Raw genomic sequence first — 115,343 nt, 5'->3', positions numbered from 1 at the left:
TCTTTTACGCCTGTCCCATAGGAGTATGTTTCCACGCAGATGATACGTGGCGCATGTTTTTGAAAATCGATGGAATCAATAATGATCTCATCCAATCCTTCAGCATCGAGGAACAGAATGACCGGAGCCTTTCCCTTCAGGTGTTCTTGCACGACGTGATTGTATGTATCTACTTTTACCGACACTTTAGCAAGCAACTTCACTCCCTTGCTTTGAATGCGAACGGCCTCTTCATCGGAGAGTGTATTATACACTGAATCCTCAAATTTATAATAAGGCAGTTCACCCGGAGATTGATGGATCCCGACATTTAGGTTTACATCTTCCGGCCGGTGTTGTGCAATAAAGCTGCAAAGCGCAGGATCGGGTTCGATATTGATGCCCCTGATACCCTGTCTGTATAAGAGTGCTGTATTACTGAATTTATAAGGGTGGTTGGCTCCTATATCCAGGTAATTAACCTCCTTTATCTGAAGAAGGGATAACAAAGTCAAAATGATACTATCCTCGCCGTATTGAGAATAAGAAGTTAAAAAATGATCGGTGTTACCCGTCATTCTATTGAGCTTTCCAAGAATTCGCCTGATCATTTTCGAGTTAATTTATGGTTGTCCTATCCGCATAAAAACGCCGTCCATCTGGAGCAATTCGTCTGTTTGTTCGTTCATGTATCCCGAATCTACGAGGCACAGAGTAAATCCCTGCTGTTTCAGGAAACGGATCATTTCATCATATAGTTTTTCGCCTTCGTACAGTTGGCGGAGTGACATTTCCAGCTGTATACCCTTGACCTGCTCCAGTTTTTTTCCGGCACCGATCAACACTTTTTCTTCAAAACCCTGCGCATCTATTTTAAGAAATATATTCCGGCCTTGAATGTTCAAACTATCCCATACATGATCGAGTCTGAAGACCTTAATGGCGATCTTATTGACCACACGTGTTGCAGGAATGGCATCAACAGTTTCCTGCTTTAATTCCAGCAGAGAACTACTGTATGAATTTTCAGAATAATTGATCTCCGCATCTCCGTTCTCATCCCCTAAAGCATAATTGTATGCTTTCCAGGTAAAATCCTTTGCCTTCCTTTCTATTTCAGCAAATTCATTCGGCAGTGGTTCAAACGAGATGATGGATCCTTTAAATCCCCCGCTCAGTGTTTGCGTTGCATACTGACCCGTATTGGCACCAACATCCAGGATCGTATTGATACCATATCTCTCCAGGATACGCAAACGCTTGCGAACAAAAAGTTCTTCGGACAGCAGGTAGTCGTTCTTTGGCTGCGGAGCGAGTTTATTGATAATTTTTCTCAACATATTAGTTGACCTGTTTAATAGTAGCATTCAGTTGCACTGAACCGTAATTCCAACTTTGTTGTAAAGAACGGTTTTCTTCAGTCTCTTTGACGATCTCAAAACTCAGATGATCTTCTATTCTATCGTAATATTCAACATTGGGTCTCGTCACATCAATGTTCAAAAGATAGTTGCCTATCGCAAAAGTATTTACATCGACAGTGGCTATGATCTTATTGTCTCCGTGTACCAGATTCACCTGTTTTTCATAGTCGAAAGTTCCGATCGAGGCAAATCCAACAGGCACTTGTGTAAGTGTATAGAATCTGAAATCGATGGACACAGGCATTGAGCTCTGAATATTTGAACGGATATACAGTGTTACAGTCATCAGATCTCCGTTCACGCGTTTATCTATTTCGGCGTGTGTTACGGAAATATCTCCTTTCGGTTCTTTTGTAAAAGTGTTATTTGTGCCTTCAGAAACGTATCTGTCAACCACTTCGTCAATTCCTCCCTGCATCACCAGCTTCCCCCGTTCCAGGTAAATACCTTTATTGCAGAGCTGTTGAATTGCGGAGATATTATGACTAACAAAAAGCACCGTTCTACCCTGGTTTCGGCTGACGTCATCCATTTTCCCGAGGCATTTTTTCTGGAATTCTGCATCACCTACTGCCAGCACTTCATCGACGACAAGAATTTCGGGTTCCAGGTGGGCAGCCACCGCAAATGCGAGTCGGACATACATACCACTGCTGTATCGCTTTACAGGCGTGTCCAAAAAGGTTTCTACTCCAGAAAAATCCACGATCTCATCAAACTTCGCTCTTACCTCAGCTCTGCTCATTCCGAGAATGGCGCCGTTGAGGAAAATATTTTCTCTGCCGGTGAGTTCCTGGTGAAAACCCGTTCCTACTTCAAGCAACGATGCGATCCGTCCATTGATCTCTACCTTACCGTGTGAGGGTTCTGTAATTCTGCTCAAAACTTTGAGCAATGTACTTTTACCAGCACCATTCCGGCCAACGATACCAACCGCATCACCACGATTGATAGAAAAATAGATATCACGCAATGCCCAGAACTCTTCCCGGCTGACGTTTCTCTGTGATGAGCCAATCCAGCTTTTGATATTCCTGCCGATTGCATCACGAAGCGTCGTATACTTACCCGAAGCTTCATGAGAGATGATGTATTTTTTCCCAAGCCCAGAGACCTTTATTATGGATTCGCTCATTTAAAAAACTAAATTAGATCTGCAAAATGTCTTTCCATTTTTCTGAACTGGAATATTGCCAGTACAAGTAACAGTAAGATCATTGCCATGGATATGTAAAATGGGAAATTAAGAAACGGATTGGGGGCGTCTGTCACGATACTCCACCGGAAAGCGTCAATCACACCCGCCATAGGATTGAGATAGTAAACCCATTGCAGATGTGAAGGGATAACTTTCAGGGCCTGCTCGCTTGTTATGCCAACAGGAGAAATGAATATACCAAACTGCACCATGAAAGGTATGATATACCGGAAATCACGATACTTGACATTCAATGCGGTCAGGTAAAGACCGGGACCAAATGAAGCCAGGAAGGCAAGGATCCAGAATAAAGGCATCAGACAAATCCTCGCCGGGGGAGCATACCCATAGAAAAAGAACAGAACGATCAATATACAGAACGAGATAAGAAAGTCAATAAAGCTGGTGATCACTGAGCTTGCCGGGATGATCATCCTTGGGAAATATACTTTGGTGATCAACCGTTCATTTCCTACAAGACTATTACTGGCTTCTGAAAGACTGTTGGCAAAAAACAACCACGGAAGCATACCCGCAAATACGATGATCGGATAAGGAACAACGCTGGTAGTTTCAAGCCTTGCTACTTTACCAAATACGAATGTAAATACTATCATCGTAAGCAAAGGTCTGAGCACAGCCCAAAGTACTCCCAGAGTAGTTTGCTTATACCTGACTTTGATATCTCTCCAGCTCAGGATATAGAATAATTCCCTGTAGCGCCAGATATCTTTCCAGTAATTTTTCCTTGTTTTACCCGGTTCAATAACAATTCGAAAACTCATTTACCGACTGGCTATTTGTTGAAGATAAGTACCATACCCACTTTTTTTCAGCTGCTCTGCGATAGCCAGCAATTGATCTTTTGACATGAAGCCATTTCGGAAGGCGATTTCTTCTATACAGCCAACTTTATAACCCTGCCTTTTTTCAATAACCCGAACGAATTCGCTCGCATCACTCAAAGAGTCAAAAGTACCGGTGTCCAGCCAGGCAGTCCCCCGGTCCAGCACTGAAACTTTTAACGTGCCTCTTTTCAGATATTCTTTGTTCACATCAGTGATCTCATACTCACCACGTGGAGAGGGTTTTAGCTCTTTTGCTATTTGAACTACGTCATTATCGTAAAAATAAAGTCCCGGTACAGCAAAGTTAGATTTTGGGTTCACCGGCTTTTCTTCGATTGACACGGCTTTATTTTCCGAATCGAATTCAACCACTCCATAGCGTTCAGGGTCAGATACGTGATAGGCAAAAACATACCCGCCTTCTATGTCAGATAGTTTTTTCAATTGAGTACCCAGGCCTGCGCCATAGAAGATGTTGTCTCCCAGCACGAGCGCAACCTTATCATTTCCAATAAAGGATGCCCCGATAACAAAAGCCTGCGCCAGTCCATTCGGAACTTCTTGAATGGCATATTCAAAATGGCACCCTAGCTGGCTTCCGTCGCCCAGTAATCTTTTGAAGGAAGAATTATCTTCAGGAGTAGTAATGATCAGCACTTCGCGAATACCGGCCATCATCAGTGTAGATAATGGGTAGTATATCATCGGTTTATCATAAATCGGCATCAACTGCTTTGAAATAGCCTTGGTGATAGGGTAAAGACGGGTACCCGAACCGCCGGCCAGGATTATACCTTTCATTTATACGCTTTTGAATTTTGGATAGAAATAAGCATGTTATAAGTTATAATCAAGCTGAATACTGATTATCATAATACTGCTGGTACTGCCCCGACGTTACATTTTTCAGCCACTCCGTATTATCAAAATACCAGTCGATCGTCTGCTTCAAACCTTCTTCGAATGTCACGCTTGGCTTCCAACCTAACTCTTTGTTGATCTTAGTGGCATCTATTGCATATCTGCGGTCATGACCTGGTCTGTCTTTAACATAGGTGATAAGCTGTTCGCTTTCGCCCGGCTGACGACCAAGTTTTTGGTCCATTTGCGCGCAAAGCAGTTTTACCAGATCAATATTTTTCCATTCATTAAACCCACCGATATTGTAGGTGTCTCCATTTTTGCCTTCATGAAATACCAGGTCAATAGCAATGGCATGATCTTTCACAAAAAGCCAGTCGCGGGTATACAAGCCATCTCCGTAAACCGGAAGAGGTTTTTTATTGATCACATTATTAATAAAAAGCGGGATCAGCTTTTCCGGGAAATGGTTCGGGCCGTAGTTGTTAGAACAGTTGCTGACGACCACAGGCAATCCATAAGTATCGTGATAAGCACGAACAAAATGATCACTGGCGGCTTTTGACGCGCTGTAAGGTGAGTGCGGGTCATATCTTGTTTCTTCCGTGAAAAAGCCGGTGTCACCAAGGGCTCCGTATACTTCATCAGTGGACACATGATAGAACCGTTTGCCGGAGAAATCATCCTTCCAGAAATATTTTGCGGTATTCAGCAGGTTGACCGTACCGATCACATTCGTATAAACGAAATCAAGAGGGGAAGCAATAGAGCGATCTACATGGCTTTCCGCGGCAAGATGTATGACAGCGTCCGGTTTATGCAGGGTAAAGATCCTTTCAAGATGATCAGTGTCCAGGATATTACATTTCTCAAAATGGTAGTTGGCATTATGCTCGATATCCCGCAGGTTCTCGAGATTACCCGCATAGGTAAGCGCATCAAGATTAATGATCTTATAATCAGGATATTTTGTTACAAATAACCGGACAACATGCGAGCCGATAAAGCCTGCTCCGCCTGTAATGATAATAGTTCTGCTCATACGAATACTTTAACCGTATTTTTTGGATAAGAGTTTATTTTTGTGCCGCATACCAGTCATAGGTATGCCTCAATCCTTCTTTAACGCTTACGGAAGGATTATATTTCAACAGCCTGCGTGCTTTGGAAATATCCGCAAGGCTGTGTTTTACATCTCCATTTCTTTCCGGCCCATGAATTGGCTGCAGGCTGCTTCCTGCCTGTTCCCGCAGATTTTCGAACAGTTGCAGCAATGAGGTCTGTTCGCCGCAGGCAATATTATAGACCGTATTTACCGCCTCCGGCTCCTGGGAGAACAATGCCGCAATATTAGCTTGCACAGCATTGCTGACATAGGTAAAGTCCCGGCTATGACTACCATCACCGTTAATAACCGGTGCCTGATTGTCAATTAATGATTTGGCAAATAAAGGGATCACGGCAGCATATGGTCCATTGGGATTTTGCCTTGGGCCGAAAATATTAAAATAGCGCAGGCCTATCATTTCGATATTGTACAATGATGCATAAACACCTGCGTAGAGTTCGTTCACGTATTTGGTAACAGCATAGGGCGACAATGGCTTACCAATACGGTCTTCCACTTTTGGTAAACCGGGATGATCACCGTATGTAGAGGAGCTTGCGGCGTAAATAATACGCTTTACTCCATTGTCTTTAGCCGCCGTGAAAATATTGAGCGTTCCTCCGATGTTCACAGCATTGGTTGTCAGCGGATCGGCGATTGAACGGGGGACAGAGCCAAGGGCTGCCTGATGCGAAATCAGATCGATCCCGGTGCAGGCGCGAACACAATCGTCCATGCTCCTGATATCTCCATTCAGGAATTCAAACTTCGGCAGATGCCCAAGATGCTTCAGGTTGTCCTCTGATCCGGTCGCCAGGTTATCAAGTACGCGTACAAGGCTTACGCGGTCATCCTTAAGCAGCGCATCTACCAGATTAGACCCTATAAAACCCGCCCCTCCTGTTACTAAAATTTTCACTATACTGTTTTTCTTGTTTACTTCTTTCTGCCAAATAATCTTCGGACCCCAATTTTTCTTAAAAACCGGTTCAGTACTGAAGTCCTGGGCTCATCCTCTTCGTAATAGGTATCCTTCCCCCCTTTATGTCCATAGCCGTATGCGTAGCGGCCATATCCATAATATCCATATCCAGGCTTCAGTTTTACGTCGTTGATCACGATTGATACCTTTGGCAGCTTTGATTCTGTAAACAGTTCATCAACCAGCACTATCTGCTTCTTATATGTATGTCCCTGACGCACGATGTAGAGGGTGCAGTCAGCATATTTCCCAAGGGTCATGGCATCACTGACCATTCCGACAGGTGCGGTATCGATCACGATCACCTCAAAATTCTCGCGCAGCCATTTGAACATTTCGTCCACCTTATCATCCAACAGCAGTTCCGATGGGTTTGGAGGAATAGGTCCGCATGGCAGCACAAATAGATTTTCCTGTTTTGGGACCGGTATGATTACATCCTTCAGAGCAGCCTGACCCAACAGGTAATTGGATATTCCCGCGCTCTTGGGCATACCCAGCGATGATAGAATTTTTGGTTTTCTGATATCAAACTCCAGCACAACAGTCTTTTTCCCGGTCAATGCCATTACACCGCCCATATTGGTACTGACAAAAGATTTTCCTTCGCCGCTGAAAGAGGAAGTTACCATGATCACAGGTCGTTCCACCTTATTTAACACGTACTGGAGGTTTGAACGAATGATCCTGAACTGTTCTGCCACCATACTCCGGCTTGACTTATTGACAACGAGCGTGTCTGCAACGTATGAGTGTCCTACTTCGCCCATGATCGGCGCTTCGGAAATATTTTCAATATCAGCTCTGGTAGTGACTTTATCATTGAGCAGCTCCATGGCGAAGATCAGCAGCGCTGGTAAGGCGATTCCGATCAGCAGGGCGATCAATTGGGTTGTTTTCCTGTCAGGCTTGACTGGCTGATCATTCAGTGGCGCGTGATCAATGATCTCCGAATTCGAAATAGTGGAAGCCCGTGCGATAGCAGCTTCTTCCCTTTTTTCTTCGATCAGTGTATACAATGCAAGCTTCGTATTGATCTGCCGCTCCATTTCAACATATTCCTTCAACTTGAATGGAAGCGACTGCAATCTTTGTTCCTCTACCCTGCTTCTGCTGCGCCAACTGCCTATGGTGGATTGATAGGCCTTTTTGATATTGTCAAGATTTTCGACCAGCCCCTGGCGGACCGTTTCGATGGATCCTTCAACCTCTTTGATAGCCGGGTTCGCCGGCGGCATGCCCGCATCTATATAAGACTGCCGCTGAAGTTGCAGCCTGTTGTAGTTCATCACGAGTTCATTCAGCGTCCTGTCTTCTATTGTTAGGGATGATGGCGTGACCTGGATGTACCGGTTATTTTTATCCCTGAGATATCCCTGGATACTCTCCGCTTGCATCAGTTTGAATTGCCCTTCTACTGTTGCTTTATCCGCCTCGCTTACTTTGGCGAAGAAATCACCCAGCTGGATATTTACATCGATCAGGTTATTAGCCTGTTTGTAACGCAGAAACCTGATCTGCAAAGTGTCCAGCTCCCGTTCGAGGATCTTAAGACGTATATCAATAAACGATAGTCGCTGGTCTGTGGAGTGGTTATTCTGCTCAAGGGTCATTGAATCATACTCGACCATCAGCGTATTGACAATATCCGCAGCTTCTTGGGCATTCGTTGTCTCATAGCTGATCGACAGGATATTGGTGCCGGGAGTTTTGGGCATGATCCAGACGGTGTTGGATAGAATGGAAGCTACATTCAATGTAGGCTGCCAGTTTACCGCGTATTCCGCATCATCAGAAAAACTATAGCCGGTCTTAATCAGTTTAAATATGCCGAACTGATTCTTAAACTCCTCCTGGAAATTATGCCATTCAGTTCCCTGATCCACCTGGAACTTGTCACCCTGGAATACAAAATGCATCGTAAACCCCCGGGATGAATCCGCGATCTTTATGGGCTGTAAAAAGAACGGCCCCTGGCGGTATACGTTAAGCTCTTTGATCTTCCCCTTTACGGTGTAACTGAATTGCAGATTCAGTTTATCTACAACCCTGGTCATCAAAATCCGGGATTTCAGTACCTCAATTTCATTTTGCAGGTTTGAATTTGAGTTGGCGCCACTTAAAATGGTTTCAACCCGGTCTCCGCTCTGTGGTGCTTCTGTTTTGATATTCATGCTCCCGGTGGTCCGGTAATAGCTGGTCGAATATCGGAGATACATGAACGCTACTAATAACGCCAATGCAACAGACAACAGGAAAAAGGGTAGAAAACGGACGTACTTGTAAAATACATCCTTAACATTAAGGCCGAGCGCCTCGCTTTTCTTTTTATTCTTCTGGGGATTCATCAAGGAAAGGTTGATGGTCTTCTATCTGAAAATATTGTAAAGCACTGCGATCGCAGTGATCGCACTTAAAGCAAAGCTTGCACGGCGAAGATTCAGCTCCTCATTGGCCATCTTCTGTCGCCTGGAGGACGGCTCAACCATCACCACATCATTCTGCATAAGGTTATAGTAAGGAGATTCAAACGCATTGGATGAGGAAAGATCGATCACTCCGATCTGGCGTTTCCCATCCACTTCACGCAGGACTTTCACTTTATCTTTCAATCCAAAATCATTTATTCCTCCTGCCAGACCGATAGCCTGAAGAATAGTTATTTTTTCGCCGGGAAAGTTCAACAGACCCTGGCTGTTCACTTCTCCGAGAACCGTAATTCTCATGCTCATAAAGCGTACTATAACAGATGGATTCGTTAACACCGAATCGTTTTCATTGATCTTCTTTTTGATCAGGTCTGCAAGCTGAAGCTTGGTCAAACCTTCTGCGTGTATTACGCCGATCCGGGGATACTCAATGTTACCATTCACGTCAACGAGAAAACCGCTCTGCGCTCCCGATGCATTTGCCCCGCCGGGTAAGTTGTACATCACATCCGATACCTCGGGTTTGGTGCTCCTGCTGTAAACCTGGATGGATAGCTGATCATCTTTCTGAATGACCAATTCGGGATAAGGAGTTCCTTTACCTGTTGTATCAGTTACAGAGTGGAAATAATTTGGAGGCAACTTATTTGATGCACAGGAAGACAGGTAGACAAGAATGACAGCAAATATTGGGAAGCGAAGAAATTTCATTGAACCTCTTTTAAAAAAAATGTGTTTATGTAAAAGTTAGTTTGGCTTTGTCTATATGAGCTACCAATACATAGCCAAGACTGTCTATTGCCACTTTGACTGTTTTGTTCTGGACACTGACCACTTTGCCTTCCTGGTCCATCAGAGGGCCGGTAGTCACTTTAACCCGCTGATCCACCTGAATGCTCAACGATTCCACTTCAACATTCTCATGTTCATCAAGAAAACGTTTGATGGCCTGGATCTCTTTCTCTTTTATGACCGCAGGCTTGCCCTCCCAATATACAAAATTGATAACGCCCGGGGTCATGCGCACGGCTGTTCGGTCCTCCTCAGACACTTTTACAAATACATAGGATTTGAACAAAGGCTCCTCGATCATCTTCACCCGGTCACTCCACTTCCGTTTGACTTTGTTCAAAGGACAATAACTCTCCAGGCCTTTTTGCAAAAGCAACTGATTGACTTTTTTTTCCCACCTGGGGCGGCTGTAAACCGCTAGCCATTTTCTTGTCACTGGTTAAATCATTTAGCGTCACTAATACAGGTGTGGGCATAGCTTCGCCTGCTCAGTCCCACAGGAATGTTTCGCGTTCGCGCACCTGAAAACGGCAAATTGTTAAAAAAATTACCGCAGTTATCACAAATATAGTGGAGAACGGGACTGGTAAATCAATAAAAAAGACAGATTTTGAACGATTTGACCATTCAGATAGAACAAATAAATATTTTAACTTATGTGAACAACTGCCCGCATCACCGCCGTTTTCAAATCCTGCCCGTATCAACTCAACTTTCCTATTTTTATCAAAATAATTACTGCTTGAATCAACGATTCTATTCACTCGACGTTTTTCGTGGAGCTACTGTTTGCCTGATGATCCTGGTCAATAATCCCGGAAGCTGGGGGCATATTTATCCACCACTCGAACATGCCCCCTGGCATGGGATCACCCCAACAGACCTGGTCTTTCCTTTCTTTCTCTTCGCAGTTGGAAATGCGATGGCCTTCGTAATGCCAAAGCTGGAAGCAGCCGGCGATGCGGTATTCTGGAAGAAAGTGATCAAAAGAACACTGATCATCTTTCTGATCGGGCTTTTCCTCAACTGGTGGCCTTTTGTGAGATGGCAGGATGAAGAATTGCGCTTTATCCACTGGGTAAATCCGGCAGATCCGGCAAAAGGTGTCAGGATCATTGGCGTGTTGCAAAGGATCGCTTTATGCTATTTTTTTGCCTCTGTCGTTGTTTATTACCTGAAACCACGGAAAGCTTTCTATGCAGGCCTGCTTTTCCTGCTTTTCTACTGGCTCCTCTGCCTGCTCGGCAACCCCGCTGATCCGTACAGCCTGACAGGCTGGTTTGGAACTGAATTGGATAAAAGCGTTCTGCATGTGGCACATATGTATAAAGGGGAAGGAATTCCTTTTGACCCGGAAGGTCTGCTTAGCACCATACCCGCTATTACTGAGGTGATCTTGGGGTACATGGTCGGAAACTATATCATTCAGAAAGGGAAGTCATTTGAAATGGTCACAGGCCTCTTTGTTGCCGGCGTGGCAATGCTGATCACCGGCTGGTGCTGGGATATGGTATTCCCTATCAATAAAAAGATCTGGACAAGCTCGTACACCATCTATACCTCCGGCCTTGCCACGGTCACCATCGCGACACTGATCTACCTGATCGAACTGCGGGGGATCAGGGGCGCACTCGCCAGGTTCTTCGATGTATTCGGTAAAAACGCATTATTTGTCTTTGCTTTAAGCGCGTTCTTACCAAAAGGATTGGCATTGATCCGGCTTGATAAAGGCGTGAATCCCTGGAATTTTCTCTATACCAAAGTATGGGTAAATGTGCCGGGAGATCCCCGACTGGGTTCTCTGCTGTATGCATTATGTGTCATCCTCTTCATGTGGAGTATTTGCTGGTGGATGGATAAGAAGAAGATCTATGTGAAGGTGTAGGGCATGGAACGCAGATGACAGACTGCCGACAATGGCGCTCTTGTATTGGCCAACACTCTTGTCGCCCTGCCCGCAGTGTTTATCCCCAAGCGGCAAGAACGGTAAGAAAGTCCGGGGCAGAGCATTTTTTTCATGGTTTGCGATGTCTGCCATCGGAGAAAAAAGCCCGGAAATTAAATGAGGGCCGGGGCCCGAAGTCTTTCCAGCCAATAATGAATCCAGCAATACCCTTATGCAGCACACCAGAATAAAATTGGGAAAGACATAGAACTGGGGGATGACGGATCCGCTGAAGATGGTCACCCATTTCCGCATAAGCCTTATCGCGAAATTTGGCCTGGCTCCTCGCATGATTTTTGTATCATGTAACATGATCATACAATGCAGAAAACATCCTCTACTCCAGGGCAGATAAAAAAATTTCGCTGCCCGGAGATTGCCAGTACTCTCACGGAACCTTTCCCTGATGTTTCCCTGATATTTTCCTGAAGTTCAGGAGAACATTACCTGAAGTTCAGCTGAAGTTCTCCTGATGTTTCCCTGATGTTCTCCTGACGTTAACGGGACATATATCCATGGTTTCTCTATATCCGATGTACTTTCACCGTATGCTTTGCCCAACGGAAACCATACCGGGATTGTGCCGATAACTGACAATGGACCACTGACCCGGGCTCAACTATAAACGCTACCGCAACTCCGGGCAGACCTGTGAGTTCAAGGATTTCCGCGAAATTTCACTGGATGGTCGATAGTCGATGACCGCATTAGGCTTGAAGCTATTGCTGCCGGTATAAGTTATTGCGCCTAATAGATCATTGTATTCCCGGCCATCGGTCATCGGTCATCGGCCATCGACATACTGTAGTAGGCCCTCATTGACTTAAACGACATGAATATCTTGCCCACCTTTCTCATTCAACAAGTCAATGATCTTCTGTTTGTCTTCCAGCGAAGTTTCCAGCAAAGTGATGCGTTCGTTCAGCTGTTCGATCATTTCATCTTTCGAAAAGTGAGGGATTGGCAACTCCGGCTCCGGGCGCAACATCTCTCCCTCCCCCGTCAACAACCAGATAAAATCAAGGTCTGTATAATAATGATAAATACGGTACAGGATCTCTGAGCCCACAGAACCTTTCCCTTTCAATTGCTTCTTCAGATACCCATTGGCAACATCAACACTTCGTTCGAAGGCATAAGCAGTTATTTTCTTAAAAGCCAGGTAGGTAGCAAGCCGGTCAACAATTCTCATAAAAAACATTTTTTTTCGGTGAAAAAACAAGACAGGAAAATGCTGCAGCCATAAGAGGAATCATAAATTGCAGCTGTTGTCTATACGTTGCAAGCTATTTCACACAAGCAGGAAGACCGCGAGGTTTTCCTCATTTTGTCCGTCTTTTACACCGTTATTGGGACCGAAAAAAACATTTTTGAAGACGGATTTTACGGTTACTCTATTTTTTGCGTATAGATTGTCCCGACACCTTAGACGTTTTTCTATGTTAAGGGAGAGATTTTTCCGTCAGACAGTAGCTGTCTGCCGGAAAGCCTGTGCCGGATCGTTCCCGATCCGGGCATTTTCTCCGGGCCCGGTTATCTGGGATAGTGGTTAATACAGATGGCGACATGACTGTTTTATCAACCCTATTATTCATTCAAAAAAATATTATATGAATACCCTGGAAGGATTGCCATTGCATAGCTATTACAAAAATTTACAGGCAACGGAAAAGAAGAAGTATGCCTGGAAAATTCTACACGAGTTCTTTGAAGCATTTGATGAGGAAGGAGCTCAGGAAACATTATGGTTTATGTTGTCCGCAGCGATGAAGCTTGAATCAGAAGAAGTTGACGGCAAGGAAAGAAGCAACATGCTATTCTTTTATGATTACAGCATGGCTTTTTATAAAGCTGTTCATTTCCTGTATCAGGAATATCATCAACGAAAAGGAGACCCTGTGGAAGATATCAGCTAAAAAAAGGGGGAGCAATGGCTCCCCCTTTTTACTTTTAATCTCATACAACATAAGTCCAATTTATCCCGACTGACTCCCCAACTGTCTTACACGTTCTGTTTTACCATAATGCGGTAAGAATAGTATTAAAGCCGTCAGGATAAGCGCGCCTGGTTTTAAGGGACGATCAGGACAGATCTCTATTCTCCACTTACCTCAGCATCTTTCTTCGACTTCATCCAGGGTTTTGGCGCTGTTCCATCCATCTTTACAATTTTCGGAATAAACTTTCCGACGATATCCACGAGGTTTTGTTGAGACTTCATTACAGTATGAATATCCTTGTAAGCAAATGGTGCTTCATCCAGACCTCCTCCAAGTAATTTAACTCCATGTTTTGCCAACTCCTCTTTCAATGCATTGTGAGTGATGGACTGCATTGCCCTTGTACGGCTCATTAGTCGCCCTGCCCCATGAGCAGCAGAGTTGACAGCAGCCATTTCCCCTTTACCTTTCACGATAAATCCATCGGCAGTCATAGAACCAGGAATGATCCCCAACACGTTTTTCCCAGCGGGAGTTGCGCCTTTCCGGTGAACGATGACGTCTTTGCCTTCCCATTGTTCTTTCCATGCAAAATTGTGGTGGTTTTCCACACGTTTTACCGGCTTTCTTCCCAGTTGCTTTGCGATCTTATCATGGATCACGTGGTGACATGCAGAAGCATAATCACCTGCCAGGTTCATTGCCATCCAGTATTCGATCCCTTCCTGCTCATCCATCCCCAGCCAGGCCAGGTTATTAGCTTCACCAGGCAGTCGCCTTTTCTGTTTTGCAATTTTGGTAAAATGATTTGCAATGTTCGCACCAAGCGCTCTCGAACCAGAATGCGACAATAATCCCAGATAAGTTCCCGCTTCCACACCGAGCACTTCATCCTTTTCAGGGATCTCTACTATACCAAACTCTACGAAATGGTTACCAGAGCCAGAAGAGCCCAGTTGCTTCCATGCCCTTCCGTGCAGATTCTTGAGCAATGGCAGCTCGGAAAACGCGACGCTATCCATTACTTCATGATTTTCCGCCTGCTTAAATTGAGCACCGCTTCCAAACAAAGTGGCTTCATGAAGTTCTCTTGTATAAAAAGATTCTTTCTGTACAAGTTCCTTCGGATCAATATCAAAAATGCTCAGACACATCCGGCATCCGATATCAACACCAACGCCATAAGGGATCACGGCATTTTCTGTAGCAAGCACTCCCCCGATCGGCAGTCCATAGCCGGAATGAGCATCAGGCATCAACGCTCCGGCAACTGCTACCGGCAATTTTGCTGCTGTATACATCTGATGCATAGCGCCCTGTTCGATATGCTCAGCTCCGAAAACATTAAACCGGACCCCGGTCTGATTTAAAGACACCTCCGCGCCTTCGGCCGGCTCCTTTGGAATCAATTGCTCAGCAATCAACGCCAATACCGCATCATCCATATATTCAACCGGTGCCGCGAGCACCTGCTTTAAAATCTCCATCGCATCTTCTTTTGTGTGATGTTTATAATTCTTTTCCATCACGTTCATCGCTATGCTGATCACCGGCCCTTGCGGGTAACCGATAGCTCTTAATTCTTTTCCTTCAATTTTTAACTTTCCCATTGGTAGTTCTTTTATGATCAACGGATGTTTCAGATCAGCTGACCATGATAAAAATATTCTCTTAATTCAACCAGTAACTTATTCAATCCATCCCTGTCAGGCATATCGGGCAACCCGGAACGCTGATAAAGACCTGCCAGACGGGCTTTAAGACCCTCTGCTTTTGCGATCAACTCTTCGTATTCAAATTCCCCGGACTTTACCGACAAAAGAAATTCCCTGTCGGGCCGGAGCACATTGATCTTTCTTTCTTCAGCGATCTCCTTTGCCATTAACAACAGGCGGAACACATGCATCATGTTCTTCGCATCATATTTCCTGCCATGTTGTAATGTATTGGCATACCGACCCTCATTTCTTTTCAGCAACCACTCCTGGTATTCATTTAACTTTTTGCAATGAACAGAATAACCGTCCCTGTTAAAGCTTAATAAAGCAACCGGGCTCTCTCCTGCCGGGATATTACTTACGCAAACTTCATTCGACTCCTCTTTTCTCACGATCCCCTGGTAAACATGATCAGCAGAGTGATACAGGTTGAATCCATCCCGCAAATGCGGTACTGAAGTGAGACCCAGATCTTCCTGCTTCCAGCCTTTTAAGAAAAGAAAGTCTTTAACCGGCACCGTCTTCCCGTCAATGTATACATAACAGAAATCGAGTACCGATCTACGCTCTCCATCCATCGGATTCAGGATCTTCTTTTCCAGCCCATGAGCCTTCCTGATCTGAGTGTACGCATAATTGGCAAATGTTTGCTCGCATTGCCTGGAAAGTACAGCCTGTACGTCGATGCGATCCATTACTGCGTGCCTTTGCAGCACAAAACGTTCATCGATGCCGAGCAATTCCAATATGTTTGGATTACTCTTTGCCAGCAATTCGATAAAGCGGCCCAGCTCAAAATACACTATATCATTTGTCTCGTTTGACACCTGCGGCGTATATTCCAATGAATAGAACAACGCTTTGGGTAAAACGAATACACCCCGTATATCTGTGTCTGAGCCGGCAGTATCGAGTCCGTACGAACGGCTCCCAGCAATAGCTTCAAAGATCAGCCACCCATTTTTCTTTATATCATCTACTGTCAGTTGCATTGAGTTGTTTTATAAAAAACTGATCCAGTTTTTTGTAATCTTCCTTGTTTACTGTTAACAGGTCACCTTTGCCAGATACCGCTCCAAACAAACGGGTGATTAAACTCCGTTCGTCTGGATCTGCCGGATGCAGATATGACTCATTCAATTCCGCCTTTTGCTTTATCAACCTTCGGATCATTGCACGATCGCTGTCAGACAGATAGATCATCAATCCTTCAATATGCATTGGCAGCATCCGCGCATCATTCAGGATCCAGTTGCAGGAAAGCAATGATCGCAACAGATAAAAATAGCTTTTCAATTTGAATGAGCTCTTACCATCTATCTCTTCATTGAACCTGACGGCCTGGTTAAAGTGATGAAAATATACAGCCTTTGCTGAGTAATACTGCTCTGCCAGATGGTGAAACTCCTGCTTAAAATCCGCCTCTCCCATGTATTGCATCGGAGATTGAAACCGCTCTATCAATGCTGTATTCGATCTCTTCAGCAGTTTGAGACTTTTACGAAGATCCCAACCGGTCATGTCCAGGTCTCCGTCCATCGACTCAATTGAATCTTTACGATCTCCCAAATGTAAATACCAGTCCTTTGAGTGACGATACAAAAAACGTATATCATAATCACTGTCCGGCGAGGGAAATCCCCATGCCCGGCTGCCCGTTTCGCAGGCATACAGGATCGTTATGTCATGTAAGCGCTCCAGTTCCCGGAGCGCTGTTGCTATCAATTCCATTTTTTAATCGTCTTAAAGTTGTTATGTTTTTGGCGCCACAAAAAGTTGTTTCAACTGTTCTACCAACAGACCGTTTCCGCCTAGATTTATATGGCTTACTTTTTCAGCTATCTTTTCTACATATTCCATTTCTTTCAGCTTCCACAACATGGCGTTCTCCTCCATTAGTTTCGCAGTATTCAGCAAGCTTCTTGTGCTTGCCGTTTCTTCCCTTCGCATGATGCTGTTAGCCTGTGCTCTTTTTTCAGCTACTAACACCTGGTTAATGATATCTTTCACATCACCCGGAAGGATGATATCTCTGATCCCGAATCCCAATACGGTTACACCAAGATTTTCCGCTTTTGCCTTTACCTGTGCCAGAACGGAAGCTGAAATACTTTCTTTTTTCTCCAGCAACTCATCCAGCGTAAAACCTGCAACATACTCCCGTACCGCTAGCTGAAAAGATACGTACAATTGCTTATCGTATTCTTTGTTATCCAGCACGGCTTTTTGAAGATCGGTCACTTTGTACTGAGCCCATGCGTTCAACCTCAACGCGGCTTTATCCTTGGTCAGGATCTCCTGGCCATTGATCTCAAGCTGCTGTTGTCTTTTATCAACGCGCGCGGCATTCACAGGAATTGCGTTATTCCACCAGTAATAGACACCGTTTTGCAGGATCCGGTCGAATTTGCCATCAACGAATAAGACAGCTTCTTCATGGCTTTCGATGGTCACAGACCTTGTAAAAGGTGTAACCTGCCGGGATACCAATACAGTACGGTCGATATACTCAGGAATATCTATTTTGCTGATATCCGCTTTAATGAATTCATACGGGTTCATGCTCTTCCAGAATGCATATCGTCCTGCGGTTAAAACTTCCTTCAACAGTCCGTTTTGATATTGCAACGCGATCTCGTGTCCTTTAACATCCACTATCGTCAATATGTCGGCCAGCACTCTGTCCTGCAAGAGTATATCAAGTTCTATCGGAGCGATAAATTGTTTTGCAATATCATAAACGATCACAACCTCATTCTTCCAGAACCAGTATTTTCCTGTCAACAGCATCCGCTGATACCCTCCATCTTTGAACACGAGGCCTACCTGGTAGGCATTTACTTTAACTCTTTTCATATCCTTTTTTTTAAGCTGTTAATAAAAATGGCTGATGCGGTAATTCCACCCTGTCAACACGGAGCTTATTTTTCAAAACATCATCATTAGCTTTAGAAAGATCCAGCCGGTTGAATTTTACCACCTGATCTATCATTTGCGATTCATAATGTTTGATACCGATAAGCCACTGGTGCATCCCTGGTTGTTTGTGAAAGTTTATTTCCAAACCGGCATGCCGTATCAGCCAGATCCACCATTTTTTCAGAAGTGGTGTACTTCCCTTTTTTGATGAAGCATTTCAAGTGCTTTGCGTTCGACCGCTCCGCCATCCCGTTTATGGGAGTGGGATTCGAACCCACGATCAATTAACTGTTGCTCTACCCTTGAGCTATCAGAACTCGTCTGAGAAGGATTCGAACCTTCAACACACAGATCCTGGCAGGAAAGGTTTGCCTGAGAGTAACAGTATACAGATCGCTACTGCGTCCGCACTATGGTGTTTTAAAGAAACACACATCCCGGGTTATTTCTCAGGGAAACCAATTCCTGTCTTGCCGTAAGGCAAGTCTTTATGGATGCAAACATCCCGTTATTTCAGTATCACCCCTACGGGATTCGAACCCGTACTTTGCTTTCGCAACAGGCCGGCTATAAATGCGCTTCCTTACTTTGAAAGATCATTTCAGTGCAACTGCAAACTCTGTCCATCCGAAGACGGCTTAATCCGGCCACTCCGCGGCTATAACTTTTCCCGCAGCACTTCCTTTTATGCTAAGGAGTGATACTAAGTAATGTCTAATTCATCATTGACTCAGTTCGGCGAAAGCCGATCACTTCCACTTTTCGAAGGATCTCTGTCACTTCATTCTGGCTGGTGATTTCCGCCAGCGTCATTGGTTGTGACACGGCAGAATCGTAACCCAGACTGAGGGAAAGCGCTTGTGCTTTTGCAGCGGTCAGCTTTCCAAATTCATACCTCGCGATCAACCTCCCCTTTCTCATCAACGCCGGATCGATCAGGTTAAGCGAACTATTAAAGGTGCAGATCACCTGCACATTCATGCAATCACTCAATAGTCCATCGCTTATATTGAGAAGATTTGATACCGAAGAGTCACTATTAAATTTCCGGTCCATCATGATGTTCTCGGCATCCTCAATCACTAATATCGAATTAGGGTTATCGATCAGCAAATCGATAAAATCCGGATTCATCAGATTACCAGCAACTGACGGTGACACAAAGAGTACTTTCTTTTTTATCGTGCCGACCAGGTGTCGCAGGTATGTGGTCTTTCCTGTTCCCGGGAGGCCGTGTAGCAAGACAATACCCTTATCATTCTGTGTTGCCAGCCGTTGTTTGATCACCTCATCAATAGCTGCAAAATCATCGTTATAGTATAAGCCAATATCCAGCCTTGTCGGCTTGATCGGCATGCGCTTTAATTCAAGCCCACGAGAATTGGCTGTGATGATATTGATCTCAAAATCTTCCTCCTTCTCCGGTAGACGAAACTGATTCAAAGTTTTGATCAAATCATCCGCCCATTGAAAGCAGTGGGATGTATAAAGGATCGTAACCCAATTTCCGCTAAAGGTGATCATTCTTTTTCCTGTCAGAATCACCAGTGTATCATTAAACTCCTGTACATTCCTGTCCCTGTTAAAAGACGAAGCCTGATAGATATCGATTATCGCTGATTGATGGTCATTCCTTAGGTACTGCAATGCCTTTGCAGTATCTATCTCATCAATATCGCTCGTATTGGGCACTTGCTTAAATTGATGCAGGAAAAATAAATTATCGTTCAGGTAACCATGCTCGAAGAAGATACTTGCGGATCTCTTCAACCTCATACGCCGGTATTGTTTTGCGAGATAACCTGATATTCCCGGGGAATAGATCAAAAATATCAGCATCCCGAATATTCCTGCTATTATTACTGTTTCCATTTCTTTTTCGTTTATTGAACTATTTTATTAGCACAGGCAGAACTTGCAAATGCCGCTGGTTTTGCCTTGAACTCAAAACCCATTCCGGTGATGTAACCCATTGCCTCTTTTAATGCATGGTTACTTTTAAAGTCGGGATTGGTGTTGATATCGGCATGTACTTCCATGTCTACATTGTACAAAGTGAATAAGCGGTTCAGTTCGTATGCCACCTCAACGCTTTTACTTACTTCCAAAAGCATCCGCTCCTTTACAGTCATCTTAACCCCGCTGATTGCTTCATTGATATACATAAATCCGCCCTTACCTTTTCTGACAAACACGATAACAGTTGCAAACTCAGTCCCACGGCCTTTTACCTGGCTATCGGTACCGATGCACACCTTCAGTTCATGTCCCATTGTTTTCTCCCGAACGATCGCATCTCTGATCTCATCCACGAGTGGTTGCATGATTCTGGTGCCATCCAATTTTCTCCATTTTTGCTGATCCTGTTCCATGTCATCGTGTTTTACTTGTTATGTCATTACCTTATTCATGTCCTGTTTTAGATCTTTATTCTGATAGATTCAATTCATCGAAGCCGTACTGATCCCAACATGCATAGTTTTAGTACTGCTATCAATCCTGATTGTTGACCCGGAGAGGCTCGAACTCTCAACTCCCAGTGTATGGGACCGGTACTCTGACCAATTGAGTTACGAGTCAATCCTACTTTTCATTTTTTTAAAGCGTCCCCGTTGCATCTCACGGGGAGCGCTTATTCCTCCTTCTGCAACTAATCTCTTATCTCAATGCAAATTCTGCAGGATGCAATGACCTCTCTCTAGCTTTGGGATCATCTTCAGCAGACTTATTTCTTCTTTTGGTAGCGATCATTTCTCCTACGAAATGAATCGCCAGTACTATCAATAAAAATTTCATCACATACCTCTCTTTGTTTAACACCGGGTATTGATAAAAACAAAAAACCCGGTCGATATTTACGACCGGGCTCATTTCAGCTTTACACAGCAACGTTATGTTACCGCATTGAAATAATCCGATCCTGTATATTTTGAACTCCCATCCATTCGGGGCATAAGAATGCCTGTTACCATTGCATACCAATAGCATCCGGCTGATGATTGTGCATCATTCCGTTTCATGAACAGATAACTATTATTTTGCGTTGCCATAGTGTTGTTTTTGTTATCAATCACTTTCCTCACTATTATCCAATAACGAACTGTCTATCAACAAAAAACCCCGCAATCTCTTGCGGGGCTTGTATTCTATCAAATGCTGTTAATGAATTTATTCAACAGTTTTACATGCTCCGCGGGCCTTATAGTCGCTCAGTAGACTAAAGCCTTTTATTGTTTCGATATTTGAGTGTATGCGTTGCATGTTGTTGTTATTTGCGATGCAAAGATGAAAGTATTTTCGTCATGCTACCAAATTTTTTCTAATATTTTTTTAAAAAATATTTTAGCAGTGCGGTTATGCTTTCAAATCGTTGGGCGAATAATGGCCATTTTTTATTGCGTAGATGATGATACCTGCAGTATTCTTTGCGTTCATTTTCTCCATGATCTTCATACGCAATCCTTCTACCGTTCGGACGCTTAGGAAGATATTTTCAGCGATCTCTTTACTTGTTACTCCTTCGCAGATATAGGTAATGATCTGCTTTTCGCGATCGCTAAATTCAAGTTTTGCTTTTTGCTTGTATGGATTGAACTTGCTTTTTGCAACCAGTTGAGCCAGCCTGTGTGAAGTATGTTTGCAGTAATAGGGCATTTGTTCGTAAACAGACTGAATTGCCTCTCTGATCTCATTTTTATCTGCGTTTTTTAACAGATACCCCTTCGCGCCGGATTCAAGCATCTCTATGATCTGTTCTTCTTCATCGAACATTGTCAATGCAATGATGCCTATATCGGGATACTTTTCCGTCAGAAATTTTGTTGCCGAAGCTCCATCCATTCGGGGCATTTTCACGTCAGTGATCACTACGTCTGGTTGGAGTGCTTCTACTTTCTCGATCAGTTCCTTTCCATCTTCCGCTTCTGCGATCAGCTCGATATCCGGCTGGCGCTGTAACATGAGTTTGAGACCATCCCGAAATATTTCGTGATCGTCAGCAATTATCACCCTGATGTTTCCGTGCACTTTCATAAGCTAGTTTGACACTGGTATTTCCAGAATGTAACTCGTTCCTTTCCCTTTTTCGGACATGCAGGAGATCTCGCCACCCATGATCTCTGCCCTACTTTGAAGGTTTCGAAGTCCCAAACCGGACTGTTCTTTTGTCCGGGCAAAAAAATCAAATCCCATACCATTGTCTGTTGTCGTGAGAACAAACAGGTTATTTTCCCGGCTTATTCTGATCGCAAGCATAGATGCTTCTGCGTGCTTGACAGTATTATGAACGATCTCCTGGACGATGCGATAAATGTTGATCTCTTTGTTAAGATCAAGGTCGAACTCCGCGTCTATGATCAACTTTACGGAAAGCTTGTAGGTATCTGTATTACTCTGTACAAATTCTTCAATTGCCTTGATCAATCCTTTGCGTACCAGCGTGTTTGGCATGAGGTTATTTGAAATCTCGCGAAGGCGTTTAATGATCGTATCTATATGCCTGCTGGATTTCTCAATGAGCACCTTATCTTCCGAATCCTGAGAATTCAGATTATTGATCTGCAATTTGACTGCAGAAAGCAATGGACCGAGCTCATCATGAAGGTCAGAGGCAATTCGTTTTCGCTCATTTTCAAGCGTGTCAATCTCGGCACGGATCTTTTCTTTGTGTAATACAAGGCTTCTCCGTTGATACCGGATTATTGTGATAATGAAGTAGAGCAGGATAATGCCTACCACGATCACTACGATCAAAAGACTGCTGTAAAGACTTTTCTCCTGGGTATCCATAATGCGGCCCCTGCGTATAAGATATTTACAAAAAGATTGGAAAACACCATCACATCATAGAATTTTCGCTGAAAGTCTTTACTTACATTTTCGCGCAAGACGGACAGCTGTGTGGCACAGATAATAATGAACAAGGTATAAAAAATAATAATCCCTATGCATATCCAAAGCTTCGCATTTTTCAGCATACCCCCGCGAGTATTGATAATTAGACCATTGAAGGTTGTTACACTGAAAAAAATCAAGGCAAAGGAGTACAATATCCTGAAATAAAGGTTGGGAGAAAAGACATGACGTGGTGCGGCATATGTAGAAATGCACCAGATCACGAAAAAAGAACTGACGATTCCAAGGAAGAGTTTTTTATTGCGTTTGAACAGTCCCCAATTATGGAACAGCCAGGCAAACAAAAGAAAGTCTGCCAGGGAAAAAACATTGGTAACTATTGTGGCTGCGTTATTTTGATGCAGGATCAATACCCGGCGAACCAGTTCTACTACTAAACAAAGGCTTACCCGGTAAATAAAGGGATAATAAGATGGGTCAATCTTTCTGAATCTTATTATCCCTATAATGACTGCGAAAACAATGCTAAGGCTAAGACAGAATTTTAGCAGATCGCTCATATATGCAGGCTGAAATTTTCAGGTTCGAATTTTTAAACCGATGATATGTGCTATTGAAGGCAAGGCGGGTCACACTGACCATATTCAACCCCTCCTATTCTACCCCCTGGCGGCACTTGTGTCGCTAAGCTTCCCGCACGGCTTTCTTTATCATAAAAAATATCCTTCCCCTGCGAATTAACACCAACAAGCATTAGACGCACCTCATTTCTGTTAGTGCCAGGCTTAACTCCGTAATAAATTCTCACACCGACATTGGTAGAATCTTTCAGCAGATCAAGCAAAGCCTGTTTATTAAATGTTTCACTTAACGGGAAATACAGCCCTGGGAATTGGCGTGCCAGCGAATCGCGTTGACCTTGAAACCCACCTCTGAATCCGTTGATGTCTTCTACCGAAATAAAGTGATCGATCTTTCCCAAGGCAGAAGTATCTTTTGGGAGGGGGATATAAACCCCGCCTTCATTTTTTGGAGTGCAGGCGTTCAAAATTAGGAATGCAGAGGCTAACAGCAGTAAGCCTCCCGGAAATAAAGGACGTTTCCTGGAAATAATCATGTTGATAGTTTTAATGGTTAACGCGTCTAAGGTATTCAAGCACAGGCAGTCACTCATGCGTAGAACTACTTTTTCCCTTATCAGTAACTACGCAAAATTATCAGTAGGGCATCGCTTGATTTCTGGCCCACACTCCCGCACCTTTATAACCGAAACACCAGCTGCACTGCAGCGCATCAAGAGACCTAACCATTAAACCTTTTTTATGAAACATTACCCGGCTAACAGAAAACACACCCAGAACATCCCGCTCAATTCGAAACCAGAGGTTTTCGCGCCAGAGATCCTTGCGGACTCCCTCGAAGTAATGGAGAGTTATTGCGTACAGAAAATAGTACTTCTTCAGTCATCGCTCGAAAAGCTCAACGTTGCTGACAATGCCCGCGAAATAATCGGCATTTGCCAACAGATCAAAAAGGAGAAAAAGCTTCTTACTCAAATTATTAGTCGAAAAAAATTGGAAACCGGAAGAAATAATTAGTCCTCTGTTTTCCGCAGGTTCAACCACGCATACATTCTCAACGGTAACTGAAAAAGTATAGCTATCGAGATTTATGAGTATGTCAGGCTGATCTAACAAGAATACACTGAAAAAAATTTCTTGCTCCTGACCACATACTGAGGAATCAAACGACTGCATATCCTGTCATCCCTCACGCCATTTTCTCCGTCAAATATCTCCAATAACGCTTTGGCATGTGACGGATATGCAGTTTCATATTCTTACGCTCAGGAATATTGACGCTGGAAAAGTACTGCTGCCATAATTGTTGGCAAAGCTCTTCTTTCTCATCAAGTACAGAAGACCTTTCCTCAACAATTGATGCCTGAGAGGAAGATCCAAAGTCAATACTTACTTCCTCCAGGGAAGACCCGTCATAGTGGATCCCGTACTTTCTACGAACGTCATAGATCAACCATCGCTGATCGGCATATCTTTCCCTAAAGTGCTTAAGTATTAGTGGCAACACATTATAATCCGGCTGAATTACACTATAATATAATCCATCACCAGTTAATTTAAATCTTACAAAAGCTTCCATTCGATGCTTTTCACGATATACTTTCCGGCTTATCTGCTGTACAAGCAAAACGTCGGGATTTCTATAATTATTCTCGACGGAGTTTTTAGAAGACACTGTATACTTAGCATATCGTAGCAAACAATTATCCATTTCAGAAAGCTCTGCCAGGAAACATCTGTAAAACTGACTCAGTGCCGCCGTTGACATTTTCGAATTAAGCTTAGCCATCACCCGCTTTGCTTTCTGTTCGTTCGTATAAACAACATGATGTTTTTCAAATAATGCAGGAGAAAAATCACCCTCTCTGCATAATGTCACGTCCTTGAGCTTGTACTCATATACCTCAAAGATAGCAGTAAGCAATCCCGCAAAACTGCCATCATATACAACCTGTTTCATTCTAAAACAATTGAAGTTGTGCAGAAAAAGCCGCCTTGTATTTGCTTGCTCCTCCATTCAATATAAAACTCCGTATCTGTTCGGGCTGCCAGTCTTTCCGCTCATAGTCCTTGTCACAGATAAGGAAGTACCTGACTTTATTGATCATCACTCCCATCTTTTTCAGATGCTCCCAATTAAGACGGCCAAAACGCCTTGCGGTACAGATCTTTCGCGCAGACTCTAAACCTAAACCAGGAACTTTTATGAGAAGCTGATAATCTGCGGAATTTATATCAACCGGAAAAACCTGCATATTCTTTAAAGCCCAGCTAAGCTTCGGGTCTATTTCCATTTCCAGCTGAGGTGTGGCAGGGGACAAAAGTTCGCCCACCCGAAATCCATAAAAGCGCAATAACCAATCCGCCTGATACAAACGATTTTCTCTTATAAAAGGAACGGGCGTTCCTACAGATGGAAGTCTTTTATCATTGCTTACAGGAACATATCCCGAATAGTAAACCCTTTTCAATTTCATCTTTTGATAAAACTCAGTAGCGATACCCAGCACATCCCAATCTGTTTCTTTTGTTGCGCCAACGACCATTTGCGTGCTTTGCCCCGCCGGCAGAAATAACCGGGATCTATTTGAAGCACTTTTACTATCTATGTTTTCAGCTATTGCCTTCTTCAAATACTTCATCGGCTGCACCATATCTTCCCGCTTTTTATCTGGCGCAAGAAGAGCCAATCCTTCGCTGGTGGGCATTTCTATGTTCATACTGAGCCTATCGGCATACAATCCCGCCTGATGAAGCAGATCTTCACTTGCTCCGGGAATTGCTTTAAGATGGATATATCCATTGAAACGGTGTTCGGTTCTCAGCTTCTGAGCAATTTTCACTAGCCGTTCCATCGTATAGTCTGCATTTTTGAATATCCCTGAACTCAAAAACAGGCCCTCGATGTAATTACGGCGATAAAAGCTTATTGTCAGATCAACAACTTCGTCTATCGTAAAGGCCGCCCGCCGCACATCATTACTTTTCCTGCTGATACAATAAGCGCAATCATAAATACAATGGTTGGTCAGAAGTATTTTCAGAAGAGATACACATCTCCCATCTTCTGTATACGCATGGCAAATACCCATGCCTGACGCATTCCCCAATCCTCCGTTCTCATTTTTCCGTTTACTGCCACTGCTGGAGCAACTTACATCATACTTGGCAGCGTCTGCAAGTATTGAAAGTTTTTCAATTGTTCGTGTATTCATATTTACGGATTAAAAGCAACTAAAGTATATAGTAGCCGGTGCCGGCATCCCATATCTGTTACGGTCCACTGATATGTTTCAAGAGGAATTGGGAACCATCCGGGAAAACCCTCGGACTTATTCAAAAGTTAATTCCTTCTATCTGCACATTGAAAATGTACCAAAATCCCAATTCCTCATCAAATTCAAACTCCACCGTCCATTGCCCCTGAAGATGCAAATATTCTGTTTGTAGTGATACCCGAAGTTTATACTGACCGCTCACCACAGAATATTTATCATTAACGCTGCAATCCTCCTGCTCAAACTCAATTTCTCCCATGTCTTCATAAGCCTGTTTGAACTGATTGATATACCACCTAAATTCTTCGTTGGTCAACGGTTGCCGTTCATTCAACTGTACACTTTTTTGGCGCAGATGCGGAAGGTATTCGACAAGATCACGGCGAAGTATGCTACTTATTATATGGAGTGCTGCCTGACCATTATCATATACAGGATCAGGGTAAAATTCATCATAAATAAAACAGTACATCATTCCCGGCATACTGAAGTCTTCAATTTCTTTTTCAAACAATTCTTCCACCGTAAACCGGTAGAGCTCTTTCGAAGAAATATTCGGGCTGCATGCATCCAGGGTAACACCGTTATTGCGCATATGATTACTCAACTCTGCCCAGGCGGCTTCGAATTCATCCTCAGACAATTCTGCAACAGCTTTGAAAATATCCGGCTTCCCAATCTTCTCAAAAACCCTGACCATTTTATAGTCTTCCAATTGTTTTTCAAAGGCAATTACATGCTTAAGGAATTCATGTTCTATTTCCGCAGGAAGAGGAGTCTTCTGTTCTGAAAACTTAGCTCCTTTTTCCAGCATCAATTTCATCTTCAAAATGCTGTTCTCTGCACGGATGCGCTCATCATTACTTAAATGTGAAAAATCTTCTTTCATATAAAATATTTAAATCCTTTTAGTTACCAATCTCACTAATCGTTTCAGGATTTAAATATAGAACCAGATGCATGCGTCCTCCAACGGAAAAAAACAATTTCTTGGCGTTAAAAAACGACAAGTATTTATTGGATAATTAACCCATAGTCATTATATAATCGAACACAAGCGGCATCATCAAAAAAGCCGGCCCTGTTCTCCCGGCCTTCTGAATATACTGGTATCCAGTTCATACCTATCTTCATTGAGCTTGTAAAGTTTCCCAAACTTTTTATATTGCTGCTGTATGATCTGAGCAATACTTCCTTCTCCCCTCATTCTTAATCCCCAGCGGGAATCATTGACCTTTCCGTCATGAGATTGTTCGATCAGGTGCCAGACTTTATCAGCACGATCCGGAAAGTTTTTATATAACCAGTCATGAAAAAGCAGCTTTATCGCACCGTTTAAACGGATAAAAGTATATGCCGTGAACTTCGCACCTGCATCTGCGGCAGACTTCATGATATTATGCATTTCATGATCATTCAGACCCGGGATCATCGGCCCCAGCATAACTCCCATTCTTATTCCAGCGGAACTCAACTCTTCGATGACCTTCAGTCGCTGTTTAGCAGTGGTAGTTCTGGGCTCCATCACCCTGCGCAGGTCTTCATTAAAGGATGTGATGGAAACCATTGCTGACACAAGTTTCTTTTTCGCAAGTTCCTGCAACACATCCTTATCCTTTATGATCCACGAATTTTTGGTCAGAATACCAACCGGATGATTAAACTGGTTACAGACTTCAAGCAGGCCGCGTGTGAGACGGTATTTTTGTTCAGCCGGTTGATAACAATCTGTATTGCCGCTTAGCATAATTGGCATCACTTCCCATTTGGGATGCATTAGCTGTTTTCTCAGCAGCTCGGGAGCGTTGACTTTTACAATTATCTTTTGTTCAAAATCTAGCCCTGCGCTATATCCCCAGTATTCATGAACATTCCGCGCATAGCAATAAATGCATCCATGCTCGCAACCGGCGTATGGATTCATACTATACGCCATTCCAACATCCGGACTCTCGACCTTATTCACGATCGTGCGCGACTGTTGCTCTATGTACTGTGTAGGCAGGTTATTTTCGGACCAATCGTCTATGCCCTCAATATGCTCACGGGTGAGTTCATCCTTTAAAAATCTGTTGCTTGTATTTATTTGTGCACCACGGCCCTGGAGATACTGATCAGCCTCCTCCTTTTCCCTCGGCTTTGTTCTAAAAGGATCCATAAGTAATTTATTAAAAGACAATAATCCAAAGCACCATCTCGCGAAACAGAAGATAGCAGCATTCACCTGGCAGAGAGCCATCCGGTATCGGCTTCAATCAAGTGGTAAAAAACCAAGAGGGTGGGTAAATCAATCAAAGAATACATATAGGCAGAAGGATTCAAGCAAATGCGGTACTGCAGTCTTCAATTTCTTTTACCCTTTCCTCTCAGAATAAAACCCCTTGCTTTGTATTAACGGGGAGATTTTGAAATTCGAATCGTTTCAGAATATGGTAGCTTTTGTCGTTTTCTCTCTTCTTCAGCAAGATCATTCCGTCCGCAATGAACCGTCCTGTAAAATTCTTACTACTATACTCCAACCAGCTTTGCTCATATTGCCATGGCAGCAATTTGCGGGCTATCGTAAGATGGGGTTCATCGATAAAATGAGGCTTATGTTCTTTATCAAACTTCAAAAGCCGCTGAGACTTTTTGATCTCTTTCACCAATTCCCTGATAGGCTCTTTAGTTGTCACAGTAACATAAATACTATGGGAAGGAAAGCTTCCAAAATTCTTAAGCTCTACTTTAAACGGATACTGACTCATCGCTTTTACCTTGAGACAGTTAAGGATTCGCTCTTCCATCATTTCCAGTTGCGTAAACCTGACCAATGTCAAATGAGGCTTGCTCCATACAGCCTGCTGTGCTTTAAATTTCTCTGCAAATTCCTGCTTCACTTTACCGATACGGTCACGCAATTCTTCGTGCGGATTTAATACGAGCAAATACTCGCTGCTGCGATAGGTTGACAGTGTGCTAATATCTTTTTGCATAAAACCGTTTTTATAATGATGTATGTATTTAAGGCATCAATCTGAAAATATTAATGATCTTGCAGGCTTCGCCCGGAATTTTCTTCAACAATACAAGTTCAGATGCGGTAAATGTTTCAAAAAAAAATCGCTGAGAATAATCCCTCATAGCTCGTTCATAGACATCTTCAGCCAGTTGACCGGCGAAACTAAGATGAGGCCGGGCAGTCCATTTGACCGGAGGGCAGCCATTAGACTGAATATATTCACCAATAACATTCAGCTTTTGCGTAAGCAGATCGAACGGCAAATGATCCTGAACCCTCAGATAGACAGTATGTGGCGGGATACCGCTGTAATTGTTAAGCGTTACGTCAAAGCTTTTATGTGTGCTGCAAACGCGTTGAATCCAACGGATCAATGTTTCTTCCATCGAATCCCTGGCCACAAAACCAGCTACAGCGATATGAGGTTTTGAGCGTACACTCTCTTTATCCGGATAGCGCTGATTAAAGTATTGCCTTTCCGCCAGCACCTTACTGTATACATCCATATCCGGATGTATAACAAGCAGGTATTCAAACTCATCTTGTCTGACTGGCGCAGTATTATAAACGTCTGTCCAGTCCTTCCAGGCTACTCCCGGCCTCCTCTGTTGAATTGTCGCTTGTAACATAACTCCCTCCTTTGATCATTTTCTTAGCATAAACTTACTAAATTATTTAGTTTTTAATTTTATTTTTACTAACTTTATTTTTCGGGTTTTGAATCATCTTGTTTATTAAACGTTTGAGTATGGAAGAAGAATTTTATGGAGCGGCGTACAAAGGTTCGAAGCAATTTTCTCAGCAGCAAATAAGAACGGCAAATGCGACTGGATTCGGTGCGGCCGCTGATGATTATATGGAAAGAGGGATCGATCTGAATGAGCAACTGATCATGAATAAGCCTGCGACATTTTTTTTCCGCATGCGGGGAGATGCCATGGCGGATGCAGGTTTGAATGATGATGATGTGCTTATCATCGACCGCAGCATAAAGCCAACTAACGGCAAGATCATTGTAGCGGCCTTGGATGGCGAGTTAGTTGTCAGACGATTTCAGCAAACTTTCAATCGCGTGACCCTTTCCCCTGAAAATAAAAAATATAAACCTATTGAAATAGGAGAATACAATACCTATTCGGCATGGGGAGTTGTAACCTGCGTGATTCATCCGGTAGACTCCACGTTACAACTTCATTTGCATAATAGAAAAAAGGATAACAAATCATCAAACTGGTAGTATGAAAGCCATCGTTGATTGCAATAGTTTTTATTGCTCCTGTGAGCGGCTGTTCAAACCAAAGCTGGAAAAACGGCCCGTTGTTGTACTCAGCAACAACGATGGATGTATTGTATCCAGAAGCGATGAGGCTAAAGCAGTTGGAGTAGAAATGGCAGGGCCTTATTTTCAGGCGAGACATTTGATCGAAAAACATGATGTAGCTGTATTCTCTTCGAATTATAATCTATACGGCGATCTGAGCATGCGGGTGATGGACACATTACGCGCTATCGCAGGAACGGATAAGGTGGAAGTATATTCTGTTGATGAGGCATTTGTAGATCTGCCCGAAATGCCGTTTGATCAATTGGAGCAAGCAGCACGGGAAATGAAAGAAATCGTTGAACAATGGACCGGCATTTCTGTATCTATCGGTGTAGCGCCAACGAAGACGCTGGCTAAACTGGCCAATCACATCGCCAAAAAAAACAAAAATATAACTGGCTGCATCTCCATTCTTGCAACTCAGCATCAACAACGCGAAGCCTTACAACATACCCGGTTAAATAATATCTGGGGAATTGGTCGCGCTAATGCAGCTAAATTATTCAATATGGGCATTACCAGTGGCTGGGAACTGGCAACCATGCGTGAAGAATGGGCGCACGCAAATCTTGGCGGCGTAGTGGGCGTACGCCTTATAAAAGAATTGAGAGGGGAGTTGGCCGTGGATACAAAAAAGGAACTGGTGGAAAAAAGAATGATCGCTACCACGCGAATGTTCGGCAGTCCAGTGAATAATATTGAGGACATAAAAGAAGCAGTTGCAACTTACACTTCCCGCGCAGCAGAGAAACTACGTCGGCAATACAGTGCTGCAAAAGTGGTAAGTGTGTTTATTGTGGGCAAAGGACAGGACCATCTGCTGGACTGGCGGGAAGATAGCATAAGCGATCATGCTACACTTCCTGTAGCGACATCGATTACCCAGGAATTGATCAAGCCGGCGCTCGAATTGGTCGAACATCTTTACCAACCGGGGAATATTTATAAAAAAGCAGGCGTAATGTTAAGTGGGCTTGTTCCTGATGACTCCGTGCAGGGTAATCTTTTTGACACAACCGACAGAAATACGCAAAGGCAATTGATGAGTATGATGGATAATATCAATTTCAGCCAACGAGATGATATTCTAAAATTTGCCTCGTCCGGAACTACCAGAGACTGGAAGATGCGGCAGGAACTACGAAGTGGAAGATATACGACGCGGTGGAATGAACTTTTCGAAGTGAAATAGCCAAAGTGAATATCATTGAACCACGGAGTTGTTGAAAGTTCAGCCTTGTTTGCAGCGACAGTTATTGCAAATGAAAGCCCTGGCAATCATTCATCGAAGACAACGGCTAATTTGTTTATGACACTGCAGACCCAAATGGAAACTGTAATCTTGGTTGGCGCCTTAAAAAAAGAATGTTGTCTTTATCCGGTGTAAATCCGGGTATTTATAAACAGGTACATTAAGTTTATACGTCGGATGGCCGCTGGTGATGCAAGACTAATCTATCAGCCTTGACTTACAGCTCTTATTTGCCTGCCGGTTCCCAATATTTTCGAAGAAAGTAAGGGTAATCTTATTTGCCGGCAGAGCTTGTTTTTTGCTTTCCAAACCTATCTCTTTGCCGGTCAAATTAATTAGTGCGCAAGTCTTTGGTGCTTTCAAGAAAAGACACAACTGGCTGTTTTAAACTACTCCACTTTACAATAAACACTTTGTAAACTGCCATCGGGTTTACTTAATCATGTTTTTTCACGCTGATTTTTCGTTTTAATCCCCTTAAATTTTGTGTTTTCAACCTTGCTACTTTTGGATGATACAGGATATTTGTTTTGATATTATTTCAGCGCGTGGAAATAATATTGGTTGATGCGTTAGCCAAACCTGAGGGGAGTATTGCGGCCTGTGTTATTGCTAACACGAGCCGGCAGGCAGATCTTTGCCTGCAAGAATTTCCTGGCAATCCAGGACCTGGTGGTGGTGGCGGGGGAGGGCCCAAATGGGGGTGGTGGGTGGAGCAGAGAGGCAAAGTCGATACACGCCCCCCTCCCCTTGACCGGTAGTCCTCCCTCCAAAAATATTCAACCCCATCTACCATTTCAATATCCTCCAAAGCCATGCCCCTTCATATTCGCTGCCTACCAGATAATTCGCCTATCCGCAACCTCCGCAACAAATGTAAAGTCCTGCTTACAATTATCCCGCCTCTGCATTACACTTATCCCCTTCTGTATCGAACTACTACTACACGAAACAAAGTCGACCGCGAAATAGCGTAAACCTAAAAGCGCCTCGGAATTGTGCGATAGCAACAACACCGAAACGCTCCAGTCGTACTCATTTACAATATCATCTATCAGTCAAACAATCCAGTCTGCCTGGGCGGTTCATCGCCAAACCTGGGCTTGATCAACTTTAACCCACACTCCTTATTCATTTTATCCACTAGGTACACAGTTAACTCAGGCGACGTTGCCTCATCATGCATATGCATGAAAAAGTAAAGCTCTTTCATTCCGTGATCCAGCCAATACTTCATTCGTTCCACCCAGGCGTCGATTCGCGTATAGTCGGAGGGATGCAGACTGTTTCCCACATACCGGATAAAAGCCTTGGGAATGGTAAGATGCATATGTGCGCAATCGCGGCGACCAGCCGTATCGGTTATTACAGCACCCATATTCAAGGACGTGAGCGTATCACACATCTCCTTCTGAATCTCCGGTTTAGCAAACCAATCAGGATGCCTGACTTCGAGAAAGAATTGAAGATCGGTAGGAAGAGTTTTCAAAAAGTCGAACAATTCATCCTTTCTTTTAGGAGAAAATGTATCGCTCACCTGAACGAAGATTGGTCCTAGATGATCCTTGAACGCCATAATCCCGCGAAAAAACTCATTGACGAGAAAATCCTTTCCTTTAAGATTTCCGCGATGCGTAACGCCCTGGTACATCTTTGGGCAAAACTTAAAGTCTTTCCCTTTTGCCTTTTCCGCCCATTTACTGATCCCTGCTTCTCCATAAATCTTATAGTGTGTCGCATTCAATTCAATCGAATTATAATGTTCTACATAATGCTGCAGAAAATCTTTCTCTTTTGTTTTAGGCGGATATATTTTTCCCACCCACTCGGTCCTACCCCATTTTGCACAACCAAAATAAACCTTTGGATGCTTCAATGCCTTCCCTTTCAAGATCTTCTTGTTTGACACGGGTTCTGCTGGTAAACTAAAGTCTACCAGCTTCAGTTCGTCTTCCGGCACTCTACCAAATTCCATATTTGCTTATTTATACAACTAAACTAAGAGAAAGAAAGAGAAAAAGACAAACTGTCCGAATAAAACAAAAGGTAAAAAGCAGAAAACCAATAGCAAGGCTATCAGCCGATCTTACTTTTTACCTTTTACCCTCAACTTTATAATGTACAGGGAACTTTCTTAAATACATTGATCGAGTCAAACCGCAGCTTACTCTCATCCTTGAACAAAGCTGTATCTCCCTTTTGAATGACATCACCAATTGCAGGCCATAGACTGGTACCACTGATCTTCCAGGCGGCCTGCCTGACAGACATCGTACCTTCTGACTTAAAAAGATACCAACCCGAGAGAATATCTCCTCTCACTTCCCCCTGAAATTCACCCACGTTTCTGTCTTTCTCAAAGATCGAATACGTCAATGGGCCGGCTATTACGGCACCTTTTGTTTCGATCTGCAAAGCTGCAGTATCCCTTTTTGAGATCGACGAATAACAACCTGTAAGAGTCGTATCATACGAAGATGACACACCGGAAGAGTTTGATAACGTGTCTGTTGTATTGGATCCTGTGTCACCGATCTTATCCCCGGGATTATTACATGCCGCAAGGGCACACAGCACGCCCGCAATAAAAAGCTTAGTTTTCCGCATATACTTTTTCCCCACCATCATGAAATAGTTATGCCAGATTCCAAAAAGAAAACGCATGGCCGAAAATCGATGGCCGCTGACCGGATCCTGATCGCCTATCAATAATCAATCCCTTCGCCTGACAGGCATTCAAAGCCATTCTTCTTTCAAATCCGGGATCTGCTGCGATCATCAGCCATCGAGTCAACCAGGTTTTTCAACTTATTTAATATTGCCGTCTTTAAACTTCTGCTGTCTTCAATAACGGTTCAAGTTGAGTAAGTTCATCATCAGTGAAGATCTTCGACAGAATATAGAATCTTACACCAAGCGGGATCTCCAGCGAAAAGCTGCTTCCACGTCCCGGCGTAACATCCAACGTTAGTTGTGTATGTTTCCAGTATTCAAACTGATCCGCATTCATGTAAAATTTACATCCTGCAATTTCACCTAAACACACATCGCTGCCGCCAATCCGGAACTCTCCTTCCGCAAAACACATCGGCTGGCTACCGTCACAACAACCGCCGCTTTGATGAAACATCAGGTTACCATGCATTTCTTTCAACCTGTCGATAAGCTGAAGCGCCTTGTCCGTCGCTAAAACACGTTTGATCATACAAGAAAACTTTTACTGTTCACAGATTAGCAAAAATGGAAAACAGTGGCTTGCGCCACCGTTATTCCTAACTTGCCAAACTAGAAAATCGTTTGATCCGATATTTAACCAATGCACTTTCGCCAATACCGAAAACCAATCGCAACGGCGGGCTCATCTCCCTCAGCCGATGCATAACAATGATCAGCAGCATCTGCATTGCGCTTAGAAAAATCCAAGCTTTTCTTTGCTGTAAGAGATCAGCATATTCTTCGTCTGACGATAATGATTCAACATCATCTTATGTGTTTCGCGGCCAAAGCCCGATTTTTTATAGCCGCCGAAAGGAGCATGAGCAGGGTACGCATGATAGTTGTTCACCCAAACACGGCCCGCCTCGATCGCACGCGGCACCTGGTAAAGCTGATGCGCATCACGTGTCCATACACCAGCACCAAGACCATACAAGGTATCATTAGCAATGGCGATCGCTTCTTCCGTTGTTTTAAACGTAGTAACCGAAACGACCGGACCAAATATCTCCTCCTGGAAAATGCGCATTTTATTGTGACCCTTGAAAATAGTCGGCTGAATATAGTAGCCATGCTCTAATCCTGAATTCTGATGAAAAGCTTCACCACCCGTCAATATCTGCGCACCTTCCTGTTTGCCGATATCCAGATAGCTCAGGATCTTTTTATACTGATCTTCTGAAGCCTGCGCTCCCATCGTAACGGTTGAATCAAGCGGATTACCAAGCTTGATCGCCTTAGTACGCTGGATCACGCGCTCCATAAATTTGTCATAGATCTTTTCATGCACCAGCATCCTGCTCGGGCAGGTACAGATCTCCCCGTTATTCAGTGCAAACATCACAGCACCTTCAACAGCTTTGTCGAAGAATGCGTCGTCTTCATCCCCAACACTTTCGAAGAAGATGTTCGGACTCTTACCACCCAACTCCATTGTGACAGGAATCAGATTTTCAGAAGCGTATTGCATGATGAGCCTTCCCGTAGTTGTTTCTCCAGTAAATGCAACTTTATTGATTCTCGGAGAAGAGGCCAGCGGCTTTCCCGCTTCCACGCCAAACCCTGTAACAATGTTCAATACCCCTGCAGGCAAAAGATCACCCACTAATTCCATCAGCACCATGATGCTTGTCGGAGTTTGCTCAGCAGGCTTGACCACCACGCAACAACCTGCTGCAAGCGCGGGAGCGATCTTCCATGTAGCCATCAGCAATGGAAAATTCCAGGGAATGATCTGCCCGACAACACCAATAGGTTCATGCAGATTAATGCTTACGGTGGTTTCATCATGCTCGCTCAGCGTACCTTCTTCGCTTCTTATCACACCAGCGAAATAGCGGAAGTGATCAATGACTAAAGGCAGATCTGCCGCGCGGCACTCACGAATGGCCTTACCATTGTCAATAGTTTCAACTGTTGCGAGAAGCTCCAGGTTATCTTCTATAACCTGGGCGATCTTCAACAGAATATTACTGCGATAAGCGGCTCCGCTTTTTCCCCATGTGGCAAAAGCCTTGTGCGCCGCATCGATAGCCTTTTCTATATCCTTTGCGTTACCCCGGGCCGCGTGTGTAAATACCTTTCCATCAATCGGCGATATGTTATCAAAGTATTCTCCCGATGACGGAGCAACCCATTCACCCCCAATATAATGATCATACTTGTCTTTGAATTTTGGACGTGCTGCAATGGTGGACTTAGGAGCAGCTGCTGTAGAAGTACTCATATTCAAGCGTTTTTATCGTTAAAGAATACTGTAACTTCCTACATTAAAAACCAATACCTGTATACTTTCGTACTTTTTGCTAGCACGATCGTACTCTGAATTTAGCCAGTCCGGAAAAATACCCTACCTTGATCGCGTCTAAACGTACCGCCTATGCCGCCAAAAAATTACCTCCATCCGGTAGACCTAACACAGCCAAAATATCTTCAAACTTTGGTGGAGAACAGGCGTGTATTCAATCTTGAGAATTGCGAACTGAACGTTTTTGAAAGCTACCAGGAAACATATCGCGTACCGTTGACCTTTAATGAGTTTGTGATCACCAGCATGGTTCGCGGGAAAAAAGTGATGCACCTTTTTGATCAGCCCTCTTTTGAGTATCTGCCCGGGGAAACGGTGATCGTTCCTGCGAACGAAACAATGGTGATCGATTTCCCTGAAGCGCAACAGGATAACCCAACGCAATGTATCGCCCTGGCTGTTGACGCCGCGTATGTCAACAATACCCTGCAGTACCTCAACACGTACTATAATAGTGACCCGAATGAAGCACGCGACTGGCGCCTTCAATTCAATCAATATCATTTCGCTAACGACACAGAAGTTACTGATCTGATCAACAAATTGATCCGTGTTTGCAGTAGCGGTGAAAAAGGCAAGAATATTTTCGCCGATCTTAATCTGAAAGAATTACTGATCAGGCTTGTTCAAAGCCAGCACCTCCAACAGGTGGCCGTCGAAAGCATCGATCACACCAATCAAAGCCGCCTTCATTTCGTACTGCACTATATCCATGAACATTTGACTGATAAGATCGCTGTTGATGCATTAAGCCGCAAAGCTTATCTCAGCCGCAACATGTTCTTCAAATGGTTCAAAGAGCAATTTGGCGTTACTCCACTCGATTACATCAACCGTGAGCGTATCAAACTCGCAAAACAACTTCTCGCGGATAAACGCAACAACGTAAGCGCGGTAAGCATGCAATGCGGATTTACTGATGTGAACTACTTTGTAAGATTATTCAAAAAGTCAGAAGGAATTACCCCTGGCGTCTATCAGGCAATGCTATACGCGAATGATTCACGAATGGCTGCTAATTAACGCTGACGCGAATGAGCACGAATGTACGCGAATAAGCACGAATTGCCACGAATGAACGCGAATCACGAATGAACTAGAAGACTTGTGAATCGCTTCCGGCGGTTGCAAAAAGATATATAAAAAGGAAGGGTCAAACGTCATTGTTTGACCCTTCCTTTTTTATTTGCCTTTCATGAGCGACGCATTCGTGTACATTCGCGGCAATTCGTGTTCATTCGCGGCAATTCGTGCTCATTCGCGTTCATTCGCGTATCAGAGTAGTTCACGTTTCGTATTCTCCTTCCTTTCTCCGTACTCACTGATTAATTCAGCCACCAACGCTGTCCAACCGGTCTGGTGCGAAGCACCAAGACCACGTCCGCTGTCACCATGGAAGTATTCGTAGAACGCAACAAGATGTTCATTGCCTGGCTGTTTGTAGAACCAGCCATAATCGCCATGCAGTCTTCTTTCGCCATCTTTTGAACGTTCGAAAAGGCTGATCACGCGTTTGGTGAGATGTTCTGCAACCTGTTCTAGATTCATCTGAACACCAGAGCCCGTTGGATATTCTACAGTTAATGAGTCTCCATAGAACTCACCATATTTCTTGATGGACTGAATGATCAGGAAGTTGATCGGCATCCACACAGGACCACGCCAGTTAGAGTTACCGCCAAACATATCAGAAGTTGCATCACCCGGATCATATCGAATGCTGTAGATATTTCCATCAACAGTTACGGAATAGGGATTCTGATCATGATATTTTGAAAGCGCACGGATACCACCCGGGGAAAGAAATCCGTCTTCGTCAAGCAAACGCTTCAGCATATCGACGAGTTTGTCTTTCGGAATAAGGGACATCAGTATTTCACCATCATCACTACGTTCTTCATTTGGCCAGTACTTCGCATGTTTTTTGCGATAGTTCTCAAACCAGGTAATTCTCTTTTTAAAATCAGTAAGATGATCAAGTGCCTTTTTGTTGATAGTTGAAACTGCATATAAAGCGGTGATACCAACAACAGACTGTATCCTCAACGGAACAGGATCTGCTCCGCTCACGCATAACACATCGTAGTAAAATCGATCTTCCTCATTCCACAGACCATGCTGATTGAGCGATTCTGCGATCAGTACGAAATGCTCAAAAAATTTCGTGGCAGTATCTTCAAATGAAATGTCGTTCATAGCAATCTCAATTGCCATCTCCATCATGTCAAGAGCATAGGTGCCCATCCAGCTGGTACCATCGGCTTGTTCCAGCTGCACTTCTCCAGGGAAATGAAAACTGCGGTTGAACACTCCGATATTATCGAGGCCTAAGAAACCTCCTTCGAAGATATTGTTACCGTTCACATCCTTCCGGTTGATCCACCATGTGAAATTGATCAGCAATTTCTGGAATACTTTTTTCAGAAACTTGATATCTCCATTACCGGTTTGCTTCTTTTCGATATTATAAACCTGCATGGCAGCCCAGGCCTGAACAGGTGGGTTAACATCACTAAAGTTCCACTCGTAGGCAGGCAGTTGCCCGTCCGGCTTCATGTACCATTCCCGCATTACCAGCAATAACTGATGTTTCGCAAATACCGGATCCACCACAGCCATGGAAATACACTGGAATGCAAGGTCCCATGCAGCATACCATGGATATTCCCATTTATCGGGCATCATGATGATATCCTGGTTCTTCAGATGCTTCCAGTCATTATTTCTGCCTGTCATTTTTGAATTACTAACAGGAGAAATACCATCACTGGAGGAAAGCCATTCCTCCACATCAAAGTGGTAGTATTGCTTGCTCCAAAGCACTCCGGAAAGCGCCTGTCGCTGTATCTGCGCCATGTCTTCACTCATGCCCTTAGGCAGGATGACGGCATAAAAATCATCCGCTTCTTTTTTTCTTACTTTGAAAACATCTTTAAACCCGGGAGCGAACGGTTTTTCAGTCAGTGTTGTATTCAAACGGCAGTAGATCGTCTTGGTGGCACCTGCCGCTACCTTCATCTTATACACAGGAGAAAATTTTGTCCCATCTTTCTTCTTCGTTAGTTCATCAACATTCTCTCCCTTAATGATCGCATGATTGAAGGCATCTTTTGTAAAGATGGACGTGTTTGGGGTATTGGTTACGACCTGAGTATTTGTCTCATTCTCGGTAAAGAAGGTCTTATCTGCAGATTGATAGTAGAAATAATACTCCCCTAATCGTTCGTGATCTATTTTAACCGTTGTTTTATTGTGTTGCCTGATTGATGGTTTTTCTTTGAATGTTCCATCTCTCCAGCGATTATAACACCATAGTGTAGGCAACAGCGTCATCTCAGCAGGCTTGGAATAGCGGTTGGTCACATCGATCTTTATGAAAATATCCTGCGCGCTTTGTTTTGCATAAGTAACCAACACATCAAAGTACTGGTTGTTATCAAAAGCTCCTGAATCAAGGATCTCATATTCCGGATCAAGCTTGCCACGGTTCCTGTTTTCTTCGCGCAGCTTTTCGTAAGGAAACTCCTGCTGGGGATACTTATACAGGTATTCCATGTAGTAATGCGTAGGAAGATTATCCAGATGGAAATATAACTCCTTCACATCTTCACCATGATTTCCCTGCGGATTACTCAGACCAAACAACCGCTCCTTCAGAATAGGATCCTTCCCATTCCACAGGGAGATCCCGAAACAAAGGTTACCGAAGAAATCAGAGATCCCCGCCAATCCATCTTCACCCCAGGAAAATACACGGCAGTTGGCATGATCAAAAGGGAAATAATGCCATGCATCGCCATTCTGGCTATAGTCTTCTCTAACCGTTCCCCATTGCCGTTCGCTAAGGTACGGGCCCCATTGAGCCAAAGGAACTGATTTACCCGCATTCACCGCGAGCCGTTGGTGTTCTGCTGTCATTGCAAAAATTTATCAGACGCGAAAATAAAAAAAGAATGAACGCGAATGGCCACGAATGGACGCTAATTAGCGCTAATCTTCAGGAATTAACGCGATCCTAATGAAGATTAGTGTATTCTTCTAATGATTCATTTCAAACTAATGATTCTTCTACTCGTATTTCTTTTGAAGACTGAATAGTATTTTCCTCTCTTCTTCTGTAATCACGATCGATGAATCCGATGGAACAAAATGTAATTTGAAGGAAGCAATCGCAGATTCAGGTTTTTGTATCGTATAGCCGATAATGCGCAATGCCTGCACAGGGTTGAAATCAGCCGGCACCTGAACACCGGTCGTATCATACCAATAACCATACCCTTGTTCGGCCAGGCGCTGCCAGGGAAATGTCCTGTTAGGATCAACCTTACGACCAGGCGCAATATCAGCATGGCCAATGAAATTGGCGGTTGGAATATTATAAGCTCTTTTCAAACGACCCAATAATACAAGCAGGCTCATCATTTGCTGATTACTGAAACTATCCACGCCGTTATTGTCGATCTCTATGCCCACGCTGCTGCTGTTAAGATCGGCATTATTTCCCCACTTACTCACCCCGGCGTGATGAGCCCGCAACAGATCATTCAACATATGATGCACCGTCCCGTCTTTGCAGATCACATAATGAGCACTCACCTGTGTACGCGGAATGGTGAAAGTCTTCAACGTTTGCTCACAACTATTTTGAGCAGTATGATGGATCACTACAAAATTTGGTCTCCGCATAGAGAAATTGGTAGTACCTACCCAGTCACCTGCGTAATTCAAACCGGCTGAATCGCGTACAGGATATTCCTGCAATATCCTTGCATATTCCTTTGCCTGTTTCCTGTATTCTTTATTCGTTTTTGAAGAAGGAGAACAGGCTGCCATCATCAGCATTACCAGGCATCCAGGTATAAAGAAATATTTCATATCATTCTCAAAATGTCCTTAAAGATAAAAAAGACTGACCTCTTTCACGCTTTCTTTCAAAAATACACATGAGAACAATATTTCTTCTTATAGCAGAAATACGCGATGGTATCGTTTTTGGACCTCTTTCCGAAACTATTGATCACTTAATTGATTTTTATGAAAAGCTTAAATGGAAAGAAAATCGCCATACTTACAGAATCCGGTTTCGAAGAAGTTGAGCTGACAAGCCCTAAGAAAGAACTGGAAGATGCAGGAGCAGAAGTGCATATCGTTTCACCACAGAAAGAAACGGTAAAAGCCTGGGACCATGATCATTGGTCGATCGAACTGCCCGTGGATGTTCAGGTTGAAAACGCTAAAGTGGAGGATTATGATGCCCTAGTGATCCCGGGAGGTGTCATCAATCCCGACAAAATGCGTATTAACCAGAAATGTGTAGAATTTGCTCAACAATTTCTCGAAGTGGGCAAACCTGTCGCAGCCATTTGCCACGGACCACAATTACTGATCGAAACAGGAATGATCAGCGGAAGAAATATGACATCATATCCGTCTATCAAAACGGACCTCGAAAATGCCGGTGTGATCTGGACAGATAAAGAAGTAGTAACAGATAACGGACTCGTCACAAGCCGCAGCCCTAAAGATCTTCCCGCATTCAACAAAAAAATGATCGAAGAAATAAAAGAAGGAACACATGATCCCTCTGTGTTCACTCCTACACCAATGCACTAGGGAATGAAGGATCAGAAAAATGCCAGGTGAGATCACCTGGCATTTTCATATATGTTTATTCGTCAGTTTACCCGTCCAGGTCAAACTTATACGATCACGTTATGCGTCTGCGGTTACTGGAGGCCACCCAATCGTCTTTCTGACATTTGCCACAATGATGGGTGCCAACATCAATGGATTCCGTGTTCCCGCAAAAGCTGCAGGAATAATAACCCTTATTCTTTATCTGCTTCGCTTTATGATCCAATGAATCAGGCATGACGGGCAAGCCATACCTCACGTCTTCATCCTCGTAAAAAAATACGCTGATATCTCCGTTGGTTTCAATAATGGCCTGTTCAACCTGACCCAAGTGTGAAACACCTTTTAGTCTGAGTTCTGCAAAAAACTCATCCTGTCCGAGATTTTCTTTGGAGAAGTTATTGATGGCGAAGCGGCCTTCCCTGATCAAACAGATCGGTTTTCCCTCTACGATCCTGGCGACTTTCTTGCTACGGCCGACCAGGTGCGTTACGAAAATATACAGCCCGATCACAATAGTGAATACGATCAGCGCCGGGATCAATCCAACATCTTTATAGAACATAGGATCTCCAGCGGCCGAACCGAGACCGATTATCACTACCAGTTCAAAGACCGATAGTTGCCTCACTCCACGTTTACCAAGAATGCTTAAACTGAAAAGAATGACGGCAAACATGATCAGCGAGCGGATGATCACCTCAGGTAAAAAAGTCCATTCCTCACTTCCCAGAAGGATCTCTTTCCAACTGAATTTACCTGCATCTAAAATAAACATAGCTTACATATTTCTGCGGTATTGCCCACCGACCTCATAGAGTGCGTTTGTGATCTGACCAAGCGAACAATACTTCACTGTTTCCATAAGCTCTGCAAATAGATTGCCATTGTTGATCGCGGCCTCTTTCAGCCTGTCCAGCATTTCGGCGGTTTTACCGGAATGCCGCTGCTGAAACGCCTCCAGGTTGCTGATCTGCTGATCTTTTTCCTCGGTCGTACTCCGGATCACTTCCGAAGGAATGATCGTTGGTGATCCTTTCTTATTGAGGAATGTATTTACACCGATCAGTGGCAGCTCCCCTGTATGTTTCTGATGTTCATAGAACAGACTTTCTTCCTGGATCTTATTCCGCTGATACATTCTCTCCATTGCACCTAGAACTCCTCCTCTGTCAGTCAGCCTGTCAAACTCCTGCAATACGGCTTCTTCAACCAGGCTTGTCAGCTCTTCCATCACAAATGAGCCCTGTATGAAGTTTTCCGTTTTTGCTGTACCTAACTCACGGTTAATGATCAGCTGGATCGCCATTGCCCTTCTCACACTCTCTTCTGTAGGTGTAGTGATCGCCTCATCATACGCATTGGTATGAAGAGAATTGCAGTTATCATAAATGGCGTACAATGCCTGCAATGTTGTGCGGATATCATTAAAATCGATCTCCTGCGCATGAAGGCTTCTCCCGGATGTCTGAATATGATATTTCAACATCTGGCTTCTTTTATTCGCCTTGTACTTATACTTCATTGATTTCGCCCAAATCCTTCTGGCGACACGACCGATCACACTATACTCCGGATCCATACCGTTGCTGAAAAAGAAGGAAAGATTGGCGGCGAAATCATCGATCGCCATTCCCCGGCTCAGGTAATATTCAACATAGGTGAATCCGTTTGCGAGCGTGAACGCAAGCTGCGTAATAGGATTCGCCCCTGCTTCCGCAATGTGATAACCGGAAATACTGACACTATAAAAATTCTTCACTTTCTGCTCAATGAAATACTCCTGTACATCCCCCATCAGCTTCAGGGCAAATTCAGTGGAGAAGATGCAGGTATTCTGCGCCTGATCTTCTTTCAGAATATCAGCCTGCACGGTTCCTCTCACCTGTTGTAACGCAGCCTCTTTGCATTGCTGATAAACATCAGCAGGCAGCACTTCATCGCCCGTCATGCCAAGCAATGCGAGTCCTAAACCGCTATTTCCCTGCGGTAACACGTCCCTGGCGGACGGGTTATTATACACCGGCATTTTCATTCCCGGATATTTCTCTGCAAATACTTTTTTCACCAACTCAGTCTTACCTTCTTTCTGCAGCCATTTCTCACATTGCTGATCGATAGCAGCGTTCATGAAAAAAGCAAGCAGAACAGGAGCCGGACCATTGATCGTCATGCTCACGGAGGTGCGCGGATCACACAGATCAAAACCGCTATACAATTTCTTTGCATCATCAACTGTTGCGATGCTGACGCCTGCATTGCCGATCTTTCCGTAGATATCGGGCCTGATGGCAGGATCTTCTCCGTACAAGGTCACACTATCAAACGCTGTAGACAAACGCTTCGCTGGCTGATCAACACTTACATAGTGAAACCGCTTATTTGTCCGCTCAGGACCTCCTTCTCCGGCGAACATCCGCGTAGGATCCTCACCTTCTCTTTTCAAAGGAAACACACCTGCGGTGAAGGGAAAATGGCCGGGAACATTTTCCTGCGCTTCCCACTGAAGAATATCACCCCAATCCTTATACTTCGGAAGCACCACTTTGGGAATGCGGGTTCCCGACAGGCTTTTGGTGAACATTTCCTGGCGGATCACTTTATCCCTGACTGTATATTCGTAATAATCTTTTTCATACTCCTGCACTTTTTCTTTCCAGTGCTGCAGTAATTTTCGGCTCACCGGAGTCAATTGATCCGTATAAAACGCGATCTGTTTTTGTATGATATCAAGAAGCTCATCCGATGCTTTTCCCTTTAGCGTTTCAAGTGAACCATTCAGCTGATAGATCTTGCTCGCAATTGCTGCCTGATCTTTTACCAGCTGATCATAGTTGCGGTTGTTTTCGCTGATCTCACTCAGGTATCTTACCCGTTTTGCCGGAATGATCGCCTGAGACACTTTTGCTGTTACCGAAAAAGCAAACGAACCAAAATCAGTCTCCTTTTTTTCTTTGACCTTTTTGATAAGAAGCTCAAAAAGATGATTCACTCCGTCATCATTGAACTTGCTGGCCATTGTTCCGATCACGGGCAGCTCTTCATCTTTTGCCGACCATAACCCGTGATTGCGCTTGTACTGTTTTTTTACATCCGCCATTGCATCGAGTGCACCGGCTTTATCAAACTTATTGATGCAGATAATATCCGCGTAGTCAAGCATATTGATCTTTTCAAGCTGCGATGCTGCCCCGTATTCGGGAGTCATTACATACATACTGATATCGCAGTAGTCCAGTATGGACGCGTCGCTTTGTCCCACACCCGCAGATTCGAGAATAATAAAATCAAATCCGGCTTCTTTGCAAATATCAATGGCCTCCTGTACATACTGGCTTAACGCGATATTATCATCCCGGGTGGCAAGGCTGCGCATATATGCGCGGGGATGCGAGATCGCATTCATCCGGATCCTGTCACCAAGCAGGGCTCCGCCTGTTTTCTTTTTCGATGGGTCCACTGAGATAACCGCAATTGTTTTCTCTGTAAAATTCTGCAGGAACCTTCTTACCAGCTCATCGGTGACACTGCTTTTCCCGGCTCCGCCAGTGCCCGTTATGCCAAGTACTGGTGTAACCGTGGAATACGGCGCGGGTTCTTTCACCTGACCATTTTCCACATTGGTGATCTGCCGGGCGATCTTGCGTACGTCCTTAACTTCTCCAAGCTGCATCGCAGTGGGATACTCCCCTTTACCATTCAGCAGGATATCGCACTTGCTGATCACATCTTCGATCATTCCTTCAAGTCCCATCTGGCGACCATCATCCGGAGAATAGATCCGGGTGATGCCGTACTTGTGCAATTCTTCTATTTCATCAGGGAGGATCGTGCCCCCACCCCCTCCAAAGATCTTGATATGCCCGCAGCCATTTTCCTGCAGCAGGTCTTTCATGTATTTAAAGAATTCCACATGCCCGCCCTGGTAGCTCGTGATCGCAATTCCCTGCACATCTTCCTCAATGGCTGTCTCCACGATCTCCTTTACCGACCTGTTATGTCCCAAATGGATGATCTCCGCCCCCTTACTCTGCATGATCCGCCGCATGATATTGATAGCGGCATCATGCCCGTCAAAAAGTGAAGCTGCCGTTACTATCCGAACCTTATTCTTTGGAGTGTAGCTCATAATTCTTGGATCAAGTTGAAGAGGCAAATTTAAACGAAAAAACTAATGCCCGTTAGTATCTGAGAGGAAAAGGAGGCGAAGGATAAAAAGAGGGGATTGAGCGGCGAGGCAAATTCCGTTCAAAAACGCACCTTTTTATACAATTCCCTGGCTTTCCGGCCGTTCTATCCCAAAAACCTCCTTTTCCTCTTTACCCTCTTTCAAACTCTTAGCTTAGATTTGTTGATATGCAGGCACTACTCGATTCAATCAAAGAACTTTATACAAAATGGAAAGGCGTTGCGCCGGAGTCAGTTGACGTACTTCCACAGTCAGGCAGTGAACGTCGCTATTTCAGACTTTATGGTGATGGCAGGTCCGTGATCGGCACCTACGGTGCGAATATTCCCGAGAATGAAGCTTTTATTTATTTCTCAAGGCAGTTCAAACCGAAAGGCCTGGCTGTGCCGGAAATTCTGGCTATCAGTGAGGATGGCACATTTTATCTGCAGGAAGATTTTGGAGACGTTTCCCTGCTTAACCGCCTGGAAGCGGAAGGTTTTGCTCAACCAGTTTATGACCTCTTCAAGCGCAGCCTCGACGAGCTGGCCACCCTCCAGGTGAAAGGAGACGAAGGGTTGGACTATGATCGTACCCTGACCAATAAAGAATTCGGGAAGCAGGCGATCATGGCCGATCTCCTGTACTTCAAATACTATTTTCTGGATGCGCTCCGCAAACCGTATGACAAGCAAAAACTGATCAACGATTTCGAAGCACTGAGCAACTATCTCACCCATACAGAATACAAATATTTCATGTTCCGCGATTTTCAAAGCCGGAACATTATGGTGAAGAAAGATGGCTCTGTGCATTTCATCGACTACCAGGGCGGAATGAAAGGCGCTCCTCAATATGATGTAGCATCCATGCTATGGCAGGCCCGCGCAAATCTTACTGCCGAATGGAAAGACAAGCTGCTGGAAGAATACATGGACACCTTCGAAACACTGATCCCTTCAGGATCGCTTGACAGGATCGTATTCCGCAGCCAGTACAATGGCTATGTACTGATCAGATTGCTGCAGGTTCTGGGAGCATACGGCTTCCGCGGATTATTTGAAAGAAAGGCGCAGTTTCTTACGGCCATTCCTCTTGGGTTAAGGAATCTTAAAGAATTTTTCGAGAACCAAAGCCTTGGCATATCGGTTCCAGAATTTAAAAAGGTACTGGACCTTTGCGTCTCCGATGAGATCATACAGATGTTCACCCCGATCCAGGCAACAGATGATACACCGCTTGTAGTCAAGATCAAAAGTTTTTCTTACCGCAATGGTATCCCCGCTGATGACAGCGGCAACGGTGGAGGATTCGTATTTGATTGCAGAGGCATTTTGAATCCCGGCCGCTTTGAAAGCATGAAGTACCAGACCGGCAGAGACAAGGAAGTGAAAGATTTCCTGGAGCAACAAACTAAAATGCAGGAGTTCCTCGACAGCAGTTTTGACATCGTAGATATTTCTGTAGAAGATTATATCAAACGCGGCTTCGAAAGTCTTTCGGTAAGCTTTGGCTGTACGGGTGGTCAGCATCGCAGCGTGTATGCAGCCGATGCGCTTGCCCGTCATCTTCGCAATAAATTCAAAGTGAATATTGAACTGCAACATGTCGTTCAGGATGCAAAGAACTGGGTAAATCAAAAACCTGCTTAATTCGCGGGATTCGCGTCAAAAAATTAGCGTAACATGAAGGCAATGATCTTTTGCGCAGGTTTAGGAACACGTTTTAAACCATGGACGGATAATCATCCGAAAGCACTTGCAGTGATCAATGGCAAATCATTGCTACAAAGGAATATTGAATATTTACAACAATACAATATCACCGATGTAATTGTCAATGTGCATCATTTCCCGGAGCAGATCATTGCTATGCTGGACAGCAACAATGGCTTTGGCAGCAATATTTTCATCAGTGATGAATCTGATCTTGTACTGGAAACCGGCGGAGGATTACTGAAAGCAAAACACCTGTTTGCTCCCGGAGAAGATTTTCTGACGATCAATGTCGATATTCTTACCTCATTGAACCTTAATGCATTTCTTGCATTTCATCGAAAACAAAAAGCAATGGTGTCGCTTGCGACCAGTGGCCGCAAAAGCAGCCGCTGTTTTGTATTTGATGAAAATAACCGGCTTACAGGATGGAGAAATCTTCAGACCGGTGAAGAAAAGATCCGTGTTCAATCAAATGAGCAGCATAACCGTTCATTCAGCGGAATCAGCCTGTTCAACTATTCATTCTTTGATAAACTTCAGCTTGAAGGGAAGTTCTCGCTTGTAGACGCATACCTTTCTTTAGCTGCCGGAAATCCTATCTATGGATTTGATCATTCCGGAGATAAATGGGTGGATGTAGGGAGATTGGAAAGTGTGGCTGTGGCGGAGGAAATGTTTGAGTAAAGGAACGACGGACCGCAGACAATTCGGTTAGACATAAGCAGTCCGAAAGACATCGAAAGCATATGTATCCTCTTCATATGATCCTAACATACTGATCATATCCAACTAAATCGTCTGCGATCCTTCGTCTGTCGTTCATTCCCCAATTCTTTTTTATCTTAGACCCCACCCAATTTCAATTCATGAAGAAATTCCTGTTGCTTGTTACCCTAACGACAAATCTGTCTCTCGCCTTTGCCCAATCGAATTACGACGCCAAGGAAGCTTTCAACCCTCAATTCTATCCTTACCCTGGTAATGATTTCCGTAGCGCCAGCGGTGAACCCGGTCCCAGATACTGGCAGAACCGGGCAGATTATAAGATCAGTTGCAACCTGGACACTGCCACACACCGCGTAAGCGGAGAAGTAGAGATCAGCTATACCAATAACAGCCCGGACAACCTGAAATTCCTGTGGTTGCAGATCGATCAGAATATCTACAGGAAAGACTCGAGAGCAACCGCCACTACAACGGAAGCAGGCGGAAGATGGGCCAATGGTGAATTTACAGACGGGCAACTGATCAGATCCGTTACAGCCGACTACAACGGCAAAAAATATAATGCACAATTTACAGTCGCGGATACACGCCTTCAGATATGGTTACAGGAGTCATTGAAATCCTCCGGGGGAAAGATCAGATTGACTATTCCGTTTGAATTTACCATTCCCGAATATGGAACAGACAGGATGGGTCGGTTGAACACTCAAAACGGATGGATCTATGAAACTGCGCAATGGTTCCCCCGCTTATGCGTATACGACGATATCCAGGGATGGAATGTAATGCCCTATCTGGGAGCAGGCGAGTTCTATCTTGAATATGGAGATATCGAATTCAGTATCACCACACCTGCTGATATGATCGTTGTCGGATCAGGAGAATTACTCAACCCACAGGAATGCTTCAGCGCTGATCAACTGAAAAAGTATAATGATGCAAAGAACAGCGATAAAACAGTAACCATCCGCAGCGCCAGTGATGTTTCTGATAAAAAGATCCAGACGAAAAAGAGCAATACGTGGAAGTTCAAAATAATCAATGCACGTGATGCTGCCTGGGCAGCGTCGAAAGCTTTTATCCTGGATGCGGCCAAAATAAACTTACCGGGAGGTAAAAGATCCATGGCCATAAGCGCTTACCCCGTTGAAAGTACAAAAGACAGGAAAGGCATTGACTGGCGCCGTTCAACTGAAATGGTAAAAGCATCGATCGAGCACTACTCCGAAAAATGGTTTGAGTACCCCTATCCCGCTGCAATAAATGTGGCGGGTATTGTCGGCGGCATGGAATATCCTGGTATCGTATTCTGCAGCTCCTCTTCCGTTGGAGCATCACTGTGGGGCGTTACCGATCATGAATTCGGACACACCTGGTTTCCCATGATCGTTGGCAGCAATGAAAGGAAGTATGCCTGGATGGATGAGGGTTTCAATACATTCATCAATGACCTTTCCACTGATGCGTTTCTGAATGGACAGTTCAAAGACAAAAGTTTTATGGGAGACCCTGTTTCTCCATTTATGGTAAAATACACTTTCGGAGAAAAGATGGATGGACTCTATACAATGCCCGATGTAATGCAGCAGGACAATGTGGGTGTTGCTGCTTACATGAAACCGGCTCAGATGCTGCATCTACTCAGGGATCAGATCCTGGGGCAGGACCGGTTTGACCGCGCTTTTAAAGAATACATACAGCGATGGGCCTTCAAACATCCGACACCATGGGACTTCTTTCATACAATGGAAAATGTAGCCGGTGAAGACCTGAGCTGGTTCTGGCGCTCATGGGTACTCAACACCTGGAAGCTGGACCAATCGGTGAAAGAAGTAAAATATGTAAAAAATGATCCGGCAAAAGGCGCCATGATCACATTGGAGAACCTGGAGAAAATGCCTTTACCGGTCAGTATCCTGATCCGTGAGGTAAATGGCAAAGAGCATAAAATGAATCTGCCGGTCGAGATCTGGCAACGCGGTGCTTTGTATACGCTGAACGTTGCTGTCAGCAGCGAGATCAAAGAAGTGGTACTGGACCCGGAGAAAAAATTACCTGACTGGAACAGGGATAATAATAAATGGAAGAAGCCTTTTTAAAATTGAAGATTATAAAGCAAAAGCGCAGGGATGCCGGTCATCTTTGCGCTTTCTTATTATTTTGGGTTCGATAATGACTTTCGATATTAACCTCTATAAGTGTAACTTTTCCCCTTCGTAATTCCAGCGTTTTTTTCACGCCGGATTTTGTTTTTTCCCCCTTGTGTAGCATAATTGAAATGGGATATTTGACGGTGATACAATCCTGGTGTGCACGCAGGAAAGAAATCGAAAGATGAAACTAGCCTTACCGGATAGGGAAGTTGTGATTGTCAGTGATGCAGGTTGCTGATAACGGGCAGGTCCTGCCCTCAACTCAGATTCTGTTCATTCAGACCCAGGTGGTGGAGGCGGGGGAGGGCCCAAGGGGGAAAGTGGCGATAAGCGGCCTGGCACTAACCTTTCGGTGTTCCTGAGAACGACCGCATAAAACTCCCTCAAACCAAAACCACGAAACTCGCCATCCCCAATTCTCGCCCAATCCGCAAAAACGGCTCCGCCCTATCTACCCCTTCATAACACCTCTTTTACCCATCTGTATGTCCCCCATTTTCCCCTAGACCAACCTAACCCCCAATTCAGTCAGCACTGATTCCTCTAACACCACTCTCTCCGGCACTCCATTCTTCTTCGTCCATTTGATCAGCCTGATAAACCCATCTTCAATTTCAATTCCCGTAATATCACCATCCATAAAACAGCAACATCCGCTATTGAAATACGAAGGAAGCATCACCTGATAATCCACCGAAACCGCGGTAAACTCGCGCTCCCGTTTCTTGATCTCCGCATACAATGACGCAACTTTCTCACGGTCGCCCGCAATCTCCGCAGCCTGAAACTGCTTATACAATCTTTCTATATGCGTCAGGGATTCGAACACCGGTTGATGAGTATGCCCGGTGATCAATATTGTTTCCTTTTGCAAAGATGACCACTCATACATGATCTCATTATGCAGCGTCTTCGTTTCGTTGTTATAGGCAACTGTGTTGGAATTGATCCGCAGATAAGCCTGCAGAGGCGCCCAGATCCTTGCTACAAAAAACTTACTGAACCAGTTACCATCGCTCTGCGCATCACCCTGATGCCCATGCGTACAAAACACACTTAATGGCCGCTCATTCACTATGGCTGATAAGACCAACCCTTCGTATACTTTCACCTCTTTCCCATACAGGTTCTTTAACTGCCACCACGCAAACGGATCATTCCCCCAATAGAGATCATGATTTCCTACAACTTTTGCAAACGCATTCCGCTCCGCGAACTGTTTCTCCAGCTCAAACGTCGCTACATTATGCTTCTTTACCTTCGTCAGGCTGTTCTCCCAAAGCTCTTCACTATCGCCCAGCGAAATAAAATAAAAACCTGCGTTATTATAATGTTCAAGGGCCGCCAGGTAATTAGGCTCCGCCATCATGAAATCATCAGCGCCATCCCTGGCTCCCTTATGCTGATCAGAAAATATAATGAACCGGTTCCTGGCTTCCTCAAATTTGATCTCTATCCCCTTCTTACCAGGATTTTCCAGTATGTCTGCGTAGATCTTATCCAGTGATTTGAATATCCTGTCCCTCTGCGGCCTCGATGAAAACTTCTTTGTGGCCCAGAGCACTGGCTTGCGGAGGAGGTATTGAAGAATTCGACGCATAATTTCGTTGACCGTTGACCGTTGTCCGGGGCGCGATAATGTTAAAAGGCTTTCACCTACCAAAGCCGGTCAACGGTCAACGGACAACGGTTAACGGTTAACGGCCAACGACCCTATCTCACCGCTATCATACTGATCTCTACATTCACAAACTTTGGCAAAGCCGCCACCTGTACCGTCTCGCGGGCCGGATAATCACCTTCGAAGTATTTTCCATATACTTCATTGATCTCCCCGAATTGCTTCATATCAGTAATAAAGATGGTTGTTTTCACCACATTCTTAAAACTCATGCCGGCTGCCGTTAGGATGGCCTTCAGGTTATCCATGCAGCGGAGTGTTTCAGCTTTCACATCTTTATTGTCAAGACTACCGGTCGCTGCGTCAATACAGATCTGCCCGGAAATATATAAAGTATCACCTGCGAATATCGCCTGGTTATAAGGACCTATTGGTGCCGGGGCATTCGGAGTATTGATCACGATCTTATCCATTCTGCTGTGTTTTAAAATTTAGATCAGCGAATATAGCTTTATGCATTTTCTTTGCAAAAACTTGTCTATGCAGATCGTGGTGATCACCAACGATACACTTAAGAACGAACTACTGGCCCAAACACCTGAAAACCCAGCGGCGTTTCATTTTATCAGTCATCTGGATGAATGGCCAGATGAGATGTCGCCACGCATATGCATCGATCTTCTTTTTGATGGCAGTCCTGAGCGCAGTGCCTGGCTGCGGCAAAAGAATTGCAGGTTAACCATCGTTAATTCGGTATTGTACACACTCAATGAAACAGACACACAGTTCGTAAGAGTGAATGCGTGGACTGGATTTCTGCAAAGAAATATCGTTGAAGCAGCCGTTCTTGATGATAACCTTCATACAGAAGCCGAGCAGCTGTTTTCCTCTATAGGAAAAAGTATGGAATGGGTTCCGGATATTTGTGGTTTCCTGTCAGCAAGGGTTGTGGCAACGATCGTGAATGAAGCTTTTTATTCACTCGAAGAAGAGATCAGCAGCGAAAAAGAGATCGACACAGCCATGAAACTCGGTACCAACTATCCGTTCGGACCGTTTGAATGGGCAGCAAAGATCGGGATCAGCAACATACATGATCTGCTTAAAAAACTATCATTCGGGGAGCTTCGGTATACTCCTTGTAAATTACTGGAAAAAAAGGCTTTGGCATAATAATGGCACTCATTTTACATATAGATACAGCCGTAGAAGGCTCCTCCGTTTGTGTGGCTGAGGACGGAAGATTGACTGCCCCGGTGCTGACCACCAGTCAAAAAGATCAGTCGGGTTGGCTGCACACAAGCATCAGTGAATTAATGGAAGCAAGTAATCTGTCATTGAATCAACTGGATGCAGTGGCGGTAACGATCGGTCCGGGTTCTTATACAGGCTTGCGGGTCGGTTTATCTGCAGCGAAGGGTTTATGCTTTGCGTTGCAAACCCCATTGATCGCGATCAACACACTGGAAGTAATGGCCAGCAGTCATCAACCCGGGGACCGTAATGTCCTGATCTGTCCCATGATCGATGCCAGGAGAATGGAGGTTTTTACCGCGGTATATGATGCGTCATTGAAAGTGATAATGGCCCCTTGTGCGATGATACTGAATGGAACAAATTTTGATCAGCTTTTATCAGAACATAAAATGATTTTTTCCGGGAACGGCAGCCCGAAATGGCAAAAAGTTCTTTCAAATCCCAATGCAGAATTCTCTGATGCGGTCATGACCGCAGGCGATATGGTGCGTTTGGCAGCAAAATATTATGCAGATAAACGATTTGCTGATCTCGCATACACCGAACCCTTTTATGTGAAGGAGTTCTACTCTCCTGCACATTAGTCACTTATAAAAAAAATGTACTTCTTAACAATTTTGTTTTCAGAAAAAAGTGAGGGATGGCTAACTTTGCAGTTTAGGATTTTTTAACCGGTTATAACTATGAACAACTACATGCTTACATTGAACACAGCTCCCGACAGCGCTTCTGCCTTAAAAGTAGATTTGCTGAATGTGAAGAAGGCGTCTCTTGTTCTGAGGGCCATCAATCATAAGCTTCGTCAACAGATCCTTAAGCTGATCGACGAGTCGGGAAAAATCACCGTGACAGAGATTTATGTGAAATTAAGGCTTGAGCAATCTGTGGCCTCCCAACACCTTGCGATTCTTCGTAAGGCCGGTTTTGTGAATACCGAACGGGACGGAAAGTTTATCTACTACACGATAAATACCGCCCGAATTGAGGAGTTGAACCAATTTGTCGAATCCTTGTTGAACTAATTTAAAGTATCTCTGGTAAGGCCGCTCTTCATGAGCGGCCTTTTTCTTTGGCTGTCATCCCGGCCCAATTAAAGTACTCTTGATCAGGTGCAAAAATTAGGGGATGAGGTGTCCGGCTCATTGTACCGGTGGTCTATTCACCACAAAACTTCTGTCATTTTCCCGGGAGATCCTGTGTTTTTCCCATGGATTCTCTTTTGCCCAAAGCGATATTTACATCAGAGAAATTTCTTAGTCACCGTCATTTTCAGGACTGGTGGAGGAGGGCAGTCCTGAAAAGGGCGGTGCGTTTTTTTTATTGCATTTATGATCAAAAAAAGGAAGAATGAGATAGGAATTGTGGAATGATACAATTGAAAAAGTGGGCGACGACAGTCAAACGCAGCAATGCGGTTGCTGTCGTATGCCCATTTCTGGAAAGCGCGCGGCGGGCGAATGACCCAGCCGCGGCTGATACCTTAACCCACGCCCCGGAAAAGCATAGAGCTCCGGCACTTGCTGCACCTTTTTGCGTGATATCAACATATAGAGGTCATGGAACCTTTGGACCCTGCAACCTATTAACCTATTAAACTTTAAAACTCTAAAACGTCCCATCCCCCAATTTTTACCCCTACACGGGCACTCCTCCTCTTTCAGAAAACCAGGAGCCGGGAGAACATTTCCCCCTCCTGATTTGTATCATATATCCAGTTCCGATTAATAAAGTAAATTTGCCCTAAATATTCGTCAATCATGTTTATCAAGCAATTGTACACCGGTTGCCTCAGCGAAGCGGCCTATTACATTGAAAGTGAGGGAGAAGCTGCCGTAATAGATCCACTTCGCGATATCGATACATACCTCGACCTCGCCAATGAACGCAAGGCGACGATCAAATACATCTTCGAAACGCATTTTCATGCAGATTTTGTAAGCGGTCACCTTGATCTGGCTAAAGCCACAGACGCCCCGATCGTATATGGCCCCGGAACAACTACCGGCTTTGAAGCGCAGATCGCGACAGACGGCCAGATCTTCAGGATCGGCAAACTTACCGTTGAAGTACTGCATACTCCCGGCCATACACTTGAGTCATCCTGCTATCTGCTGAAAGATGAATCAGGCAAAGACCATTGCATTTTCACCGGAGACACGCTTTTTGTAGGAGATGTTGGCCGCCCCGACCTCGCTCAGAAAGGTTCCGAGATCACCACTTCCGATCTCGCCGGCATGCTCTACGACAGTCTTCAGGAAAAGATCGTCCCCCTGGCCGATGACGTGATCGTTTATCCGGCTCATGGCCCCGGCAGCTCCTGTGGCAAAAACCTCGGACCGGACACCTACAGTTCTGTTGGAGAAGAAAAACAATCAAACTACGCGCTGAAAGCTACAAATAGAGAGGAGTTTATCAGTGCCGTGACCGACGGCATTCCTCCTCCACCGCAATATTTCCCGATCAATGCGAAGATCAATAAAGAAGGATACGACAGCCTCGATGAAGTAATGGAAAAGGCCATGCGCCCTTTAAGTCCAAAAGATTTTAAAAAGATGATCACAGACAAAACGGTCATCCTGGACACGCGACCTTCCTCTACATTCACATCCGGCTTTGTTCCGGGATCGATCAGCATCGGGCTCGACGGCCGCTTTGCTGAATGGGCCGGAAGCTTATTGCCATTCGACGCCCCCATGTTACTCGTAGCAGAACCGGGTAAAGAAAAAGAAAGCGTCGTTCGACTGGCCCGCGTTGGCCTGGACAAAGTTGAAGGTTATCTCGACGGCGGCTATGAAGCGTGGCAGGCCAGCGGAGAAAAATCTGATCTGATCATAGATGTTGAAGCCGATGAATTAATGATGGATATTCCCTTCGATCAGAACCTGATCGTCGTTGACGTCCGTAAACCCGCAGAATATGCTGATGGCCATCTCAAACAAGCCATGAACCTGCCACTTAGTGATCTGACCGATCCAGGGAACATGGTCAACTTCGAAGACAATCACAATCTATACGTGCATTGCGCTGCTGGCTACCGCAGTGTTATTGCGTCCTCTTTACTGAAACGCCAGGGCATCCATAATCTCCGCAACATCGTCGGAGGCTGGGGCAAGATCAAAGAACAGGAAAGAGCAGAGATCGTGAAGGAGACAAGTGTGCTCAACTAAGAGAAAAGTTTAAAAGTTTAATAGTTTAAAGGTTTAATAGTTGTCCTATACTATTAAACCTTTAAACTATTAAACTTTTAAACCTCACCTCCCCCGGACTCTCACACATTCACAAACCCATTCTTTATCGCGTACATGACCAACCCAACACGGGTTTTGATATTCAGTTTGTCAAAAAGCGCATCCCGGTAGCCATCGATCGTACGCGGGCTTAAGAACATCTGCTCCGCAATTTCTTTATACGTCATTTCCGTACAAACAAGTTTCAGAAACTGGATCTCACGATCATTGAGCTGTGTCATATTTCGGATATCATTGTCTTCTTCCAATTTGTTAATGGAGTGAATAAGCTTCCCTGTTACAAGCTCTGAATAATAATACCCACGTTCCATAATAGATAAAAGAGCCGATCTCAGTTCCTGTGGTTCACAATCCTTCAGAATATATCCTTTCGCCCCCGCTTTGAACATTCGTATGACTGCATTTTCATTATCGTACATGGACAATGCCATGATCTTTATCAGTGGATACTTCTGCTTAAGCCACAGTGCAGAAGCGTAGCCGTCCATCTTTGGCATATTAATGTCAAGCAATACGAGATCAGGCAGATCATCTGAATTTATTTTCTGCTGCATCTGCTCTCCATTGTCCGCCTGGAAGATCACGGAGAACTCATCAAAGCTGTCTACAAGAGCGGCCAGACCACGACGAAGGAGAACATGATCATCAACAAGAGCGACTTTGTATTTATTTTCAGGCATCCTTATTATTTTCATGTGGTAAGAATATATTGATTGACGTGCCATTGCCCGGGCTGCTATTGAAACTGATCGATGCTCCAATCATATCTGCGCGGCTTTGCATATTGCGTGTACCTACGCCTGCATTCGGAGCTGTTACTTCAAGAAGATCCATCCCTTTCCCATCGTCGGAGATGACCATTATCAACCCCTCCGCAGTATAATTCATGTTCACTCTGATCGATTTTGGTTCGGCATGCTTAATACTATTGGTAAATGCTTCCTGTGTGATTCGAAAGAGGATGAGTTCTTTTTGTTTCGATAAGCGGTATGCATTACCGTCTACCTCCAGGACAGCACTGGCGGCTCCTGTTTTTTGTATCCGCTCCAGCTCGTACTCTATCGCACGCTGTAATCCCATTTCCTGTACATAGTCTGTATCGAGGCTGTGACTGAGATCACGGAGATCGGTGATGGCCTTGCTCACGAGCTCCTTCGAGTTAATGATCTTCTGCTCGAGAAGATCATCCTCAACAGGCAACATCGTATTAAGGTTGAGTTTAGCCAGTGTAAGTGCCTGCCCGATGTTATCATGTATTTCCTGTGAAATTGTTTTCAGGGTTTGTTCCTGGATCTCCAATTGCGTTTTTAGCAATTGTTCCTGGTACTCGAACCGCATCTGTTCTTCTTTGAGCATATAATTATTTTGCCGGATTTGTACCTTGTAATAGAACAGCAGGAAGACCGTAAATACAAGAAGAAATAAGGCTGAAGCACCGATCAGGTACCAACCAGCTTCGGTGATCGCGATGAGCATAGCATACTGATTATAATAAAGCTGTAATACAGCAGATTCCCAATGCCCGTCAGCATAATTACGATCTTCGTACTCGTTGCCTCGGCGGTGAACGATTTTAAGAATGTAGCACTGATAAATAACAGGAGGAAGAAGTTTGCAACGATCAAACCGCTGGAGAACCAGAATAGCGGATCCTGTTTAGGATGATAAACTTTTTCTTTAGCCTGCTGAAAGTATAAATATGTACATGCCAAAAGAATGATCGTTCCTGCCACGGAATTCACCAAATACGGATTGAACCCCATCGTTCCATACCGTTCCAACATGAGTGAGCTCGCCACAATTCCCGCGACACCGATCAAACCGGTCAACAGCTTCGCGCGACGTTCCTCATAAGAAAAATAGAAAATAAACAAGAATGCAATAAGCTGGATAATAAAAAAAATGTTGTAAAATAAATGCTTGGACACACCCCAATTCTGATATACTCCGAAAACAACCATCCCTTCATTAACAACCGTAATTAACAGAATAAACACAATGACGCGGTATATAACCGGTTTGATCTTTCTGAACAGTATCAAACCGGTTAGAAATGCAAGTGTTTCCAGTGCAAAAATGATATAGAACATGAGTTATTGTTTACGGCCATAGACCTTGCCAGTCATCATAGAATGCTTTATTCCCGCTTACAAACGGTCTAATAAAGTTGCTTCTTTTTGATGTAGCCAGTGGATATCTCGGCAAGCCCACAATCAATGTTAGACGATTATGATAATCTGGAGTTCTTATCTCGAGCTCTTCATCTACAACTCTTTCATTGTTAAGTCGATCGCGATCATATCTTCCAAAAGCCATCAGGATTGCTTTTTCACCACTTGTATCAAGATAATTTAGATAAAACTCTAACTGCTTGCGTGTAATAACGACAGCTTTGGTGTTGTTTGAATCGTTTTGTTTGTCGAATATGTCATGAAAAGACTGCATGTATATACGGCCAATCGATGTATCAATATGTACATTCGCAAATTTCGGTGCAAGCATCTTTTCTGCAGACTTCGCGTTAAAATAGTCCATTCTTCTTTGTACACGGTTTTCCAGTAAGGCTGCATAAGCTCTTGCTGAATCATAGCAGTTTTCTCTATTAGCAGCTTTTGAGGTATCGTCTATAGTACGATTGCCCGGACTTACATCATCGTTATTATTGCAGGCGATAAAAACCGTGCTTAAAGGAAAGAATACAAATACAAGCAGGCGATTCAAGCGATTCAGAAAGATCAATTTCATAACAGTAGTTTTTAGGTGAAAGAAGTGAACAATTTAATAATCCAAATCTCACGAATCCAACCGCTGTTATCAAGGGTATTTTAGCTCCTAAAGAAAGGTGTTTTCACGGTGCATTGGAAAACTTTCTATAATCAAAAAGGGCCAATCTTTCGATTGACCCCTCTTCCTATTCAATAAACGGAGAATAATCCTCCTTCCATTCATGCCTCCATCTCCTATGACTCCACAGATAATTCGAGGGATCTTTCCTGATCGCATCCTCCAGCGCTTTCTTATATAACAATGTCAACTCCTCAGCGGTGTGATCAGCTCCATTGTCGGCAAGCGGAACAGCTGTAAAAGAATAGTGACCACGCTTGATCTTCCGGAATCCCACATACACCACCGCCGTATTATTCTTCACCGCTCCTTTGCCCGGCCCCGTCACAAACGGTGCAGCCTTCCCAAAAAATTTCAGCCAGAATGCCTTATTCGGCACACCCGGATTCTGATCCGCCGCCAACGCCAGAATGTATTGCTGATTGAAAATAGTATGCATCTTATTCTTGAAATCCCAGGCGGAAACCATGATCGTTCCATAACGTGACCGCGACTTAAAAAAGATCCTGTCGAAGATCTTATTGTTCACCGGCATATAGATCCCGACAAACGGGATCTTCAATAACCGCGCATACATCAGGTTGGCAAATTCCCAGTTGAACTGATGACCCGCCATGATATGAATATTCCGTCCTTTCGCGATCAGATCATTCAAATGATCAACATCACACTGACCCCTGCGCGCAAGTTCCTTCGGACTGATCGAGATCATCTTGATCGTCTCAATGAACGTATCCGTAAAATTCAGGTAAAAATCCTTCGCGATCTTCTTCCGCTCCTCCAGGCTTTTCTCCGGAAAAGCAATCTCCAGGTTTCCCATCACGATCGCCTTCCTGTACCCAACCAGGTAATAGAGAATAAAATAAGCAAGATCTGAGATCAGGAACAGCAACCTCAGCGGCAGCAAAGACACTGCATACAGCAGGCCGTAAACAACATAATACATAACGCGAATTTTGGAACGCGAATTTCGCTAATTAAACTCCTAAAGCATTGATAAACTGGTGACCGGAGCAAAACAGCCAAAACACACAAATCTGGTTAAACTGCAAATTTTCTTTATTTAGACTCCGAAACAAAAAAATCCTTCCACCTCCGGACCCTAATTCGCGAAATTCGCGTGCAAAAATTCGCGTCCAAAAATTCGCGTATAAAAATTCGCGTACCAAGATTCGCGTTTTACATGACGATATTCTGTACCAACTCACTCTTCTGCGGATAATCCGTATTAAAGTGCAAGCCCCTGCTCTCTTTTCGGAATGCGGCACTTTTCACCACCAGGTAACCCACAGTGATCAGGTTTCTTAATTCTAGCAATTGCGGGGAAACTGCGGAACCCTGGTAAAGTTGCTCCGTTTCCTGCCAAAGCAGATCAAGGCGGCTAAGCGCCCGCTGCAAACGGATATTGTTTCGCACGATCCCGACATAGTCACTCATCACCTGCTGCAGTTCCTTTAAACTTTGCGTGATAAGGATCATCTCTTTCGGTTGCGAAGTACCGGTCGCATTCCAGTCAGGGATCTTTTCATTGAATTCAATGCTGCCGATCTTTTCGATCACATCAATAAAACAACGATGCGCAAACACCATTGCTTCCAGCAGGGAGTTGCTTGCCAAACGGTTCGCTCCATGCAGACCCGTACTGGAACATTCACCGCAGGCATACAGGTTGTTTACCGAAGTCCTGCCCCACTCATCCGTTTTGATTCCTCCACAGCTGTAGTGAGCCGCTGGTGCAACAGGGATCATATGCTGTGTGATATCGATCCCGATTGATAAACACTTCTGGTAAATATTGGGGAAATGCTCTATAAATTTTTCTTTGCTGAAATGACGGCAGTCCAGCCAAACATGTTCTGTACCGGTCTTCTTCATCTCACTGTCGATCGCCCGGGCAACAATATCGCGCGGCGCCAGATCCTTGCGCTCATCATACCGCTCCATAAATGCCTCACCACTTTTATTGCGTAAAATTCCGCCATCACCCCTCACCGCTTCTGTGATGAGGAATGCCTGGCCACGCAAACCCGGCTCATACAAGGCCGTTGGATGGAACTGGATGAATTCCATATTCTCGATCCTTCCCTTAGCACGATATACCATCGCTACTCCATCTCCGGTAGCGATTGAAGGATTCGTTGTGGTCCGATACACTTGCCCGTTCCCGCCTGTTGCAAGCAAGGTGATCTTCGCCAGTATTTTTTCAATCTGATTGGTTACAAGATTCAGCGCATACACGCCATAACATTCTGTTCCCGGGGAAGATTTTGTAACAAGATAACCGAGATGATGCTGCGTGATGATATCCACTACAAAACAATGCTTGATCAGCTCGATATTCGGCTGACGGGAAACGGCATCCAGCAATGCACGTTCCATTTCCCAACCTGTTATATCCTTATGATGGATGATCCTGAACTCAGAATGTCCGCCTTCCTTTCCCAGCTTATAATCCCCATCCTTTTCTTTATCGAATTGCGCGCCCCATTCTATCAGCTCTCTCACACGATCCGGACCTTCCTTTACCACGATCTCCACGACGTTCTTATTGCATAAACCGTCACCTGCGATAAGCGTATCATCAATATGCTTCTCAAAACTGTCCTTCTCCAGATCATTTACCACAGCTACACCACCCTGGGCATATTTCGTGTTGGTTTCATCAGCCGCAGCCTTGGTAATGACAACCACTTTTTTATCGGGATAACGGTTTGCCATTTTAAGGGCATAAGTGAGGCCTGCAATACCTGATCCGATCACAAGGAAATCTGTCCGCATAAGTCGCTCTTGATTTCCTGCAAGTTAACACCTAAACAGGAAAATACAGCCAGCTACATGGAACAGGCACACTGAGCGCATAGCAAAATGCCGGTTTCGCTCTTCGTCATTCGGCAGCCGTATGCTTTACGATATCAATGCCTATACCGTTTGGATCCAGGATCGCAAAGTGGCGGTCTCCCCATTCCTCATCTTTCAATTCTACCTCTATCGGGATCTTCAGATCTTTGATGCGTTTGTACTCGGCATCGGCGTCATCAACTTCAATGGTAAGAAACACACCCTTTCCTCCAAAAACAGGTTTGAATACAGCGGCCTGTGACGCCTGGTCCGGCAACATAAAAGCAATCTCATCACTTCCATCAGGCGTATGCAACAATACAAACCAGTCAGATTCGTACCGGATCCCAAATCCCAATACTTCCTGGTAAAATTTCTTCGACTCTTCCAGTTTCGTGGTGATAATACCTGCATTCAGTTTCATAGTTTTCTTTTTTGAGTTATTGAAACAGCCGCTGCCGAAGGCAGCAAACAGAAGGGAAAATATCAATGCTGAAATGATCCTGCACATAAATGTTGGTTTACTTATCCAAAATTCGGACCGGGGAGTGACAACCTTATGTCAGCAGCAAATTCAAATCCTGCATTAATTTTTCGATTATTCTATCCGGGGAAAAGAGCCTTGACGGGAACTGTTGTTATTATTTGGGGGTGGCGTAGGAGTATCGCAATGGACGCTAAGGAGGCGCTAAGGGCGCTAAGAAATCTTTGCGTTCTCTGCGGCTTCTTAGCGTCCATTGCCATATTCCTACGACCTTCTGCTGGAAAGATCCACCTCAACACTCAGCACTTTCGCAGCTCCTCTGACAAGTAAGTATTGAGCCAACCCATAGGTCAGCATGATTACCAAATCAGCAGCAGGAACAGGCTGATAAAATTTATTGATCGCAAGAACAGAATCCGACATAACAAACAGTAAAGCCCCGGCAACCATCAGCCTGCCTGCTATCTTATCTCCAAGATAGATCATGTGCAAAGCCAGCAAAAACATAAAGCTGATCACCAGTCCATATATCCGCACAGGCAGGCGCATTTCACCAAGCCACGGGTTCAACAAGGTGATCAGCACACTATAGTAAACCGCCACAACCAGCGCCGTCCAGAATCGGCTCCTGATCTGCTCCCGCTTTTTTATCTGATGAAAGAAAATAATGTAGAAGATATGTGCAATCAAAAACGAAGCAAGGCCTGACAAAAAGAATAAACTATTGCGTCCCTGAAACATCAGCAAAACATCACCACCCCAAGAAAACAGTAAGGCGAATAAGATAAAGACACCAGGTTTGTTCACACGTCCCGCCCATGTCACAAAACATATCGCAAGCACAGGCATCAGCAAACACTTCGAGATCATTTCCACCATTGACCACTGAGCTGCTAATGATAGCAAATGAACACCCAGTACCAGGGGGAACAATATGAACCCATACTTTCTTTTCATTTTATAACTACGCAGTCAGACCGGAATGCCCGCCTTATCAGTGGCGTCCGCCACCTGTGTTTACGTTTGACCTTTTAATTCTTACTTTCCCCCGGCTCCACCCACGCATCATTCTCCCTCAACAAACCGATCAATTCATCCACCGCCACTTCACTGTTCACATTTTTCTTTACGACTTCCTTGCCTTTGTATAACGTGATCTTACCCGGACCGGAGCCCACATATCCAAAATCAGCATCAGCCATTTCGCCCGGACCATTCACGATGCAACCCATGATCGCGATCTTCACGCCTTTCAGGTGGTTTGTTCTTGACCGGATCTTCGCCGTTGTTTCCTGCAGATCAAACAACGTACGGCCACAACTAGGACAACTGATATATTCTGTCTTGGAGATCCTTGTGCGTGTTGCCTGCAGGATCGAGAAGGCAGTGTTATTCGTAAACTGGTAAATGTCTTTTACTTCAAGATAGGTACGTCCTTTCGCCTGTATATTCTCCATCTGTGCCCGGGAGTTAAATCCAAGACAGATCCCATCGCCAAAACCATCGAGCAGCAAAGAGCCTGTTTCAGCAGCGAAATGGATCAGGTGTTCATCCGGTGTCTGCAATCCACTATCCGTGATCAACACAACAGGGTTATTGATATTCTTCTCCAAAAGCGCTGCAAACATTGTTCTTACACACTGCATGGCATTCGTCTCTGTGCTGCTCAGGCAGATCACCACAGTCGGATCATTGGCAAAGGAATCAAGATAAGGATGTGCGATCACTTCCTCGCCAGGTACAGGCTGGCCCTTGCAATCAACCATTACAAAATTCAACTGATCGCTTTTAGATTCAGCGTCCGCATAACCGCTATCCTGGAAGATCGGGTAATACTTCAGCGGGTCAGCCGCATCTTTCCAGGCTTCAGGATAAACGATCACCTTCAGTGTTCCGGGAAGATGAAAATCCAGCAACTGGTTACCTGTAAACACATAGTCAGCCGCAGCATCACCAATATGCCATTTATCCATGGCTTCATCATAAGTATATCCAATACTTTGCAGATGGGAAGGAGTGATCTGTTCGATCTTACTCAGGTCCGCAATCACTACCGGCACATGTTTGCCACCGACATTACTTACCGCGAATGTTTCCCTGCGCCTGTAATTGAACGGATCGTACGGCAGTTTGCTCTCCTGCTCTTCCTGCGCAGGAATGGTAGCAGATGTATATCTTTTTACGAGGTCCTGGCAAACCGGGATCTCCAGTTCAGGATCTTCTGTGAGAGAAACACGTATCGTATCTCCCAGTCCGTCTTCAAGCAGTGAGCCGATCCCGATAGCGCTTTTGATACGGCCATCTTCCCCGTCTCCCGCTTCTGTTACGCCGAGATGCAGCGGATAGCATTCGCCAAACTCGTCGAACATTGTTTTCACCAGCAGGCGGTAAGCCTGCACCATTACCTGGGGGTTGCTGGCTTTCATGCTCAGCACAATATTATGATAGGTTTCTGCCCGCGCGATGCGAAGGAACTCCATGGCACTTTCCACCATACCAACAGGCGTGTCACCATACCTGCTCATGATCCGGTCACTCAGCGAGCCATGGTTGGTACCAATGCGCATCGCCGTTCCATATTCCTTACAGATCTTCACGAGCGGGGTGAACCGCTCGCGGATCCGGTCGATCTCCTCTGCATAATCAGCATCGGTATATTCTATCAGTTCAAACTTTTTCTTATCGACATAATTCCCCGGGTTCACTCTCACCTTTTCCACGATGCGCGCCGCGATCTCAGCCGCATTCGGTGTGAAATGGATATCCGCTACCAAAGGCGTATGATATCCTCGTTTACGCAACTCATTTTTGATCAGCAGCAGGTTCTCCGCTTCCTTTTTTGAAGGCGCTGTGATCCGGACCAGCTCAGCCCCGGCTTCGATACAGCGGATGGACTGCTCCACCGTCGCGATCGTATCCATAGTATCCGTGGTGGTCATGGTCTGTACCCTGATAGGGTTCAGGTTGCCGAGTAAGAGGTCTCCTATTTTTACTTCCCTGGTAACAAGGCGCTTATATTGGGTGAGGGATGCGGCGTAACGTTGCATAGGTGCAAAGGTAGGGACAATTCGTTGACGGTTGATCGTTGACCGTTGACCGGAAAAGCAGCGCTGGCTGAAGGCGTTACAAAATTATCCTGGCGTGGCGGAACGCAGCGGACGCAACGATACTCGGCGGGCGCGGCGATATACAAATACTTTTCATGGCTGTTTCGCCGCGTCCGTTGCGTTTCGCCGCGTCCGCTGCGTTCCACTACGCCAATATAAAATCAACACTGCTCCGGCACATGTAATAAGTTAGCCCGGCCGCATGACAACCACCCTCAATGATGACCTTCCCGGTCAACGGTGAACGGTCAACGGACAACGAACCACTCTCTACCAATCCTTCCCAACACCTCCGCCCTGCTTCGATTTCTCATTCTGCAATCTTTGCTGAACATCTTTTTCCTTCTGCTCCAGAAGTTGGAGGCGTTGCTCTGCTTCCTTCTGGCTCATTTTAGGCTGAGGCTTCTGCTGCTGTTTCTGTTGTTGTTTTTGTTTTTTGTTGTCGTCTTTTTTGGATTGATTTTTTTTCTTCAGCTCCAATAAGGCTTTTTGAAGGTTCTCGCGGGCATCTTTATCTGAAGGGTCCTGGCGGAGCGCATCTTTATACGCGTCTATACTTTCTTCCAGTTTTTTCTGGGTAGAAAGAATAGCGCCTTTATTGTAGTAGGCTTTTGATTTGACTGAGGCGTCATTCGACTTGAAAGCAAGATCATTCAACACACGGATGGCTTCGTCCGCTTTGTTTTGTTTATACATCGCATTCGCCTGGTTGAACTTCGCTGTAGCATTGTTCGGATCCGTTTTCAATACTTCCGCATAGATCAGCTCCGATTGCGGGTATTGCTGTTGCTTATAGAGCTCATTTCCTTTCTGGATTAGGCGATCGGATTCCTGGCTCCTTGCAGAACCAGCGATCAGCATCATCAATATCATCAATATCGTCAACATGCGGTAATTCATGCTTTTTGCTTTTTTGTCTCCGGAATAAAATATTCTCCTACGATCAGCAGGAACATTGCGAGCGCGAACCAGCCATAGTAAACATCAAAATTCATCAGTGACACATCACCAAAAGCTTTTGTTTCAATCTGTGAAAGCTGTGCCTTTAATTCCTTCACTGCGTTGTCGCTGTCTTCCAGCCGGACATATACGCCATTAGTATTTTGAGCGAGCTGTTTCAACTCTTCTTCATTCAGTTTGGAGATCACCTGGCTGCCGGTTTCATCACGTTTGTTCTGCCCCGTCTCAGGATCTGGGATATATGCTCCCTCCGGCGATCCGATACCGACAGTGTTGATCATCATTCCCTGTGCGGACAATTCCTTTGCCGTTTCAATAGCAGCCGGGTCATGATCTTCGCCATCGGAGATCAGCACCACTGCTTTAAATCTTCTTTCTGCGGGGTTGAACGCATTTGCACTCATCTTTAGCGCATCGCTGATCACGGTTCCCTGCTGAGGCACGGCGCCGGGCGCTGCTGAAGACACAAAAAGCTGTGCCGCCGCATGGTCTGTCGTCAGCGGCATCTGCAGGTAAGCTTTACCCGCAAATACAACCAGCCCGATCCTGTCATCGGGCATTTCCTCCATCAGTTTATTGATCAGTTGTTTTGCCCGCTCCAGCCTGTTAGGAGCAAGATCCGTAGCCAGCATGCTTTTGCTCACATCCAGCGCGATCACCACATCGATCCCTTTGCGTTCGATCCCTTCAGTACTGCCGGGTTTCCGGAGATCCATTACCGCCAGCACACCCACCACAAAAGCGAGGCTAAGCATCCCGGATTTCAGGGAAAATAGTTTGGAAGAAAAATTACCCGTCAGCGCTTTTACCAGATGAGCATCGCCGATCCTTTGTATCACTTTTCTCTTCCATTTCCATAAAAGGAAGAACAGCACCGCAAATACGATCACGCCGCCCAGTAACCAGATAAATTTTATTTCGAGGAATTGGTAGCCCATGGTGGGGTGAAGATAGCAAGAATCAAACCAATGCGGGCTGTCCGTAGACCGTTGCCTGTTGTCCGTTGTCCGGAATGTATCCGTCGATACGGCATGACGGACAACGGACAACGAATTACATCTTCCCTTCAAAAAATCCAAGGTCCTTCAGGATCTCCTTCACCATTTTCAACCGCACTGGTCCCATATCGAAGTTTTTATCATGGGATTCTATGTTGAGGACAAAGAAATAGGGGTGATTGTTTTCTTCGATCCAGCCAACGAGCCAGCCTATATGGCGTCCTGTTTTTTCATCCCAGCCACTCCAGCCGGTCTTATAGCCGAACCGGTAATTGGTATTGTCTTCAAACAGCATTGCCCGTTTCACTTTTTCCTGGTTGATCTTAAAGAACGGGAGCTGATCAAAGTATAGTCTTTTAACAATGCCGAGTTGCTCGTCCGGCGTTATCTTAAGAGAGTTATCCAGCCAGAAAGTATCTACCGCGCTGGTGATCTTTTTTGTACCATAGCTCAGCGTGTCCAGCCAGGCCTGCATCGAATCTTTTCCAATGCGGCGGGCTACTTCCTGGTAGTAAGGGACCGCGGAAACGCGGAACGCATCATACATATTCAGGTCTTTATTCCATTCAGCACGTCTTTGCACTCCATCCCATTTGATCACCATCGTATCGCTGCTGATCACTCCCGTTTGCAGACCGATCAGTGAATTGACGATCTTGAACGTGGATGCGGGAACATAACTGCTGTCCCGGTAGCGCGCAAGATTATATATCGTGAACTTGCCCGTCCCATTATTCATTAACGCAAAACAGCCAGTTACCTTATTCTCATCAAAATACTTTTTCAGGCTATCGTCTTCCTTCACATTGTTTGGAGAACAACTGGCAACAGCCAACAATAAACAGAGTCCGGCAATAACACGCATGGGCGAAAATTTCGGCGAAATTAGTGTTTAATTGTAAAATTCCGGGGCGTTGACCGTTGCCCGTTAACCGTTGTCCGGTAATAATTCTGTTCATCGCCATTTGGTCTCAACTCCGGACAACGGTTCGATGGCCGATGGCCGATAACAGATGGCAGATCAGTTTGAAATGCCTAAGCTGCTGTAGGGCATTTCAAACTCAATGAATATAGCATTTACTTTTAGACATTCTCTTCGGCCATCGGCCATCGACCATCGGCCATCGCTGCTCGCTGGATTCTTCGTACGTTTGCGCCTCTAAACATCCTACATGAACACAAACTTTTCCGGGCGTATCGCCAAAGAAGTAGAAGACATAAAAGCTGCCGGTTTGTATAAAACTGAGCGCATCATTACCAGTCCGCAGGGAGCAGAGATCACGGTGAACGGGAAGACCGTACTGAATTTCTGTGCCAATAATTATCTCGGCCTCTCCTCTCATCCACGGGTGATCGAAGCGGCGCATAAAGCCATCGAAACGCATGGTTATGGCATGAGCAGTGTGCGGTTCATCTGCGGTACGCAGGATATTCATAAAGAGCTTGAGGACAAGATCTCCCGGTTCCTCGGCACAGAAGATACCATCCTTTACGCCGCAGCATTTGATGCCAATGGCGGTGTATTCGAACCGTTATTCGGCGAAGAAGATGCGATCATTTCTGACGCATTGAACCATGCCTCCATCATCGATGGTGTTCGCCTTTGCAAAGCGCAGCGGTTCCGTTATGAGCATAATAATATGGCCGACCTGGAAGCTAAACTGAAGGAAGCAGCAGGTTGCCGCAGCCGCATTATCGTAACAGACGGATCATTCAGTATGGATGGAACGATCGCGCAACTGGATAAGATCGTGGCGCTGGCAGAGCAATATGATGCCGTGATCATGGTGGACGAATGCCACTCTTCAGGTTTCCTCGGCAAAACAGGCCGCGGCACCCACGAATACCGTGGCGTGCTGGGAAAGATCGACATTATCACCGGTACCCTGGGTAAAGCACTCGGTGGCGCTTCAGGCGGTTTTACATCGGGAAGTAAAGCGGCAATCGACATGCTTCGTCAGAAATCACGCCCTTACCTGTTCAGCAATACCCTTGCACCTTCTATCGTCGGCGCATCGATCGCTGTACTGGACATGCTGACGGAAACGACCGAACTGCGCGATAAACTGGAGTCCAACACCAAATATTTCCGGGAAAAAATGACAGCCGCCGGCTTTGATATCAAGCCGGGTGATCACCCGATCGTTCCGATCATGTTGTACGACGCAGTACTGGCGCAGCAATTTGCATCCAAACTGCTGGAAGAGGGTATCTACGTGATCGGCTTCTTCTTCCCGGTGGTGGCTAAAGGCCAGGCAAGGATCCGGGTACAGCTGAGTGCAGCGCACGAGCCGGCGCATCTCGACAAAGCCATCGCAGCGTTCTCAAAAATCGGGAAAGAGCTGGGCGTGCTGAAATAGCCACAATAAATATTTGATTTTCATAACTTTTATAAAAGCCCACGAGCCTATCGTGGGCTTTTTACGTGTAGCGAAGCCCCGTCTGCTCGGAGTTCATCTTTATGGTGCTTTCGGCCTGCCCTGACTGGGTAAGAATACTCCGAAACCAACAGGTTTCTCCGGTCTCTGATCTAGCTTCTTCCATTCATCCTCCGTTATTTAACGGAAGAAGAATGGAGAATGAACGGAGGATGGGTAAATAAATACAGGTCCAACAGTCTGGGCAGCCAAGTAAGATCCCTTTGCAACTGGCAGGCAGGCGGTCCATGCTGCAGCCCCCCGGAGCTCCGATTGATTTGATAACCCGGAGGGAGCGGATGATTTCTCCGATGCCGGCTGTCACCGGGATTGTTATAATTTTCAAAAAACGATGCGCCCATAAGAGCTCAGACCTCCAAAACACGAATTGGCTGCGAATAACTTATAACGCGAATTCGTAGATCTACTAAGTCAGATCCAATCCAGTCACCGGTTTGACAGGTAAAAAACCCTCGTAAAAATTATGAAACCCCAAAAACCGGTACTATTTTAGTCTTCTCAAACACGCGTTGTTATTTGAAGTCCTGCCTCCTTTGAATCCCGCAACAGTTCTATTTTAATCTGACTAAAAAGTACCACATGAAGAAGATTGTTCTTTTCCTGGTGACGGGAATTATTGCTATGAGTTTATTATCATCTTGCGCAGCAACAAAAAGAGACTGCCAGGGGACAAAACACTATAAACAAAAGGGTGGCTTTTACATGTAATCGTTTACCCAATTGATTCGACTACGACCCCGGACCTCGATCTGGGGGTGTAAAGAGTTTAATAGTTTAAAAGTTTAAGGTTTAAAAGTTATCAGGACCCGCTATCATAACCTCAAACTTTTAAACTATTAAACTCTTAAACTTTTAACTTCTAAACTCTTCCCCCTCCCTTTCCCAACCACCGAACGCATGAAACTTCTCGCCACTGCTTTCTTCCTGTTATTTTCACAGATGGGATTCTCACAATCGGCTTTTCCTGCAGGTTGGGCTGGCGCCTGGAAAGGAGACCTGTTCTGGTATAATGGGCCTGGGAAAGAGCCGAAAAAGATAGATATGCAGCTGAGGATCCAGAAGGGCGACACTTGCTGGACCTGGCAGATGACATATGGAAAGCCGGGAGAGGATAACCGGCCTTACTCTTTAATTGCTGTAGATTCGGCCAAAGGGCATTGGGCCATCAATGAGCACAATGGGATTGTGCTCGATCAGTATTTTCTCGCAAACCGGCTGACCGGAGCTTTCACTGTTGGCCAGAACACCATTATCAACAGTTATGAGTTGCGCGGCGATTCGATGATCGTCGAATTTAACAGCCTCCAGTCTAAACCTATCACGGTCACTGGTTTAGGAACGGAGGATTCTCCAAAAGTGGATAGCTACCGCGTGCAGAGTTTCCAGCGGGCGGTGTTGAGGAAGTTCATTGACCGATGATGGTCAGTCGCATTTGAATGTACTTTGATCCTCTTGCGCCGGCCATCGGCATCGAAATAGCCTCTTCCGGGTCGTATTTCACCCGGGGTTTTCCTCATTTCGTAGGCAAAAAACCGCTTTTGGTCAACTAGTCATTGTCTCCCCAAAAAAAGCGATCTATCTTTGTGTAACATTTCCGGCGCAAACAGCGTCAGATATGCTGAAACCAACACACAATGAGGAAAAAGTTATTTATTAAGGTTATTTTGGTCGGTATCGCGATAGCAGGAACAGCATTTGTACTGCTTGCGTTCAGTTCCGCAAATAAAACCACGGCATGCCCCGAGCAGGAAAGCATGGAAAACTGTGCAAAAAAAGGCGAGAATGGCGGCGGCGGCGTTATTTGGGAGAATATTTCCCATCAGTTTTTCTCTTCTTTTTAATACGAAGGCTGCCAAAAAGCCAGCGGATTTTCGCGAACAAATTAAGTCCGCTGAGATACAAACACGCCAGATTCTATTAATTTATTGAAAAATAACACATTACAGGGCTTTAATTAAGCCCTTTTTTAATTTTTAGTTTTGAATTTTTACTTCTTCGCGCTGTAACTTTTGAAGACATCAGTTCGTATCACATAAAATACCGCGTGGCAACACTATTTTTGTCCTGAGCGGAACCGGCTGTTTATGACTGAAAGGGAATACAACGAGTGCGTTGGCACTTATTCTGACAATGTTTATCGCTTCATCCTGAAGAATCTCCGACATGAGGAGGATGCCAGGGATGTGGTGCAGACCGCTTTTGAAAAAATGTGGCGAAACCGGGAAGAGGTAGATCCGCTGCGTGCAAAGTCCTATCTTTTCACGGTAGCCTACCACCAGATGATCGACCATATCAGGAAAGTGAAGAGGATCAGTTTGAAGGAAGAGTTTTCCGAAAACAGCAGGATCCAGGACCGCCCGGCCAATAACCTGAAAAAAGTGCTGGAAGAAGCACTGGCCAGGCTCAGCGAAACACAACGTTCACTCGTTCTGCTGAAAGATTATGAAGGTTATAGTTATGAAGAGATCGGCCAGATCATGGGATTGAGCGAAAGCCAGGTTAAAGTTTATCTTCACCGGGCCCGCGTGCAGCTGAAAGAATATCTGGTTAAAATTGAAAATGTTATTTAAAGGGACACCGCAATATGAATATTGACCGTAAAAATTATGAAGAGTTTTTTATCCTTTACCTGGATAATGAACTGTCTGCCTCTGACCGCCAGCTGGTGGTGGAGTTCGCCGCGGCAAATCCCGACCTGAAAGCTGAACTGGACCTGCTGATGCAAAGCAAGCTCAGTCCGGATCTGGAGATCACCTTCTCCGGCAAAAACGCACTACTCAAATCGGAGAGCGAGATCTCTGCAGGCACCACGTCGATGCTTCTGTACATCGACCAGGAACTTCCTGCCGCTGAAAAAGCATCGTTTGAACAGTGGCTAGGGCAAAACCCGGCTGCTCAGAAAGAATTGAGCCTGTTGCAACAAACAAAATTGCAGCCCGAACATATTTCATTCCCGTATAAAGATCTCCTTTATCGCCCGGAAGAACGACGTGTAGTGCCGATCCGCTGGTGGCGCATGGCAGCTGCTGCTGTTTTGCTCCTTGGTATCAGCTCTGCAACCTTTATGTTCAATCAGCACCGTTCAGGTAAAGTGATTGCGGGCCGTACAGGTGAAGAAACAACTTCTCTTGCACAGCGTAAAGACGCTGCTGTGAAAACCGACACACCTTCTTCGCAGATCGAACTGCCTCAGGCAATGGATCAGGTGGCGACAAATAACGAGTACAGCACTGCAGAACAAAATACCCGCTCTGGCGACGCCGTTTCGGCTGATGCAGGCAATAATGCAAATGCAAATAGCAGCTCTGCAAAAGTGAAAGCTGCGGACGCTGATATAACATCAACAGCAAATCCGCTGCCGGTGAATGACCAGGCTGCGCCAACGATCACTTCAGGCGATGAAACAAATCATGTAGTGGCAAAACGCACACAACTAAACAGTCTGCTCACAGGCAACTCGGATACTCCTGACGAGTTTCAGGCTGACCCTTCTTTAACAATCAGTAAGCAAATAAATCCTTTGCCTGCTGTAACCCAGGAAGAGGATCAACCGTTAGATATTATGAATGAGCCAGGCAAAAAGAACAAGCTCCGCGGGTTTTTCCGGAAGATCACAAGGACGTTTGAAAAGACTACAAACATCAAAGCTACAGACGGCGAAGATCGTTTACTTGTAGGCGGCCTGGCGATCAGATTTTAAGTTACCATTTAAAGAATAGAGAGATGAAAAGAATTTTTACACTGTGCATAGCATTATGCACCATGGCTACAGCTTTTTCCCAAACTGACTCAACAACAAGAACCACTACGGATACTTCAGGCAAAAAAAATCCGGATACGATCAGGATCGGAGGAATGGTGATCATCCGCGAACAGGGCGGCGGCGGTGGAGATACTGTAAAATCGAAACGTAACCGCAACTTCAATGTGAATGTTCGTCTTGGTCGCCGCAACTATGATAAGCCTGCGAATATCAGCACCAACTGGTGGATCGTTGACCTGGGTTTTTCCAACTATAATGATAACACAGATTATGCAGGCGCCGCTGCACAGAGTTTTGCACCAGGAAGTAATGAAGACTGGTTCAAACTTCGTCCGTTCAAATCGCGCAATGTCAACATCTGGGTGCTCACACAACGGATCAACCTCGCCAAACATATAGTGAACCTGAAATACGGCATCGGCATTGAATTGAACAACTATTTCTTTGAGGATAAGTCGATCCGCTTCAACAAAAATCCCACATTGGTTGATCAGTCATACTCAGGTCTTACTAAAAACAAACTTGCGGCAGACTACCTGACAATGCCTGTGATGCTGAACTTCAATTTCACACCCAATAAGAGCCGGGCTTATGGATTTAGCGCCGGTGTCAGCGCCGGTTATCTTTACAGCGCACGTCAGAAGGTCAAACTGGATGGCGACGTAGATAAAACAAAGGGCAATTTTGATCTGCGTAAATGGAAACTGTCTTATGTAGGTGAAGTATCGCTGGGTGTCGTGAAACTCTATGGTTCTTACGCGTTCAAGAGCATGTTCGAAAAAGGACTGGATATGACGCCGTATAACTTTGGCTTCCGTTTTTCTAACTTTTAAAAGAACTAAAAATAAAAAATTCTTATATAAAGTAAAAAAGGGTCGTATTTATACGGCCCTTTTTTACTTTATAATTCTCTTTTTTGACTTTAAATCCCTCCGGGATTTTTCTTTGCATCATTTTTGCATAGAGCGTACCTTGTCAAACAATCGTTAAAGACGATTGATGTGAAAATAAAAATCCAGTACTTCCGTTTTTATCCGGAAGGATAAAGCAGTTAATATGAAAAGCGTTGTTGTTCTAACCTCCGTGATACTGGCCTCTGGCCTGCTAACTGTAAATACGAATAAGCCGGTGAACTCAGCTCCGGTATCCACTTCCTTCAAACGAACTTCAGCAGCGCCGGAAGGTGCGGTCAGCATTACTATCGATAAGTCGGATTATGAGCTTAGTGTATATGATGAAAAAGGATGGTATGCAACTTACCCCGTTGTATTTGGGAACAATAGCCTGGAAGATAAAAAAATGGAGGGCGATAATAATACGCCCGAAGGAAGCTTCAAGATCATCAGCAAGCGTGTGCATGAAAAATGGTATCGCTTTATGGCAATAGATTATCCGACAAAAGAAAGCTGGGATAAATTCAAAGCAAGAAAACAACGTGGCGAAATTCCGGCGAATGCCAGCATTGGCGGAGCCATTGGTATTCATGGCACCTATCCTCATGAAGATTTTGTCATCGACAAATTCAAAAACTGGACAATGGGTTGCATCTCCATGAAAAAGGATCATGTTCTGGAGATATATGGCTTTACAGGTGTAGGGACGAAAGTCACTATTCGTAAATAAGAAGTAAAAAGTCAAAATTAAAAATTAAAAAAGCGCGGCTGATGCAGTTTTTTAATTTTTAATTTTGACTTTTTACCTTGTACCTCACTCTGGAATAGTTTTTGCTCCTTTCCCGCACCAACTATATTATTCAGGAAAACCTCTGTAAAGCAGCACTTATCCGGGCTGCTTTATTTATTACTACAACTTACCATTCTTTATTTCCTCAACCACAGATGGATCGAGAAGAGTGCTGGTATCTCCAAGATTCGAGGTTTCGCCTTCTGCGATCTTACGCAAGACCCTTCTCATGATCTTTCCGCTTCTTGTTTTTGGAAGACCGCTTACAAACTGGATCTTATCCGGCTTGGCGATCGGACCGATGATGCGTGAGACCGTTTGAATGATATCCTGACGGGTGCTTTGCTCATCTCCTCTGAACCCGGTTACAGTCACATATGCATAAATTCCCTGGCCTTTGATATCGTGTGGATAGCCTACAACTGCGCTTTCGACAACGCTCGCATGCATATTGATCGCGTTCTCCACCTCTGCGGTGCCGATACGGTGTCCACTGACATTCAGTACATCATCCACCCGACCCGTGATGCGGAAGAAGCCCTGGTCATCCCGCAGCGCTCCGTCACCCGTGAAATACATATTCTCGTAAGTGCTGAAATAGTTTGTTTTGAAACGCTCATGATCCCCGTAGGTGGTCCTTAATATCCCGGGCCATGGCGCCTTGATACATAAGTTTCCTTTATAATATCCGTCTGCGTCTTTTTCGGTGATCTCCTGCCCCTTCTCATCAACGAGCAATGCCTGCACACCCGGCATCGGCAGTGTAGCCCAGGAGGGCACTGCGGGGGTTACGCCTGCGAGATTGGTGATCATCAGGCCTCCTGTTTCTGTTTGCCACCAGGTATCTACGACCGGGCATTTCTTTTTACCAATATGTTCGTCATACCAGTGCCATGCTTCTTCATTGATCGGCTCTCCCACCGTACCGAGCACTTTCAGTGAGGCAAGGCTTTTACCTTTCAACGGATCGAGCCCGAATCCCATCAGGCTGCGGATGGCTGTAGGAGCGGTATAGAGAATGTCCACCTTATATTTATCAATGATATCCCAGAACCTTCCGGCATCGGGCCAGGTGGGGACGCCTTCAAACATGATCGACGTGGCGCCGGCCGTTAGCGGACCATAAATAATATAACTGTGCCCGGTGATCCAACCGATATCAGCGGTACAGAAATGAACCTGCCCCGGCTGATACTGGAACGCATTTACAAATGTGTAGTTGGTCCACACCATGTAACCGCCGCTGGTATGCACCACGCCTTTGGGTTTGCCGGTGCTGCCGGATGTGTAAAGGATGAACAAAGGATCTTCGGCATCCATTACTTCGATCTGCCCATACCCTTCTGCCTGTTCACCGCTTTCTGTTACTGCGCGCATCTCATCTTCCCACCACACATCCCGCCCTTTGATCATACTCACAGGCGTGCGGGTACGTGTATATACGATCACGCGTTTAACGGTCTTGTTGCCGATCAGCGCATCATCGATCACACTTTTCAGGGGAATATCCTTTCCACCGCGATACGCGCCATCGCAGGTAACGATAAATTCAGCCTTGGCGTCTTCCAAACGGTCTGCGATACTTTGCGCGGAGAAACCGCCAAAGATCACGCTGTGGATCGCACCGATCCTTGCACAGGCCAGAACGGCATAAGCAAGCTCAGGCACCATTCCCATATAGATACAAACCCGGTCCCCTTTCTTTACACCATTATTCTTTAATACCTGTGCAAACTGGCAAACGCGTTTGTGCAGACGTTCATACGTGACCACCCTTGTCCTCTCTTCAGGATTATTGGGCTCCCAGATAATAGCAGGCTTTTCCGCAAGAGAAGGCAAATGCCTGTCGAGACAGTTCTCCGTGATATTTAATTTGCCGCCGGCGAACCATTCGATCTTAGGCTCTTTGAAATCCCAGTTGAGCACTTTATCCCACCTTCTTCTCCAGGTAAAATTGGACGCAATGTCTCCCCAGAACTTTTCGGGGTCTTCAATACTTTGCTGATAGGCTTTTTTGTATTCTTCTAGCGACTTGATCTGGTAGGGATATGACATTACAATCTGTTTTGTTGATTATTCGATGCGTTGAGTCAAAAGTAAAAAGTAAAAATTAAAAAACTTTCGGTCTGAAATATAAATATAGGAGGATCGTAACAGATGTCGTTTCGGATTTGATGAATAATGCCGGTAACGTTCTCGCCAACTTTTTCATTACTTACAGATCCAGACAACATACAACTGTTAGCTAACTCTTTTTTTTACTTTTTAATTTTTACTTTTTACTTCCTCCCTGATGCTTTATCTTTCGAAGGCAACTTGTACATATGAATAATATCTCTTCCCGCGGCATCCGAACGGTAATTGCTGCATCTTCTGTCGGAACATTGATCGAATGGTATGACTTCTACATATTCGGAATGCTGGCCAAAACTATCAGTACGCAGTTTTTCCCTGAAGGCAATGCAACGGCTGCCTTATTAAGTACGCTGGCCATTTTTGCCGCAGGATTTATTGTAAGACCATTTGGTGCATTGGTATTTGGGCGACTGGGGGATCTGATCGGCCGTAAGTATACCTTTCTTGTTACACTTGTATTGATGGGTGGATCTACCTTCCTGATCGGGCTCGTACCCGGTTATAAGAGCATAGGCATGGCCGCACCATTGCTGGTCCTGCTGCTAAGGCTGTTGCAGGGGTTGGCGCTTGGAGGAGAATATGGCGGTGCTGCGACGTATGTAGCAGAATATGCGCCTAAAGGGAAACGCGGTTATTATACAGCATGGATACAGACAACAGCAACACTGGGACTTTTCGTTGCGCTTGGCGTGATCATGCTTGTAAAAATGAACATGACTGATTCTTCTTTTAATGCGGAATGGGGTGGCTGGCGCTATCCGTTCTGGATCTCCATCCTGCTGGTAGGTGTATCAATATTCATCCGGATGCGCATGTCAGAGTCTCCATTATTCTCAAAGCTGAAAGCAGAAGGAAAAACATCGAAGAACCCGTTAAAAGAAAGTTTCCGTAATAAAGCGAATTTCAAAATGGTATTACTGGCCTTGTTTGGCGCCGCAATGGGCCAGGGAGTGATCTGGTATACGGGACAATTTTATGCGCAAAGTTTCCTGGAAACAAAATGCGGGATCGAGTTTGAACAAAGCCGTACGATCATGTTATGGGGAATTGCATTTGCCACCCCATTCTTTCTGTTCTTTGGCTGGCTGAGCGATAAAGTGGGCAGAAAATGGATCATGCTGATCGGGATGTTGCTGGGCATTGTCACCTACCGGCCCATCTTTAATTTTTTTCTTACGGAAAGCAAAGTCGAAAACCAGTTGCTGAAAGATGGGAAGCTGGCTCTGCAACCCGAGAACGCCCAGATAAAAAAAACCGACACTCTTGAAAAGAACGGAAATCTTGTTTTCATCAATCATATTGAAACGAAAGAACAATTTGCAGATGGGTCAGCGGTAACCTTCCAGTACCGCGATACTATTGTATCGAATCAGGGTGTTCTTGATTTAAAGACAACGGTGTCTTCCGTTCCTGTGGCTGTCAATAAGCATCTGACATCGGCAACATACTGGAAATTCGTAGCACTTGTGTTTGCCCTCATCCTGTATGTAACGATGGTATATGGTCCTATCGCCGCATTCCTTGTGGAGTTGTTCCCTACAAAGATCCGTTACACATCCATGTCATTGCCTTATCATATTGGCAACGGCGTATTTGGAGGGCTCGTGCCATTTATTGGATTACTGCTGACCACCAGTTTCCCTGCGGATGCACTGGTTGGATTATGGTATCCGATAGGGGTCGCATCCCTGTGTTTTGTCATTGGCGTAGTATATCTGAGCAATAAGATCGACGAAAATGTAACGGATTAAAAACTTTAAACTTTTTTTATGAATACTGTAAAAAAGCTGCTTGGCCTGGTTTGGCTCATACTTGCACCTGCGGTGATCTACTTCCTGGTAAGTGGGGCTATCACTCATATCGATCCCTCTGGTACTAAGGACATTAACAACCCGGTTGTCTGGATCATCATCATCCTGATCTTCACACCGATCGCCATCGGGCTGTTTATATTCGGTCTTTATGCATTGAAAGGAGAGTATGCCAAACTGCCTTCAAAGTCGGACGAACTCAATTAAACGGGGATAAAACCCCGTCTGAATCAAATGATAATGTAAAAAATACCCAAACCTTTTTTCTCTCTCGCTGTTTTAGTATATTTTTACGCTGAACGCAATGAAAAAAGCAGTCTCAACATATCAGCTAAGACATTATATCACCAGCATTACGATGCTGCTGATGATGGTATGGCTGACGGTGAGCACGCCTTTTGTATTTGCGTCTCAATCCAAAGCTGCTTATCAGCAAGCGCTGTCAGCCGCTTCTTCCCAGAGCACAGATGATAGTACGGCAGATGATGAACAAGCCTGCACGCCGCTGGGTGGTACAGAAGAAAAGACCTCTAACGGAGTCAATTCCATTTCGGAAGAGTACTTGCATATGGATAGTGAGCTTTTCCACCTGGCAGAGCTTTCTTTAAATCACACGCCACAGCATACCATCTCTGAGTATGTTGCTTTTCACGGCGAATTACTTTGTCCTCCCCCAAACTGCATAGGATAATAACGGCATTTCTGTGCCTTGTCCTGTAGTAACTAATGCCTTACACGCTGTTGAAAAGCAGCTGGCTGATGTTCCAACGTATTTATTTCAAGTTCACTATTCGTCCCGCATGAAAATTGTGGTGGCATTTAATCAATCTATTATTTAAGATCAACAAATGAGAACGCATACAAAAGAGTTTCAACAGAACTTGACTCCCTCTGATGCTTTTGAAGTATTGAAAGAGGGCAATAAACGTTTTATCAATAACCTGAAACTGAATCGTGACCTTCTTCAGCAGATGGACGAAACTGCTAACGGACAATATCCGTGGGCTGTGATCCTGAGCTGTATGGATAGCCGTACATCGGTTGAGCACATCTTTGACCAGGGGATCGGCGATATTTTCAGTATCCGTATTGCGGGAAATGTGGTAAATGACGATATAGTAGGCAGTATGGAATATGCCTGCGCAGTGGCAGGATCCAAGCTGGTGGTTGTATTAGGACACACGAAGTGTGGGGCGATCAAAGGCGCATGTGATCATGTTCAGCTGGGCAATCTGACTGGCCTGCTGGAGAAAGTCAACCCGGCAATTGAAAAAACATCCGCAGCATCAAAAGAGACCACTAAAGAAAACTATGCTGAGATAGTTGCCCAGGCAAACGTGATCGAAAGCATGAATGAGGTCCTTGAGAAAAGCACTATACTCCGTGATCTGTATGAAGAAGGAAAGATCGGAATCGTAGGCGGTATCTACAATGTGGAGAATGGGAAAGTAAGCTTTACCCGTGTAATGTTTGCTGAGTCAGAAGCGGTAGTAGAAGAAAGCGCAACAACTGTATAAGTAGAAGTGCTCCGGCACATCAATATATCTACAAAAATGCTGGATAGGTCGCTTACGCGATCGGTCCCGTTTTTCTCAGAGTTGATTTTGCGGCCCTGCTTGTCTAGGCGGGGCCTTTTTTTCCGCAGTCCTTAAAATTAAGAAAATGATAAGAATAGAATTAAAATGAAATAAAGTTTCAGTTCTATTTTTCATCGCAGGACTTTAAATCAAATAGTTACTCATTAAAAAAGCAGCGGCTGTAAATGTAATTTTAGTGTAATCTTTCCGGAACATTCTTTGATGCTTATTGTTCTGGGATAACTTTACTCAGTGTATGATATTCCGTCGAAACATATTGATCATTTCCGGTAGCATTCTGATGATAATGATGCTTCTCTGGCTCACCATCAGTGCACCATTTGTAGGCGCCAGTATGCAGCTCAAGGCTAAAACGGAAAAGAAAGGTAATTCGACATCGCCGCTGGCCGGCAGTGAGGAAGAAAAAGTCTCCTCTTCGCCGTCTTCCACAGCCAATGAATACCTGCACGAGAATGAAGAACTCCAGCATGCTTCCACAACGATCGTAACTTCTTATCGCACGCATCATATTACTGCGTATATCGCATTTCATGGCGAGCTTGTTTCGCCGCCGCCAAAAGCGTAAGCCGCAAGCGGTTCACTCCGACATCACTTTGACGATGGCTGATGGCCGTTGGCCTGGCTTTGGGCCGATACTCATGCATAGATTGGCGACCTTTTCAGATCCTGAAGCATTCTGCTGAGACTGCGTGCTTAGACCAGCCAATGACCATGTTATCTGCTGAAGCTGCGGCATCCGCAGTCTGTCATCTTCCTTTGAACAAAATCGGAAAATCACTGATCAAAGAATACCCTGTATCTACTTTACTATCAAAACAAGTTGTTATGGCACCTCGTGCAAAAGATTATCTCAAGAGTCTATCGAACGACATTCCATCCTCTATCGTAGTATTCCTGGTGGCGCTCCCCCTGTGTCTTGGCGTAGCGCTGGCATCCAATGCACCACTATTCAGCGGCCTTATTGCCGGCATTGTCGGCGGCATCGTGGTGGGCCTGTTAAGTAAATCACATTTGAGTGTAAGTGGCCCTGCAGCTGGTCTTACAGCCATCGTAGCAGCTGCTATCATCAGTCTTAATTCTTTCGAAGCGTTTCTTGTCGCAGTTGTTATAGCAGGCGTACTGCAGGTGATACTCGGTTTTTTGAAAGCTGGTGTGATCGGAGACTATGTTCCTAACAATGTGATCAAAGGAATGCTGGCCGCGATCGGTCTGATCCTTATTCTTAACCAGTTCCCTCACCTTCTTGGTGACGACTCTCATTTTGAAACAGATGAAGGCGTGCCTCAGGATAAGGGCAATATCTTTTCCAACTTCATCGGTGCATTCGGACACATCACACCCATAGCATTGCTGATCGGCGGAGGCTGCCTTGCGGTCTATTTTGCCTGGGAAAAGATCGTGGCCAATAAAAGCGGCTTCATTAAACTGATCCCGGCTCCTTTGCTGGTTGTATTGATCGGTGTCGGACTGAATTCTCTTTTTCAGAGTAATGGAAACGCATTGCAGGGAGAGCATCTTGTGATCATCCCGCAGGCATCAAACGCAGGTGAGTTCCTTTCCTTCTTCAAAAGGCCCGACTGGAGTGTGATCGCGAATCCGGCTGTCTGGATGACGGGAGTAACACTTGCACTGGTAGCGAGCCTTGAATCCCTGCTGAGCATTGAAGCGGTTGACGATCTTGATCCGTATCAGCGCGTAACACCAACCAACCGTGAGTTAAAAGCACAGGGTGTTGGTAATATCCTTTCCGGCCTGCTTGGTGGTTTGCCTGTAACAAGTGTGATCGTACGTTCTTCTGCCAATGTTAACTCAGGTGCAAAAACAAAAATGTCCACCATTCTGCACGGTTCACTATTGTTGCTTTGCGTGGCATTTATCCCCGCCATTCTTAACCTGATCCCGAAAGCGGCCCTTGCTGCGATCCTGATCTTCACCGGTTATAAACTGGCTAAGCCATCGCTGTTCATCAACTTCTATAAAAAAGGATGGGATTCATTCCTGCCATTTGTGATCACGATCGTAGCGATCCTTGCCACCGATCTGCTGAAAGGTGTGATCATTGGTATCGGTGTTGGTCTGTTCTTCGCATTCCGCAGTAATTTCCGTTCAGCTGTATTCGTGGTAAATGATCAGAATAAATTCCTGTTCAGGCTAAGAAAGGATGTTTCCTTCCTGAACAAGGCCATCATCAAACGCAAGCTGGAAGAAGTGCCTGAAAATTCTTTTGTATTGATCGATACAACGCGTGCCGACTATATCGATCGTGATGTTGTCGAAACGATCGAAGACTTCATGATCGCTGCTCCGCTGAAGAACATTGAAGTAGAGCTTAGAAAAAGCCGCACGAAAGAACAGGGGTTTCATGATCTGGTGGCCGGATCCGAACCCAATTCCCATATGATCATCCGTGAACATGATAAGGATCTTGCGAAGCTGGCCAACTGATCAGGCCATTGATGATACGCTTCCCTGCGCCTCGAAAACATAATACAAACTAAAAAGAGGACCTTCCCTGAAGGGCCTCTTTTTTTCGTACCTTGTACAGTGTTACGCCAGTAAATAAAGTTCCATTCAAACCAACAGATAAATCTTATGCTTTCATACGACAGACTTCTACTTGAGAACAAAGCCTGGGCTGCAGAAATGGTTGCAGATGACCCTCAATTTTTTACCAATCTGGCAAAACTGCAAACGCCGGAGTTCCTCTGGATAGGATGCAGTGACAGCCGTGTTCCCGCCAATCAGATCACCGGCACACAACCGGGTGAGATCTTTGTTCATCGCAATGTTGCCAACCTTGTGGTCAATTCAGACCTGAATATGCTGGCGGTGCTGGACTATGCCGTGAATCATCTGAAAGTGAAGCATGTCATCGTATGCGGCCACTACGGTTGCGGAGGAGTGCAGGCCGCTGCTTCCAGAAAGGATTTCAAACCTGTGTTGAATATGTGGCTTCGCAATATCAAGGATGTTTATCATAAACACGAAGACGAATTGAATGCGATCAATGACGATACCGCACGCGCAGACAGGCTGACCGAACTGAACGTGATGGAGCAGGTGAAAAATCTTGCGCGCAAATCGAGCATCCAGCGGGCATGGAAAAACGAACAGCGTCCCGACCTGCACGGCTGGGTATACAGCCTGAAAGACGGGCTGATCAAACCGGTCTTTGACATGAAGGCCGGAGCGGAGATCGAGTCTGTCTATGAGATTGATGATCTTTAGCGAAGTAAAAGTAGCCCCGCTTATGAACTGCAAAATCATGCTGTTGGTAAGCGGGGTTACTTTTTAATTTTGACTTTGTACTTCTCACTTATTCCGTAGGTTTGTATCATGTCTATTGAAGTCAAAGACCTTCTCAAAGTATACGGTGAGCAGAAAGCCGTCAACCAGATCTCTTTCAAAGTGGAAAAAGGAGAGATCGTGGGATTTCTTGGGCCTAACGGTGCAGGAAAATCCACGACCATGAAGATCATCACCGGCTACCTGGAACCAACATCCGGCGAAGCCGTTGTTTGCGGTATCCCCGTTGGCAATGATCCGCTGGCGGTGAAAAAGAAGATCGGCTATCTTGCCGAACTGAATGCGCTGTATTACGATATGTATGTGCGCGAATACCTTGGCTTTATTGCGGAAATACATGAGGTGGCTTCGCCAAAAGAGGCGGTTGAGCAGGTGATAGACATTGTTGGACTGAAACTGGAAAGCAAAAAGAAGATCGGGCAGCTATCCAAAGGATATAAGCAACGTGTCGGACTCGCAGCAGCGCTGGTACATCAGCCGGAAGTGCTGATCCTTGATGAACCGACCTCGGGTCTTGACCCAAACCAGATCATTGAGATCCGGGAAGTGATCAGGCAACAAGGCAAAAATAAAACCGTATTATTCTCCTCTCATATCCTGCAGGAAGTGGAAGCAATCTGCGACAGGGTGATCATCATCAATAAAGGGCAGCTGGTGGCGGATGATAAGCTGTCAAAACTTCAGACTGCGGAAACCACTCAGCAGGCCGTGGTGGTCCATTTCAAAAAACCGATCGAAACAGAAACGTTGAAGACCACGCTCGGTAATGCCGCAGTGGAACGGCTTGGCGAAACCATGTACAGGGTCACCTCTGCTGACCCCGAAACCTTAAGCAAACAGATCCTCGAATTCGCTTTACAAAATAATAACAGCATCATTTCTCTGCAAACGGAGAGTCGGAGCCTGGAAGATGTATTCCGGAATCTGACAACGAACCGTTGACGGTTGTCCGTTGACCGTTGACCGGACAACGATCAACGGTGAACGGTCAACGATCAAGCTGCTGACGATTAGGTTTTGCAACGTTCCCCGAAACTCGTTTCTTTGCAATCGATCCCGGAGTCCCGGCTATAAACGCCCGGGCGCTAACCAATCCGGATATTTTATATAAAAACTCAAGAAACCGATCATGAGCTACATTTCCGAAATCTTCGCACGGCAGATCCTTGACAGCCGTGGCAACCCAACCGTAGAAGTGGATGTATTAACAGATGAAGACGCCCTCGGCCGTGCTGCTGTACCTAGCGGTGCAAGCACCGGTGCGCATGAGGCCGTTGAATTACGGGACGGCGATAAAAAGAAATACGTAGGTAAAGGTGTGCTCAAAGCCGTTAAAAACGTAAATGACATCATTGCTCCGGTGCTGCTTGGCTACGATGTAGCTGATCAGACTGGAATCGACCAATTGATGATCGAACTTGACGGCACTCCCAATAAAGCCAAATTAGGCGCGAATGCAACACTTGCCGTGAGTATGGCTGTTGCAAAAGCTGCTGCTGAAGAAGCTTCTCTCCCGTTGTTCCGTTACATCGGCGGCACAAACGCAAAAACACTACCTATCCCGATGATGAATATCCTGAATGGTGGTGCTCACGCTGATAACAAGATCGACTTCCAGGAATTCATGATCATGCCGGTTGGCGCACCAACTTTCAGCGAAGGTCTTCGCTGGGGTGTGGAGATCTTCCACACGCTGAAATCTGTATTGAAGAAAAAAGGATTCAGCACGAACGTAGGTGACGAAGGTGGTTTTGCACCAAACATCCAGTCAAACGAAGAAGCGATCGATACCGTAATGGAAGCGATCCAGGCTTCTGGTTATAAAGCAGGCTCTCAGATCATGATCGCCATGGACGCGGCAAACACTGAACTGTGGGATGCGAAAAAGAAAAAATACGTTTTCCATAAAAGTGACGGTAAATCCCTGAGCAGCGATGAACTCGTTAAGTTCTGGGAAAAATGGGTGAAGAACTACCCTATCGCTTCTATCGAAGACGGTATGGCAGAAGACGATTGGAACGGATGGGCGGCACTGACACAAGCTGTTGGCAGCAAATGCCAGCTTGTGGGTGATGATCTGTTCGTTACAAACGTAACCCGCCTGCAAACAGGTATCGATAAAAGCATCGCTAACGGTCTGCTCGTAAAAGTAAACCAGATCGGTACTGTTACTGAAACGATCAATGCGGTATCTCTCGCGCAGCACAATGGCTATAATACGATCATGAGCCACCGCTCTGGCGAAACAGAAGATACAACGATCGCTGACCTGGCGGTTGCCCTGAATTGCGGCCAGATCAAGACTGGTTCCGCTTCACGTACAGACCGTATCGCAAAATACAACCAACTTATCCGGATCGAAGAGTTACTGGGCAGCAGCGCAGTTTACCCGAAAGGAAAGATTAAGTTTGGGAAGAAATAAGTCAAAAGTTTGAAAGTTTAATAGTTTAACGGTTCAAAAGCTGCCTTTAAACTATTAAACTTTCAAACCTTTAAACTTCAAAACAACTTTGGCTATGAACCTGTTGTCCCGCATCCCCGCCTGGCTCCGCAACAAATACTTTGTTGCTATCGCCGTTTTTGCGGCAATCATGCTGTTTTTTGACAAAAACGACATTTTTACGCAAATGGGGAGAAAAAAACAACTGCGGGAACTGGAAGAGAGCCGGGAGTATTATTCCGACGAGATCACTTCAGAACGTAAAGAATTAGAGCAACTTAAATCCAATCCGGGGATCCTGGAGAAATTCGCCAGGGAAAAATACCTGATGAAAAGAGACAATGAGGATCTGTATCTTATACCGGAAAACTCCTCAAAAGGGAATAATTAACCTTTTGCGGGCAATAAGGAATTTAATCCCCCGTTTTTATTCCGGACACATAACTTCGGACAAGTTATATTTTGGACATTAATGGTTTGCTCATGAACAATTACACACCAGAAGATCTTCTGTTGTATTTATACAATGAAGCATCTGAGGAACAAACAGTTGCGATTAAAAACGCACTGGAGTCTGATTGGACGCTGCGCGAAAAATTAGCAGTGTTGAAAGACTCAATGAAGCGGCTTGACACCGTAATGGAAGCTCCCAGGACAGATGTTGTGTTAAACATTCTGAATTACGCCAGGGAACAGTCAGCCGAGCAGGTTTAAAGGTTTCTGTTATAAGTTTTTGATAGGTCGGTTCATCTCAATGAATCGACCTTTTTTTATGCAAAGAGGTGGAGGGAAAAAAGGATCAAGAGGATTACTGTCATCTTAGTTGCCTGCTTAGCTCTTGCTCGTGATAGAAGCCTCAGGGATTGAAGGTGCTACACATACAGAATGATCCTCCCGACGGATCAAGCGTAAAAGTTGTGGGATGGTTGTCCAAGTGTTTAATGGTTTAAAAGTTTAAAGTTTTTGCTTTTGCTTCGGTCCCTCGCCAGATGTAATCAGGCTTGCCGGTATGCTGCAAACGGGTTATTATCACTTGTCCACTTACAGGTTTTTAAGAAGCAATATATGCTCCTTGGATACGACATTCTGGCACGCGAAGCCAGCTGATGTGTCGACTGATGATAATCATTCAGGGTCAAACTTCGCGTGTTTTTGAAATGCTTGTTAGTCGTCGTTAGTTCGTCTCTTGGTCGTCCTTTGGCCGTCCAAAGTTTGACGGGATTTTAAGCAGTGAAAAATGGTGACAAGCTGACACGTTGAGGGCGATAAATCTTTTGAGCGACTGGCCCAGGTTCCCTCCTCCGCTTCGCTACGGTGGCAGGGCCGCCAGAAGTTTATGCCAGCAATGCTCATCCGGAACATTTCAACCCAAGCCATTTGTAGACCATCCCCCAACTTTTCAACATGATCCCTCCCTTCCCCCAACCTTTGTTCCTGATCCGTCACTACGCCATAACTTTGCGCTCTTATGACCCGCAAACAACGCTACCAGTACGTAATAGAGTACTTCAAGAAGAATGCGCCCGATGCCGAAACTGAACTTATATACGACAATCCATATCAATTGCTGGTGGCCGTTATCCTGTCTGCTCAGTGCACAGACAAACGTGTCAACCTCACCACCCCGGCCATCTTTGAAAAATTTCCTGATGTAGCGTCTTTGAGTCAAACTGATTTTGAGGAGCTGTTTCCTTTTATCAGAAGTATCTCTTACCCTAACAATAAGACAAAGCATCTTATTGGAATGGCGAAAATGGTAATGGATGATTTCAAAGGCGAGATCCCGATGACAGTCGAAGAGCTCATCAAATTGCCGGGGGTTGGGCGCAAAACAGCCAATGTGATCACTTCTGTAGTGGATCAGCAACCCAATATGGCTGTTGACACCCACGTTTATCGCGTAAGCAAACGTATAGGACTCGTACCACAAACAGCTTCCACTCCACTGGCGGTGGAAAAAGAACTCATCAAAAATATTCCAACAGAGCTCGTACATAGAGCACATCACTGGCTGATCCTGCATGGGCGTTACATCTGCGTCGCCAGAAATCCCCGCTGTGAAGTGTGTGGATTACGGAAGATCTGTCAGTATTTTCACAAATTAAACGGTGGAATCCCCTTTGATTAAACCTCCTCCCTGACGTAGCTTTATCATCCCTGAAAGCGGCATTAAATCTTAATGCTGATGAAATCATTACTACTGCTGATCTGCGGCACTGCTATTCTTTCCGGCAGACCGGTGATCGGCCAACAATTCTATAACACCTGGTTCTATAATTACAATTGGGTCTGGGAAGGTGGTGCGGGCGCGGGCTTCATGAATTGCCTGACAGATCTTGGCGGAAGAAAAGGAAATGGAGGAAGGTTCCTGAAAGATATTGACTGGCGATCAACAAAGCCTGCGGTGAGCGCTTATCTGACGGCAACCTACAAAGATGTTCTCTCGCTGAAGCTCGATCATCAATCGGGCAATATCAGCGCAGCGGACAGCGTGCTTAAACGTACTGATCCCGACCCGGGCGGCAGGTATGGCCGTAATCTTCATTTCCGAAGCCGTATACATGAATGGCAATTATCTGTTGAAACGCACCCTTTATTCTGGAAACTCACTGATGAGAGTGAAATACCTTTCTGGTCGCCATATATTCTTGCGGGCATTTCGCTCTTCTCCTTTGACCCGGAAGCTAAAATCGGCGGCACCTGGCATAAGCTTCATCCCTTAAGGTTGGAGGGTCAGGGCTTTTCAGAATACAACGGAAGAAAACCGTACCGGAGGAAACAGCTTTCTATTCCGCTGGGTGTGGGCCTGCGATATGAAACGGGGCCACTGTTCAATGTAAAACTGGAATTGTCGTATCGCATATTATTTACTGATCATCTTGATGATGTAAGTACCTCGTACATCGATGCAACACTGTTTGCAACATACCTTGATGCGTCGCAGGCGGAGGTCGCAAAACATCTTTACAACAGAATGGGGGAAATACAACCTGGAAGGAGTTTTTCTGTCGGAGAACAAAGGGGAAGTGATAAGAATAATGACGCTTATTTCAGCATACTGCTGAAGCTGGGGTATGTATTCAGGTCAAGGGTGAAATAGAAAATACTGGAACGGCAACTATAGAAGTCAGGCCGCCTTAGATATGGGGGCCTGACTCCCGGTGTATTAAATATCAGCATATAGATCGCAGCTGGCACGCAGCTGATCATTTCGGCAAATGTGCGATCAACTCAATTTCAACTTTAAGATCCGGTGTGTACAGCCGGCTCACCTGAACCCATGTTGCTGAAGGGAAATCATTCTTATAAAATGCTCTTCTCACTTCATTCATTTTTTTCATTGCGTCCAGATCAAGCGTGTAAAGATTCTCCTTAACAACGTGTTGAGATGTTGCGCCAAAATGAGCGAGGCACTTTTCCAGTGTTGCATAGAGCTGGCGGATACCGGCTTCCGTGATATCACGTGCTACCGTGCCTGATATATAGATCACATTATCGACCTTGACAACCTGCGCATATCCCGCTGCAGAATCCTGTCCCTGCGGATTCCCGAAATGCCATTTTTGTTTAGCCAGTGGTGCGATTTTTTCCGTTTGTGCATTTGCGGCACAAACACTTGCCATTAATGCGAACAATACCAGTATATTTCTCATAAAAAGGGTTTCAGGCAAGTTAATCGATTTTAACCTGACCCGACACCCCGTCTGGATGAATTGAATATTCGAATGATGAATCAGCATGATCCGCCTCTAAATTTAATCGTATCGTCTTCCCTTGCTTTGTAAGAAATCGCGATAAGAGAATGTAAAAGTTGCCTGCACATAATTCTCCTTAATGAGATCCTGTTGCCTGGTTCCCCGGCTTCCCGCTTCAAGCGACATTGTATAAAAAAGGCCGCCACCAATGATTCCGCCTATTCCTGCCGTGATCCCATACTCGCGTATCGGTTCGTTCCTTACCTGCAGATATGAGTTATTAAAGAATGCTCCAAACTGAAAAAACCCTTTTTCGATTGTTTGCTTATTCCATGTAGTGGCCTGCCGGGAAAGTTCGATCCCTCCGGCGATGCGACTGCTATTGACCAACTGCCAGCCATTGTCTTTTATACCGAGTGAAGACCAGTCTTCATAGGAATAGTCAAGTGCGTAAGTGATCTTATTCCGCTTTCTCAACGCTATACCTCCCGCGTAGGTATCCGGCAGGCTGAACCGGTCTGTTTTAATAAAATCATCCTCCAGTATGACAGAAGTGCCGTCTGTTACGGTAAGCGACCTGTCCGACCGCATGTTCACAGTTGGAATGTATTTTCCGCCAACAGATAATTCCCAGGTCTTGCTCAATGGTTGGGTATAGATTGCGCCAAATTGAAACCGCGCCTTACTCATATAGTCCTGGACCTTTGTCGACACAGCCGTGGATAAACCGGCGTCACTTACCGTTTCTGTTTGATTGATCGATCCTGAAAGAATGGATGACTTAACGCCGAGCGTTAAACGCTTACCGATCTTAAAAGCATTATTCCAGTAATATTCGTTCAGACCTCCATCGCCTTCATAGTACGTCGTATAGGTTCCGGTTGTACCATCTACAGGCTTTGTACCAGTTAATACATAATTTACGTTACTGAATTGTCCGATCCCGATCCCGCTTGCCCAGCTATTGTTGATCTTCACCGCAAATGCCAACCGCTTTATCCAGAAATCCTTGTTATCGCTATTATCAGCATTGATCGGTCCGCCGGAATACCTTACCGATTTTCCTGTAAAGGCAGCATCTATTGTATAAAAGCTTTTTTGTAGTCCGGCAATAGCTGCCGGATTATTATCAATCAGGTAGTATGATGAGTTCAACGCAAGCCCTGCGCCACCCATGCCACTTGTTCTGTTGTATGGCTTGAAATCAATATCGCCGATCCCATAAATGGAATAGGGACTGTTCATATTCTGCGCATTCACCTGCAAGATCACGAAAAGACCCGCTGACACGGCCAGCGATCGTTTATTATACTTCATAAGCTTTAGTTATTGATATTTAGAACGTATAGTAATAACATCACTCCAGCCTCTTTACCACCGGCTGCTTCTACCACAAGACGATCCATGATCCGGGCGGTTGATGCCTGCTGCATAAGGTAGAATCCAGATCTTTCCATACCGGTAGTGGTGAGCATTTGATTGATGTATTGTGTAACATTGAATCTGTAGTAATTATTAACGCCATACACCTGGTCTATTGTTGGCGTTGCGATCAGGGTGGCAAGCCCCGTGGAATCAAGTACATTATTTCCGACAAGATTCGTCGCATCCGTCTGAGCCAGGCTTAACGCTGCAGGCAGTTTATAGATGAACAGATCGGAAGAAAGTTCCTTAGGCTTAACGATCAGTTCAGCTTTTAACAATTTTACCATACCGTTATTCTCCCGGTTCAGGACACCTCTTAAAGTCGGAAAGATCATTTTCAACGTAATCCCCGAACCAGGTTGCAGAAAAGCCCTGCCATTTGTTAGCGCGGGGGAGATCTCTGATACTCCCGGAGTTAAAACGCTCAAGCCGGTCCCGGTCCTGTCGGGCAGCACTTGCGTGAATGCATATTCATTCGCAAGCGAAGTAAAATCAACGAATGCGGGTTCCGGATAAGGAACGGTGAGATGATAATGCAAACGCATAACAAAAGAAGCATCTGTTCCTTTCAAACCAATTACTGCCCCGATATCATTAACAGCTGTTCCGATGCTGAGACCATACAGATAATTGAGGAACTCCGACTGGGTGGTAACATCCGAAGTTTTCTGTTTCACTTTATTAAATAAAGCAATGGCCCTCTCATCTGACAGACGGATAGTAAATGAATCCGTATTGGATGGGCTTATTTTAATAACCCGGCTACCGAGTGGAACCGGCTTTACCTGGATATCACTTGTATTGTACAACTGATTGTTATAAGTAAATGATATTGGCTGAGCGAGTTCGTACACCGCGACAGTCTGAAGCCTTGATGTATCACCATAGTAGTACTTATTGGGTTTAATGATCAGGCTCAGGGAATCGAGTATGGCCGAGGACGGAATATCCGGAAGACTTGCCGGTACACTCATCTGAAAAAACGGCTTTGCCGAAATAGTTCCGAGGTAGGGATCATAGTAACGACCGAGTAAGAACGAAGTGTCAGCATTTGTTTTGAACGAGTCAAGCAGCACAGTAGACAGTTGCGCAGACACTGTATCTATATACGCGATACTGGTATACGCATTTTCCGGAATGGTGCCGAATTCAATTTCCTTACGCGTGCAGGAAGCGAGGATCAGCACACTAATAATGGCCAGGTAAATTCCCTTCATGATGGTTGGGTTTAGTTTCGAATGGGCGAATTTATCTGTGGGGATGAATGGAGAAGTGTTATAGTATATCAATGCGAAGAATAAATCGGCGAATGATTGTTTGGAGACGATCGGATGAGAAATGATGCCCGATGACCGTCTGCGTCAGGCGTAACCCTTTTTACTTATAAACGAAAAATCAATTCTCTGCAACTTCGTTTTACCTCCGGTCAACGGTCAACGGACAACGGTCAGCGAACCTCCCTCCTACACACTCGAATCGAGAAACCCGCCCGATTCATCTGGTCACCCGGGCTATTCATCTATTTTAAGATATCCTTCCCACGCCGCACTGATATTTTTATAAAAATTTCATCTAAGACCCCTGGAGCGCCATCGGCTTCCAGCATCAAAACTGTTTATAATGAAAAATGTACACGCTTACCTCATCGGGGCCGCTATGATCTCCACCTCTATGATTGTATCGCAGGGTTGCACTAAGTCGACCGACGATGACAGCGAACTGATCGGAAACTGGAAAAAATCTGACGATTTCGAAGGCAATGCAAGAAGCGAAGCCGTAGCCTTTACGATCGGAGACTATGCTTACGTTTGTTCAGGTACCGCCACAACCGAACGCTTCAAGGATCTTTGGGAATACAGCACCAGTAAACGCTACTGGACACAAAGGGCAGACCTGCCGGGTGCGGCGCGGAATTCCGCCATTGCATTCTCTATCGGCACAAAAGGTTATGTCGGCACAGGCTACGATGGATCAGCCAGATTAAAAGACTTTTATGAGTATGATCAGGCAACAGATACCTGGACGGCAAAAGCAGAGTTCGCAGGAACAGCCAGATATGATGCCGTAGCATTTGCCGTAGATGGCAAAGGTTATATCGGCTGTGGATATGACGGCAACTATCTGAAAGACCTCTGGCAGTATGATCCCACGCAGGACCAATGGATCAAGAAAGCAAGTGTGGGCGGATCAAAACGGTCTGCGGCTATGGCCTTTGTTGTAAATGGACAGGCATACATCTGTTCCGGCAATAACAACGGCGAGATACAGCAGGATCTGTGGGCATACAATGCTTCTGCAGACGAGTGGACAGAAAAAACGAAGATCTACAACTATTCAGATGACTCATACGATGATGACTATGGAACGATCCCCCGCTCAAATGGTGTAACCTTCGTGATCGGCAATTATGTCTATCTCGCCACCGGAGAAAACAATTCAGCCAACAATGCAACGACTTGGCAATATGATCCAATCACAGACAGATGGACAGAAAAGACAGGCTTCGAAGGCACCTCCCGTACAGGCGCGGTTGGGTTCAATATCAGCAGCCGCGGGTTTGTTGCAACGGGCCGTAACATCTCACTGACCATGGATAATATGTATGAATTACTACCAAACGATGAACAGGTGGATAACGATTAATAAATGGGATAGCGGTGAGCTTTATCCGGGATGCCACTCACCGCGATATTCCTTATGTCAAGACAACAATGAAATTATCAAAACATACGATCACTGTCCTGCTGTCATCATTGCTTGTATCGATCACGATACTTGCCTACAAGACCCGTCGGCAGCCAGTCAAAGAAGCCGCCCGCTATTCAGCGGAGGTGTTTTCGGTTTGGAATGGTTGGGGATATGATATCCTGGTGGATGATAGCGTGATCATTCACCAGGAGTCTATCCCTTCTATCGGGAGGGGTATTCCGTTTCCTGAAAAGAAACAGGCACAACAAGCCGCAAACCTGGTGTTAGAGAAATTATCGAACAGTGATGATCTGCCGACACTGACAAAAGATGAAGTTGCAGAGATCTGTCCTTCATTGAAATAATTATGGCGAGTAAAGAAAATATCAATCGATTTTTGTTCACCCTGTTCGGTTTTCAAAAAACAAAAAGCAAACCACATCTTTTATTGATCATTCTGGTGCATGTATCAGCCTGGGCGGCATTTCTCTTGCTGCCTTTGCTGTTTTATCCAACAAGATTCCAGGGTGACCCTATCTGGCGGAGAGAGATCATCACAAAGATCATCCCGATCACGTTGTTCTATGTCAACTACTATTTCTTCCTGCCCCGTTTATTCGAAAAGAAACGATACAGTCTTTATTTTGCCGCTGTGCTGTTTGCTTTAGTACTGGTTTGTGCTTCTGATATCTACCTGCGCAACAATATTCCCGGCATGATGGCTCAGGGACCGGCCCGGCTGGGATCTCTTCGATTAAAAAATGCACCGGAAGAAGTAAGAACATTTATTATTGACTCTATCGGACCGGAAGCGTTTCCCGGCATGCCTAAAGAGATATTCAGGGACAGGGTGCTAGCCAGACCGGCTGAACCCGCTTTGTTCTTTACGATCAACCGGACTGCGTCAACCTGCCTCTTCCTGCTGCTGCTGGGTGGAATGATCCGGCTGGCTTATTCATTCATCAGGAATCAAAATGAAAAACGAAATCTTGAAAATGCAAACCTCAATGCAGAAGTAAACTTCTTAAAGTCACAGATCAATCCACATTTTCTTTTCAACACATTGAACTCTATTTATTCCCAGGCTCACGCCCGTTCGGAAAATACCGAATACTCTGTTCTTAAGCTATCTGAACTATTGCGATACAGCCTGTATGATTCCGGCGCAGACAAAGTACCATTGGCGGATGATATCCAGTATATTGACAATTACATTGCGCTTCAGCGACTTCGCTTATCATCCAGGGTGACATTATTCTACAAAGTGGGCGGATATAAAGAAGGAAAATTCATTGCACCGTTATTATTGATCAATCTCATAGAGAATGCATTCAAACATGGAATCAGCTACACGCAACCCTCTACAATTATTATCGACATAAAAATCTTTGAAGAAACCTTAACACTCACAGTAAGCAACCCGATAGTGGAAAAGGATAGTTTTGTTCCCGGCGGATTAGGGCTGAAAAACGTTACACGCCGACTTGAGCTGCTCTATCCCAATCAGTACAAATTGTATTATCATCACTCCGGTGATCAATACACTGTAAACCTTAAAGTACCACTTACCAATGCTTAACTGTGTCCTCATCGACGACGAGCCACTTGCTCTTCAGTTGCTGGAAGATTTCGTGAACAAGACCCCTTATCTCAAACTTCTCGGAAAGTTTGAGGAGCCACTGCAAGCTATTTCGCTTTTGGAATCATCTGCTGTTGACCTGTTATTTCTTGACATAAAAATGCCGGACATCACGGGCATTGACTTTTATCGTTCATTAAAGAACAAACCTGAAGTGATCTTTACAACGGCTTACAGTGAGTATGCATTGAATGGATTTGAACTGAAGGCAATGGATTATTTACTGAAGCCTATCTCATTTGAGAAATTCATTACGGCGTGTAATCGTGTAAAGGATTTCGTTGAAACAAAACATTCGAAAGAGAAAGAAAAAGGGAAAGACTATTTCTTTATTAATGTATCGCATAAGATGCACAAGATCTTTTTTGACGATATTCTTTACCTCGAAGGATATAAAGACTATACAAAGATGCATCTGACAAGCGCGACAAACCCGTTGCTGATCTTACACAATCTGAAATATTTTGAAGACCTGTTGGATAGAAATGAATTTGTGCGTATCCATCGGTCTTATATCGTTGCAATACGTAAGATCCATACGGCATCACGAAAGTCTGTGACAATACAGCAGCATTCGCTTCCCGTGAGTGATAACTACAGGGATGGTTTTTTTGCAGTGATCGAACAGCATTGACAGATCTGGCATCTGCCGGCCTTAAACGCAGTTCATCTTCTGTGCCTGAGGCCTGTTTTGTTCCGGATCTTATCCGTCCGACTACAAGCCATCTTTCCCAAATGAAAATAAAAAGCCCCGGCTGATCAGCCAGGGCTTGCATTTCAGCAAAGTATTTTACAAATATTTCCTGATCTCTTCTACAAGCTCTGTCTTCGTGATCGGCACTCCCATGATCTTGTTGTATGGTTTTGCATCGACCAGGTAAACATCACGCAGGATCTTGATCAGTTGTCCGTTATTGATTTCCGGAACCAGCACTGTATCAAAACTTTTCAGGATCTCGCCCAGGTTTTTAGGGAATGGGCGCACATAACGGAGGTGCGCGTGGCTTACTTCATGTCCTGCAGCGATCAATTCGGATACCGCTGATTTGATCGCACCAAACGTTGACCCCCAACCTAACACCAATACCTTTCCTTTGGCTGCGCCACTATCGATCTTTTGCTCAGGGATATATTCTGCGATCTTATCTACTTTTTCCTGCCGGATCTTTACCATCAATTGGTGGTTCTCCGGGTCATAACTGATATTACCGGTAATGTTTTGCTTTTCGAGACCACCGATCCTGTGTTCCAGGCCCGCAGTACCGGGAACAGCCCATGGACGTGCGAGTTTTTCATCGCGCAGATATGGCTGCAATTTTTCTTCGCCATGACCAAGTTCAGTCTTGAATTTGACATGGATCGGGGGAAGATCGGCTGTTGCCGGGAACTTCCATGGCTCAGCGCCATTCGCGATATAACCATCACTCAGAAAAATAACAGGCGTCATGTGTTGTACAGAGATACGCACCGCTTCATACACAGCTTCAAAACAATCAGCGGGAGTAGATGCAGAGATCACAGGCATGGGGCACTCGCCATTTCTTCCATAATAGGCCTGCAGCAGATCGCTTTGTTCCGTTTTTGTGGGTAAGCCCGTTGAAGGACCGCCACGTTGCACGTTAATGATCACCAAAGGAACTTCAAGCATTACGGCAAGTCCCATCGCTTCAGCTTTTAAGGCCATCCCCGGCCCTGACGTTGTTGTAACGCCTAATGCGCCGCCGTATGAAGCTCCAATCGCGGAGGTAATAGCAGCGATCTCATCTTCAGCCTGGAATGTGCGGATCCCAAAATTTTTGTGACGGCTTAATTCATGCAAAATATCTGAAGCGGGTGTGATGGGGTAAGTACCAAGAAACATCGGCAAACCACTTACCTGTGCGGCAGCGATCAATCCATATGCTAATGATTGATTGCCCATTACAGAACGATAGGTGCCGGAAGGCATTTTCGCTTTTTCCACCTTGTAGGTAATCGCAAAAGCTTCCGTGGTATCCCCGTAATTATATCCTGCCTGCAGCACCTTCATATTACTGTCAAGAATATCTGGCTTCTTGCCAAACTTCTCTTTGAGGAAGTCGGTGGTATTGCTCATGTCCCGTCCATAAAGCCAGTAAAGAAACCCGAGCACGAACATGTTTTTCGCACGGTCTTTTTCCTTCATACCCATTTGGAACTCCTTCAGTGCTTCACGGGTCATCTTGGTTACATCAATCCTGATGACTTCGTAATTTTCCAGGCTGCCGTTTTCGAGCGGATTTTCTCCGTCCGGATAATTAGCCAGGCGGAGATTCTTGGAATCAAATCCATCTGTATTAACGATGATCTTACCACCTTTTTTGAGTGCGCCGAGATTTGCCTTCAAAGCAGCTGCATTCATTGCCACCAACACATCACAGGCATCGCCGGGCGTAAAGACCCTGTCGCTGGAAAATCTGAGCTGAAAACCCGAAACTCCGGGGATCGTCCCTATCGGGGCACGGATCTCGGCAGGGAAATCAGGGAAGGTAGACAGATCGATTCCTAATAAAGCGGTATTATTAGTGAACTGAGTACCAGTCAATTGCATACCATCGCCGGAATCACCGGCAAATTTTATCACTACGTCCTGGAGGACTTCCTGTTTACGGGCCATTGTCTACAAAAATTGTGGCTGCAAATTTACGTTAGTTTCGCGAGGGAATGGGGGATTATGGTCACATCAGTGTTTTTTTTCCAGGATTAGTAAGCGTCCCCCCTTTGGAAAACCGGCAGGAAGCCCCTTTGGGCCGGTCACTACCCTCTAAACCAAAACTTGTTATAGATCCCCGATCGGCCAATCCGGAATGTTTTTCTATCAACGCAATGGGAGTTTTCCCGCTCTTTAGCGTCAAATACTTTTTCGCCCAATCAGATCGAACATTTTTATAAACCAAACACGTATGAGAAAGAAATTGCTTACCGGTTCTGCGCTGATCTTAGTAGCAAGTCTCGCATCAGCCCAGACCAAACTCATCGAAAAAGTGACAAAAAAAGGGGACGAACTTGTTATCCCCTACGAAAAGTACCAACTCTCCAATGGCCTGACCCTGGTGATCCATGAAGACCATTCTGATCCCGTTGCTCACGTGGATGTAACTTACCACGTTGGATCGGCGCGTGAGGAGATCGGCAAATCCGGTTTTGCGCATTTCTTTGAACACATGATGTTCCAGGGATCTGACAACGTAGGTGATGAACAACATTTCAAGATCGTTTCAGAAGCAGGTGGTACACTGAACGGCAGCACCAACCGTGATCGCACCAACTACTACGAAACGGTGCCGAGCAACCAGGTAGAAAAAATGCTCTGGCTCGAAGCTGATCGCATGGGCTTCCTCCTTGACGCAGTAACCCAGCAAAAATTCGAAATACAACGTTCTACCGTAAAAAATGAGCGCGGTCAGAACTATGACAACCGCCCGTATGGCCTGCTGAGTGAGGTGTCTGCGAAAAATCTCTATCCCTATGGTCATCCATATTCCTGGCTGACGATCGGGTATATCGAGGAACTGAATGCTGTCAATGTAAACGATCTTAAAAACTTCTTTCTCCGCTGGTATGGCCCCAATAATGCGACGTTGACCATTGGCGGTGATGTACAACCCGCGCAGATCGTTAAATGGGCGGAGAAATATTTCGGCTCTATTCCCCGCGGTCCGGAAGTAGTACCGGTGAAACTTGAGCCCGTACAACTGACGAAAGACCGTTACGCAAGCTATGTAGACAATTATGCGCGCTCAGCTCAGCTTCGCCTGGTTTATCCAACTGTTCGCGATTACGACAAAGATGAAGCAGCGCTCTCCTGCCTGGCCCAGGTTCTCGGCGGCGGCGGAGGTGGTGGCGGTCGTGGCGGCGGTGGCGGCGGCGGAAACAGGAACTCCGTTCTGTATCAAACGCTGATCAAACCCCAAAAAGCTCTTTCTGCCAGCGCAAGCAACCAGGCATCTGAGCTCGCGGGAGAATTTGCATTCTCTGTAACGCCTTATCCCGGTAAGAATCTCGCAGAAATGGAAGCGCTGATCAAAGAAGCGTTAACAGAGTTCGAAAAAAGAGGTATTACTGATGAAGACGTTGAGCGGTTCAAAACACAATTTGAAGCCCGTACGATCAATGGGCTGGCAAGCGTATCCGGCAAAGTAAGTCAGCTGGCAGCGTACCAGACATTTGCAGGTAATCCCAACATGATCAAAACGCAGATGGAGCAATACAGCAAGCTTTCCAAAGAAGATGTAATGCGCGCTTATGAAAAATATATCAAGAACAAGCCTCACGTGATCTTAAGCGTTCTGGTAAAAGGTCAGGAAGATCTGATCGCCCATGCGAATGACTATACGATCGATACAACGCATTACCAACGTCCCGACTATGGCTATGCCGGATTAAAATATAACAAAGCGAAAGACAACTTCGATCGTAAAAAGATGCCGGGCAATGGCCCCAACCCTGCAGTAAAGGTTCCGGCATTCTGGCGCAAAGACCTGCCTTCAGGAATTAAAATGATCGGTACAGAGAACACAGAGATCCCAACAGTAACGATCTCCATTTCAATGCCGGGCGGACACCTGATGCAGGCCAATGAACTTTCGAAAGTTGGCCTCGCCAACCTCTTTGGCCGCATGATGAACGAGGATACGAAAACACGCAGCGCAGAAGAATTCTCTGCAGAACTGCAAAAGATCGCAAGCTCCATTAACGTAAGCAGCGGTAAAGACGAGATCACGTTGAACATCCAAACATTAAAAAAGAACCTGGACAAAACACTTGCACTGGCTGAAGAAAGATTGTTCAGGCCTCAATTTAACCAGGAAGATCTCGATCGTATCAAACGTCAGCTACTGGAAAGCTTCAAGCAGAGCAAAACCCAACCTGCAACCGTCGCTTCAGATGTGATAGCCAAACTCAATTTCGGCCCGAACAATATCCTCGCGATCTCAGAAAGCGGAACTGCTGAAACCGTTGAGAACATCAGCCTTAACGATATCCAGTTCTACTACGACAACTATATGACCAGTAAAGGTCTGAAAGTAGTGATCGTTGGTGATATCAAAGAAGCCGAGATCCTGCCAAAACTCGGATTCCTGAATAAGCTTCCGAATAAAAATGTGACTGTTCCCAAAGTAGCGGCAACGCCAATGCCTAACAGTGAGTCACAGATCTATCTGATTGATATCCCCAAAGCAGCACAAACAGAATTCCGTGTTGGATACAACACAGGTTTGAAATATGATGCAACCGGCGAATACTATCGTACCGGCTTGCTTAACTATGCACTGGGCGGCGATTTCAATAGCCGATTGAACCTCAACCTGCGGGAAGACAAAGGCTGGACTTACGGAGCCCGTTCTTCCTTCAGCGGAGACGAATATGACGGCGACTTCAAATTCAGCTCAGGCATTAAAGCTGAAGCAACTGACAGCGCACTTGGCGAAGTGATCAAAGAGATCCGTAACTATGCTGCTGATGGAATCACTGAAGACGAACTTGCATTTATGAAGAATGCTATCGGCCAGCGTGATGCAAGGGCATATGAAACGAGCATTCAGAAGGCCGGCTTTATCAGAATGATACTCGACTACAATCTGCCAGCTAACTATACTGCCACACAAGCAAAGATCCTCCAGAACATGACGAAAAAAGAACTGGATGGATTGATCAAAAAACATATCTCAGCCAACAAACTGAATATGCTCCTGGTAGGTGACAAAGCAAAGATCCTTCCCGGCTTACAGAAGATGGGATACAAGATCATAGAATTAGATGCAGAAGGCAAACCTGTGGGCAAGCGCGCTTTCTAACAAGGACGCGAATGGACACGAATTGCCGCGAATGGACACGAATTGCCGCGAATGGACACGAATTGCCGCGAATGGACGCGAATGAACACGAATTGCCGCGAATGAACGCGAATAGTGTTTTAGATATGAAAAAGGCTGCACCGGTTGGTGCAGCCTTTTTCATTTTGAGGGAGCGGTTCACATCACTGCGCTTACAACATGCGGGTCAGTTCGATCATGTCCTTCATTTTGGAGACAAGTTTTTCCGAGGAACCTTCGTAGCCGGTTGAACGGAAGCGGATGATGCCGTTTCTATCGATGATGATCTTTTGCGGCAGTGCTTTTATGCCGTAAGGAGTTGCGACCTGGTAAGAACTGACATCGTTCTTCAAACGTTCGTCCATGAGTACACGAAAAGAAAACTTCCTGTCTTGCAGGTACTTTTTTATTTTAGGTTTGAGATCGACAGCAAAGTTGTCCAGTGTGTGAATGAAAAGGATTACGACATCTTTATCTTTATCGTAAAGATCCAATAGTTGTTGCATCCCCGGGAACGCCATTTTGCAGGGAACGCACCAGTCGGCCCAGAAATCGAGGACAACAATTTTACCCTTCAACTGTTCGAGACCAACTCTTTTCCCCTGCAGATCTTTCAGTTGAAATGATGGAGCTTTTTCATTCAGCATCTCTTTTTTAAGTACCTCTTTTCTATTTGCCGCCGATCTTGCCAGTAATGTGTCAAGCGTCCACTGGAACTTATCATCGTTCCCATGAACGGCCAGCCAGGTATCATGAAACAATTTCTTTAAAGCAGAATCAACCTCAGCATGCTGGATAGATGACTCAAAGAAAGGAAGCGCAATTTGAAATTGCTTATCGCGCGCCAGCGAAGTCGCGTACAATAAATCGATCTCCGGAGATGCGCCTTTTGACAAGGCATGTGCTTTCGAAAGATAAAGTAACGACTCTTTGTCGCGCTGTTGTTTCAGTAATGCTTCACCCAATACAGACAGGTACCCGCCGTACTGCATTGGATTGCTTTTCTCCAAACCGGATGAATCCGCCAGTTCTATACTTCTCCTGCCTAACTTTTCCGCCTCACTGATCTCCTGACCGGCTTCAAGTAATGAGATCGCCGCCAGATGGCAGTTGTACGCAATCGCTGCAGGATTGGTCAGTTTACTCAGATATTCATGGAACTTTTCCAGGTTCAATTCTTTACTATACTGCTTACAAAGTTCCCCATAGACCGATGGCAGGAAATAATTGAACTCCGCACCATTGATCATGTTATAATCCGCGATCAATGCAAGAGCGAGCGTTTCCATTTCTTCTGCAGGCTGTGGGCTGACCACTTCTTTGTACCTCCGGGAAAAGATCACCGGGCTGCTGGGATATGCTTTTTGCAGATCGGCAAGTGTTTTCTGTGCAGCCTCGCCCTGATTGATGGCCTCATATACCCGGAACTTAAAGAGCATATCAAGATCAGTTAATTTTCCCTTGCTATTTACAGAGTCCAGCAATGCATTGGCTTCCCTGACGGCATGAACAGAATCTGCTTTCAGCAGACATTTCAAATACCCCTGGATCACGGAAATGCGGAACTTACCATCCGGATGAAACTCCCTTTCCTTTTCATAAAATGATATTGCTTTTGCATATTCTTTATCAAAGCCAAACAGATTCTTGCCAGACTGGCCAAGATAGAGTTCTGCGGTGAGGTAGTAGGCCCCTTCCACCGTTTTACCATTCCGGTAAAACCTGGTAATGCCATTGGTTTCCCTGTCGGTTTTCTTTTCTGCTGAGAAAGAAAATGCAATGAGTTGCGCCAACGAATCGGTAGGAACAAACGCCTTGTATACACCATTATCCTTTACGAGTGGGACCTTCCTGGAGTTCATCTGAAAATCACTGTAGAGCAATATCCGGCAGGAAGTAAGTGGATCACTCTCCAACGCTCCACCCGTAGGATCATAGCTGATCTCAATCGTATCACCGGGTGATGGCTGCAATGGCAACACCTTTAGGGTTTGAGACACAACCTGGAGAGATAACAACATAAACAGGCAACATATTTGTACGGGCTTTTTGATCGTTCTCCAATTAAAGGCAATAGAAGGTCTTTCGCAAGGTTCTGCAAACCTGCGTTTCTTTGTTAAAAGCATAGTGATTGATATTATGTTAGAAGATGATAGTTCAGGGCAACAGGATCCCTCCAGACCGCCCCGGGCAGCCTGAATGAATGCAGCACATTAACTTGAAAATTGATGAATAATATTATGGCAGCCTTATGGAAAAGCGCTTTTGACTTTGGTTGAATCAAATAAACTTACAGCATTGACAAATTTGTTCGTGCCGTTGTCAGACTGTTTTGCATAACGACTTTCTGGATACACAGAAACAGCCCTCCGAAGATTTTTATAATGGTCAGCTGTTGTATCCGCACTCGCAAGCGCAGCATACTTCCCATAGACCGACACCTTCTTCCCTTTCACCGGTCTGTTCTCCATATTATGGGATTGATCGTCAGGTTCCCGATACTGCTCACTTGAAGATTGATACAGTGAAGCCACGGCCAAGTCCTTTTTCTCCTTTAGCAGGGGATCTTTTACAGCGGTTGTTTGCTTACCTGGCGAAGGCGTTTTTCTTTTCGCATTGGAAGATCTCCTTACTTTTTCCGGAATGGTATCGATATGGCTATCGCCACTTATGCCTTTAACATCAGTGTCCGGATATAAAGGCTCATCCTTGTCCATGTTACCCTGATAGGCAACAGCAGGTAATTGATCAGCCTCCCGTATCGTCAGCAATGCATAACTTTTATCCAGTTTAAATACGGAAAAAAAGATCAGCGGCATCAACACCGGGAAAAGCAGCAGGAGTGATCCCCGCGAAGAGCGTGATGATCTTTCAGCGAGCATCCTGCCCATACGCGCTTCCAGCTGATTTGAAGCAAATGCAGCATGTGTAAGATCTAACGAATGAGCGCGCGCATGCGTGATCAGCATCACCGCGTAAGCATAAGGATCATTTCTTTCAGCAAGCTTTGCATCTACAATGAATTCATGATTGATCTTTGCACTTTTTAGTAAAAGATACGATACTGGATTAAACCAGTTAATAGCCCTGACCAATTCGAACCATAAAACATCCACACTATGTAATTCCTTTACATGGATCATCTCATGTTCCCGGATCAAACGATCATGCACAAAAGATTGATGTGAAAATATCCAGCTGAAAAAAGAAAAGACGGTATGCTGCCGGGGGAGCAACGCTATCGTCATGCCATCTTGTATCACTTTTTCGGCGCGATGATGCAGCAGCACGATCCTGATCACGCCGTAGATCAGGCGGGCAATATTCAGGAGTACTATAAAGCAAAACAATATCAACAACAGATCTGTTCCAGTGAATGACAGTAAAAAATCCGACTGGGTAGTTACCGGAAAAGCACCGGGAACTCCGGAAAGCAGCGGATCCATGATATCCTGCGTCGCCCCGATCAGCTTGCCTGCATCCCTGCCTTTCCAACTGATCAGTGGGATGATAAAACAGAAAAAAGAAACAAATAACAGGTAATAACGATGCTGTTGAAAGAACGTATATCTCTTCAGCAAAAGCGCATAAAAGAGATATGCGACCGACAGATAAATATTTGCTTCCAGCAGGTACCAACAGATCGCCATACTATTTCTTTTTTAGTTTTTTTGCCGCTTCAAGCAAGCGCTGATAGGCTCCTTCATCAAGCCTTTTCTCTTCTACCAGGAAGGATACAAGATTCTCATAGGAACCATCGAAGTATGTGCTGAACACTTTGTCAAATGCAAAGCGGCGATAGTCGTCCTCTTTTACCAACGGGAAATAGGTAAGCACATTGCCGGCAGATCCAGCCTCAACAAAGCCTTTATCCTTCAGCACTTTTAAAACGGTAGCCACTGTTGTATAGGCTGGCTTTGGATCAGGCATCAATGCGGCGATCTCCTTGACAGTTGCTTTCTGCAAATGCCAAACCTGCTTCATCACGGCTTCCTCGGCCTTTGTTAATTCTTTTAAAGACATCTACCATGTTTTTCGTACTATAAAAATAGTACTATAAAGATAGTAGCCAAATAAATTATTGGGCTTCTCCCTGAAAGCGTCTTAATGATTTGATTTTCAAATACAAATAAAAATAGCCTGACTGTCTACCTGTTTAGTTTTAGTTGCGTTGGGCCAGTTCTTTCTAAATGGATCCGGCTTTTGAAGTGACAGGCATCCCGGAGCCCGGTCATCACATTTAGTAGACGTACATTATAAATTCGTTCGCCCTGATGAACTATATTTAGGAATATCATCAGATTAATCACATGAGAAAAACATTACTCGGCGTTCTGCTTCTTATTCTAAATGCTCATTACGCGAACGCTCAAGCTCCCTCAATCAATGATGTTCGGCAGGCTATTGCGGGTGAGATCTATGGCTTCAATATTCAGGGTCAAAAAGTAGAAAGTGTGCAGAACATTCCTGTGTGGACCGGCGCTGATACAATTCCGGTCAGGGTATACAGTCCTTCAAAGAATAACGCTCTTCCCATCGTTTTCCTGATCCATGGGGGAGCACTGGTTGCCGGCGACCTGAATACACATGACAATATCAGTCGCTTGCTGGCCAACAAAACAGGTTCAATCGTTATCGCGTTGGATTACCGCAAGCCGCCCGAAGCTCCTTATCCTGTTGGCCTGAATGATTGTAATACCGTACTTGAATGGATCGTGAAGAATGCAGGCAAATTTGGAGGAGACGCAAAAAAACTGACCATACTAGGCGATAGTGGCGGAGGGCTGCTCGCAGCTGCCCTTGTAATTAAAAATGCCGCAGCGATACCGGTCAGCAATCTCGTACTGATCAATCCGGCGCTCGATCTGCGCAACCCGGGTGGGGGACTGTATGGAATGGTTACCCAACTATACCTGGGGGGCAAGCCGGCAAATGACTCATTGATATCACCGCTGGTTGCAAGCAATTTTTCTGTATTTCCTCCAACGCTGATCGTCACATCAGAGAAAGATGTTTTGAAGCCGCATGGAGATCAATTATATGAAAAACTAACGCAGGCAAAAGTTACGGTGAAGCGGGTTGATCTTGCAGGCAAAGATCACCTCGGAGGATACTGGGCTGCCGGGCATGCAGAAGCGGAAGAAGCCATAAATGAAACAGTACGTTTTATTCTGAAGAAATAACAGTGGTTGTAATCGATAAGTTTAGCTGGCAGTAACGAGGAATGCGGCGGGCGCGGCGAATAAAATATGCACCAGACTGCCAGATGCCTATCATGGTTTCACAGCTTTCACCAGGATATTATCTACCGTCATCAACGCTTTGTACGCTCTAAGTCCAATGCTTCCGGAACCGTAATGCCTGTCCGTTGCAGTCAGTACGGTTTCTTTCGAATCATCCATAAATACCTCAAACCTGTCATCAACGGCAACCAGCTTTACCTTGAACGTTTTATTCAGTGCCAGCGGATACTTCACCGAGGAAATCATGATCCATTGTTTGTTGCTGACCTTGCCTAACTGTATCGTTCCGGTTTCGGCATTGAATCCAAGATAATATCCCTTGTATAAGTCGGCCCCAACCGCCGCATCAGTAACCCTGAACAATAATCCGGCGTCTCCCCCACCCGCATTTATACTGATGTCTGCTGTATATTCAAAATCAGAGAACTTTGTACCCGTCTGGATGATTTTCGAACCAGGTCCTGATCCGCCATCTTCATTTGCCACCACGTGTAATTTCTCCTCTTTGCAATACCATCCGCCTCCATACATTATCCAGCCAGTACTCGTGTTGTCATCAAAACTTTGCTGATAGTATCGCGTTTCAAAAGCTGGTGTACCGATGGTTGGAAAGATACTGAGCCGTAGACTTTCCGCGCCAAAAGGAACCAGCGTAATTTCTTCTGTTTGTTCGGTTGAAGTCACCGGGCTGAATGGAACTTCCATAGCCGCCGTATTATTATAATCGATCGTCCATGCCGGAATTCTTTTCCCCTGCACTTTCAACGTAACAGGTGTTGTTTCCTGGACAAATGGATTTACAGGCATGGCAGCTTTTTCCACTTTAATATCACCTGTGTTACCCGGAGAAAGCAACAGCCCATAATTCCAGGGGGAGCCGGGTGTGATCTCCGTCTCGAAAAAGCCCTTTAGGGCGAACTCACGACCGATCTTCACATCTTCTTTTATCTTCAAGGCATAAACGAGTGAGCCCCGTTCTATACTTACACCATTATTCACCTGCGGTTGAATGCTCACATTCATCGGAAAATTCAACACAACCACATCTTTGTCATTCCACTTCCTGTTGATCTTCACGATCTCTCCGCTCTTAATATCGCGCAGTGCCTTACCGTTGATAGCGATCACCGGATCATTGCACCAGCCAGGCACGCGCAGATACACTGGGAATGATGCCGGGCGGGATAAGGAAAAATGTAGCCGGATCTGCTCTCCAAAGGGATAGTTGGTCTCTTCATCAATTTTCAGCTTAACATTCTTTGCCACGATAGCTGAAACTTCCATGGGTGCATAAATAGTTGCGGCCAGACCTCCATCCGGTGTAGCACTCCAGCTATTCTTAACCAAATATGGCCATCCCATATGCATATTATAACGGCAACAGGGAAACCCGGAGTACGCACCTGGCACAATACCATTGCCATAATCCTGGTTAAACCCATGTGGCCCGGGTAAACTTTGTACCTGGTTTGGCAGCGTATAATAAGAGTGATTTTTAAAGTCTCGGTTGAATTGTGCGGGTAAAGCATTGAAGGCGATCTTCTCCAACTGATCGCCTAGCTCCGCATCATGCAAAATACGATAGGCCGTTTCAAGGCTTTGCATCCATTCCACCACCGTACATGTCTCAACCCCCTGAACAGAACTCCGTCCTGCCGCCATTTCCGTACCCGAAGCCAGTCCCTGCGGCTGACCATGATCGCGCAAGAGATAAGCAATACCCTTCTTCATCGCATCCCTGTAATAAGAGGAAGAATCCAGTTGTGAATAAATGGCCGGAAATTTCAGCGCCTGACCAACACTTACCATATGGCGCGTGTGAAAATCACTTCCGTTATAAAAGAATTGATTCTTTTGATGGATATCCGCCCAGGGGTACGCTTGTGTTTTTAGTTTCTCCGCAAGCTTCAGCAAAAATTTCTCTCCCGTTTGATTATATAGCCACAATACCATTTCCATATTATCAGCGGCACGGGATCGGCCCCAGTCACGCAATGGATCCTGATCGAGGGCTGCAAATTCGTATTTGAAATATTTTGACAGGAAGGGGATCACGCGCTTATCAGCGGTTGCTTCATAATAACTCTGCAATGCGTACATAAAAGGCATACGCGGCCACCAGTCTTTCATTTTTACGGGACCAAACAATCCATTCTCCTGCTGATGATCCAGTGTGTGGTCGATCCACTTCTGCGCCCTGCTTTTCAGTGTGGAGTCATCCAGTGTATAAGCAAGAGCTATCAGGCCCTTCAGGTAGTAGGGGGCTTTCTCCCATGATGTGCCGTCGCCTCCAAGCCAGTCCGCATCTTTGCCTAGATCATTTTTCCCGGGATATAATTCTTCTGCATGGCCGGTAGCGCCATCACGTTGAAGTTCGAGTTGATGCAGCAGCCAGCCTTTTGCTTTGATCGAGCCGAGCGGCAATTGAATATGTGCACCGGGTTGAAGGGGCGCTCTGTTAAAATGGATATTCGTTTGAGAGTTACCGGCAACAGAAATAATACCGGCAATAAAGATCGATCCAATCCTTTTTATAGCAAACATCATAGGAGGGAATTCGTTTTACTGAAGGTATGAATTCAGACCGACTTATTGCCAGGATCATGATCTAAGAAGAACGCCCTGATCAGTATCGCAAAGGGTGCAAAGAACCTGTATCAGGGGAGTATACCCAGGCCCCGCACCACGTTGATCAGTGATTGCGTATTCCGCACATTGAACTTCTGCAGCATATTCTTCCGGTGCGTATCGATCGTGTAACTACTGAGAAATAAAGTCGCTGCGATCTCCTGGCTGGTCATGCCCTTCATCAATAATTCGAGGATGTCTTTCTCCCGTCTTGTTAAGGAAGGAACTTCTTTTGAAGGAATATCATGCACCTGTAATTGCTGAATGATCTTTTCATTAGCCGCCTTGCTGAGATAAGTGCCGCCATCCATGACCACATTGATCGCCTCGATCAGCTCGGGTGCTTCCATATTCTTCAGCAGGTATCCATTACCACCTTTACGGATAAGCTGAGTAATAATGCCTGCCTCATTAAGAGAGGTAAGCCCAAGGATCTTAACCGTTTTGTTTTTGCCACGGATCAGGTCACAGATGTGCAACCCGTCCATATCCGGAAGATTAATATCAAGCAGGATAACATCCACCCCAGGCTGTTCTTCCAGAAATTCCAGCGCCTCTTTTCCAGACCGGGCAGCACCGGCAATATTAAGCCAGGACTCGTGCTGTACCATCATCTTCACTCCGTCAATAACAAGCGGATGATCATCCACGATTAAGATCTGTATCATGCAAACAAATTAGCTAATTGATTTGAAAAACTCCGCACAATTCCTTCCTGAAATTATCCGGCAACCAGCGGGATCTCGATCGTCACCGTAGTACCGATGCCTGCCTGAGAGTCGATCGAAACATGGCCATGTAAATAGCTTACCCGGCTTTTGATCGTTTCCATCCCCATGCTCCTGCGGCCGGATACCTGTTCTGTATCAAACCCTTTACCGTTGTCTTCTACAACAAGGCTCAAGCGTTCACTGTCCTGGTTTATCTGTACCAATGCCTCCGTTGCACCTGAATGCTTGACAATATTATTGCAAAGCTCCTGTACAATACGGAATAACATGATCTCTGTTGACCCTTCAAGCCGTTGCGCCATTCCATATCCCTCAAACTTCACCTGCAGATCTTTCCCCGCACTTACATTATTGCAAAGGTCTTTCAATGCCTGCGCCAATCCCATTTTCATCAGGACTTCGGGCATCATGTTGTGCGCAACCTTGCGCAGCTCTTCCGCTGCGTTGTTGATCAGTTCGCCGGTTTTTGTATACAGAGGATTCTCTTTTACCGAAGGCGTTTCATGGTGAAGCGAACTGTAATACATTCTTACAGTCGATAACAAACCGCCTACGCCGTCATGCAGATCGCGGGCAACGCGTGTACGTTCTGTTTCCTGTCCGTTCACCATAGACTGAAGCGAACTGATCTGCTTTTCCTTTTCCATTATTTTCAACCGTTCTTCCAGAAGTGCTGACCGTTCCTTTTCGAGTTTCTGCTTGTTACGGAAGTTTCGTCTCGCGAGATAGAACATGATCAGCAATGCAAGGATCAATCCCGCAGCAGCAAGGATGGTCATATTGCGACGGTTGATCTGGTAGTTCTTGTCTGTTTCTACCTGTTGCAATCGCAGGATCTCATTCTCTTTCTTATTCGTTTCATATTGCACTTCGAGATTGGAGGTGTAGTTCCTGATCTCACTGTTCAGGATACTGTCATTCATCAGCGAATGATCAAGCAGGTGTGTATATGCTTTATGATAGTCGCGCGTGGAATCATACAACGAGCTCAACGATAAGGAAAGGTTTTTGATCGCCACCCTGTTGTTATGCTTTTTAGCAAGTTCCATTCCTTTTGTCAGGTGTTCCCGTGCCTTACCGAAATCTCCTGTTAAATAATAACATTTTCCTATTGAATTATGGTGATTCGCCACCTGGAATGGATCTCCGATCTTCTCCGCTTTATCCAGCGCTGTTTGAAAATAGTTACGCGCGTTTGCATAGTTTTCTCTTGCGAAATAATAGCCGCCTACTGCACTGTATATCTCAGCGGCCAGTCCGGGCTGACTGGTCGTGTTGGCAAAATCAAGTGCGCGTTTGATATAAGAAAAAGCCTCATCATACTTACGGAGATAAGCCAGGTCAGTAATAAGGCCCTGCAAAGCAAAACCGATACCGATCGTGTCTTTCCTTAGCTCTACTAACGCCAATACTTTTTTACCCTGTGCAACCGCCTTTTCATAATTCTTCGTTACACCTAACACAGCTACCAGGTTTTGATAGGCCAACAATGAAGACGAAGTGTCTTTTGCCTGGTCAAATAGCTCCGCTGATTTGGAGAAATTGGAACTGGCTGCCCAGTAATTCCCCTGCTTGAAATTCATGGAACCCCAGGCATTCTGCACTTTGGCAAGATCCCTGACGATGTTCTTCTTTTCAAATCCTCTTTCGGCAATTCTTATGAACGAATCGGCCAATGGATATTTTCCTTCATCTACATAAGAGATGCCGAGAAGGTAAGCGCTGCGTGCGGCGCCATAATCAAACTTTACCTTTTGAGCAAGCGTGTAAGCCTGCTGAAGGAAGACGATCGATTTGGGAAGATCAGTGTTGGCGTACGCATTGCCGATATCGATGAGAAGATTGACTTTGGAGCTGTCTTCTTTTTTGTCTTTCAACTGGGACTCCAACTGATCGGGGTCAGACTGAGCGTGAGCAGGTGTGGAGTACAGGGCGAGTGCGAATAAGACGAAGCGTATAAATCGAGCCATAGTATTTATGATTGCAACTGGATCAAATTTGATTGGCGTATAAGTAACGCGGCGGACGCGGCGAACCGCAGCGGACGCAACGTTTACCTAATAAAAGACTGATTTCTTTGCGATCGTCGCGGTTCGCCGCGTCCGCCGCGTTACTTATACGCCAATCAGACTTAGGAAAGTCATTGCTTATGCCCACAATATAGAGAACAATTCTCCAACCCTCCTACCCATTTTTAGGTATTTCATCCCCCACTAATTCACGAATCACTGGTATTGATCCGCCCCTGCTCCGCCGGTAGTTTTGACCCATCAAATCAATCAACATGCAATACCTCCGCCAGATTTCTTCCGCCCTCCTACTGCTGATCTCAGGCAGCATCGCTGCACAGGAAGAACAAAAGACAGATCGTGTTACCCCTAAGGAATTCTCCATTCCCGCCACGCCCATATTCGATCTGATGGGTGTAACCACCGCACAGGTGAACCGCACTTCAGATATCAAGGACTTCAAGGTGGATTGGTCATTCAAATCCTGGAAACTTAACCCGAACCTCGCCATACAGGCCCAACCTGTGTGGGAACTCCTTTACAACCGCAAGAACCTCGAGAAATACCAGGAAGCGTCTCCTTTCATGCGCAGGCTTGCTTCCGTGGACCTGTCTGTCGGTTCTGTGCAGGATGAAAATACCGACCGCCGGATCGGTTTCGCATTAAAGATGAACCTCCTGAAATCAAAGGATCCTCTGATGGCAAGAGAACTCTATGCCGGCATCAGTGATCAATACAACGCAGAAAAGAAAGAACTGGAGGAAACATTGAAATTACTGGAACATCAACTGGACACCACCACCAACGTTCTCTCAAAACCAGACCTCCGCAGCCAGATCCTTTCGACACAAGAACAGCTGAACTCGATCAATTCAAGACGCAATGCCGAGATCAACTCCCGTGCAAAGGTTTTTATCAATGAGAACTGGAACGCGTCTTCGCTTGATTTCGCCATCGGCAAAGTGAATTCCTATATACAGGACAGTGCAGGAACATTGAAAAGCCTCCGCAAGAACCGCAGTACCGCATTCGGCGCCTGGCTGAACGGAAGCGTCGGCCTGGGG

103 protein-coding genes and 1 tRNA gene (2 of these 104 only partly in view) are annotated in these 115,343 nt (G+C 45.2%); 42 read left to right on the top strand and 62 right to left on the bottom strand.

Going from position 1 to position 115,343, the window contains the following annotated elements; all coding sequences use genetic code 11:
• The 10 genes in view from LZZ85_RS06760 to LZZ85_RS06715 are tightly spaced (at most 49 nt apart) and all read right to left on the bottom strand, a layout consistent with a single transcriptional unit that may run on beyond the window.
• A protein-coding gene (locus tag LZZ85_RS06760) for an FkbM family methyltransferase (RefSeq protein ID WP_237869954.1) crosses the window boundary here: on the bottom strand, window positions 1-590 show its 5' portion. 85 nt of this gene lie to the left of the window's left edge; only the first 590 of its 675 coding nucleotides appear in the window; the start codon lies at window positions 588-590; the stop codon falls past the left edge of the window.
• A gap of 12 nt (window positions 591-602) precedes the next feature.
• Window positions 603-1,319, bottom strand: coding sequence for an FkbM family methyltransferase (locus LZZ85_RS06755; protein WP_237869952.1), 717 nt, complete (start codon window positions 1,317-1,319; stop codon window positions 603-605).
• Window position 1,320: 1 nt separating this feature from the next.
• Window positions 1,321-2,538, bottom strand: a complete 1,218-nt coding sequence (locus LZZ85_RS06750) for an ABC transporter ATP-binding protein (protein WP_237869950.1) — start codon at window positions 2,536-2,538, stop codon at window positions 1,321-1,323.
• Between the two features lie 8 nt (window positions 2,539-2,546).
• Entirely contained in the window at window positions 2,547-3,386 is an 840-nt protein-coding gene (locus LZZ85_RS06745) for an ABC transporter permease (protein ID WP_237869948.1), read from the bottom strand.
• Window positions 3,387-4,250, bottom strand: coding sequence for a glucose-1-phosphate thymidylyltransferase RfbA (gene rfbA, locus LZZ85_RS06740; protein WP_237869946.1), 864 nt, complete (start codon window positions 4,248-4,250; stop codon window positions 3,387-3,389).
• Window positions 4,251-4,299: 49 nt separating this feature from the next.
• Entirely contained in the window at window positions 4,300-5,352 is a 1,053-nt protein-coding gene (rfbB, locus tag LZZ85_RS06735) for a dTDP-glucose 4,6-dehydratase (protein ID WP_237869944.1), read from the bottom strand.
• 34 nt (window positions 5,353-5,386) lie between these two features.
• Entirely contained in the window at window positions 5,387-6,337 is a 951-nt protein-coding gene (locus tag LZZ85_RS06730; protein ID WP_237869942.1) for an SDR family oxidoreductase, read from the bottom strand.
• A 17-nt stretch (window positions 6,338-6,354) separates the two neighbouring features.
• A complete protein-coding gene (locus LZZ85_RS06725; RefSeq protein ID WP_237869940.1) occupies window positions 6,355-8,748 on the bottom strand; it encodes a GumC family protein in 2,394 nt (797 codons plus the stop codon).
• Between the two features lie 21 nt (window positions 8,749-8,769).
• Window positions 8,770-9,540: a polysaccharide biosynthesis/export family protein gene (locus tag LZZ85_RS06720; protein ID WP_237869938.1), complete on the bottom strand. Its 771-nt coding sequence runs from the start codon at window positions 9,538-9,540 to the stop codon at window positions 8,770-8,772.
• 25 nt (window positions 9,541-9,565) lie between these two features.
• A complete protein-coding gene (locus LZZ85_RS06715; protein WP_349291735.1) occupies window positions 9,566-10,057 on the bottom strand; it encodes a UpxY family transcription antiterminator in 492 nt (163 codons plus the stop codon).
• Window positions 10,058-10,363: 306 nt separating this feature from the next.
• Here LZZ85_RS06715 and LZZ85_RS06710 point away from each other — a divergent pair, with 306 nt between their 5' ends.
• On the top strand, window positions 10,364-11,506 hold the full coding sequence (locus LZZ85_RS06710) for an acyltransferase family protein (RefSeq protein WP_237869934.1): 1,143 nt from the start codon (window positions 10,364-10,366) through the stop codon (window positions 11,504-11,506).
• Between the two features lie 883 nt (window positions 11,507-12,389).
• On the opposite strand, the gene LZZ85_RS06705 is transcribed toward LZZ85_RS06710, so the two are convergent.
• On the bottom strand, window positions 12,390-12,758 hold the full coding sequence (locus LZZ85_RS06705) for a hypothetical protein (RefSeq protein ID WP_237869932.1): 369 nt from the start codon (window positions 12,756-12,758) through the stop codon (window positions 12,390-12,392).
• A gap of 418 nt (window positions 12,759-13,176) precedes the next feature.
• On the opposite strand from LZZ85_RS06705, the gene LZZ85_RS06700 reads away from it, so the two are divergent.
• Window positions 13,177-13,482 carry a hypothetical protein gene (locus tag LZZ85_RS06700; RefSeq protein WP_237869930.1) on the top strand — a complete coding sequence of 102 codons (306 nt, stop codon included), beginning with the start codon at window positions 13,177-13,179 and terminating at the stop codon, window positions 13,480-13,482.
• Between the two features lie 179 nt (window positions 13,483-13,661).
• Here the strand turns inward: LZZ85_RS06700 and LZZ85_RS06695 are convergent, their stop codons facing one another.
• The 12 genes from LZZ85_RS06695 to LZZ85_RS06640 form a co-directional block, all read right to left on the bottom strand.
• Window positions 13,662-15,116: an RtcB family protein gene (locus LZZ85_RS06695; protein WP_237869928.1), complete on the bottom strand. Its 1,455-nt coding sequence runs from the start codon at window positions 15,114-15,116 to the stop codon at window positions 13,662-13,664.
• A gap of 29 nt (window positions 15,117-15,145) precedes the next feature.
• The gene (locus LZZ85_RS06690) at window positions 15,146-16,216 is read right to left on the bottom strand and encodes a DNA polymerase beta superfamily protein (RefSeq protein WP_237869926.1); all 1,071 of its coding nucleotides are present in this window, start codon (window positions 16,214-16,216) and stop codon (window positions 15,146-15,148) included.
• Window positions 16,197-16,955 (bottom strand): nucleotidyltransferase domain-containing protein, encoded by a 759-nt coding sequence (locus tag LZZ85_RS06685; RefSeq protein ID WP_237869924.1) that lies wholly within the window; start codon window positions 16,953-16,955, stop codon window positions 16,197-16,199. Before LZZ85_RS06685 ends, LZZ85_RS06690 begins: the two co-directional genes overlap by 20 nt.
• Window positions 16,956-16,976: 21 nt before the next feature.
• Window positions 16,977-18,080 (bottom strand): slipin family protein, encoded by a 1,104-nt coding sequence (locus tag LZZ85_RS06680; protein WP_237869922.1) that lies wholly within the window; start codon window positions 18,078-18,080, stop codon window positions 16,977-16,979.
• Between the two features lie 10 nt (window positions 18,081-18,090).
• Complete coding sequence (locus LZZ85_RS06675) at window positions 18,091-18,258, bottom strand: hypothetical protein (protein WP_237869920.1); 168 nt, start codon at window positions 18,256-18,258, stop codon at window positions 18,091-18,093.
• Between the two features lie 599 nt (window positions 18,259-18,857).
• Complete coding sequence (locus LZZ85_RS06670; protein WP_237869918.1) at window positions 18,858-20,015, bottom strand: AAA family ATPase; 1,158 nt, start codon at window positions 20,013-20,015, stop codon at window positions 18,858-18,860.
• An 11-nt stretch (window positions 20,016-20,026) separates the two neighbouring features.
• The gene (locus tag LZZ85_RS06665; RefSeq protein WP_237869916.1) at window positions 20,027-20,515 is read right to left on the bottom strand and encodes a ribonuclease H-like YkuK family protein; all 489 of its coding nucleotides are present in this window, start codon (window positions 20,513-20,515) and stop codon (window positions 20,027-20,029) included.
• Window positions 20,516-20,649: 134 nt separating this feature from the next.
• Window positions 20,650-20,723, bottom strand: a tRNA-Met gene (locus LZZ85_RS06660).
• A 311-nt stretch (window positions 20,724-21,034) separates the two neighbouring features.
• Complete coding sequence (locus LZZ85_RS06655; protein ID WP_237869914.1) at window positions 21,035-21,193, bottom strand: hypothetical protein; 159 nt, start codon at window positions 21,191-21,193, stop codon at window positions 21,035-21,037.
• A 304-nt stretch (window positions 21,194-21,497) separates the two neighbouring features.
• The gene (locus LZZ85_RS06650; protein WP_237869912.1) at window positions 21,498-22,175 is read right to left on the bottom strand and encodes a response regulator transcription factor; all 678 of its coding nucleotides are present in this window, start codon (window positions 22,173-22,175) and stop codon (window positions 21,498-21,500) included.
• A 3-nt stretch (window positions 22,176-22,178) separates the two neighbouring features.
• Complete coding sequence (locus tag LZZ85_RS06645; protein WP_237869910.1) at window positions 22,179-22,931, bottom strand: sensor histidine kinase; 753 nt, start codon at window positions 22,929-22,931, stop codon at window positions 22,179-22,181.
• Between the two features lie 676 nt (window positions 22,932-23,607).
• Window positions 23,608-24,171: a hypothetical protein gene (locus LZZ85_RS06640; protein ID WP_237869908.1), complete on the bottom strand. Its 564-nt coding sequence runs from the start codon at window positions 24,169-24,171 to the stop codon at window positions 23,608-23,610.
• Window positions 24,172-24,319: 148 nt separating this feature from the next.
• Between LZZ85_RS06640 and LZZ85_RS06635 the strand changes: the two genes are divergently transcribed.
• A complete protein-coding gene (locus LZZ85_RS06635; RefSeq protein WP_237869906.1) occupies window positions 24,320-24,595 on the top strand; it encodes a hypothetical protein in 276 nt (91 codons plus the stop codon).
• Window positions 24,596-24,767: 172 nt separating this feature from the next.
• Here the strand turns inward: LZZ85_RS06635 and LZZ85_RS06630 are convergent, their stop codons facing one another.
• From LZZ85_RS06630 to LZZ85_RS06605, 6 genes are all read right to left on the bottom strand, one after another.
• Entirely contained in the window at window positions 24,768-25,538 is a 771-nt protein-coding gene (locus LZZ85_RS06630) for a TIGR03915 family putative DNA repair protein (RefSeq protein WP_237869904.1), read from the bottom strand.
• 1 nt (window position 25,539) lies between these two features.
• Window positions 25,540-26,793 (bottom strand): putative DNA modification/repair radical SAM protein, encoded by a 1,254-nt coding sequence (locus LZZ85_RS06625; RefSeq protein WP_237869902.1) that lies wholly within the window; start codon window positions 26,791-26,793, stop codon window positions 25,540-25,542.
• A 121-nt stretch (window positions 26,794-26,914) separates the two neighbouring features.
• A complete protein-coding gene (locus LZZ85_RS06620; protein WP_237869900.1) occupies window positions 26,915-27,745 on the bottom strand; it encodes a hypothetical protein in 831 nt (276 codons plus the stop codon).
• Between the two features lie 177 nt (window positions 27,746-27,922).
• Entirely contained in the window at window positions 27,923-29,014 is a 1,092-nt protein-coding gene (locus tag LZZ85_RS06615; protein ID WP_237869898.1) for a PA0069 family radical SAM protein, read from the bottom strand.
• 208 nt (window positions 29,015-29,222) lie between these two features.
• On the bottom strand, window positions 29,223-29,831 hold the full coding sequence (locus LZZ85_RS06610) for a 2'-5' RNA ligase family protein (RefSeq protein ID WP_237869896.1): 609 nt from the start codon (window positions 29,829-29,831) through the stop codon (window positions 29,223-29,225).
• Window positions 29,832-29,859: 28 nt separating this feature from the next.
• A complete protein-coding gene (locus tag LZZ85_RS06605; RefSeq protein WP_237869894.1) occupies window positions 29,860-30,486 on the bottom strand; it encodes a 2'-5' RNA ligase family protein in 627 nt (208 codons plus the stop codon).
• A 119-nt stretch (window positions 30,487-30,605) separates the two neighbouring features.
• On the opposite strand from LZZ85_RS06605, the gene LZZ85_RS06600 reads away from it, so the two are divergent.
• The gene (locus LZZ85_RS06600; RefSeq protein ID WP_237869892.1) at window positions 30,606-31,094 is read left to right on the top strand and encodes a LexA family protein; all 489 of its coding nucleotides are present in this window, start codon (window positions 30,606-30,608) and stop codon (window positions 31,092-31,094) included.
• A 1-nt stretch (window position 31,095) separates the two neighbouring features.
• A complete protein-coding gene (locus LZZ85_RS06595; RefSeq protein ID WP_237869890.1) occupies window positions 31,096-32,373 on the top strand; it encodes a Y-family DNA polymerase in 1,278 nt (425 codons plus the stop codon).
• 1,114 nt (window positions 32,374-33,487) lie between these two features.
• On the opposite strand, the gene LZZ85_RS06590 is transcribed toward LZZ85_RS06595, so the two are convergent.
• The 4 genes from LZZ85_RS06590 to LZZ85_RS06575 all read right to left on the bottom strand — a co-directional run bounded on the left by LZZ85_RS06590 (window position 33,488) and on the right by LZZ85_RS06575 (window position 37,375).
• Complete coding sequence (locus tag LZZ85_RS06590; RefSeq protein WP_237869888.1) at window positions 33,488-34,408, bottom strand: DUF72 domain-containing protein; 921 nt, start codon at window positions 34,406-34,408, stop codon at window positions 33,488-33,490.
• Window positions 34,409-34,545: 137 nt separating this feature from the next.
• Entirely contained in the window at window positions 34,546-35,040 is a 495-nt protein-coding gene (locus tag LZZ85_RS06585) for a hypothetical protein (RefSeq protein WP_237869886.1), read from the bottom strand.
• A 220-nt stretch (window positions 35,041-35,260) separates the two neighbouring features.
• Entirely contained in the window at window positions 35,261-35,638 is a 378-nt protein-coding gene (locus LZZ85_RS06580) for a DUF779 domain-containing protein (RefSeq protein WP_237869884.1), read from the bottom strand.
• Window positions 35,639-35,842: 204 nt separating this feature from the next.
• Window positions 35,843-37,375 (bottom strand): aldehyde dehydrogenase family protein, encoded by a 1,533-nt coding sequence (locus tag LZZ85_RS06575; RefSeq protein WP_237869882.1) that lies wholly within the window; start codon window positions 37,373-37,375, stop codon window positions 35,843-35,845.
• Between the two features lie 153 nt (window positions 37,376-37,528).
• Here LZZ85_RS06575 and LZZ85_RS06570 point away from each other — a divergent pair, with 153 nt between their 5' ends.
• Window positions 37,529-38,479, top strand: coding sequence for an AraC family transcriptional regulator (locus tag LZZ85_RS06570; RefSeq protein WP_237869880.1), 951 nt, complete (start codon window positions 37,529-37,531; stop codon window positions 38,477-38,479).
• 252 nt (window positions 38,480-38,731) lie between these two features.
• Here LZZ85_RS06570 and LZZ85_RS06565 read toward each other — a convergent pair whose 3' ends face one another.
• Together LZZ85_RS06565 and LZZ85_RS06560 are read right to left on the bottom strand one after the other, a co-directional pair.
• Window positions 38,732-41,374: an MGH1-like glycoside hydrolase domain-containing protein gene (locus tag LZZ85_RS06565; protein ID WP_237869878.1), complete on the bottom strand. Its 2,643-nt coding sequence runs from the start codon at window positions 41,372-41,374 to the stop codon at window positions 38,732-38,734.
• 150 nt (window positions 41,375-41,524) lie between these two features.
• The gene (locus LZZ85_RS06560; protein WP_237869876.1) at window positions 41,525-42,331 is read right to left on the bottom strand and encodes an N-acetylmuramoyl-L-alanine amidase; all 807 of its coding nucleotides are present in this window, start codon (window positions 42,329-42,331) and stop codon (window positions 41,525-41,527) included.
• Between the two features lie 159 nt (window positions 42,332-42,490).
• Between LZZ85_RS06560 and LZZ85_RS06555 the strand changes: the two genes are divergently transcribed.
• Window positions 42,491-43,069 carry a type 1 glutamine amidotransferase domain-containing protein gene (locus LZZ85_RS06555; protein ID WP_237869874.1) on the top strand — a complete coding sequence of 193 codons (579 nt, stop codon included), beginning with the start codon at window positions 42,491-42,493 and terminating at the stop codon, window positions 43,067-43,069.
• A 94-nt stretch (window positions 43,070-43,163) separates the two neighbouring features.
• Here the strand turns inward: LZZ85_RS06555 and LZZ85_RS06550 are convergent, their stop codons facing one another.
• Window positions 43,164-43,868 (bottom strand): DUF421 domain-containing protein, encoded by a 705-nt coding sequence (locus LZZ85_RS06550; protein ID WP_237869872.1) that lies wholly within the window; start codon window positions 43,866-43,868, stop codon window positions 43,164-43,166.
• 3 nt (window positions 43,869-43,871) lie between these two features.
• Window positions 43,872-47,219, bottom strand: coding sequence for a methylmalonyl-CoA mutase family protein (locus LZZ85_RS06545; RefSeq protein ID WP_237869870.1), 3,348 nt, complete (start codon window positions 47,217-47,219; stop codon window positions 43,872-43,874).
• Window positions 47,220-47,446: 227 nt separating this feature from the next.
• Here LZZ85_RS06545 and LZZ85_RS06540 point away from each other — a divergent pair, with 227 nt between their 5' ends.
• The 3 genes from LZZ85_RS06540 (at window position 47,447) to LZZ85_RS06530 (ending at window position 51,801) form a co-directional block, all read left to right on the top strand.
• Entirely contained in the window at window positions 47,447-48,910 is a 1,464-nt protein-coding gene (locus LZZ85_RS06540) for a RapZ C-terminal domain-containing protein (RefSeq protein WP_237869868.1), read from the top strand.
• Window positions 48,911-48,943: 33 nt separating this feature from the next.
• Window positions 48,944-49,660 carry a nucleotidyltransferase family protein gene (locus LZZ85_RS06535; protein ID WP_237869866.1) on the top strand — a complete coding sequence of 239 codons (717 nt, stop codon included), beginning with the start codon at window positions 48,944-48,946 and terminating at the stop codon, window positions 49,658-49,660.
• A 182-nt stretch (window positions 49,661-49,842) separates the two neighbouring features.
• Window positions 49,843-51,801 carry a M1 family metallopeptidase gene (locus tag LZZ85_RS06530; RefSeq protein ID WP_237869864.1) on the top strand — a complete coding sequence of 653 codons (1,959 nt, stop codon included), beginning with the start codon at window positions 49,843-49,845 and terminating at the stop codon, window positions 51,799-51,801.
• Window positions 51,802-52,357: 556 nt separating this feature from the next.
• Here the strand turns inward: LZZ85_RS06530 and LZZ85_RS06525 are convergent.
• Entirely contained in the window at window positions 52,358-53,455 is a 1,098-nt protein-coding gene (locus LZZ85_RS06525; protein WP_237869862.1) for a metallophosphoesterase, read from the bottom strand.
• A 113-nt stretch (window positions 53,456-53,568) separates the two neighbouring features.
• Window positions 53,569-53,949 carry a RidA family protein gene (locus LZZ85_RS06520; protein ID WP_237869860.1) on the bottom strand — a complete coding sequence of 127 codons (381 nt, stop codon included), beginning with the start codon at window positions 53,947-53,949 and terminating at the stop codon, window positions 53,569-53,571.
• 67 nt (window positions 53,950-54,016) lie between these two features.
• Between LZZ85_RS06520 and LZZ85_RS06515 the strand changes: the two genes are divergently transcribed.
• The 4 genes from LZZ85_RS06515 (at window position 54,017) to LZZ85_RS06500 (ending at window position 57,900) form a co-directional block, all read left to right on the top strand.
• The gene (locus LZZ85_RS06515; protein ID WP_237870305.1) at window positions 54,017-54,649 is read left to right on the top strand and encodes a 3-hydroxyacyl-CoA dehydrogenase family protein; all 633 of its coding nucleotides are present in this window, start codon (window positions 54,017-54,019) and stop codon (window positions 54,647-54,649) included.
• Window positions 54,650-54,651: 2 nt separating this feature from the next.
• Window positions 54,652-55,317, top strand: coding sequence for a tRNA (adenosine(37)-N6)-threonylcarbamoyltransferase complex dimerization subunit type 1 TsaB (gene tsaB / locus LZZ85_RS06510; RefSeq protein ID WP_237869858.1), 666 nt, complete (start codon window positions 54,652-54,654; stop codon window positions 55,315-55,317).
• 99 nt (window positions 55,318-55,416) lie between these two features.
• On the top strand, window positions 55,417-55,755 hold the full coding sequence (locus LZZ85_RS06505; protein WP_237869856.1) for an ArsR/SmtB family transcription factor: 339 nt from the start codon (window positions 55,417-55,419) through the stop codon (window positions 55,753-55,755).
• Between the two features lie 735 nt (window positions 55,756-56,490).
• Window positions 56,491-57,900, top strand: a complete 1,410-nt coding sequence (locus tag LZZ85_RS06500) for an MBL fold metallo-hydrolase (RefSeq protein ID WP_237869854.1) — start codon at window positions 56,491-56,493, stop codon at window positions 57,898-57,900.
• Between the two features lie 101 nt (window positions 57,901-58,001).
• Here LZZ85_RS06500 and LZZ85_RS06495 read toward each other — a convergent pair whose 3' ends face one another.
• From LZZ85_RS06495 to LZZ85_RS06440, 12 genes are all read right to left on the bottom strand, one after another.
• On the bottom strand, window positions 58,002-58,676 hold the full coding sequence (locus LZZ85_RS06495; RefSeq protein WP_237869852.1) for a response regulator transcription factor: 675 nt from the start codon (window positions 58,674-58,676) through the stop codon (window positions 58,002-58,004).
• Window positions 58,654-59,457 carry a sensor histidine kinase gene (locus LZZ85_RS06490; RefSeq protein ID WP_237869850.1) on the bottom strand — a complete coding sequence of 268 codons (804 nt, stop codon included), beginning with the start codon at window positions 59,455-59,457 and terminating at the stop codon, window positions 58,654-58,656. Before LZZ85_RS06490 ends, LZZ85_RS06495 begins: the two co-directional genes overlap by 23 nt.
• On the bottom strand, window positions 59,421-60,071 hold the full coding sequence (locus LZZ85_RS06485) for a hypothetical protein (protein ID WP_237869848.1): 651 nt from the start codon (window positions 60,069-60,071) through the stop codon (window positions 59,421-59,423). Before LZZ85_RS06485 ends, LZZ85_RS06490 begins: the two co-directional genes overlap by 37 nt.
• Window positions 60,072-60,081: 10 nt before the next feature.
• Complete coding sequence (locus LZZ85_RS06480) at window positions 60,082-60,726, bottom strand: hypothetical protein (RefSeq protein WP_237869846.1); 645 nt, start codon at window positions 60,724-60,726, stop codon at window positions 60,082-60,084.
• 166 nt (window positions 60,727-60,892) lie between these two features.
• Window positions 60,893-61,771: a lysophospholipid acyltransferase family protein gene (locus LZZ85_RS06475; RefSeq protein ID WP_237869844.1), complete on the bottom strand. Its 879-nt coding sequence runs from the start codon at window positions 61,769-61,771 to the stop codon at window positions 60,893-60,895.
• A 233-nt stretch (window positions 61,772-62,004) separates the two neighbouring features.
• Window positions 62,005-63,603, bottom strand: coding sequence for an L-aspartate oxidase (gene nadB, locus LZZ85_RS06470; protein ID WP_237869842.1), 1,599 nt, complete (start codon window positions 63,601-63,603; stop codon window positions 62,005-62,007).
• Between the two features lie 106 nt (window positions 63,604-63,709).
• A complete protein-coding gene (locus LZZ85_RS06465) occupies window positions 63,710-64,174 on the bottom strand; it encodes a VOC family protein (protein WP_237869840.1) in 465 nt (154 codons plus the stop codon).
• Window positions 64,175-64,411: 237 nt separating this feature from the next.
• On the bottom strand, window positions 64,412-65,104 hold the full coding sequence (locus LZZ85_RS06460; protein WP_237869838.1) for a lysoplasmalogenase: 693 nt from the start codon (window positions 65,102-65,104) through the stop codon (window positions 64,412-64,414).
• A 74-nt stretch (window positions 65,105-65,178) separates the two neighbouring features.
• Entirely contained in the window at window positions 65,179-67,194 is a 2,016-nt protein-coding gene (ispG, locus tag LZZ85_RS06455; protein WP_237869836.1) for a (E)-4-hydroxy-3-methylbut-2-enyl-diphosphate synthase, read from the bottom strand.
• A gap of 330 nt (window positions 67,195-67,524) precedes the next feature.
• Entirely contained in the window at window positions 67,525-68,154 is a 630-nt protein-coding gene (locus LZZ85_RS06450; RefSeq protein ID WP_237869834.1) for a tetratricopeptide repeat protein, read from the bottom strand.
• Window positions 68,151-69,152 (bottom strand): VWA domain-containing protein, encoded by a 1,002-nt coding sequence (locus tag LZZ85_RS06445; protein ID WP_237869832.1) that lies wholly within the window; start codon window positions 69,150-69,152, stop codon window positions 68,151-68,153. The genes LZZ85_RS06450 and LZZ85_RS06445 overlap by 4 nt, the downstream gene beginning before the upstream one ends.
• Window positions 69,153-69,267: 115 nt before the next feature.
• Window positions 69,268-70,077: a penicillin-binding transpeptidase domain-containing protein gene (locus tag LZZ85_RS06440; protein WP_237869830.1), complete on the bottom strand. Its 810-nt coding sequence runs from the start codon at window positions 70,075-70,077 to the stop codon at window positions 69,268-69,270.
• 307 nt (window positions 70,078-70,384) lie between these two features.
• On the opposite strand from LZZ85_RS06440, the gene kbl reads away from it, so the two are divergent.
• From kbl to LZZ85_RS06405, 8 genes are all read left to right on the top strand, one after another.
• Entirely contained in the window at window positions 70,385-71,572 is a 1,188-nt protein-coding gene (gene kbl, locus LZZ85_RS06435) for a glycine C-acetyltransferase (RefSeq protein ID WP_237869829.1), read from the top strand.
• A 657-nt stretch (window positions 71,573-72,229) separates the two neighbouring features.
• Entirely contained in the window at window positions 72,230-72,358 is a 129-nt protein-coding gene (locus tag LZZ85_RS28365) for a hypothetical protein (RefSeq protein WP_255724004.1), read from the top strand.
• Window positions 72,359-72,547: 189 nt separating this feature from the next.
• Window positions 72,548-73,069 carry a hypothetical protein gene (locus tag LZZ85_RS06430; protein WP_237869827.1) on the top strand — a complete coding sequence of 174 codons (522 nt, stop codon included), beginning with the start codon at window positions 72,548-72,550 and terminating at the stop codon, window positions 73,067-73,069.
• 215 nt (window positions 73,070-73,284) lie between these two features.
• Window positions 73,285-73,491 (top strand): hypothetical protein, encoded by a 207-nt coding sequence (locus LZZ85_RS06425; RefSeq protein WP_237869825.1) that lies wholly within the window; start codon window positions 73,285-73,287, stop codon window positions 73,489-73,491.
• Between the two features lie 243 nt (window positions 73,492-73,734).
• Complete coding sequence (locus LZZ85_RS06420; protein WP_237869823.1) at window positions 73,735-74,220, top strand: RNA polymerase sigma factor; 486 nt, start codon at window positions 73,735-73,737, stop codon at window positions 74,218-74,220.
• Window positions 74,221-74,234: 14 nt separating this feature from the next.
• On the top strand, window positions 74,235-75,350 hold the full coding sequence (locus LZZ85_RS06415; protein ID WP_237869821.1) for an anti-sigma factor: 1,116 nt from the start codon (window positions 74,235-74,237) through the stop codon (window positions 75,348-75,350).
• A gap of 23 nt (window positions 75,351-75,373) precedes the next feature.
• Window positions 75,374-76,246: an outer membrane beta-barrel protein gene (locus LZZ85_RS06410; protein WP_237869819.1), complete on the top strand. Its 873-nt coding sequence runs from the start codon at window positions 75,374-75,376 to the stop codon at window positions 76,244-76,246.
• Between the two features lie 223 nt (window positions 76,247-76,469).
• Window positions 76,470-77,036, top strand: a complete 567-nt coding sequence (locus tag LZZ85_RS06405; RefSeq protein ID WP_237869817.1) for a L,D-transpeptidase family protein — start codon at window positions 76,470-76,472, stop codon at window positions 77,034-77,036.
• Between the two features lie 180 nt (window positions 77,037-77,216).
• Here LZZ85_RS06405 and acs read toward each other — a convergent pair whose 3' ends face one another.
• Complete coding sequence (acs, locus tag LZZ85_RS06400; RefSeq protein ID WP_237869815.1) at window positions 77,217-79,151, bottom strand: acetate--CoA ligase; 1,935 nt, start codon at window positions 79,149-79,151, stop codon at window positions 77,217-77,219.
• A gap of 269 nt (window positions 79,152-79,420) precedes the next feature.
• Between acs and LZZ85_RS06395 the strand changes: the two genes are divergently transcribed.
• The 13 genes from LZZ85_RS06395 to LZZ85_RS06335 all read left to right on the top strand — a co-directional run bounded on the left by LZZ85_RS06395 (window position 79,421) and on the right by LZZ85_RS06335 (window position 91,487).
• The gene (locus LZZ85_RS06395; protein WP_237869813.1) at window positions 79,421-80,983 is read left to right on the top strand and encodes an MFS transporter; all 1,563 of its coding nucleotides are present in this window, start codon (window positions 79,421-79,423) and stop codon (window positions 80,981-80,983) included.
• A gap of 18 nt (window positions 80,984-81,001) precedes the next feature.
• Window positions 81,002-81,250, top strand: coding sequence for a DUF6814 family protein (locus LZZ85_RS06390; protein ID WP_237869811.1), 249 nt, complete (start codon window positions 81,002-81,004; stop codon window positions 81,248-81,250).
• A gap of 97 nt (window positions 81,251-81,347) precedes the next feature.
• Window positions 81,348-81,734, top strand: a complete 387-nt coding sequence (locus tag LZZ85_RS06385) for a hypothetical protein (RefSeq protein WP_237869809.1) — start codon at window positions 81,348-81,350, stop codon at window positions 81,732-81,734.
• Between the two features lie 157 nt (window positions 81,735-81,891).
• Window positions 81,892-82,560 (top strand): carbonic anhydrase family protein, encoded by a 669-nt coding sequence (locus tag LZZ85_RS06380; protein WP_237869807.1) that lies wholly within the window; start codon window positions 81,892-81,894, stop codon window positions 82,558-82,560.
• A 316-nt stretch (window positions 82,561-82,876) separates the two neighbouring features.
• Window positions 82,877-83,206, top strand: coding sequence for a hypothetical protein (locus LZZ85_RS06375; protein WP_237869805.1), 330 nt, complete (start codon window positions 82,877-82,879; stop codon window positions 83,204-83,206).
• A gap of 260 nt (window positions 83,207-83,466) precedes the next feature.
• Window positions 83,467-85,086, top strand: coding sequence for a SulP family inorganic anion transporter (locus LZZ85_RS06370; RefSeq protein WP_237869803.1), 1,620 nt, complete (start codon window positions 83,467-83,469; stop codon window positions 85,084-85,086).
• Between the two features lie 147 nt (window positions 85,087-85,233).
• The gene (locus tag LZZ85_RS06365) at window positions 85,234-85,869 is read left to right on the top strand and encodes a carbonic anhydrase (RefSeq protein WP_237869801.1); all 636 of its coding nucleotides are present in this window, start codon (window positions 85,234-85,236) and stop codon (window positions 85,867-85,869) included.
• Window positions 85,870-85,977: 108 nt separating this feature from the next.
• The gene (gene gldA / locus LZZ85_RS06360) at window positions 85,978-86,889 is read left to right on the top strand and encodes a gliding motility-associated ABC transporter ATP-binding subunit GldA (RefSeq protein WP_237869799.1); all 912 of its coding nucleotides are present in this window, start codon (window positions 85,978-85,980) and stop codon (window positions 86,887-86,889) included.
• 187 nt (window positions 86,890-87,076) lie between these two features.
• On the top strand, window positions 87,077-88,369 hold the full coding sequence (eno, locus tag LZZ85_RS06355; RefSeq protein WP_237869797.1) for a phosphopyruvate hydratase: 1,293 nt from the start codon (window positions 87,077-87,079) through the stop codon (window positions 88,367-88,369).
• Between the two features lie 94 nt (window positions 88,370-88,463).
• On the top strand, window positions 88,464-88,778 hold the full coding sequence (locus LZZ85_RS06350) for an FtsB family cell division protein (RefSeq protein ID WP_237869795.1): 315 nt from the start codon (window positions 88,464-88,466) through the stop codon (window positions 88,776-88,778).
• A gap of 92 nt (window positions 88,779-88,870) precedes the next feature.
• The gene (locus LZZ85_RS06345; RefSeq protein ID WP_237869793.1) at window positions 88,871-89,101 is read left to right on the top strand and encodes a hypothetical protein; all 231 of its coding nucleotides are present in this window, start codon (window positions 88,871-88,873) and stop codon (window positions 89,099-89,101) included.
• 754 nt (window positions 89,102-89,855) lie between these two features.
• Window positions 89,856-90,515, top strand: coding sequence for an endonuclease III (nth, locus tag LZZ85_RS06340; RefSeq protein WP_237869791.1), 660 nt, complete (start codon window positions 89,856-89,858; stop codon window positions 90,513-90,515).
• A 57-nt stretch (window positions 90,516-90,572) separates the two neighbouring features.
• Window positions 90,573-91,487 (top strand): hypothetical protein, encoded by a 915-nt coding sequence (locus LZZ85_RS06335; RefSeq protein WP_237869789.1) that lies wholly within the window; start codon window positions 90,573-90,575, stop codon window positions 91,485-91,487.
• A 106-nt stretch (window positions 91,488-91,593) separates the two neighbouring features.
• Here the strand turns inward: LZZ85_RS06335 and LZZ85_RS06330 are convergent, their stop codons facing one another.
• From LZZ85_RS06330 to LZZ85_RS06320, 3 genes are all read right to left on the bottom strand, one after another.
• Window positions 91,594-92,040, bottom strand: coding sequence for a RidA family protein (locus tag LZZ85_RS06330; protein ID WP_237869787.1), 447 nt, complete (start codon window positions 92,038-92,040; stop codon window positions 91,594-91,596).
• Window positions 92,041-92,142: 102 nt separating this feature from the next.
• Complete coding sequence (bamG, locus tag LZZ85_RS06325) at window positions 92,143-93,399, bottom strand: BamG family beta-barrel-assembly machinery protein (protein ID WP_237869785.1); 1,257 nt, start codon at window positions 93,397-93,399, stop codon at window positions 92,143-92,145.
• 5 nt (window positions 93,400-93,404) lie between these two features.
• Complete coding sequence (locus tag LZZ85_RS06320) at window positions 93,405-94,724, bottom strand: DUF4270 family protein (RefSeq protein ID WP_237869783.1); 1,320 nt, start codon at window positions 94,722-94,724, stop codon at window positions 93,405-93,407.
• A 403-nt stretch (window positions 94,725-95,127) separates the two neighbouring features.
• On the opposite strand from LZZ85_RS06320, the gene LZZ85_RS06315 reads away from it, so the two are divergent.
• The 4 genes from LZZ85_RS06315 (at window position 95,128) to LZZ85_RS06300 (ending at window position 98,468) form a co-directional block, all read left to right on the top strand.
• The gene (locus LZZ85_RS06315) at window positions 95,128-96,150 is read left to right on the top strand and encodes a Kelch repeat-containing protein (RefSeq protein ID WP_237869781.1); all 1,023 of its coding nucleotides are present in this window, start codon (window positions 95,128-95,130) and stop codon (window positions 96,148-96,150) included.
• 68 nt (window positions 96,151-96,218) lie between these two features.
• On the top strand, window positions 96,219-96,560 hold the full coding sequence (locus LZZ85_RS06310; RefSeq protein WP_237869779.1) for a DUF4907 domain-containing protein: 342 nt from the start codon (window positions 96,219-96,221) through the stop codon (window positions 96,558-96,560).
• A 2-nt stretch (window positions 96,561-96,562) separates the two neighbouring features.
• Complete coding sequence (locus LZZ85_RS06305; RefSeq protein ID WP_237869777.1) at window positions 96,563-97,774, top strand: sensor histidine kinase; 1,212 nt, start codon at window positions 96,563-96,565, stop codon at window positions 97,772-97,774.
• The gene (locus tag LZZ85_RS06300) at window positions 97,767-98,468 is read left to right on the top strand and encodes a LytR/AlgR family response regulator transcription factor (RefSeq protein WP_237869775.1); all 702 of its coding nucleotides are present in this window, start codon (window positions 97,767-97,769) and stop codon (window positions 98,466-98,468) included. The genes LZZ85_RS06305 and LZZ85_RS06300 overlap by 8 nt, the downstream gene beginning before the upstream one ends.
• A gap of 156 nt (window positions 98,469-98,624) precedes the next feature.
• Here LZZ85_RS06300 and LZZ85_RS06295 read toward each other — a convergent pair whose 3' ends face one another.
• Window positions 98,625-100,469, bottom strand: coding sequence for a 2-oxoacid:acceptor oxidoreductase subunit alpha (locus LZZ85_RS06295; RefSeq protein WP_237869773.1), 1,845 nt, complete (start codon window positions 100,467-100,469; stop codon window positions 98,625-98,627).
• A 286-nt stretch (window positions 100,470-100,755) separates the two neighbouring features.
• Between LZZ85_RS06295 and LZZ85_RS06290 the strand changes: the two genes are divergently transcribed.
• Window positions 100,756-103,650 carry a M16 family metallopeptidase gene (locus LZZ85_RS06290; RefSeq protein WP_237869771.1) on the top strand — a complete coding sequence of 965 codons (2,895 nt, stop codon included), beginning with the start codon at window positions 100,756-100,758 and terminating at the stop codon, window positions 103,648-103,650.
• Between the two features lie 191 nt (window positions 103,651-103,841).
• Here the strand turns inward: LZZ85_RS06290 and LZZ85_RS06285 are convergent, their stop codons facing one another.
• The 3 genes from LZZ85_RS06285 to LZZ85_RS06275 all read right to left on the bottom strand — a co-directional run bounded on the left by LZZ85_RS06285 (window position 103,842) and on the right by LZZ85_RS06275 (window position 107,691).
• On the bottom strand, window positions 103,842-105,689 hold the full coding sequence (locus LZZ85_RS06285; RefSeq protein ID WP_237869769.1) for a redoxin domain-containing protein: 1,848 nt from the start codon (window positions 105,687-105,689) through the stop codon (window positions 103,842-103,844).
• Window positions 105,690-105,917: 228 nt separating this feature from the next.
• Window positions 105,918-107,318: a M48 family metalloprotease gene (locus tag LZZ85_RS06280; RefSeq protein ID WP_237869767.1), complete on the bottom strand. Its 1,401-nt coding sequence runs from the start codon at window positions 107,316-107,318 to the stop codon at window positions 105,918-105,920.
• A 1-nt stretch (window position 107,319) separates the two neighbouring features.
• Window positions 107,320-107,691, bottom strand: coding sequence for a BlaI/MecI/CopY family transcriptional regulator (locus LZZ85_RS06275; RefSeq protein ID WP_237869765.1), 372 nt, complete (start codon window positions 107,689-107,691; stop codon window positions 107,320-107,322).
• A gap of 287 nt (window positions 107,692-107,978) precedes the next feature.
• On the opposite strand from LZZ85_RS06275, the gene LZZ85_RS06270 reads away from it, so the two are divergent.
• Window positions 107,979-108,851: an alpha/beta hydrolase gene (locus tag LZZ85_RS06270; protein ID WP_237869763.1), complete on the top strand. Its 873-nt coding sequence runs from the start codon at window positions 107,979-107,981 to the stop codon at window positions 108,849-108,851.
• A 90-nt stretch (window positions 108,852-108,941) separates the two neighbouring features.
• Here the strand turns inward: LZZ85_RS06270 and LZZ85_RS06265 are convergent, their stop codons facing one another.
• The 3 genes from LZZ85_RS06265 to LZZ85_RS06255 all read right to left on the bottom strand — a co-directional run bounded on the left by LZZ85_RS06265 (window position 108,942) and on the right by LZZ85_RS06255 (window position 114,240).
• A complete protein-coding gene (locus LZZ85_RS06265; protein ID WP_237869761.1) occupies window positions 108,942-111,458 on the bottom strand; it encodes a beta-L-arabinofuranosidase domain-containing protein in 2,517 nt (838 codons plus the stop codon).
• A 110-nt stretch (window positions 111,459-111,568) separates the two neighbouring features.
• Entirely contained in the window at window positions 111,569-112,207 is a 639-nt protein-coding gene (locus tag LZZ85_RS06260; protein WP_237869759.1) for a response regulator, read from the bottom strand.
• Between the two features lie 53 nt (window positions 112,208-112,260).
• Entirely contained in the window at window positions 112,261-114,240 is a 1,980-nt protein-coding gene (locus LZZ85_RS06255; RefSeq protein ID WP_237869757.1) for an ATP-binding protein, read from the bottom strand.
• 314 nt (window positions 114,241-114,554) lie between these two features.
• On the opposite strand from LZZ85_RS06255, the gene LZZ85_RS06250 reads away from it, so the two are divergent.
• Window positions 114,555-115,343, top strand: partial view of a hypothetical protein gene (locus LZZ85_RS06250; RefSeq protein WP_237869755.1) — the 5' portion only. 435 nt of this gene lie beyond the right edge of the window; only the first 789 of its 1,224 coding nucleotides appear in the window; it begins with the start codon at window positions 114,555-114,557; its stop codon lies off the right edge, out of view.

Source organism: Terrimonas ginsenosidimutans (assembly GCF_022012415.1).
GTDB classification, from domain to species: Bacteria; Bacteroidota; Bacteroidia; order Chitinophagales; family Chitinophagaceae; genus Terrimonas_A; species Terrimonas_A ginsenosidimutans.
Note: the sequence above shows the minus strand (reverse complement) of the source record. Positions and strands in the feature narration are given on the sequence as shown.

Excerpts from the sequence above, each read along its gene's own strand:
- LZZ85_RS06755 (WP_237869952.1), bottom strand. The coding sequence starts at position 1,319 with ATGTTGAGAAAAATTATCAATAAACTCGCTCCGCAGCCAAAGAACGAC.
- LZZ85_RS06750 (WP_237869950.1), bottom strand. The coding sequence starts at position 2,538 with ATGAGCGAATCCATAATAAAGGTCTCTGGGCTTGGGAAAAAATACATC.
- LZZ85_RS06745 (WP_237869948.1), bottom strand. The coding sequence starts at position 3,386 with ATGAGTTTTCGAATTGTTATTGAACCGGGTAAAACAAGGAAAAATTAC.
- rfbA (WP_237869946.1), bottom strand. The coding sequence starts at position 4,250 with ATGAAAGGTATAATCCTGGCCGGCGGTTCGGGTACCCGTCTTTACCCT.
- rfbB (WP_237869944.1), bottom strand. The coding sequence starts at position 5,352 with ATGAGCAGAACTATTATCATTACAGGCGGAGCAGGCTTTATCGGCTCG.
- LZZ85_RS06725 (WP_237869940.1), bottom strand. The coding sequence starts at position 8,748 with ATGAATCCCCAGAAGAATAAAAAGAAAAGCGAGGCGCTCGGCCTTAAT.
- LZZ85_RS06720 (WP_237869938.1), bottom strand. The coding sequence starts at position 9,540 with ATGAAATTTCTTCGCTTCCCAATATTTGCTGTCATTCTTGTCTACCTG.
- LZZ85_RS06705 (WP_237869932.1), bottom strand. The coding sequence starts at position 12,758 with ATGAGAATTGTTGACCGGCTTGCTACCTACCTGGCTTTTAAGAAAATA.
- LZZ85_RS06700 (WP_237869930.1), top strand. The coding sequence starts at position 13,177 with ATGAATACCCTGGAAGGATTGCCATTGCATAGCTATTACAAAAATTTA.
- LZZ85_RS06695 (WP_237869928.1), bottom strand. The coding sequence starts at position 15,116 with ATGGGAAAGTTAAAAATTGAAGGAAAAGAATTAAGAGCTATCGGTTAC.
- LZZ85_RS06690 (WP_237869926.1), bottom strand. The coding sequence starts at position 16,216 with ATGCAACTGACAGTAGATGATATAAAGAAAAATGGGTGGCTGATCTTT.
- LZZ85_RS06685 (WP_237869924.1), bottom strand. The coding sequence starts at position 16,955 with ATGGAATTGATAGCAACAGCGCTCCGGGAACTGGAGCGCTTACATGAC.
- LZZ85_RS06680 (WP_237869922.1), bottom strand. The coding sequence starts at position 18,080 with ATGAAAAGAGTTAAAGTAAATGCCTACCAGGTAGGCCTCGTGTTCAAA.
- LZZ85_RS06675 (WP_237869920.1), bottom strand. The coding sequence starts at position 18,258 with ATGCACCAGTGGCTTATCGGTATCAAACATTATGAATCGCAAATGATA.
- LZZ85_RS06670 (WP_237869918.1), bottom strand. The coding sequence starts at position 20,015 with ATGGAAACAGTAATAATAGCAGGAATATTCGGGATGCTGATATTTTTG.
- LZZ85_RS06665 (WP_237869916.1), bottom strand. The coding sequence starts at position 20,515 with ATGGAACAGGATCAGCAAAAATGGAGAAAATTGGATGGCACCAGAATC.
- LZZ85_RS06655 (WP_237869914.1), bottom strand. The coding sequence starts at position 21,193 with ATGGCAACGCAAAATAATAGTTATCTGTTCATGAAACGGAATGATGCA.
- LZZ85_RS06650 (WP_237869912.1), bottom strand. The coding sequence starts at position 22,175 with ATGAAAGTGCACGGAAACATCAGGGTGATAATTGCTGACGATCACGAA.
- LZZ85_RS06645 (WP_237869910.1), bottom strand. The coding sequence starts at position 22,931 with ATGGATACCCAGGAGAAAAGTCTTTACAGCAGTCTTTTGATCGTAGTG.
- LZZ85_RS06640 (WP_237869908.1), bottom strand. The coding sequence starts at position 24,171 with ATGAGTGACTGCCTGTGCTTGAATACCTTAGACGCGTTAACCATTAAA.
- LZZ85_RS06635 (WP_237869906.1), top strand. The coding sequence starts at position 24,320 with ATGAAACATTACCCGGCTAACAGAAAACACACCCAGAACATCCCGCTC.
- LZZ85_RS06630 (WP_237869904.1), bottom strand. The coding sequence starts at position 25,538 with ATGAAACAGGTTGTATATGATGGCAGTTTTGCGGGATTGCTTACTGCT.
- LZZ85_RS06625 (WP_237869902.1), bottom strand. The coding sequence starts at position 26,793 with ATGAATACACGAACAATTGAAAAACTTTCAATACTTGCAGACGCTGCC.
- LZZ85_RS06620 (WP_237869900.1), bottom strand. The coding sequence starts at position 27,745 with ATGAAAGAAGATTTTTCACATTTAAGTAATGATGAGCGCATCCGTGCA.
- LZZ85_RS06615 (WP_237869898.1), bottom strand. The coding sequence starts at position 29,014 with ATGGATCCTTTTAGAACAAAGCCGAGGGAAAAGGAGGAGGCTGATCAG.
- LZZ85_RS06610 (WP_237869896.1), bottom strand. The coding sequence starts at position 29,831 with ATGCAAAAAGATATTAGCACACTGTCAACCTATCGCAGCAGCGAGTAT.
- LZZ85_RS06605 (WP_237869894.1), bottom strand. The coding sequence starts at position 30,486 with ATGTTACAAGCGACAATTCAACAGAGGAGGCCGGGAGTAGCCTGGAAG.
- LZZ85_RS06600 (WP_237869892.1), top strand. The coding sequence starts at position 30,606 with ATGGAAGAAGAATTTTATGGAGCGGCGTACAAAGGTTCGAAGCAATTT.
- LZZ85_RS06595 (WP_237869890.1), top strand. The coding sequence starts at position 31,096 with ATGAAAGCCATCGTTGATTGCAATAGTTTTTATTGCTCCTGTGAGCGG.
- LZZ85_RS06590 (WP_237869888.1), bottom strand. The coding sequence starts at position 34,408 with ATGGAATTTGGTAGAGTGCCGGAAGACGAACTGAAGCTGGTAGACTTT.
- LZZ85_RS06585 (WP_237869886.1), bottom strand. The coding sequence starts at position 35,040 with ATGCGGAAAACTAAGCTTTTTATTGCGGGCGTGCTGTGTGCCCTTGCG.
- LZZ85_RS06580 (WP_237869884.1), bottom strand. The coding sequence starts at position 35,638 with ATGATCAAACGTGTTTTAGCGACGGACAAGGCGCTTCAGCTTATCGAC.
- LZZ85_RS06575 (WP_237869882.1), bottom strand. The coding sequence starts at position 37,375 with ATGAGTACTTCTACAGCAGCTGCTCCTAAGTCCACCATTGCAGCACGT.
- LZZ85_RS06570 (WP_237869880.1), top strand. The coding sequence starts at position 37,529 with ATGCCGCCAAAAAATTACCTCCATCCGGTAGACCTAACACAGCCAAAA.
- LZZ85_RS06565 (WP_237869878.1), bottom strand. The coding sequence starts at position 41,374 with ATGACAGCAGAACACCAACGGCTCGCGGTGAATGCGGGTAAATCAGTT.
- LZZ85_RS06560 (WP_237869876.1), bottom strand. The coding sequence starts at position 42,331 with ATGAAATATTTCTTTATACCTGGATGCCTGGTAATGCTGATGATGGCA.
- LZZ85_RS06555 (WP_237869874.1), top strand. The coding sequence starts at position 42,491 with ATGAAAAGCTTAAATGGAAAGAAAATCGCCATACTTACAGAATCCGGT.
- LZZ85_RS06550 (WP_237869872.1), bottom strand. The coding sequence starts at position 43,868 with ATGTTTATTTTAGATGCAGGTAAATTCAGTTGGAAAGAGATCCTTCTG.
- LZZ85_RS06545 (WP_237869870.1), bottom strand. The coding sequence starts at position 47,219 with ATGAGCTACACTCCAAAGAATAAGGTTCGGATAGTAACGGCAGCTTCA.
- LZZ85_RS06540 (WP_237869868.1), top strand. The coding sequence starts at position 47,447 with ATGCAGGCACTACTCGATTCAATCAAAGAACTTTATACAAAATGGAAA.
- LZZ85_RS06535 (WP_237869866.1), top strand. The coding sequence starts at position 48,944 with ATGAAGGCAATGATCTTTTGCGCAGGTTTAGGAACACGTTTTAAACCA.
- LZZ85_RS06530 (WP_237869864.1), top strand. The coding sequence starts at position 49,843 with ATGAAGAAATTCCTGTTGCTTGTTACCCTAACGACAAATCTGTCTCTC.
- LZZ85_RS06525 (WP_237869862.1), bottom strand. The coding sequence starts at position 53,455 with ATGCGTCGAATTCTTCAATACCTCCTCCGCAAGCCAGTGCTCTGGGCC.
- LZZ85_RS06520 (WP_237869860.1), bottom strand. The coding sequence starts at position 53,949 with ATGGATAAGATCGTGATCAATACTCCGAATGCCCCGGCACCAATAGGT.
- LZZ85_RS06515 (WP_237870305.1), top strand. The coding sequence starts at position 54,017 with ATGCAGATCGTGGTGATCACCAACGATACACTTAAGAACGAACTACTG.
- tsaB (WP_237869858.1), top strand. The coding sequence starts at position 54,652 with ATGGCACTCATTTTACATATAGATACAGCCGTAGAAGGCTCCTCCGTT.
- LZZ85_RS06505 (WP_237869856.1), top strand. The coding sequence starts at position 55,417 with ATGAACAACTACATGCTTACATTGAACACAGCTCCCGACAGCGCTTCT.
- LZZ85_RS06500 (WP_237869854.1), top strand. The coding sequence starts at position 56,491 with ATGTTTATCAAGCAATTGTACACCGGTTGCCTCAGCGAAGCGGCCTAT.
- LZZ85_RS06495 (WP_237869852.1), bottom strand. The coding sequence starts at position 58,676 with ATGAAAATAATAAGGATGCCTGAAAATAAATACAAAGTCGCTCTTGTT.
- LZZ85_RS06490 (WP_237869850.1), bottom strand. The coding sequence starts at position 59,457 with ATGCTCATCGCGATCACCGAAGCTGGTTGGTACCTGATCGGTGCTTCA.
- LZZ85_RS06485 (WP_237869848.1), bottom strand. The coding sequence starts at position 60,071 with ATGTTCTATATCATTTTTGCACTGGAAACACTTGCATTTCTAACCGGT.
- LZZ85_RS06480 (WP_237869846.1), bottom strand. The coding sequence starts at position 60,726 with ATGAAATTGATCTTTCTGAATCGCTTGAATCGCCTGCTTGTATTTGTA.
- LZZ85_RS06475 (WP_237869844.1), bottom strand. The coding sequence starts at position 61,771 with ATGTATTATGTTGTTTACGGCCTGCTGTATGCAGTGTCTTTGCTGCCG.
- nadB (WP_237869842.1), bottom strand. The coding sequence starts at position 63,603 with ATGCGGACAGATTTCCTTGTGATCGGATCAGGTATTGCAGGCCTCACT.
- LZZ85_RS06465 (WP_237869840.1), bottom strand. The coding sequence starts at position 64,174 with ATGTGCAGGATCATTTCAGCATTGATATTTTCCCTTCTGTTTGCTGCC.
- LZZ85_RS06460 (WP_237869838.1), bottom strand. The coding sequence starts at position 65,104 with ATGAAAAGAAAGTATGGGTTCATATTGTTCCCCCTGGTACTGGGTGTT.
- ispG (WP_237869836.1), bottom strand. The coding sequence starts at position 67,194 with ATGCAACGTTACGCCGCATCCCTCACCCAATATAAGCGCCTTGTTACC.
- LZZ85_RS06450 (WP_237869834.1), bottom strand. The coding sequence starts at position 68,154 with ATGAATTACCGCATGTTGACGATATTGATGATATTGATGATGCTGATC.
- LZZ85_RS06445 (WP_237869832.1), bottom strand. The coding sequence starts at position 69,152 with ATGGGCTACCAATTCCTCGAAATAAAATTTATCTGGTTACTGGGCGGC.
- LZZ85_RS06440 (WP_237869830.1), bottom strand. The coding sequence starts at position 70,077 with ATGCGTGTTATTGCCGGACTCTGTTTATTGTTGGCTGTTGCCAGTTGT.
- kbl (WP_237869829.1), top strand. The coding sequence starts at position 70,385 with ATGAACACAAACTTTTCCGGGCGTATCGCCAAAGAAGTAGAAGACATA.
- LZZ85_RS28365 (WP_255724004.1), top strand. The coding sequence starts at position 72,230 with ATGAAGAAGATTGTTCTTTTCCTGGTGACGGGAATTATTGCTATGAGT.
- LZZ85_RS06430 (WP_237869827.1), top strand. The coding sequence starts at position 72,548 with ATGAAACTTCTCGCCACTGCTTTCTTCCTGTTATTTTCACAGATGGGA.
- LZZ85_RS06425 (WP_237869825.1), top strand. The coding sequence starts at position 73,285 with ATGAGGAAAAAGTTATTTATTAAGGTTATTTTGGTCGGTATCGCGATA.
- LZZ85_RS06420 (WP_237869823.1), top strand. The coding sequence starts at position 73,735 with ATGACTGAAAGGGAATACAACGAGTGCGTTGGCACTTATTCTGACAAT.
- LZZ85_RS06415 (WP_237869821.1), top strand. The coding sequence starts at position 74,235 with ATGAATATTGACCGTAAAAATTATGAAGAGTTTTTTATCCTTTACCTG.
- LZZ85_RS06410 (WP_237869819.1), top strand. The coding sequence starts at position 75,374 with ATGAAAAGAATTTTTACACTGTGCATAGCATTATGCACCATGGCTACA.
- LZZ85_RS06405 (WP_237869817.1), top strand. The coding sequence starts at position 76,470 with ATGAAAAGCGTTGTTGTTCTAACCTCCGTGATACTGGCCTCTGGCCTG.
- acs (WP_237869815.1), bottom strand. The coding sequence starts at position 79,151 with ATGTCATATCCCTACCAGATCAAGTCGCTAGAAGAATACAAAAAAGCC.
- LZZ85_RS06395 (WP_237869813.1), top strand. The coding sequence starts at position 79,421 with ATGAATAATATCTCTTCCCGCGGCATCCGAACGGTAATTGCTGCATCT.
- LZZ85_RS06390 (WP_237869811.1), top strand. The coding sequence starts at position 81,002 with ATGAATACTGTAAAAAAGCTGCTTGGCCTGGTTTGGCTCATACTTGCA.
- LZZ85_RS06385 (WP_237869809.1), top strand. The coding sequence starts at position 81,348 with ATGAAAAAAGCAGTCTCAACATATCAGCTAAGACATTATATCACCAGC.
- LZZ85_RS06380 (WP_237869807.1), top strand. The coding sequence starts at position 81,892 with ATGAGAACGCATACAAAAGAGTTTCAACAGAACTTGACTCCCTCTGAT.
- LZZ85_RS06375 (WP_237869805.1), top strand. The coding sequence starts at position 82,877 with ATGATATTCCGTCGAAACATATTGATCATTTCCGGTAGCATTCTGATG.
- LZZ85_RS06370 (WP_237869803.1), top strand. The coding sequence starts at position 83,467 with ATGGCACCTCGTGCAAAAGATTATCTCAAGAGTCTATCGAACGACATT.
- LZZ85_RS06365 (WP_237869801.1), top strand. The coding sequence starts at position 85,234 with ATGCTTTCATACGACAGACTTCTACTTGAGAACAAAGCCTGGGCTGCA.
- gldA (WP_237869799.1), top strand. The coding sequence starts at position 85,978 with ATGTCTATTGAAGTCAAAGACCTTCTCAAAGTATACGGTGAGCAGAAA.
- eno (WP_237869797.1), top strand. The coding sequence starts at position 87,077 with ATGAGCTACATTTCCGAAATCTTCGCACGGCAGATCCTTGACAGCCGT.
- LZZ85_RS06350 (WP_237869795.1), top strand. The coding sequence starts at position 88,464 with ATGAACCTGTTGTCCCGCATCCCCGCCTGGCTCCGCAACAAATACTTT.
- LZZ85_RS06345 (WP_237869793.1), top strand. The coding sequence starts at position 88,871 with ATGAACAATTACACACCAGAAGATCTTCTGTTGTATTTATACAATGAA.
- nth (WP_237869791.1), top strand. The coding sequence starts at position 89,856 with ATGACCCGCAAACAACGCTACCAGTACGTAATAGAGTACTTCAAGAAG.
- LZZ85_RS06335 (WP_237869789.1), top strand. The coding sequence starts at position 90,573 with ATGAAATCATTACTACTGCTGATCTGCGGCACTGCTATTCTTTCCGGC.
- LZZ85_RS06330 (WP_237869787.1), bottom strand. The coding sequence starts at position 92,040 with ATGAGAAATATACTGGTATTGTTCGCATTAATGGCAAGTGTTTGTGCC.
- bamG (WP_237869785.1), bottom strand. The coding sequence starts at position 93,399 with ATGAAGTATAATAAACGATCGCTGGCCGTGTCAGCGGGTCTTTTCGTG.
- LZZ85_RS06320 (WP_237869783.1), bottom strand. The coding sequence starts at position 94,724 with ATGAAGGGAATTTACCTGGCCATTATTAGTGTGCTGATCCTCGCTTCC.
- LZZ85_RS06315 (WP_237869781.1), top strand. The coding sequence starts at position 95,128 with ATGAAAAATGTACACGCTTACCTCATCGGGGCCGCTATGATCTCCACC.
- LZZ85_RS06310 (WP_237869779.1), top strand. The coding sequence starts at position 96,219 with ATGAAATTATCAAAACATACGATCACTGTCCTGCTGTCATCATTGCTT.
- LZZ85_RS06305 (WP_237869777.1), top strand. The coding sequence starts at position 96,563 with ATGGCGAGTAAAGAAAATATCAATCGATTTTTGTTCACCCTGTTCGGT.
- LZZ85_RS06300 (WP_237869775.1), top strand. The coding sequence starts at position 97,767 with ATGCTTAACTGTGTCCTCATCGACGACGAGCCACTTGCTCTTCAGTTG.
- LZZ85_RS06295 (WP_237869773.1), bottom strand. The coding sequence starts at position 100,469 with ATGGCCCGTAAACAGGAAGTCCTCCAGGACGTAGTGATAAAATTTGCC.
- LZZ85_RS06290 (WP_237869771.1), top strand. The coding sequence starts at position 100,756 with ATGAGAAAGAAATTGCTTACCGGTTCTGCGCTGATCTTAGTAGCAAGT.
- LZZ85_RS06285 (WP_237869769.1), bottom strand. The coding sequence starts at position 105,689 with ATGTTGTTATCTCTCCAGGTTGTGTCTCAAACCCTAAAGGTGTTGCCA.
- LZZ85_RS06280 (WP_237869767.1), bottom strand. The coding sequence starts at position 107,318 with ATGGCGATCTGTTGGTACCTGCTGGAAGCAAATATTTATCTGTCGGTC.
- LZZ85_RS06275 (WP_237869765.1), bottom strand. The coding sequence starts at position 107,691 with ATGTCTTTAAAAGAATTAACAAAGGCCGAGGAAGCCGTGATGAAGCAG.
- LZZ85_RS06270 (WP_237869763.1), top strand. The coding sequence starts at position 107,979 with ATGAGAAAAACATTACTCGGCGTTCTGCTTCTTATTCTAAATGCTCAT.
- LZZ85_RS06265 (WP_237869761.1), bottom strand. The coding sequence starts at position 111,458 with ATGATGTTTGCTATAAAAAGGATTGGATCGATCTTTATTGCCGGTATT.
- LZZ85_RS06260 (WP_237869759.1), bottom strand. The coding sequence starts at position 112,207 with ATGATACAGATCTTAATCGTGGATGATCATCCGCTTGTTATTGACGGA.
- LZZ85_RS06255 (WP_237869757.1), bottom strand. The coding sequence starts at position 114,240 with ATGGCTCGATTTATACGCTTCGTCTTATTCGCACTCGCCCTGTACTCC.